The following is a 113,760-nucleotide window of genomic DNA, read 5'->3' as shown; positions in this document are numbered from 1 at the left end:
TTCCCAGCGGGTCATGCAGCGCCCTCGGCGTCGGCCGTAGGAGCGGCTTCGCGCGGGTGGGCGACGAGGGCTCAGCCATGGATCGGCGGTCTCTGGATAGCCGGGCCCGGTGCGGCGAGGATGGGCGCATGGACAAGAAGGAATTGGCGGAATTCCTGCGCCGCCGGCGTGAGACCTTGCGCCCGCGCGACGTCGGGCTGGTCGAGGGGCCGCGCAGGCGGACGCAGGGGCTGCGCCGCGAGGAGGTCGCGCAGCTCGCCGGCATGTCCACCGACTACTACGCCCGGCTGGAGCAGCAGCGTGCTCCGCAGCCCTCGGTGCAGATCACCGCGGCGCTCGCCCGGGCGCTGCGGCTGTCCCTGGACGAACGCGACCATCTCTTCGTCCTCATCGGCCACAACGCCCCGGCCCGCTTCCACCGCTCCGAACACGTCAGCCCGACGCTGCTGCGGGTCCTGGACCGCCTGGACGACACCCCGGCCCTGGTGACGACCGACCTGGTCGACACCCTCGCGATGAACCCGCTGGCCGTCGCACTGCTCGGCGACCAGATGCGCCACACCGGTCTGGCCAGCAGCGGTTACTACCGCTGGTTCATGGATCCGGCCGAGCGTCTGGTGTATCCCGAGGAGACCCACGAAAGCCACGGCCGTGCCCAGGCAGCACGCCTGCGGGCCGCGCTGACAGCCGGCAGCGACACCCCCCGAGCTGCCCGGATCCTCGCCGAACTCCAGGAACACAGCCCCGAGTTCGTCCGCATGTGGGAACTCCAGGAGGTCGCCCGCTACGGCGACTGCAAGACCCTCCTCCATCCCGAACTCGGCCGCATCGACGTCGACGCCCAGCTCCTGTACACCGAGAACCGCGCCCAGACCCTGGTGGTGCTGACCACCCGCCCCGGCACGGAGAGCCACAGCAAACTCGAACTGCTCTCCGTCATAGGGCACCAGCAGCTCACCCCCTGACGTCCCGGACCGGGCCCGGCTCCCTCAAGGGCCGCTGGCCTGCCAGGAGATGGCCGCGGCGTTCGGTACGCCTCCGGCTGGACGGGACGCTGGAACACGTCGAACGACCCCCAGGCGATTCCGCAGCGGCCTGACCGCTACGAACGACGACGTGCGAAGAGGATCGCGCCTGGAGCACTGCCCTCGGGGTCGAGCAGCATCTCGGTCTCGACCGTGAACCCGGACTCGCGCAGCCAGGCGCTCACCTGGGCGGGTCGGCGCCGGTGGATGTAGACCTTCATCGGGTGGCCACCGTAGCCCTGCGTCTTCAGTCGCGACCCGTCGCCCACGTGAAAGCCGATCAGCAGTGGTGCGCCGGGGCGCAGTGCCCGGCTGAGAGCATCGAGGACCGTGGGTACCTCGCCGTCGGGGACGTGAATCAGCGACCAGAACGCGAGCGCACCGGCGATCGACTCGTCAGCAAGGTCGAGATCCGTCATCGAGCCCACTTCGAACCGGAGGGCAGGGTGATCGTTTCGGGCCACGCCGACCATCCCCGGGGAGATGTCGATGCCGAAGGCGTCGACGCCCAGGCTGTGCAGATGGGCTGTGATGTGTCCCGGTCCGCATCCCAGGTCCACCACCGGCCCACCACCGGCGTCAGCGACCGCGTCGGCGAACAGGCCCAGCGCCGCCCGGAGGTACGGCAAGCCGCCGAGAGCCTCGCGCAGTTGGTCCGCGTAGCTCACCGCGACCGTGTCGTAGGAGGAGCGGGTGTCCGCCAACCAGCCGTCAGGGTTCATGCTCCGGCACAGTAGTCCCGCCCCGGCCCGAGTCGACGCGGACCTGGCCGCCGGCCGGGTTCCCGTCGGAGTCGTTGCCCTCTTTTACTGACCCGGGTCACACGCTGGAGGCCGACTACGCCGAGGTCCACGACGAGCTGGCTCCGAGGTGTGGTGCTGGGTCCACCTCTGGGGTGGTGCTGGACGGCTGGTTGGCCAAGCGAGCTCTTCATAGCGTCGTACTCATGATGGATGAGACGAACAACGAACGAACAGGTGCCTCCAGGAGGACGGCATTACGTGGGCTGGGGCTCGCGGTGGGGGGCATGGCACTGGCCACCGGGCTCGGGACCTCGCCGGCCGCAGCGGACCCGCGCCGCGGGATCACCACCTACGTGCTGGTGCACGGTACGCACAGCGCCGGCGCGTTCTGGATGCCGATCGCGCGGGAGCTGACGCTGCGCGGTCACCGCGTCGTCATGGTGGACCAGCCGCGGCATGGCGCGGAGGCTTTCGTGCCGGAGTCGTATCAGCGGCAGGACCTCAAGGCGATGGCGGTCGAGCCCTCCCCGCTGAAGGGCCTCGGGCTGGAGGACTACGAGGCGCGCGTCACGGGCATCGTGCGGCGGGCGGCACGGAACGGCCCGGTGGTGCTGGTCGGGCACAGCCTGGGTGGCGTGTCGGTCAGCCGTGTCGGCGATGCCGTCCCGCATCTGCTGCACCACATCTGCTACATGGCGGCCTTCTGTCCCAGCCGCCTCCTGCCCACAGCGGACGCCTGCACGGCGGCACCCGAGAACACGAACGCCGTCAGCCCGGTCGAGCTGGCGGTGGGTGACCTGGACCGGCTCGGTGTATTCCGACTGAACTTCCGGACAGGTGACAGCCGTGCGCTGGCCCTCCTGAAGGAGATGATCTGCGCGGACTACCCCGACGCCGAATTCCGCCGGATACTCGCCGGCATGCAGACCGACGAGCCCATCACCGCGTATGCGGGCCGAGCGGTCGGTCGGGTGGGGAGCTGGGGACGCATTCCCCGCACCTACCTGCGTTTCGGCAGGGACCGGACGATCGCCACCGCACTCCAGGACAGGATGATCGCGGAAGCCGACGCGTTGACGCCCGGCAACAGGTTCCGCGTGCACGATTTTCCTGAAGCGTCACACATCGGCCCTCTGGATCCCGTCCCGGTCGCAGAAGTCCTGGAGACGCTCGCAGCGTAGGGGGATTGGGCACTCGAAGAAATAGCAGGCCAAGAGTGCCTCTGCCTGGGAGCGCCGGAGGCCGGAGGCCGGACCATGTCGTGGACAAGCGGCCGGGAGGTGGGGGCGATCCCGGCCGACTCCCTCGATACGGCCGTCGGGTTCCAGACGAAGCCGTGGCGCCGGCGGCGGGCCAGTGACCCGGTGAGCACAAGTGAACCGACGATGCCAGACGATGCAGTTGAGACTCAGCCCGTCGCCACCGCTGACAGCCGGTGCACATCCCGGGCCGTCCCGGTGACCCCCGACAGGAATCCCTGGGCCCGCGGCGAAGCCGTTTCCGTCAGCCAGTCCGGGTCGATGTCGCAGACCGCCACGCGGACCTCCGTACCGGCGAGCGCCAGCGGCAGGGTGTGGACCACGGTCGACGGGAAGCTGAGGATCGTACGGCCGATCGGGCCGCGGCGGGCGATCAACTCGAGGGGGAGGTCCGGGCGGACGATCTCCAGACCCGTCTCCACGGCCAGCCGGTGGAGCTTCTCCGTCGCCTCGCGACGGTGGGCGAAGTAGCGGGTCGCGCCGTGGGCCTTGGCCAGGCGGGTGACCGCTTCCAGGTAGCGGTCGGCGTCCACCACGCCGGTCTCCACCAGCGAGGTGCCGACCATGTCCGCGCCCTTGGTGATGCGCGGCGGGCCGAAGCGGCCGCGGGTCCAGGCGAAGGAGTTCACCGACATCGTCACTCCCGGCGGCGCCTCCTCCATCGGCATCGAGGTGAATATCTCGACCCCCCGGCCCGCCCCCGGCGTCAGGCGCTTGCGGGCCGCCGCCGAGATCGGGGCGAAGGCCAGGTCCCGGGGGCTCGGGCGGCCGCCCTTGCGGTGCCAGCGCACCAGGCGTTCGCCGCGGGCCAGTTGGGACACGAACTCCATCGTCGCCGTGCCGTCGTCGACCACGACCAGGTTCGTGGCGCGGGTGATGGTCAGGAGCAGCTGTACATAGCGGGAGAAGGGGTCGCCCAGGACCACGCGGTCCGCCTTGCGGAGCATGCCCGCGAGGCCCCCGATGGTCTGGAAGGGGGCCGCGGGGCCGCCCCTCGCCTCCTCCCAGCGGACCTCGTGGCTCTCCTCGCGGGCGAGTTCCGCCATCCGGCGCAGCTGACCGCGGGTCATGGGGTCGGTCGGGGACAGCACGACGAGGGTGAGCTCCGCGCCGGGCGCGTGGCCGTGCGCCCACTCCAGCACGTTCAGCAGCTGGACCGGGCTCTCGACGAACGCGAGAGTGTGGGGGCCGGTGTTGCCGGCGCGGGGGCTCATCGACGTACGACCGTCCCGTCGTAAGGCGCTCATGCGGCGCTCGTATGCAGTAGACGCTCGAAGGAGCGAAGGGCCCGGAACTCCTCCGGGCCCCTGACCTTCCGGATCAGACCGAGAGCGGCTCGCCCGCGGCGGCGGCGATCTCCGCCTCGGCGACCACACCGGTGACGCGGCGCAGCTTCTTCATGGGGCCGAGCTCGGAGTCGTAGACCTTCTTGACGCCGTCGCCGAGGGAGGCCTCGATGGTGCGGATGTCCCTCACGAGCCTCTGGAGGCCCTGCGGCTCCACCGACGCGGCCTGGTCGGAGCCCCACATCGCGCGGTCGAGGGTGATGTGGCGCTCGACGAACGTGGCGCCGAGGGCGACCGCCGCGAGGGTGGTCTGCAGGCCCGTCTCGTGGCCGGAGTAGCCGATCGGGACGTTCGGGTACTCCTCCTGCAGGGTGTTGATCACGCGCAGGTTGAGCTCCTCGGCCTTCGCCGGGTAGGTCGACGTGGCGTGGCAGAGAAGGATGTTCTCCGAGCCGAGGACCTCGACCGCGTGGCGGATCTGCTTCGGCGTCGACATGCCGGAGGACAGGATGATCGTGCGGCCGGTGGCGCGCAGGGCGCGCAGCAGCTCGTCGTCCGTGAGGGAGGCGGAGGCCACCTTGTGGGCCGGGACGTCGAACTTCTCCAGGAAGGCGACGGCCTCGGTGTCCCACGGGGAGGCGAACCAGGCGATGTTCTTGCTCTTGCAGTACTCGTCGATCTGGCGGTACTCGTCCTCGCCGAACTCCACGCGGTGGCGGTAGTCGATGTAGGTCATCCGGCCCCAGGGGGTGTCGCGCTCGATGTCCCACTGGTCGCGCGGGGTGCAGATCTCGGGGGTGCGCTTCTGGAACTTGACGGCGTCGCAGCCGGCCTCGGCGGCCACGTCGATGAGCTTGAAGGCGTTGTCCAGCTCGCCGTTGTGGTTGATGCCGATCTCGCCGCAGATGTAGACGGGCTGGCCGGGACCGGCGATGCGCTCGGTGCCGAACGTGCGGAGGCGGGAGTTCACAGACATGACGGGAACGTTCCTTAACTGTCGAGGGAGTCGAGAGAGGGGCCGAGGATCCAGCTGGCGATCTCTCGGATCGCGCCGTCGCCACCGGGGACGGTGGTGACCGCACGGGCGGCGCCGCGTACCACGTCGTGGGCGCTCGCGACCGCCACGGGCCAGCCCACGAGGGCGAAGCACGGGAGGTCGTTGACGTCGTTGCCGACGTAGAGCACGCGCTCGGGCGCGATGCCCTGCTCCTCGCACCACTGCTTCAGTGCGAGGTCCTTCCGGTCGATGCCGTGCAGCACGGGGATCTTCAGCTTCCGTGCGCGGGCGGCGACGACCGGGTTCTGCTCCGTGGAGAGGGTCAGCATCTTCAGGCCCGACCTGCGCAGGGCGGCGATGCCGAGTCCGTCTCCGCGGTGCACGGAGACGAACTCCTTTCCATCGGCGTCGATCAGCACCCGGTCGTCGGTCTGGGTGCCGTCGAAGTCCAGTACGACCGCGTCCACGTCGCCGAAGGACGGCAGGGCGCCGGCGCGGTCCGCGTCGAAGAGGGGGGCCAGCGCGCGGGCGCGGGCCAGGTCGTGCGGGTCGTCGATCTCCAGCACACGCGCGGGGTCCGTGCGGACGAGTTCGGTGCGGCCGAAGAAGCGGTGCTGGTGCTTGCGGAAGCCCGGCGCGTCCATCGCGTAGGCGGCGCCGGTCTCCAGGAAGTCCTGGGGGCGGTCCTGGCGGCGGGGGCGGTAGGACTTGTCGTGGTTGACGCCGTGGCCGCCACCGGTGGCCGCGTCCTGCGAGGTCTCGGCGTCCCGCCAGATGAAGCCGTGGAAGGGGGCCACGGTGACGGCGGTGTCCGCGCCGTCCTCGACGATCGCGGCGGCGACCCCGTCGATGTCCTCCCGGACGATGAACGGGCTGGTGCACTGCACGAACACCACGACGTCGACGGCCGCGCCGTGCAGGGCCTCGTGGGTGTCCAGGGCGTGCAGGACGGCGGCTTCCGAGGTGGCCGTGTCGCCGGCGATGGCGGCAGGGCGCAGCACGACCTCGGCGCCGGCCTCGCGGGCGGTGGCGGCGATCGCCTGGTCGTCGGTGGAGACCAGGACGTCGGTCACCAGCCGGGTGGCGAGGCACTCGCGTACGGCCCGTGCCACCAGCGGCACGCCGCCCACCGGGGCGAGGTTCTTCGCGGGCACGCCCTTGGAGCCGCCGCGCGCGGGGATCACCGCGAGCACCCGGCGCACCGAAGCGCCTTGGCCCGCTTGCGGGTTGGACATGGGGTCTGCTCCTTGCGAGAGGCCTGGGAAGGTGTTCACAGCTCCCCCATCCGCCGGATCACCGGGGCCACCCGCTGCACCCCGTGCCGGTAGGCGCCCCGGGCCGCGCGGCGGACGATCTGCCGCACCGGGCCCGGCTCCTTGTCGTGGGCGGGGGCGCCGGGCAGCGGTGTGCCGTCGGGGCCGAGGTGGTGGCGGGCGAGGATGCCGGGGAGGTAGCCGGGGGCGGTGACGGGTGTGTAGTACGGGGTCAGCGGGGGCCGCTCGGGCGAGGCGAGCAGCTTGGCGATGCGTTCTCGCGCCCCGTCGAAGGCGTGCGCGTACGTGCCGTCAGCGACGACCCCCTGCCGTGCCACCCACTCCTCGTCGGGCACCGGCCGGTGGCCCGCGTCCAGTTGGTCCCAGGAGGCGAGACAGCCGGAGCCCACGAAGTGGTGGTTGCCGAGCACCTCGCGGACGCCGAGGTCGCTCAGGACCGCGGTCGGGACCCGGCGGTGCAGCGACTCCAGGGCGGCCGTGGAGCTGATGGTGACCAGCAGGTCGGTGCGTTCGAGGACTTCGCCCATGTTGCCGTACACCAGACGGAAGTTGGCCGGCGGATCGAGCCGCTGGATCAGCTTCTGGTACGGCAACTCCTCGATGTGCGTGGTGTGTTCGCCGGGCCTGGAGCGCAGCTTGAGCAGCACCTCGCGCTCGGGGTGCAGCCGGGCGTGGCCCATGAGCCGTTCCAGCAGGTACACCCGGTCCCTGCGGTTGTCGGGCACGGAGGGCTGGACCGCGAACACCACGGTGTACGGGTCGTGTTCACCTTCGTAGGCCGCACCGCCCAGGAACGGCAGCGCCACCTCGGTCACGGAGGAGGCATCCGCGCCGACACCCTCGTACACCGCGCGGAAGCGCTCGGCGTCCTGCCGGGAGTTGGCGAGGACGAGGTCGGCTCCGTGCCGCAGGAGCAGACCGTCGGCGAGCTTCTCGTAGACGACGCCGACATAGCCGGTGACGACCACGGGCCGCTTCTCCAGACCGTCCCAGACCCGCGCCAGGCCGTGCAGCATGGCCTGGACGCCGCCGCCGACCAGGGCCAGCACGACGATGTCGTACGACGTCTCGGCCATGGCGCGCAGGAACTCGAGCGCGGTGACCTCCCGCAGGGAGTCCGCGCGCACACCGACCTCTTCGAGCTGGCGTGCGGTGGGTGTCGCGCGGCCACGCAGCAGGAATCCGTCCAGCGCGAGGCCGACTTGCGCCCCGCCACGCGGTCCGGCTTCCATGGACGGACCCGGAGCGATGCGGTCGGCGGTCAGCGCACCCCATTTCCAGCGGGTGTCGGAGTCCGCGAGGACGGCGATTCGAAGGGACTTCGTTGTACGTGGCGGCACGACCACGACGCTAGGAAGCAATTTCTAGGTCCTGCCCAACCGCGAATCAACGAGAAGTTAACAAAAGACCACCGAGAGCCGAACTGGCCCGCCGAAGACCGGGAAGTACACGGGATGCACCGTTCCGACACATTGAGTTCACCCGCAGTCCCCCTGCCCGAAAGTTTCGCTGCCGGACCGCCTTCTAGCGTTTCTCGGGTGCCAAAGCTCTCCGTCATCGTGCCCTTCTACAACGTGCAGCAATACGCCCCGGACACCCTCCGAAGTCTTCGCATGAATGCGCGGCGAGATTTCGAGTTCGTGCTGGTGAACGACAAATCAAAGGACGAAACGCCGGCGATTCTCGACCGCGCGGCCGAGCAGCTCTCGGACGTCGCCCATGTGCAGGTCCTCCACCACGAGACGAACGGAGGGCTCGCCACCGCGCGCAACACCGGCCTGGACGCGGCGCGCGGCGAGTACCTGACCTTCCTGGACGGCGACGACTGGCTCGCGCCGGGCTACCTCACGGACCTGGTCACCGCCATCGAGGAGTTGGGCTGCGACTTCGTCCGCACCGACCATGTGCAGACCGTCGCGCGCGCCCGCACCGTGCACCGGGTCCCGATCGGGCGGCGGGGCGAGGTGATGAACCCGCGGGAGGCGATCCTGCCCGCCGACCGGTCGACCTCCGTCGACTACGCGTACGCGTGGGCCGGCGCCTACCACCGCCGCCTGCTGGACAAGGGACTGCTGCACTTCACCGACGGGCTGCGCACGGCCGAGGACCGGCCGTGGATCTGGAAGCTGCACCGCGAGGCCGAGTCGTTCGCCGTGGTGAGTCTGCTGGGCGTGTTCTACCGGCGCGGGGTGGCCTCCTCCCTCACCCAGATCGGCGACGCCCGCCAGCTCGACTTCATCCGCGCCTTCGACCAGGTCGTCGAGGAGACGGCGGCGGACCCGGACGCCGACCAGCTGCTCCCCAAGGCGGTGCGCACCTACTGCGCGATCATCGCCCACCATCTCTCCGACGAGTCCAAGTGGGAGCCGTCCGTGGCCAAGCAGCTGCGGGCGATGAGCGCGGCGGCCATACAGCGGATGCCGCAGGACGCGCTCGGGGACGTACTCGACACCATGGACCTGCGCCGCTCCGCCAAGCTGCGGCGGCTGCGGCGGCGGATCACCACAGCGAAGGCGGCCGCGTGATGTCCCCCCGTACCCCCCACACCACGCAGATCTTCTGCGCCTCCACGCTGTACGGCGCGGTCACCCTGGCCGCCGCGATCGACTCCGACCTCTTCGAGGAGGCCGAGCGCCGGGTGCTGCTGGTGTTCAACAACACCGCGACGCCGGAGACCTCGCTGCCGCTGGACGCGATGCCGGGCTTCGCGCCGCTGCGCGACCACTTCGACGAGGTGCTCTCCTGGAACGAGGCCATCCGCCCGTTCCACCCGGGCGCCTGGACTCCCCGCCCGGACGACATCCCCCTCTTCGAGCGCTATCTGCGCCTGCTGTGGGGCCTCGGTGAGGACCGTGTCGAACTGGTCCTGGAGTCCCTCCAGGTCGCCCCCGCCCTCACCGTCGCCCAGATCTTCACCGGCGCCCCGGTCGACGTCTACGCCGACGGCCTGATGAGCTACGGCCCCACCCGCAACAAGCTCGACCCGCTGGTCGGCACGCGCGTGCGCCGGCTGCTCCACCTGGACCTGATCGCGGGCCTCACGCCGATGCTGCTGACCGAGTTCGGCGTACCGCCGGTCGTGGTGCCGACGTCCGCCTTCCTGAAGGCGATGGGCGAACTGACGGCCACCGTGGAGGAGTTGCCGCCGCTGCCGGACAATGCGGCGCTGCTGCTCGGCCAGTACCTCTCCGCGCTGGACATCCTCTCCCCCGCCCAGGAGGAGAACCTGCACGTACGGATGCTGAAGGGCGCGGTCGCCAAGGGGCACCGCTCGATCGTCTTCAAGCCGCACCCCAGCGCGCCGGCCCGCTTCAGCCGCGCCCTGGAGGCCGAGGCCGAGAAGCTCGGCGTGGACCTCACCGTCCTGGACACCCCGGTGCTCGCCGAGGTGCTGTTCGAGAAGGCCCGGCCCGCACTGGTCGTCGGCTGCTTCTCCACCGCGCTGTTCACGGCCTCCGCCCTCTACGACCTGCCGACCGCCCGCATCGGTACCGAGCTGCTCCTCGAGCGGCTGACGCCGTACCAGAACAGCAACCGGGTCCCGGTGGTGCTGGCGGACGCGGTGCTGGCGGACCTGGAGGGGCGCGGGAGTGAGGACGCGATCCCGGCCGGGGATCTGAACGCCCTGGTCACCGCGGTCGGATTCACCATGCAGCCGCAGATCTATCCGAGCCTTCGCCCGGCGGCGGAGGGGTACCTCTCGAAGCACTTCAAGCCGCGCACCCAGCGCTACTTCAAGCGCAAGCGGCTCACCTCCCTGGGCCTGCCCGGCGGCATTCCCGAGCGGCTGGCCTTCCTGCCGCGCAGCTCCACCGCGCGCCGGGTGGTGCGGCGGGCCCGGGCGCTGAAGAAGGCCGTGAAGCGCTGAACGAACCGTGAGTGAACACGGCGCGCCGGGAACATGACGCCGGGGAAAAGGCCAGGTCACCACGGATGACCTGGCCCTACCATCGCCGGATGCGTATCCACCAGCTCGATGAAGCCAATGCCCGCATGCTGGCCCACGCACCATCCGTCAGGCCGGTCACCACCAGCGACATCATCCGCGTCCACCGCAAGAAGCACCCGTACCGGGGCTATGTCGAGATCGACTCCCCGTACTGTCCGCCGTTCGTCATGTTCTGTGTGAACGACGAGGCCGTCGCCCTCGACACCCTCTGGAACGGGCGGTTCGGCTACGAGCCCGGCAGCCTCGCCACCTGGGCCCGGCTCGCCGCGCAGAGCACGACGATCGCCGATGTCGGGGCGCACGTCGGCTACTTCTCGATGATCGCCGCGCTCTCCCGTCCCGAGGCGACGGTGCACTCCTTCGAGCCGGTGGACCAGATCCACGCCCGGCTCTCGGTGAACGTCCGGTCGAACGGCGTCCAGAACGTCAGGCTCCACCAGGCCGGCGTGTCAACCGCGGCCGGCTGGGCGGAGATCAGCGTCCGCTTCTCGGGAAACCTGCTGTCGACGGGCTCCACCCTGGAGCACTCCACCGCCGACGCCCAGCTCAAGCGCATTCGCCTGGTCTGTCTCGACGAGGTGTTCGCCGACACGAAACTGGACCTGATCAAGATCGACGTGGAGGGCCATGAGATGTCGGTCCTGGAAGGCGCCCGGCAGGTCCTGAAACGGGACCGGCCCGCCGTATTGCTGGAGGCACTCGCCGGCGCTCCGCTGGACCCGCTTCTCGCGGAATTCGACCCGCTCGGTTACGACTCCCACTGGATCGCGGAACTCGACGGTGAACTCGTTCCGTCCTCCGCGCCGCGTCCGCCCAAGACGCGGAATCTGTTGTTCCTCCCCCGCGACTGAACTTCGGAACCCGAATTCGCGGAAGAAAGCCGAAGAGAAACAGGGAGGACGCCTGTCCGACGCGGGTTGTTGGGCTGCGGTTCACAGGAGCTCCATAACTTCCCGCAACATGACCCAACAGGACATACGTCCGCCGTCCCCCGCTCCGGCTCCCGTCACGCTCGTCACCGTGGAGCCGGAACCGGAGCGGGGGCGGCCGTTGATCTCCTACGTCCTCCCCGTCTACAACGAGCGGGACGGCATCACCGCCTTCCACACCGAGCTCACCGCGGCCCTCGACAGCCGCCCCGAACTGGACTTCGAGCTGGTGTACGTCAACGACGGCTCCACGGACGGCTCCCTGGAGCTGCTCAAGGACCTCGCGGAGCGGGACGGACGGGTCCGGGTCGTCGACTTCGCGCGCAACTTCGGGCACCAGATCGCCATCACCGCCGGGCTCGACCTCGCCCGGGGTGACGCGGTGATCGTGATGGACACCGACCTCCAGGACCCGCCGAAGGTCAGCCTGGAGCTGGTCGACGCCTGGCGCGAGGGGGCCGAGATCGTGCACGCGCGCCGGCGCTCCCGGCAGGACAGCGCGTTCAAGCGGGCCACCGCTCACCTCTACTACCGCGTCCTGCGTTCCTCCACCGACGTGGACATCCCGCTGGACACCGGGGACTTCCGGCTCCTCGACCGGCGAGTCGCCCAGGAGCTGCGCAGATACCGCGAGCGCAGCCGGTTCGTGCGCGGCATCGTCGCCTCGATGGGCTACCGGCAGACCGAGGTGGCCTTCGACCGCGACGAACGGTTCGCGGGCGAGACCAAGTACCCGCTGCGCAAGATGGCCCGGCTCGCGATCGACGGCATGACGAGCTTCTCCACCGCCCCGCTGAAAATGATCACCCGGCTCGGCTTCGTGGTGCTCGCGCTGTCCCTGCTCGGCATCCTCTACGCGCTGGCCATGAAGTTCTTCCGGCCCGAGATCACCGTCTCCGGCTGGACGATGCTGATGTGCGTCGTGCTGTTCCTGGGCGGCACGCAGATGCTGTCGCTGGGCGTCATCGGCGCGTACATCGGGCGCATCTACAGCGAGGCACAGGGCCGGCCGCTGTATCTGGTGCGCGAGGTCGTCGGCGGTGACGGTGACCACTGAGACCGCCCCCGCGCCCGCCCCGCCCCGGATCACCCGGCAACTCCTGCGCTACACCCTCATCGGCGGCAGCGGCGTCGCCCTCGACCTGGCCGTCTTCCTGCTGCTGCACAACCTCACCGGGATGAACGAGCAGGTCGCCAACGCGCTGAGCACCACCCTCGGCATCGCCAGCAACTTCGCCCTGAACGCGCGGTTCACCTTCGAGCGCCGCGACCGGCTCGTCGTCCGCTTCCTGCGTTTCTACGCCGTCGGGCTGTCCGGCATCGCCCTGACGAACCTGCTGTTCCTCGCCTTCACCGACGGTCTGGGGATCGACGCCAACCTGGTCAAGGCGGGTTCCCTGCCGCTGGTCCTGGCGCTCCAGTTCGTGCTCAACAGAAAGTGGAGCTTCGCATGAACCTCGGCATCATCGGCGCCGGCGCCACCGGCCTGACGGCCGCCTGGGACGCCGTACGCGCCGGCCACCAGGTCACCATCCTGGAGGCGGCGGACGAACTCGGCGGCCTGGCCGCCTCGTTGGAGGTCGGCGGGGTTCCCCTGGAGCGCTACTACCACCACATCTTCCGCAGCGACAAGGCGATGATCGCCCTGATCGAGGAGCTGGGGCTCGGCGACGCGCTGCGCTTCCACCGGCCGACGACCGGTATCTACCGGGGTGGCAGGCTGATCGACTTCACCACGCCGTTCGACATGGTGCGCTTCCCCGACTTCGGCCCCGTCGACGCCGTGCGCTTCGCCGGCTCCTCGGCGGTACTCAAGGCGGTGCGCAAGGGGGACCGCTACAACGACCTCACCGCGTTGGCCTGGCTGCGCAAGTGGGCCGGGAAGAAGGCCACCGCGGCCGTCTGGGAGCCCCTGCTGACCGGCAAGTTCGGCGACCGCGCCGAACAGGTGTCGATGGCCTGGCTGTGGGCCCGGATCCACTGCCGGACCTTCGAACTCGGCTATGTGGACGGCGGGTTCGAGCGGGTCTACGCGGCGCTGCGGGACGGCATCGAGGAGCGCGGCGGCAAGGTGGAGTTCGGCAAGGCGGCCGCGACGATACGGCAGGACGGCGACCTGGTGTCGGTGCGCTGCGCGGACGGTTCCGCCTACGAGTTCGACCACCTGATCGTCACGACCCCGCAGCCGGCCTTCGCGAAGGCGGCGGGACTCCCGGCCGACGACACGGTGTGGAAGAACCAGTACCTGGGCGCCACCTGCTTCGTGCTGGAACTGGACCGCAGTGCGATCCCGTACTACTGGCTCAACATCAACGAGCCCGACTTCCCCTTCCTCGCGGTCGTCGAACACACCAAGATGATCGACCCGGCCGTCTACGGCGGGCGGCACATCCTCTACGTCGGCAACTACGTGGAGCGCGAGGACTGGCGCTTCACCACCGAGCCGAGTGACCTGCTCGACGCCTTCGTGCCGTATCTGAAGCGGATCAACCCGGCCTTCGAGAAGTCCTGGATCAAGGACTGGCACTTCTCGAAGGCCGGGTTCGCCCAGCCGGTGGTGACGCCGGAGTACCGCGCGCTGATCCCGGCCCACGAGACACCCATGAGCCGGGTCACGCTGGCGACGATGGCCCAGATCTACCCGCAGGACCGGGGCCAGAGCTACTCGGTGGCCATGGCCCGCGAGGTCGTCAGGTCTCTGGGGCTCAGCGCCTGACGCACAGCACCAGCCGCTCGCCCTCCTCGCCGCGCGGGCAGTCGTACACCGCGGTGACCCGGCGCCACAGCTCCGGGTCCACGCGGCCCGGCTGGAACCAGGGCCGCTCCAGGACGGCGTACGGGGCCGGGTCGTGGTCGACGCAGTCGGCGTTCTCCTTGAACGACTTCAGCTCGGCCACGTCCGGCAGGTAGCGGGTGCGCTGGAGGAACGTGGCGATCGGGTAGCGGCACCGGGCCGGGTGCCCGACGTCGTACGCCGTCTCGCCGAAGGCCAGGTACAGCACCGGGGCTCCGGCGGGCAGCTCGGCACGGATGCGGTCGGCGTCCTCGGCGGCCCGCCGCTGCGACTTCAGGTACTCGGCGCCGGTGACGGTGACCTTCCCGTACTGCACCAGGTGCGGGGAGCCGGGCCAGATGCTCGCGGCCAGCAGCACCACACCGGACAGGGCGACCAGGACGGCCGACCGGTTCCGGAGCCGTTTCTCCAGCACCACGTCCAGCACGGCCGCGAGCAGCGCGACCAGCCCCGCCGCCCACACCTCCCACGAGCGCTGCGCTCCCCTGGGCAGCTGCGCGTACACCACGGGCGCCACGCCGTACAGTAGCGACACGGCCCCGAAGCACCACGGCGGCGAGCGGCGCGCTCCGCCGACCGCGACGCCCCAGACCACCGCCGCGACGACCGGCATCTGGGCCCCGTGGTAGAGGAACCAGTTGCCCTGGACGACCACGACCGCCTGTGCGGCGAGGCCGATGAGCGCGGCGACCGCCAGGAGTTCGGCCCGCCGCAGGCGACCCTGGACCCGGGTGAGGACGAGCAGCAGCGCGCCCGGCAGGAGCAGCAGGACCGGACTGGCCACCGCACGGTCGGCGAGGAAGTCCAGGGAACGGTCGAGGATGAAGTGCGGCCGGATGCCGGTGCGGCTCAGGGCCGACTGGTTGATCTGCGGCATGTCCTCGGTCCACTGCCACTCGTGGCTGCCGGCGAGGACGCTGAGGCCGAACAGGGCCAGTGCGGCGGGCACACCGAGCACCGCGACGCGTACCGCCCGGCCCCGGTCGACCGCGTAGACGAAGAGTACGCCGATCGCGGCGGTCGCGGCGGTGGAGTACTTCATCATCACCGCGAGGCCGAACGGGAGCGCGGCGAGCAGCGCCGCCGGCCAGGGCCGCCGCAGGCCGAGCGCGGCGGCCGCCCCGAACACGGTGAGGACGACGGCCGCCCACTCCGGCTGGAGGAAGTCGTTGCGGGGCGCGAGCGCCAGGGCGAGCCCGGTGGCGCCGGCCGTCAGGGCGGCCTCGCGGGCGCCCACGCGGCGGACCAGCGCCGCGTGGAGCGCGTAGCCGGCGGCGAGGGCCAGGAGGACCCCGGCCACGTTCATCGTGGCCTCGCGCACCGCCGTGCTCCCGAAGAAGGCGAGCCGGTCCAGGAGCGCGACGAACCACCGGTAGAAGTACGGGCGGTGGGTGAAGACCTCCGATGGCGAGTAGCCGGCCGCGCGGCCGGTGCGCAGGGCGGCGAGGACGTAGTGGATGTCGCCCGTCAGACCGCGGGTGAGGGCCGTGTACACCACGGCCACCGCGGACGGCAGGGCGGCCGCCGCCCACCACAGGGGTGAGCGGCGGCCGGTGGTACGGGGCCGGGCGGTGACGGTCGCGCCGCCGGCCAGGGTGCTCGTCACGGTCAGCCGCCCAGGATGACCCGGAGGTCGGCCGCGTTCGCCTCGGTGACCTTCCACAGCTCCTGCTGGCGGCCGTGGACGTCGGCGACCGTCCTGTCGTGGTCGGCGAGCAGTTCCGTCGCGCGCTCCACCAGACGGGCGGCGAGGTGGCGGTCGTGGACCGAGACGCCCCACTCGGGCCGCTCGATGTCCCGCAGGAAGTACGCCATCTTCGGGTGCGAGATCAGGCTGATGATCGGGGTGCCGACGCCGAAGGGGATCATTCCCGCGTGGCCGCGCATGCCGATGACCAGCTTGGTGCGGGCGTAGAGGTCGAGGATCTCCTTGTTCTCGAAGTCGTACATCGGGATGACCGGCATCGAGATGCCGTGCTCGCGGCGCAGGTCGAAGACGATCTTCTCGTCGTCGAGGGAGTGCGCCACACACTGCACCTCGGCCAGCTTGCCCAGGTCCCGTACGGCCTGGGCCATCTGGGCCAGGAAGTAGCCGTAGTCGTGGCCGAAGCGCAGGCCCGCGCGGTCGTAGGCGGCGTTGATGAGGATCGTGTCGTCGCGCCCCGCCGGGTCCTGCCAGCCGGGCACCAGCTGGCGGGCGACGGTCGTCGGACAGGGCTGGAAGCGGATCTTGTCGTGCAGGTGGGCCGGGACCATGGCCCGGACCTTCTCGATCGAGCCGTGGTTGCGCAGACCGAAGAACGAGGACTGCTCGACGAGCAGGCGCAGCGAGTCCCGGAAGCGGTTGGCGCGGTAGGACTGGCCGTCGAAGGCGTTGAAGCCGACGGCGAAGACCGCGACGGGGACGTCGATGCGCTTGAGCAGCTCGTCCGGGACGTTCCACTGCCAGGCGCTGTTGCCGTTGGGCATGGTGTCCGGGATGAACAGCCCGCCGCCGCCGATGACCAGGCCGCGGCGGCGGTTGACGCGCTGCAGGGCGGCCTCGTCGAAGAGACGGTGGGCGTGCACGGAGTGCCAGCGGCGGGAGGTGGTGTCCGGCCCGAAGGCGGAGCGGACGCTCTCCGGGAGGAGCTTGTCACCGGCGTTGCCCTGGCGGTCCATGTAGAAGGCGACATGGGACAACTGGTCCTCGGGGGCGCCCAGTTCCTGTGCCGGTACGGCGGCCGCGCGCTGCGCCCACAGGCGGCTGGGGCGGTGCGTCGGGTCGACGGACATGCCGGCCGTGGCGTACGTCAGGGCCTCGGTGTGGTCGCCGTGCACCCAGGCCATCTGGGCGAGGCGGGCGTAGGCGGTGGCGGCCCGGTTGGGGGCGGCGGCGGCCAGCAGGAGCTGTGTCCTCGCCTCCTCGTAGCGGGAGACGCTCATCAGGGCGTGGCCGAGGACCTCGTGCGGCCAGGCCTCGTCGAGGGGGATGCGGACACTGGAGAGGATGTCGACGGCGTCCTGGTAGTCGCCGGAGGCGATGTGCGCGGCGGCCACCTTGCGGGCCACCTCGACGTCGCCGGTGCGGGCCACGTGCGGGGTGCCGTAGTGCACGACCAGGTCGTGGTGCAGTCCGCCGGGGGACTCCATGTACGCGGCCTGGAACTCGGCGTCGGACAGCTCGAACTCGCGCCAGCGCTCCTCGGCCCGGCTGTAACCCGTCTCGCCTCCCTGCCAGGGCTTGTGGCGGCCGGTGAAGTGCAGGATCGCGGTGTCGTCGGGGACGGGCAGGTCGCCCGAGAGGCGCCGCTTGACGAAGTTGTAGCGGGCGTCGAGGCGCACGAAGTCGCCGTCCAGGACTGCGTTGAGGATGCCCTGGTCGTGCTTGTCGAGCTCGTAGTCGCCGGAGCGGCCGCACTTGTCGAGCTTCGCGCAGAAGGAATCGCTCAGGTACTCGCGCTGGATGACCAGCAGACCGGAGTTGAGCTTGTGCTGCCCGTAGAAGAACTGCGGGACGGCCGCCAACCCCTCGCGCAGCTGGAGGAGTTCGCTCAGGTCGCCGAGGACGACCATGTCGGTGTCGAGGGTGATGACGGTGTCGTACTCGCGGATCCTGAAGACGTCCAGGATGAAGTACGCCTTGCGGACCAGGTAGTTGTCCTGGTCGCCCTTCTTGTACGAGTCGTAGCGGTCGGCGTCGACCCGCTTGAGGACGATGCGCGGGTGCAGAGCGCGAATCTTGGCGATCGAGCCGGGGCGCAGGTCGTCGTAGAGGACGACGAAGTCCTCGCACACGCCGGGGTTCGACAGGGCGAGGCTGCGCAGCAGGGCGAGGAAGCCGGGCAGGTAGTTCTCGTCGACGAAGCTGGCGAAGGCGATCCTGCGCTTGCCGGTGAGGGCGTGGGCGTCGGTCACCGGGGCCAGGGGGGCGGCGGTCCCGGCAAGGGAGTTGATGGTCATCGCAGGGATATCCTCATGTCGGTCACGCTCTGGGCCCGCTCCATGACCCATGCCTTCTCGCTGGTGTACTCGTGCACGGAGGTGATGGCGAGCTTCATCGCTTCCTGGACGCGGTAGGGGCCGCTCTCGTAGAAGTCGAAGCCGATCAGGTCGAGCTTCGGGCTGACGTCGAGGAAGTCCAGCAGGTAGAGCATGTTGAAGCCGGTGGTCGGGATGCCGGACCAGGCGTCGGTGGAGACCTTGCCGATGTTGCGCAGGGGCCAGCGCAGCGACTCGTCGCCGAGGTAGGTCTGGGCGCCGGGCACCAGGCGGTTGCGCAGCGAGTACTTCCAGTCGCCGGAGACCCCGCCGAAGACGAGCCGGGTGGTGACGTGCTGGTCCCAGTTGAAGCCGTGCTTGTGGATCGTGGCGTGGATGTCGGTCCTGCTGCCGGTGTGCTTCGGATCGATCCGGTAGGAGTTGAAGCGGACGACGAGGTCGTACGCGTCGATCTCGGCGCCCATGGAACTGGCGCCCACCCGCCCGGAGTTGGCGATCAGGCAGATCGACTTGCCGGCGATCAGGTTGCGGAACTCTCCCAGGGTGATCCACTGCACACCGCCCACGGTCGGGTCGGCGACCGGACCGCGCATGCGGCTGCGGCGCTGCTCGGCGTAGAGCGCGACGGCCTCGGTGAGCGCGGCGAGGTCGGTGTCCTCGGTGGAGCGCAGGTCGAGGTACTGGCTGAGCAGTTCCTGGCGCTCCTGCACGGGGGCGCTCTCGTCGGTCAGCGCGAGGAGCGCTCCCACGAGCCGGGGCTCGGCCTCGGCCCAGTCGCCGACGGCATGCGCGGCGAGTCCCTCGGCCCACACGTCGGTGGCGGGGCGGGCGGCGAAGGAGCGGGCGCCGGGGACCTGGCGCTTCAGGAGGTCGAGGAGCTCGCGCTCCTTCTCCCCCGCGATCCGCAGGCCGGCGATCCGGGCGCGGACGCCGAAGCCGTCGTCGTCGGTGAGGGCGAGATAGCGCTCGTAGGCCTCCAGGGCCTCGGCCTCCTCACCGAGCGCCTCCAGGAGCCGGGCGCGCAGCCGCCAGCCGGCGCGGGAGTTCTTGCGCTGGGCGAGGACGGTGTCGCTGATGATCAGGGCGAGGTTCAGCTCGTCGTCGTAACCGCACTCCAAGGCCTTGTTGGCGACGGCGAGCAAGGCGTCGAGCAGCTCGGCGGGGATGGCGGCGGTGGGGGTCGCGGCGCCCTTGACGGCCCGCTTGAGCAGGGCCGTCGCACCGGACGGGGCGGGCGTCGCCGGGGCCGCGGTGGCGGTCGTCCCCCACACCACGAGCAGCTTGCGCAGCTGTTCGCCGAGTTCGACGCGGCGCCGGTCGACACTGCCGACGACCTTGCCGCTGTGCGCCGCGCAGGCGCGCAGGCACTCGTCCAGCTCCCCTCCACGCGCGCGTGCACGCCTCTTCTGGACCGTCGTCATGGCACTCCTGTTGTTTTCTTGCCAAAGCAAAGACAAGTTCACGGGTTTATTGCGACGTGGGGGGATTCTGGGCGAACTTAGAAAGCCAAAACGACATACAGGTGAACTCACCGGGACCAGGCGGCTAATGGTTGGCCCGCCGAGTAAGACATCGCCGTGATTCGGACTAACGTGCTGGGGCGCGCCCACAGGAGTGACATAGGCTCCGCAGAGCTTGCGAAGGGGATTTCCGTGACCAGCATGACCGTCCGGCCGGCGGCCGACCTGCCCCGGCGGCCGGAAGGGCCGCAGCCCGTGGGGCCGCCGTCCGCACCACGCCCCCGGGAGAGCCGGCTGAGGGCCCTGGACGGGCTGCGGCTGGTGGCCGCGCTGATGGTGGCGGCGTACCACTACGGCGGCCGGGGCGGCGAGATCACCAAGGCCTGGGGAAGCTCCGCACAACAGCAGTTCCCCACGCTACACACGTATTTCTCCTACGGCTGCCTCGGCGTCCAGGTCTTTTTCGTGATCAGCGGTTTCGTGATCTGCATGAGCGGCTGGGGGCGGCCCCTGAAGTCGTTCTTCGCCTCCCGCGCCTCCCGGCTCCTGCCCGCGTACTGGTTCGCCGTTCTGCTGGTCACGGCGGTGTTCGCGCTGCCGGTGGTCGCCTACGAGGCGCTGTCGCCGAGCGATGTCCTGGTGAACCTGACCATGCTTCAGCAGCCGCTGGGCGTGGACCGGGTGCTCGGGGTGTGCTGGACGCTGTGGGCGGAGGTCCGCTTCTACGTCCTGTTCGCGCTGTGCGTGGTCCTGCCCGGGGCCTCCCGGCGCCGGGTGATCATGTTCTGCGCGGGCTGGACACTGGCGGCGGCGATCACCCAGGCCGCGCACCAGCCGCTGCTCGAGGTGGTGTTCATGCCCGAGTACGCCCCGTTCTTCATCGGCGGTGTCGGCCTCTACCTCGTCCACCGCGACCGGCGGGACGTGTACGCGTGGGGCATCGTCGCGGTCAGCTTCCTGATCGGGCAGCACTACGCGGTCCGGTCGCTGTGGAACGCGTCCGACCCGAACGCCTTCGCCCACCGCACCACGCTGGGCATCGTGCTGGTGGTGGCCTTCGGCTTCCTCGCCGTCGCGGCGATCGCCCTGGGCTGGCTGAGCTGGGCGAACTGGCGCTGGCTGACGGTGGCGGGGGCGCTGACGTACCCCTTCTACCTGGTGCACGAGCACCTGGGTTGGGTGGTCGTGCACGCACTGCACGTCCGCCTCGGCGTGCCCGCGGCCGGGACCTTCGCGCTGACGATCGCCGGGATGCTGCTGCTGGCCTGGCTGATGAACCGCTACGTCGAGAAGCCGCTGACTCCGCGTCTGCGCTCGGCGCTGGCCCGCCGGCTCTGAAGCTGTTCACCCGACGTTCAGCGGGCCGCCAGTTGGGCCGGGCGTGGGCGAGCAAGCATGTCTCATGGCCGACTCACAGCAGACCCCCAAGCTCCCCGGTGAACTGAAGGACGTCCCCGGCTGGTTCCCGCCGCTCGACCAGGTGCTGTTCACCTGGTTCCTGGAGAAACAGCAGCTCGCCGGAGACCTCCTCGAACTCGGCGTCTACATGGGCAAGAGCGCGATCCTGCTCGGGCACCACCTGCGCCCGGGCGAGGCGTTCACCGTCTGCGACCTGTTCGGCGGCGAGGCCCCCGACGGCGCGAACCGCGCGGAGACCTCCAAGTCGTACGCATCCCTCACCCGCGAGACCTTCGAGCGCAACTACCTCTCCTTCCACGACACCCTGCCGAGGGTGATCGAGGCCCCCACCTCGGTCATCTCCGGCGAGGTGAAGGCGGACACCTGCCGCTTCGTCCACATCGACGCCTCGCATCTGTACGAGCACGTGCGCGACGACATCGGCGCGGCGCGCGAGATCCTGCTGCCGGACGGGCTGGTCGTCCTGGACGACTTCCGCTCCGAGCACACCCCCGGTGTCTCCGTCGCCGTGTGGGAGGCCGTGCTGAACCGCGGGCTGCGGCCGATCTGCCTCAGCACGCAGAAGCTGTACGGCACGTGGGGGGACCCGGAGCCGGTACAGGAGGAGCTGCTGGCCATGCTCCAGGAGCGCACGGACGTCGGGCTGAGTGTGCAGGAGGCGGCCGGTCACCGCCTGATTCGGGCGCGGGCGCAGAAGATGCAGGCGCCGCCGTTCCCCCGCTCCCGGCACTATGTCGCACCGGCCCCCGCGCCCGCCCCCGCTCCGAAGCCGCGCCGGTCTCCGGCCCGGCGGATCGCCGTGGACCTGTTGCCGCCCGTGGTCACGCGTGCGGTGCGGAAGGTGCGGGCCCGGTAGGCCGGTACTGCTTCTCGATTCCTTCCAGGACCAGGGCCAAGCCCTCCTCGTAATGCCGCTCGAAGTCCTGGAAGATCTCCGCGCCCGCCGCCGCCGACAACGGGAAGCCGGCCATCAGGCGGGCGCGTTCCGCCACGTCGAAGCCTTCCCGGCGCTCGCCGGGCAGCGGCTCCACGCCCTGTTCCTCGATGACGAAGCCGAGGGTGTACAGATACGACGTCGACGTGGCCCGGACCGCCTGGGCGAGGGTGAATCCGGCGGCCGTGAACAGGCGCAGGGTGTCCTCCATCTGCTCGACGTGGACCAGGCCCGTGAAGCGTGAGCCGCTGTAGACCTTGGCGCCGTCGCGATAGCCGAGCAGAGCCGTGCGCAGGCCACGGTTGGACTTCAGCAGCCGTTCGCGCCAGGTGTCGGCCGGGTCGAGCTCGCTCCCGGCGACCATGCGCCGGAACATCTCCGTCGCCATCTCGTCGAGCAGCGCCTGCTTGTCCTTGAAGTGCCAGTACAGGGCGGGGGCCTTGACGTCGAGCTCCTTGGCGATGGCCCGCAGGGTGAGACCGTCGAGGCCCACCTCGTTCAGGAGCTTCAGGGCGGTGTCGGCGACCCGGGCGCGGTCCAGGGGCGGGCGTTTCTCCGTACTCACGCTTGACAGCTTAACAGCGTTAAGGGCACTCTCGACGGCAGCTGCACTTAACAGCGTTAAGGAGATGGGTATGAACACGGACGTACTGGTCGTCGGCGCCGGCCCCACGGGGCTCGCCCTCGGCATCGACCTCGCCCGGCGGGGTGTGGACGCGCTGGTCGTGGAGAAGGCGGACCGGCTGTTCCCGGGCTCACGCGGCAAGGGCCTCCAGCCGCGCACCATGGAGGTCTTCGACGACCTGGGCGTGCTCGACGCGATCCTCGCGGTCGGCGGGACCTACCCGGTCGGCATGGTGTGGCAGGACGGTGAGCGGGTCGGTGAGCACCGGATGTTCGACCCGGCCGAGGCGACGGAGGACTCGCCGTACAACGCGCCGTGGATGGTGCCGCAGTGGCGCACGCAGGAAGTGCTGTTCGCACGGCTGGAGGAGCTGGGCGGGCGGGTGTCCTTCGGCCGGGAGGTCGTGGGGTTCGAGCAGGACGCCGACGGGGTGACCGTGCGCTTCGCGGCGGGGGCGGACGTCCGCGCCCGGTACGTGGTCGCCGCCGACGGCGGGCGCTCGGTCGTCCGCCGGACGCTCGGCATCGGCATGACCGGCGAGACGGTCGACCCGAACCCGCTCCTCGTCGCGGACGTCCGCGTCACCGGCCTCGACCGGGACAACTGGCACGTCTTCCCGCCGCGCGGCGAGAGCATCGGCTACCTCGCGATCTGCCCGCTCGCCGGCACCGAGGACTTCCAGGTCGTGGCCCAGTTCCCGGAGGGCACGCAGGTGGACCTGTCCCTCGACGCCGTCCGCGCGGTCGTCGCGGCCCGCTCCCACCTGGCCGCCGAGTCGGTGACCGAGGTCCGCTGGGCCTCCGACTTCCGGCCCCGCGCGGCCTTCGCGGACCGTTTCCGCTCCGGCCGGATCTTCCTCGCCGGTGACGCGGCCCACGTCCACTCCCCCGCGGGCGGCCAGGGCCTGAACACCAGCGTCCAGGACGCGTACAACCTGGGCTGGAAGCTGGGCGCGGTGCTGCGGGGCGGTGCCCCGGCCGCCCTCCTGGACAGCTACGAGGAGGAACGCCGGCCCATCGCCGCGCAGATGCTCGGCATCTCGACGGGCGTGCACCGGGGCGAGGTCCGCCGCGGCGAGGCGACCCGCCAACTGGGCCTGGGGTACCGGGACTCGTCCCTGACCGAGGAGACACGCACGGCACCGAGCGGGCTCCGCGCGGGCGATCGCGCCCCCGACGGCAAGCTGGGCGGCGTCCGCCTCTTCGACGCGTTCCGGGGCCCGCACTGGACACTGGTGGCGGTGGGCCTGGAGGCACCGGAGCTGCCGGAATCCGTGCGGGTGGTCACCGGCGAGGAGCAACCGTCGTACGGGAAGGGACTGTTCCTCGTGCGTCCCGACGGCTATGTGGGCTGGGCGGGTGAGGACGCCTCGAAGCTGACGGGGTATGTCGGCCGCGGAATCACGCGCTAGCGAGCGACAGCTTCACGGCGAACCCGAGGAACAGCGCCCCCGCGGCCGAGGTCGCCCCCGCCGACAACCGCCGCCGGCGCCGGAACGCGTTCGCCAGCCTCGTCCCGCCGAAGATCAGCGCGGTGAGGTACAGGAAGCTGGCCAGCTGGGCGAAGGTGCCCAGGACGACGAACGAGATCGCCGGATACGCGTAGCCCGGATCCACGAACTGCACGAAGAAGGCGACGAAGAACAGGATCGCCTTGGGGTTGAACAGGCTGATCACGAGAGCCCTGCGATACGGTCGCTCGTCACCGGTCCCGGCGACGGGAGCCTCCTCGGCGGCCTGCTCCCGCCGGGTCCGCCACATCCCCCACGCGGCCCGCAGCATCCCCACCGCGAGCCAGGTCAGATACCCGGCGCCCGCGTACTTCACGATCCCGAACAGCACGGCGTTGGCCTGGAGCAGCGAGGCGACCCCGGCCGCGGACAGGGTCATCAGCACGGCGTCCCCGCACCAGACGCCCGCCGCCGCCGTGTACCCGGCCCGCACTCCCCGCCGCGCGGCGACGGAGACGACGTACAGCGAGTTGGGCCCGGGCAGCAGGACGATCAGGACGAGGCCCGCCAGATAGGTGGGGAGGTCGATGACACCGAACATGGGAACGAGTGTCGCACTCAGAACGCGTCCGACGGGACGTACGTGCCCCACACCTCGCGCAGCGCGTTGCACACCTCGCCCACCGTCGCGCGGGCCTTGAGCGCGTCCTTCATCGGGGGGAGGACGTTGTCCTCGCCCTCGGCGGCCTTCTTCAGGGCGGCGAGGGCCGCGTCCACCGCGGACCGGTCGCGCTCGGCACGGAGCCGGGCCAGCCGCTCCGCCTGCTGGGCCTCGATGGCGGGGTCGACGCGGAGGGGCTCGTACGGCTCCTCCTCGTCGAGCTGGAAGCGGTTGACGCCCACGACCACCCGCTCGCCGGCGTCGGTCTCCTGGGCGATGCGGTAGGCGTTGTGCTCGATCTCGTTCTTCTGGAAGCCGTGCTCGATGGCGGCGACCGCGCCACCGAGGTCCTCGACCTTCCGCATCAGGTCCCGTGCGGCCGTCTCGACGTCGTCCGTCATGTTCTCGATCACGTACGAGCCCGCGAACGGGTCGACCGTCGCCGTCACGTCGGTCTCGTAGGCCAGCACCTGCTGGGTGCGCAGGGCCAGGCGGGCGGACTTGTCGGTCGGCAGGGCGATGGCCTCGTCGTAGGAGTTGGTGTGCAGCGACTGGGTACCGCCGAGGACCGCCGCCAGACCCTGGACGGCGACCCGGACCAGGTTGACCTCCGGCTGCTGGGCCGTCAGCTGCACCCCGGCCGTCTGCGTGTGGAAGCGCAGCATCAACGACTTCGGGTTCCGCGCACCGAACTCCTCCCGCATCACCCGCGCCCAGATCCGCCTGGCCGCACGGAACTTGGCGACCTCCTCCAGGATCGTCGTCCGCGCCACGAAGAAGAACGACAGGCGCGGGGCGAAGTCGTCGACATCCATGCCCGCCGCGACCGCCGTGCGCACGTACTCGATGCCGTCCGCCAGCGTGAACGCGATCTCCTGCGCCGGCGAGGCACCCGCCTCCGCCATGTGATAGCCGGAGATCGAGATCGTGTTCCACCTCGGGATCTCGCTCTGGCAGTACTTGAAGATGTCGGCGATCAGGCGCAGCGACGGCTTGGGCGGGAAGATGTACGTGCCGCGCGCGATGTACTCCTTCAGCACGTCGTTCTGGATCGTGCCGGTGAGCCGGTCCGCGCTGATCCCCTGCTCCTCGGCGACCAGTTGGTACAGGAGCAGCAGGAGGGCCGCCGGGGCGTTGATCGTCATCGACGTGGACACCCGGTCCAGCGGGATCCCGCCGAACAGCACCCGCATGTCGTCGATCGAGTCGATCGCCACACCCACCTTGCCGACCTCGCCGCTCGCGATCGGGGCGTCGGAGTCGTGGCCCATCTGGGTGGGCAGGTCGAAGGCGACCGACAGACCCGTCGTGCCGTGGGCGATCAGCTGCCGGTAGCGGGCGTTGGACTCCGTCGCCGTGCCGAAACCGGCGTACTGGCGCATCGTCCAGGGGCGGCCCGTGTACATCGACGGATACACGCCCCGCGTGAAGGGGTACCCGCCCGGCTCACCGAGTTTCTCCTCGGGGTTCCAGCCCTGAAGGGTCTCGGGACCGTAGACGGGTTCGATGGGCAGTCCGGACTCCGACTCACGCGTCATGCCCACCACCGTATTGCGGTCTCGGGCGAAGCGCCGCCGGGTCGTTCGCAACCGGCCGTCCGGGGGGAGACATCTCAGGGGATGCCGGTGAGACGACAGGGGGTCCGGATGCGTACTACGGGCATGGGGAGATCGTTCGCCGCACTGCTGGTCCTGGCGCTGGCCTGCGGCTGCACGGTGCAGACCGCCGACAGGGACGGCGACGGGAAGCGGCGTCTGCCGGTACGGATCGAGGTCCCGAAGCGCAGTACGCCGCCGGCGGACGACGACCCGAAGCCGAGTGCGACACCGTCCACTCCTTCCGCCGCGCCCGCTGCCGCCGTGCTGTGGTCGCGTGGCGACTCCGGGCGGGACGTGCGGGAGTTGCAGGCCCGGCTGCGGCAGGTCGCGTGGCTCTACGACGGGCCGACGGGGTCGTACGACGATCTCACCGAACGCGCGGTCAAGGGGTTCCAGGGCAAGCGGGGGCTGCCGAGGACCGGGAGGACCGACACGGTCACCTGGAAGCGGCTGAAGGACATGACACACGAGCCGGGCAAGTGGGAGCTGTATCTGATGGGCGGGCAGCCGGCCGACGCGCCGGACGCGCGCTGTCTGACCGGGCGGGTGCTGTGCATCAGCAAGACGAGCCGGACACTGCGCTGGATGATCGACGGGCGGACGGTGACGACCGTGCCGGTCCGCTTCGGCTCGGTGGGCACGCCGACCCGTGAGGGCGTGTTCAGCGTCTACTGGAAGTCCCGGCACCATGTGTCGACGCTCTACGACTCCCCGATGCCGTACGCCATGTTCTTCAGCGGCGGCCAGGCGGTGCACTACTCGGCCGACTTCGCGGCCCACGGATACGCGGGTGGCTCGCACGGCTGCGTCAACGTGCGGGACGAGGCGGCGATCGCCGACCTGTTCGCCCAGGTACGGAACGGCGACAAGGTCGTCGTCCACTGGTGAGTTCCACGACCGAAGAGGTATTAGGGGCGCGGACGGGACCGGGGGAACGTGTCCCGCCCGCGCCAGGTGCACGAGCCGTAGGTACGGGGGGAACCCCGGCTCTGTGCGACGGCCGATGACCAGTCGGCTCACTCAGTACTGCGCCGCAGCGGCCGAAAACGTCACACCCACCGCGACCTGAATCGTGGTGGGTGAGAAAAGTGCAGGTCAACGATGCCGCGAGCGGTCAGATCGCGCTGTACGACGGACTCGGCCGCGGGGTCGGTGACATCGTTGCCCCGGGCGAGGTGAGCGGGGCGCCGGAGGTGCCGCCGTCCGGGTCGTGGTGGTTCTTGCGAGGGGACGTGAACTGGCCGTCGTCGTGGCCGTTCCCGTTCCCGTGACCGCGGCCGTTCCGGTCGCCGTGGCCGCTTTTGTCGTTGTCGTCGTTGTTGCCGGTGTCCTCGGCCTTGCCGTCGCCCTTGCGGTCGTCGGGGGCCGACTTGGCGTCGCCCCGGGTGTCGGCGCCGGACAGGACACCCCTGCAGTACTTCCACACGCGCGAGGTGCCGCCCGCCGCGTCCTCCAGGGAGCGCTTGCGGGTCGGGTCGAGGTTCTTGCCGTCGCGCACGTCCCGGCAGGCCGAGGCGGATCCGTTCCAGTCCCTGCGGGGCCGTACGCCCAGCCCTTCGGAACCCGTGTCGGGCGCCGCGCCGGTGTCGCCGCGTGCCGTGTCCCGGGAACCCGCCCCTCCGGAAGGGGAGTTCTCGGGCGAAGGCGCGACCTGAGGGGCCGAGGGCGAGACGAGCGGGCGGTCCGGTGTCGCGGCGGCCGACACCGACGCGGCGGGTTCCGGTTCGCCGTCCCCGAAGTGCGGCAGGACTCCGATTCCGGCCGCGACGGCCACTCCGCCGACCATGCCCACGGCCAGTACGGCGGCCAGTCCGAGGTGCGCCGGGCGCCACCGACGGGGCCGGCCGGTCCCCGCGTCCGGTGCGCCGATCCGCACGAGACCGGCGTCGGTGCGGCCGGCTCCGGTCCGGTGCCGACCCCGGGCGGCCGGGCTCACCCAGTCGTCCGCGCGCTCCGTGCGCACCTTGCGGAACGCGGCCAGCGCGGCCTCCTCACCGGGAAGTCCGCCGCTGGTCGGCGCGGGTTCCGCGGCCAGCGCCTCCAGCGTTTTCGCGAGTCGTTCGGCGTGGTCGCGGTCGGCCGCGTCGACAGCTTCCAGTGACTCGCCGCGCAGCAACCGCTCCGCTGTGTCGAGGTCCAGCCACCCGTAGCTCTCGTCGGCCATCACATGTCCTTCTGCGTCCGCGGACGCATATGCGTCACACTCGCGGACGTCACCGCACTGTCCTGCGGTTCTCGCTGGGGCGGCAGGGCATCGAGCGCGCCGGCCGATTCCGGATCGTCGCCGAGGAGCTCGGCGAGCCGTTTCAGACCCCGGTGCGCGGCCGTGCGTACCGCGCCGGGACGCTTGCCGAGGGTCTCGGCGGCGGTCTTGGCATCCAGGCCGACCACCACGCGCAGCACCACGGCCTCGGCCTGGTCCTGGGGCAGCCGGGCGATGAGCGAGAGGGTGCTGCCGGTGGCCAGCGCCTCGATGGCCTCGCCCGCGGTGTCCGACTCGGCGGGCTTCCCGGTCAGCTCGGTCTCGTCGCCGCCGATGGCGGGCCGGCGGCCGCGCATCCGGATGTGGTCCAGGGCGCGGTTGCGGGCTATCCGTGCGGCCCAGCCGCGGAAGCGGTCCGCGTCCCCGTCGAAACGGTCCAGGTCACGGGCTATCTGGAGCCAGGCCTCGGAGGCCACGTCCTCGGCGTCCGGATCACCGACCAGCGTCCGGACGTATCCGAGCAGCCGCGGGTGCACCGCGCGGTACACAGTCCGGAAGGCGGTCTCGTCCCCGTCCTGTGCCGCAAGCACCGCGGCAGTCAACTCCGCGTCGTCCCCCAGCACCCGTGAATCCTCAATACATGGTCGCGATCGATGGTCGCCGCTTCGAGCCGTCGAGGGGTTGTGGTGATCGCTCGAGAGTCACGCTGATCATTTCAACTTCCGCGCCCGGCGCGAAAGGCACGTTACGACCTGAAACCGCTGCTCGTCCATGTCCGTACAAAATGCAACGACCTCGTGATCCGGGGCGGGCCCCGCGGGGTGTGACAGAAACCGCATCCATGGCGCTGAAGAGAGTACGGGCCGCCGCGCGGCCCGTGCCGCGCGACGGCCGGGGCCTCTCCTGTGGGGGGTGGCGGCCCCGGCCGTCTCCGCGGTTTAGGGCTCTGACCTGGGGCGTTGCACGGAATCCGTGGGCAGCGTGACCAGCGGATCGGACGCTTCATGCGCTCCTGGTCGGTACGATGCACTCAGGCGTCTCGGATGCCGGCTCTCCGGCCCCTTCTACTCGAAGCTCACCGCGCTGACCTATGGCATGGCCCGACCAGTGACCCTTTGCAACCACACCCCCCGTCCCTGGGTGGGTGAACCATACGAAGGGCTCACCGCCTCCCGCAGAACAACGTAGGGAGCCTTTTCCAAGCTGGTAGGACTGACCAGAGTTGGCTGCCCTGCGCAACCACAAAGCTCCTGGTCGACGGGTCCAGACCAAGGTCACCAGACTCTGGTGGCAGCGACATTTCCGCCGCGTGTCAGGCCCTGCCCGCCATGACCCACGTCTGGCTTCCCCACCACTCCGTCTTTGGGCCAGGGCAAGGGTGGACGATCGGGGCCAAGGCGTTCGTCGTCTTGACGACGCCCTGCCGCACATCGTCCCGAAGGCCTGTGCCGACAGCGGTCTACGGACCGATGACGGGCGCACCGTCAGTCACCGGAGACGAACTGACCGTACCGCCATGGCTATCAGACGTGTGAAACTCACTACACAGATCTGCACACGGGGGAGGGACGTTGGCGAGCACCCATGCCATCGCGGACCAGCAGGAGAGCGTCGCGGCCATGCGTGTACTCAAAGCCATCGCCGTGGCTCACCTCCACAACCAACGGGCGCAGACGCTGAGCCTGGGCGTCTCGATCGCTCTGGCCGTCGCCGGTCTGCTGACTGGCTCGGGGTCGCGGTACGGCACCGCCATCACCCTCGGCGGCACTCTCTGGGCCGCGCTGTACATGGGGGTGATGGCGCCATGGGCCGAGCGGTACCTGCGGATCGCCGCCACTCTCCAGGAGATGTTTGACGCCGACGTGCTTGGCCTTCCGTGGAACAGCGTGGCGGTCGGCAACCGGATCGGCGACGACGAGGTGAGCCGACTGAGCCGGCGCTATCGCGGCGGCGAAGACCGGCTGCGGGGCTACTACCTCGTCGTGGACGCCGCCGCGCCCTACGACGTGCTCTTCTGCCTGGAACAGAACCTGGCCTGGGGGTCCCGGATCCGGCTGCGCTTCGCCCAGCTGATGCTCGGCGTGCTGGTGCTGTGGTCCACGGCGGGCGTCCTGCTGACCCTCGCCATTGGCGGGACGGTGAGCCGGCTGGTCACCGGCTGGTTCGTTCCCTCTCTCGGCCTGCTGCTCCTGTGCCTGGAGATGTACCGCACACAGATGACGAGCATCCAGGAGCGACTGCGCGTCCTCGGGCTGGTGCGTGCGGTCATCGACGACCCCACGTCACCGGTGATCACCACACCGGACGCGCTGACCCGCTTCGCTCGCCAGGTCCAGGACACGCTCTATCAGATGAGACGGCTCCAGCCACGCCTGCCGGCCTGGTACTTCCGGCGCTACCACGACCAGGACAAGGGCGATTTCCAGATCAGGATGCGAGAACTGGAATCGAGGTTCCCCCGCTCATGACCGTACTGGAGGAGCTGACCCGCGAGTTCGGAGACGCCGACGTCGCTTCGGCGATCATCGAGTCGCTGCGCGACAACGGCTGGAAGATCCGTGGCGACACCATCGAGGCACGCAGTCGCGGCTTCAGCGGGGCGCAGTTGGCGAAGGCACTGGTGGTCCACACCGAGGGGAAGCCCGAACCGCGTTGGTGCGTGATCAAGTACTGTCCGCCGGTGCCGTTGAAGCACCAGCGGGAGAACCGACGGCATTTGGCGGCCCTGCGGGAGGCACCCGAGGAATTTCGCCAACAGCACCTCGCCAAGGTCGCTTTTCCAACGGCCAACTGTCCCCAGGACGCTTTCGTCGTCGGCCAGTTCAAGGCCGAGGGCATTCCGCTGGGAAACGTGGATCTCGGCCAACGCGCCGACGCCTGCAAGACGATCTGGCGCAGGATGCTCCTGGGGTGGACCGGTGACTCGTACGACATTGAGCAGGCGACGGTGGCCGAGTTACTGACGCGCGAACTGGGCGACGGCTTCAAGACCGACGGATGGCTGCACGACTGGGCGCGAAAGCGCGGCCTGCTCACGCCCGACCTCCTGGAGCTGCCGGACGAGAACGAGCCGTTGCCCAACCCGTGGCGGCTGTTCACCAAGGACACGTCCGCGACCCAGAGGAAGATCCACTATCTGGTGGGCCGGACACACGGAGACCTGCACGGAGACAACGTCCTCGTGCCCCAGCACGACGGGATCGTCGACGCGAACCGCTTCCGACTGATCGACCTGGCCACCTACGACGCGCAAGGACCGCTGAGCCGGGATCTCGCCACCCTGCTGATCTCGCTCTGCTGGCGGGAGATCGGGGAGTCCTCTCTGGGCAGCCAGTCGACGTTTCTCACCTATCTGGAGCGCGACAAGCGCGACAAGCATCTCGATGGCGGCATGCAGGGCTGGGTGCGAAAGATCATCGATGCGCTTCGGGAGCCCGCACTCCAGTTCGTGACCGACAAGCACGGGGATCCGGAGCAGTGGCACAGGCAGCTGAAGGTCTCCCTGCTCGCCCAGGCGATGCTGCACAGCGCGTACACGAGCGGTACGCCGGAAGCCCGCCGCTGGTGCGCACGGCTGGCAGGTCGGCTCACCCAGGTTCTGCTGGGGCAGGTGCACCCACAGGCAGCCAGGCCGGAGTTCTTCGACGCGGGGGAGGACCTCGGGAAGGCCAGCACGGTGGCGACGCGGACGGCGAGCGGGCCGGTGCGGAGCCCATCTGCCTTCGTCGACCGCACGGGTCCACAGAGCCGTCTTCGCGCGGCGCTGGAAGATCGGGCCACCTCCGTCATCGTGGTGAGCGGTCCGGCCGGGATAGGCAAGACGGCGCTGGTGCGCGAGGTGCTCGCCGACCTGAGCTGGACGGATCCGGACGACGAGTCCTCGGTGGTTCGCTGGCACGACGCCACACCGTACGGGGAGATCGGCGTGGCGACCCTGGTCGAGGACATCGAACCACCCGGGTCGGGCCGGGCGGCCGGCCCCTTCGCACGGGCACGCCTGGAGATCGCCCTGGACGGCCTCGACGCGACCAGCGGCTTCCGGCGGGTGATCGTGATCGACTCGGCGGAGAACCTCCTCAAGGACGGGCACGCCCTGCGCGACTCGGAGCTCGACCTGGCGCTGGAGACGGTGCAAGGTCGGCAGAACCCGCTTGTCAAGGTCGTTTTCGTGACGCAGCGCATACCCGAGGCGACGGCGGGCGTGGCGTGGACGGAGAAGGCGGTCGGCATAAGCCTCAGCGGGCTCAAGCCGCCGTCACTGCGGGAGCAATTCGCCGTACTCGATCCGAGCGACAGGTACGGACTGGCCGTCCTGCCGGAGAACGACTTGCGGCGTATTCACGGTCGTCTGGCCGGCAACCCGCGGCTCGCCGAACTGCTCTCCGCGGTCATCAGCAGCGATCCGCGGAGGCTGCAGGTCCACGAGATCGGAGCGTGGCTGTCGTCCGTGCCGGCGAGCGAGGTGCATCGACGTTTGGTGCACAAGTTCATCGACCACCTTCCCGCCGAACAGCAGCGGGTGGCGGAGGGTTTGGCAGCGCTCGGCATTCCGGCCGGAACCGAAGCCGTCATCGGCATCCTGGAGCCGTATGTGCCGACGTCACGGATTGAGCCGGCCTTGCGAGCGCTTGTCGCTGCTCGTCTAGTACTGGAGCGCCGGGACGGCCGCCGATATCTGCGAAAGAGCGAGATCGAGGCGGTCCTCAGCCGCCTGGCCGACGGTGATCGGCGGGCGGACGGAGACGAGCCGCCGACCCGGCGCGCCCTCCTGCTGCGAGCGGCCGTGGTGTTGCAGGGCATGCAGAAGGACGACGACGACGTCCACGGCATGGTCGACCTGCACGCGCACTTCGCGCGCGTCGACGTCTGGCTCCGGGCCGGACTGCACGACTGCGCCCACGACCTCATCGAATCGATGGACGACCTGGTGCACCGCTGGGGCAGCGGGACCGAGCTGCGGACCCAGCGGGAAGCCATACGTGGCCGGCTCGGTGACGACCGGGAAGGCGAGATGGTGAACCTCGCCGGGCTGGGAAACATCTACTCGTACAGCGGCGACTTCCCCGCTGCCCGGTCCGCCTACCAGATCGCCCTCACCATGGCCCAGGAGGACCAGAACCGTGAGGCGATACGCGGAATCCACATCGGCATGGGCGTCATGTTCTGGGAACACGGCCACCTAGCGGAGGCCGAAAAGCACTACAGGTGGGCGTGGGGACTGGCGGGCGAGGACGACGATGACGGCGACCGTGCCGCCGCGCTGACCGGACTGGCCGACTGCCGACAGCGGCAGGGCAACTACCGGCGCGCTATCGAGGACGCCCTCTCGGCTTTCGAAGCCGCTCAGGAGACCGAGCCCGAACTGGCGTCCGGTGCCGCGTTGCGGCTGGCCCGGTGGTACGCCGAGCTGAACGAGATCCCGAACGCACTGACGATGGTGGCCAGGTGCGACGAGTTGGTCACGGCCCGCCCAGATCCCTCGATCCAGGCGGACCTGCTCAGCGCGAGGGCCGAGCTGTACCTCTATCAGGACAGGTACAGCGAGGCGCGATGGATGGTCGAGCGGGCGATCGGTATCGCACGCGACCACCGGGATCCGATCAACCTGCGGCGGTCGCTCACCGTATTGGCCCTCACGCACGTGCACATGGGCGATCTCCCGGCGGCCCGGAAGGCGATCGAGGAGTCGGCCCGCTACCGGGTGGCCGGCAAGGAGACCGTGGAACTCGCGCTGCGGGGGATCATCGCGCATCGCTCCGGTCTCCCGGGCACCGCGAGGGATCTCTTCCAGCAACTCCACGACGAGACCGGCCAGCGCGCCAGGGCGGACACGCATGACCTGGTGGCGTGGGACTTCACAGGTATCGCCCGGTGCTATTCGGTCCTCATCGACGACGACGAACCCGCGGCGGCACTGGAGGCGTTCCGTCAGGCACGGCCTGAGCCGGCCGAGCGGACGCCCGGGCTGGACGACCGGCTGAGGTTCATGGTGGAGATCCTGGCCAACGGTGACCCGCGCCTCGAACCGGTACTCACGCAGTTGGCGCGCATGCGACCGGGCCGCGCCGGCTAGTTCTCGAACCAGCCCTTGTCGTGCGCCAGCATGATGGCCTCCAGGCGGGTACTGACGCCGATCCTCTGGTAGAACGCCCGGAGCAGCCGGTACATCGCCCGCTCCGAGTAGCCGCTGTCCGAGGCCAGCCGGGACACGGTCCAGCCGTCGGAGAGCCGACGCAACCAGGCGATCTGCTCCGCGGAGGGAACCGCGCCGCGTGGGGCCCGGCCGCCCCGCCCGGTCACCAAAAGATCGACGACATCGGTCGGCATCACCGCCTCGCCGTCGATGGTCGCGGACACCGCCCGCTGCAACGCCGACACCGTCGCCTCGCGCGCCACCACCGACCGGGCACCGGCCCGCATGGCTCGCACGCCCAGCGAGGCATCGCCGGCGGACGGCAGCGCGACGACGAGCGGGCGGGGCCGTAGGCGACACAGTGCGGTAAGCCGGTCCAGGTCTTCTGCGGAGTGGAGGGTCAGCAGCACCACCCCGCCCGGGTGTTCACGCAGCCAGGCTTCAGCGTTCGCGGGCTCCTCGACGAGCTGCCCCAGGCTCGACAACGACGCTGCGACGCCATGTCGGAACACCGGCAAGGGGTCCAGGACCGCGACATGAACGGTGGTCGTGACCTGCCCCTCCCTGTGACTGCCGCGCTACCGGCCGGACCGCAGCCGACAGCTTAGGGCGGGTCAGGAACCCGCCAGCGGGCGGTCATGGCTGCGCACGATCAGTCATGGACCTGCAACACTCCGCTCCCCTAGCGTCGGATCGTCCATCGACGCTTGGGGGAGGCGCGCGTGGTCTATTCCGACGATTCCGGTCGCCGCATCCGTCGGCGCGTCAAGCGCCGCGCTCCATCCGCCGATAGCGGAATCGACGAGGCCAAGGCGCGATACATCCGCCAGGTCGCAGCGGAAAACCCCCGGTTCACGCCCGACGAGGTGCACGCAAAGATTTACTACGACCGGGGCCGCCACGACATTTCCAAGGACATGGTGCGCAAGGTCCTTGCCAGGCCTCGCCCCAGACTCCCGCTATGGCCCTTCCGGCGTTGACGATGGCCTGAGACCTCGACTTGGTGGACGTCAAGAGGGCGCCCAACCGGCCACATCTTCCGCGTGGAACGTGGAATCCCCGAGGGAGGCCGCCCCTGACGGCGGTGGGCCGGCCGTGAGGAGGGCTGATGTCTTCAGTCGGACAGGACAGCTCAAGAAGCGGATGTCGTGGGCCGAAAGACCAGCGTGGCGCTCCGACAACCGTTGCACGTAAGCCGGCGTCAAGCCGTCCGCCAGTGGCTTGGCAAGCTCGCCACGGGCGCCGGCCGTCAGCTGCTGTAGAGGGTGGGCAGATCGACCAGGAGGACGTCGACACGACTATGAGCCAGTTCGACCAGGTCGGGATAGAAGCCGTGCAGGGAGTACAGGGCCAGAGTGGTGGCAGCGGTGTCGTACCCCTGATCCGCGAGCAGGGCACGGATACGTTCCAGGCGCTCCAGGTCACCGGTCCCACGGCGCGCGGCGGTCGCCTTGGCCTCGCCCAGCAGCGCGATCCTCGCGCGAGGAGCCTGCGGGCGCTCGCCGGCGGCCAGGGCGATGACATCGACCTCATGCTTCGTCCGGGCGGCCTGGTCGGCGACCTCGGTGGTGCCGACCGGACCGGGCAACCCGTCGGGCAGCAGGGTGTGGGCGTAGCGACGGGTGAAGTCGCGGGCCAGGTCCTCGAAGTGCGGCCCGAGGATCTTGGAGTTGAAGGTCGGGGCGGCCTGCTGCCACACCTGCTCGGCGAAGCCCTGCTCGACAGCGGCGGCCTGCGGGAGGGTGATGAGCTGGTTGAAGCGGATGACGGGGTCGGCGAGGGTGATGACGGGGTGCTTGGAGCGGAGGATGTCCTGTTCTCGCCGGATGTAGCCGGTGGATTCCAGGACTCCGAGGGGGTGGGCGACGGCGTTGCGCGGGCGCTCGAGGGCGGCACCGATTTTGCTGGGGGTGGTGGCACCGTTCGCGATCGCGGTGAGGATGTCGTAGTACAGCGTGTGCTGTGTGATCCTCGGGTCCTCGCGCAGCAGGTACTCGGTCTCGGTACGCGAGTACACCGCCCGCCCCGGGTCGAGCAGCGTCCGGGTGAGCCAGGTGTCGAAGCCGTCGTCCGGATGCGGCCGGGCAGCCACCGGCCGGTAGCCGGGGGCCCCACCTAGGACCGCGTGCACCTTCAGAGCGGTCAGCGGGTCGGTGATCTGCCAGAAGGCCCGGCTGTCACGGTAGTCGAATGCGCCCAGCCGTAGATCGACCACGGCACGTCCCCGCAGCGGCTTGGTCCCTGAGAGCAGTTCGTGCATGACACTCATCGCGGAGCCGCACAGGATCAGCCGCGGACCCGGCCCGGCACCGGGCCGGGCACCCCGCTGGCGTTCGTCGTAGAGCTGCTGAAGCAGCCCCGGGATCTCGGGCGAGTGCTGGAGCAGATATGGCAACTCGTCGATCACCAGGAGCGGATGCGACGAACGGGCGGTCACATCAAGGGCATTGGACAGAACGTCACGCCAGTCGTTCAGACGCAGACTCCCCGGCCGCAAGCCGGCGTGGGCGGCGACCGCGTCACTGAACCGCTGGATCGCGGGCAGCCGCCCCTCCTCCCGGACCGCTGTGACGTACAGGCCGCCGACCTGCTCGGACAGGGCTTGCAGAAGGTACGACTTCCCATGTCGCCGCCGCCCCGACACAATGCCGAGCCTCATCGCCGGATCTGGGTCAGTGAGGAACTCCGCGAGCAGATCCCACTCCCGGACCCGGTCGACCACGTCGTCCGGCTTGGCCAGCAGGCTCTTCTTCACTCGCCCTCCCACACACCGACTGCGAACGAAATCCGTCTAAGTCTACTTCGACAGAAACCGTCGAACTGGAATTCATCGCTTCGGTAGCCGAGCCCGAGGCTCCGGCGTGATGGCGCGGCAGCCCGCAGAGGGCTGAACCCCGACACGTGACCAGCGCGTGACCAGTAGCGGTCAGGAACAGGCAGAAACACCTAGAGGGGGCCGATCCAGACGGGAAGTGACAACCCGGCCCCGGACAACAAAATGCCTGTTCAGAGGCCCTTCACGCTTCTGTCGGACCAGGGGTGGCGGCCCCGGCCGTCTCCGCGGTTGCCGCTGTTGATGAGCGCTCCGCGGGTGTCGTCGTCACCCGTCAAGATCGGCCACCACGGCGTAGTGATCAGATGGGGCCAGGTCACCGGTGCCGGCCAGCGCCGTAGCCCGGAAGGTGAGGGGGTGGCCGGGGGCTCCGGAGCGGGCGAGAAGGTGATCGATCCGCCCATCTGCCAGCCACTCGTCGGGGTCGACGAACCGGTTCTCCGTGGTGAAGGTGTAGCCGGGGTCACCGGGATGTGTGGTGGCCCAGGCATCGACGAGAGCCTGTGCCAGGGGCTGGAACTCCGGTGTCTCGGGCCGCGAGTTGAGGTCGGCGGCAAGAATGGCCGGTAGCGGTCCGTCGAGAGCCGGGTCGGTGAGGAGTGCGGCCAGGGCGCGGTTCTGGGCGAGCCGGGCACCCTCACGTTCGGCCTGCCAGTCGGGGCAGGCGGTCACTACGTGCAGCGGGCCGGCCGGGTGGTCAAAGGTGACCGCGAGTGCGACCGAGGGCTCACCGTGCTCCGGTGGGCTGCCAGCGGGTCCGTCGGGCAGGAGGTGCAGCCGGTGTCCGAGGACTGGCCACCGACCGAGCACCGCCAGGCCAAGGACAACATGATCGGAGTCACCTGGCTGTGGCCGTGGCATCCGGCTCCGGCCGAAGACCGCGTGGAGACCGAGTCGCGCTGCCAACTCGTCGGCCTGGCAGCCATCATGCGTGCTCCACGTCTCCTGCAGGCACACGATGTCGGCTCGCAGCGTCTCCAGGGTCGCCGCAATGAGTGGAGCTCGCTCGCGCCACGGCCCGAAGCGACCCCAGACGTTCCAGGTCATTACGCGCATTCCGCGAGATTACTGTCTCAAGCAGGCTGGGCGTGAGCTCGGTGGTGGCATCTCGGCGCATGGGCCCCTTTGGTCGGCGAGGCCGCAACAGCAGATGACGCATGGCGCTCATCGCGGAGCCGCACAGGATCAGCCGCGGCACCGGACCGATCGCCCGCTGACGCTCGTCGTGGAGTACGTCACTGCTGCTTGGACTTGTTCTTGTCCGCGTTCTGGGGGGCGCTCGCCTTGCCCTTCTGCTTCCCCGGTTTCGCGTCACCCGCGTCACCCGCGTCACCCGGGTCACCCGCGTCGGCCGTCCCCGTGCCCGTGCCCGTCAGCGTGGCGCAGTAGGCGCTCACGTTCGCCTCCCCGCCGGCCGCGGCCACGAGCCGCTGGTACGCCGTGGAGTCCAGTGCCTTGCCCCGGCCCCGGAGTTTCTCGTAGGCGCGGCAGTGGGCCAGGGTGTCCTTCGCGGTGGGCGGGCGCTCGGCAGGGGCTGACGCGGTGGGCCTCGCGCTGCTGTGCGACTCGGCCGGGGTGCTCGCCGAGGCGCTCGGGCGTACGTCCTTGCCGCCCGCCGCCCCCTTGGCCTCACCGCCGCCCGCCGAGCCGATCGCCGCGTAGGCGACACCGCCGAGGGTGAGACTCGCGAGGAGCGCGGAGAGCGTCGCCTTCAGCGAACGTGCCCGGCGCCGCTGCGAGCGGGGCCGCCAGTCGTCCCGCCGCCGGGTCCGCGCCCGGTGCGCCCCGGCGTCCCTCGCCGCCCGGAAGGCGGCCACGGCCCGCCGCTCCGCCTCGCCGTCGGACTTCTCCCCACGGAGGGCCGCGGCGAGCAGCGCCTCGAGGGCGGTGTCGTCGTGGGCGGCGTCGTCGTGCGACTGCCACCCCTCCCGTGCGGTCCGGCCCCGCAGGGTCTCCTCCCGGCGCGCATGCCGACGGCCGGGGGCATCGCCGCTCCGCTCGTCACCCATGCCGTGTCCGTCCCTGTCCGAGGTGGTGTCCTCACCTGTCATGTCGACTCCCCCAGCGTCCGGGGGCCTTCATCCGTCACACTCTCGGCGCCCAACTGCTGCGCCAGCCGCTTCAGCCCCCGGTACGCCGCGGTACGCACCGCGCCGGGGCGCTTGCCGAGGACGCGGGCGGCGGCGGGGCCGTCCAGTCCGACGACGACCCGCAGCAACACCGCCTCGGCCTGGTCGCGCGGGAGCCCCCGGACCAGTTCGAGGGCGTACTCGGTGGAGAGGGACTCCAGCGCCTGGTCGTGGGTGCTGTGCGGGCCGGGCAGGTCCAGCATGTCCTGTTCCAGCGCCGCCGACCGGGGCCGCACCCGCTGCCGGCGCAGATGGTCCAGCGCCCGGTGCCGGGCGATGGTCGCGGTCCAGCCGCGGAAACCCGCCCCGTCACCCTTGAACCGGCCCAGGTCCCGGGCGATCTCCAGCCAGGCGTCCGACGCCACGTCCTCCGCGTCCTCCCCGACCAGCCCGCGCAGATACCCGAGCAGTCCGGGCTGCACCAGCCGGTAGGCGACCGCGAAGGCAGCCTCGTCGCCCTCCTGGGCCCGCGCGACGGCCGCGCCCAGTTCCCCGTCGTACGCCTGCACGCGGCGGGGTTCCCCTCCCTGGCCCAAGAACTTTCCTGTCCGTACCGGTTCGTGGCGATTCCGCACCGTCCGGCACGGTCACACCCTTGCCCATCCCCCACGGTCAACAGCGTCGGACCTCACAGAAGTGTCACAGCAGGTCGGACATCCCGGGCACCCCGCCTCGAACACCTGTGACACCTGGCAGTGTTCGTACGCTGTCGAAGTGCCACCTGTGTGACTGGTGGTGTTTCTGTGACCTAATTCAGGGGTGGGGTAGTGAGTCGTCGAAAAAGCCGTGCGTACAGACCGCTCAGCATGAAGCGGAGGGCGTGGCTGACGCTCGGCGCGGTGGTTCTGGGAGGCGGCGGCATCGCGACCTACGCCGTCGCCAGTCCGTCGTCAGACGCCGGAGGGGGCCTGCAGCCCAAGCGGCCGGTGAAGGTCTACGACCTGACGCTGAAGGGCACCGCGGCCGGCAAGCGGGAGCTGCCGCGCACCGAGACCAAGGAGTTCTCGCTGCTCGGTGTCTCCTGGACGGGGGTGACCAAACCGCTGGAGGGCAAGGCGCAGGTCCGTACCCGCAGCAGCGAGACGGGCGAGTGGACCGCCTGGCAGGACCTGGAGACGAACATCGACCCGCCGGAGGACCCCGAGGAGCGCAGCGGCGCCCGCGGTGCGTCCGAACCGCTGTGGGTCGGTCCCTCGGACGGCGTGCAGGTGCAGGTCGTTCACGAAGACGGCACCACAAGTGCCGGACTTCCCAAGGGACTTGAGGTCAACCTCGTCGACCCGGGCATCGCGACCGCCGCGGAGCAGAAGAACGCCGGCGACGACACGGACCCGGCGGCGTTCGCCGTGGACGAGACGCCCACGCCGACACCGTCGGTGAGCGACACCACGTCCGCCTCTCCGACCGCGACCCCGAGCCCCACGGCTACGGCCACGCCTACGCCTACGCCCACGGCCACCACCCCCACCGCGCCCCCGTCGACGGTCCCCGAGCCCTCGATGGTCTCCCGCGCCGGCTGGGGCGCCGACGAGTCGCTCAGTCCCGACCCGTCGGAGTACAACGCCGACGTGAAGGCCGTCTTCGTGCACCACACGGACGGCTCCAACGACTACTCGTGCGCCGACTCCGCGTCGATCGTGCGCGGCATCTACGCGTACCACACGCAGACCAACGGCTGGAACGACATCGGCTACAACTTCCTCGTCGACAAGTGCGGCACCATCTTCGAGGGCCGCAAGGGCGGCGTGGACCTGCCGGTCCTCGGCGCGCACACCTACGGCTGGAACCGTGAGTCCGCCGGCATCGCGATCCTCGGCAACTACACCACCGCGGGCGCCTCGAACGCCGCCCTCACCTCGGTCGCCCGGATCGCGGCCTGGAAGCTCGGCCAGTACGGCGTCGACCCCAACTCGACGGTCCAGCTGAAGGCGGGAGCGACACAGCAGAACCTCGCCAAGCAGAGCTTCACCGCCGGCAGCCTCTACACCTTCAACCGGATCTCCGGCCACCGTGACGGCTACGCCACCGAGTGCCCCGGCACCTCCCTCTACAACCAGCTGCCGACCATCCGCGCCTGGGCGTCCGGCCCGGTGCAGGGCCTGAAGCTCGCCTCGCTGACCGGCGCGGCCCTGTCCGGCTCGACGTACTGGACCAAGGGCGCGATCACGGCGAAGTGGTCGGCCACCACGCCGGCTTCGCTGATCTCGAAGTTCGAGCTGCTGGTCGACGGCAAGGTCGTCGCCACCGCGCCCGGTACGGCCACCTCGGCCGCCACCACCCTGGCCGCGGGCAGCCACAAGGTCGCCGTGCGGGCCGTGCACCAGTCCGGCAAGACCGCGACGACCACCTCGCTGACGGTCGTGACCGACACCACCGCGCCGACCTTCTCCACCACACCGAAGATCACCCTGCGCACCGGCACGGTCACCACCACCGCCGCCCCGGTCACCCTGGGCTGGAAGGCCGCCGACTCCCAGGCCCTGAAGCAGGTGAGCCTGCTGTCCCCGACGACGGCCACCTTCGGCCCGACCACCACCAGCTCCAGCCGTACCGCCAAGCCCGGTACCGCGAGCACCTGGTCGATGAAGGCGTACGACGTCGCGGGCAACACCCGTACGTCGTCCCCCTCGTACACGCCGATGATCCTTCAGGAGACCTCGGCGACGAAGTCCGGTAGCTGGACCACCCGTTCGTCGACGAGCTACCTCGGAGGGAAGTCGTACTCGAGCGGTTCCAAGGGCGCGAGCCTGACCTGGACGTTCACCGGCAAGTCCGCCGCGTGGGTGGTCTCGCGGGCGTCCACCTCCGGGCAGGCGTACGTGTACGTGGACGGCACCAAGGTCGCGACCGTGGACCTGAAGTCCTCGACCACCGCCTACCGCCAGGCGATCTGGACCAAGTCCTGGGCCGGCAGCGCGAAGCACACGGTGAAGATCGTGGTGGTGGGCACCAGTGGCCGCCCGACGATCACGACGGACGGCCTGGTCTACATCAAGTAGCGCCTCAGCCCAGCGTGTCCACCGGCTCGGGCGCCCGCTCCCCCGCACCCTGGGGAGTGGGCGCCCGTTCCGCGTTCACGACGACTCCCGCGATCAGCGCGGCCAGCAGCAGCGCCCCGAACGCCCACCAGGTGGCCACGTTGAAGCCGTGCACCGTGGCCTCGGCCTGGAGCAGCCGCCGGTCCACGCCGGGTCCGGCGTGCGCGGTCAGGTAGGTCGCGGTCGCACTCGCGGCGATCGTGTTCAGCAGGGCCGTACCGATCGAACCGCCCACCTGCTGGGCCGTGTTGAAGGTCGCCGAGGCCGCCCCCGAGTCACGCGGCGCGACACTGCCGGTGGCCAGCGAGATGGAGGTCATCATCGCCGTACTCATGCCGAGACCCAGCATCAGCATCCCGGGCAGGACGTGCGAGACATACGCCGGCTCGACGCCGACCTGCGCGATGATCGCGAGCCCTCCCGCGGCCACGAGCAGTCCGGGCACGATCAGCGTCCTCGGCGGCACCTTGCTCAGCAGCCGTGCGGCGATCTGTGTCGAGCCGACGATCATCGCGGCCGTCATCGGCAGGTACGCGAGCCCGGTCTTCAGCGGCGACCATCCGAGGACGCCCTGCAGGTAGTACGTCAGGAAGAGGAACACGCCGAACATTCCGACGGTGACGAACAGCACGGTCAGGAAGGCGCCGACGCGCTGCCTGTCCTTGACCACCGACATCGGCAGCAACGGCACCCGCGCCCGGGTCTGCCACACCGCGAAGGCGGCGAGCAGCACAACTCCGGCGACCAGCAGGGTCACCACGAGCCCGTCGTCCCAACCCCGGGACGCCGCCTCGGAGAAGCCGTACACCAGCGACAGCATGCCGCCCGAGCCGAGCAGCGCGCCCGGCACGTCGAGGTGGGCGTCGGGGTGCCGTCCCCCGGGCGCGAGGATGGCCCACGCGCCCGCGAACGCGACCAGCGCGATGGGCACGTTGACGTACAGACACCAGCGCCAGTCCAGGTACTCGGTGAGCAGACCGCCCGCGAGCAGCCCGATCGCGGCGCCCGCCCCGACGATCGCCCCGAACACCCCGAAGGCCTTCGCCCGCTCCTTCGGTTCGGTGAACGTCGTCGCGAGCAGCGACAGCGCGGCCGGCGCGAGCAGCGCGGCGAACACGCCCTGCAGGGCGCGCGCCCCGAACAGCATCCCCTGCCCCGTCGCGGCCCCGCCGAGCGCGGAGGCGGCGGCGAAGCCGAGGAGCCCGATCATGAAGGTGGTCTTGCGCCCGGCGAGGTCGGCGATCCGGCCGCCGAGCAGCAGGAGCCCGCCGAAGGCGAGGGTGTAGGCGGTGATGACCCACTGTCTGTTCCCGTCCGACATGTTCAGGTCGGCCTGGGCGGACGGCAGGGCGATGTTCACGATGGTCATGTCCAGCACGACCATCAACTGGGCGAGCGCGATGACGACGAGCGCCCACCAACGACGGTTGTCGGCCATGACTCCATCGTGCGCCCGCCGCCGCCCCTTTGGGAACGGCAGCGTCTCTTATTACGGTTTTTTTGCGTCCCCGGTCAGCGCCGCACGGGACTTGTCGCGTCCCGGCACAGCAGGCGCAGCGAGCCGTCCCCGGCGAAGCAGCGGCGGGCCTCGTCCACCGGGTCCCACAGCCGTCCGTCGGGCGTACGGACCCAGTGGTCGCCGCCGCTCGTCCACCACTCGGCACCCGCCTGGCGGACCACGACCTCACCGGCGTAGGCGCCGAGCCCGCGCAGCACGGTCTCCACGGCGGCGTACGGCGCCCCGTCCCGCCGTATCTCCTCGATCAGCCGGTCGACGCGCCACAGGCTCTGCGCCGAGTAGTCGAGCCGGACCTGTGCGCCCTCGCGCAGGGCCGACACCGCGTCGGCCGCCCAGCGCACGGGTTTGGTCGCGGCGGAGGGCCTGGTGGCGGGCCTGGGTGCCTGGCGGGTCGTCACATCAGCGGTCGTATGAGCCGTCACATCAGTCATCACTTGGGGAAAGCGTCTCAGCGAGGTGTTTCGTCACCCGGATCGGGGCCATCGCGCGGACCGGTGCAGGACCGACCCACCTTCGCCGTATCCCTCCCCGGACGGTCACAGGACCCTCTCTGTAGCGAGGTTGACGCCAGTGTGACGATTCGCCCCTCCGCTGCGCTCCTGTCTCTGATGAGCGACTACTTCCATCTCCGCGCGGTGCCGCCCTCGGCCCTGCGCAACAGCGCGAACTGGATGCAACGGCTGTTCGAGGACGACTGGGACGCCGTCCGCGAACGCATCGGACGACACCGGGAGGAGGTGCTGGACAAGTCCTACCTGGACCACGAACTCCTCTACGCCGGCGCCGAGGTGGTCCTCGGCGGACTGCCGGTCTATCCGGGCGACCACGACAAGCCCCCGTTCCTGCTCCTGACGGCGGCCCGGGCGAACCGTGTCTCGGCGTACCTCGGTTCGGCCGACTTCGAGGCCCTGTGGCTGGTCGTCCGCGAGGAGTTGCTGCCGAGACACGGCGGGGCGGCCGCGGAACGGGAGGCGCGGGGGGTGTTCGCGGCGGCCCACCGGGACCTGACGGCGTTCTACGATCAGACGGCGCGGTACGGGGACGCGGTGGTCAAGTGGCTCGTCCAGTGAGCCTCTCCGCCACTGAGCCGCCTTCCCTCACCCCCGCCGCCGGCTCCTCCGGGACACCACCGCGCGCAGCACCCGGCGGCCCTCCGTCGACACCTCCAGGGCCGGGCGCAGGCCCGCCGGGCCGTGGACTGCGAGCAGTTCCAGGACGGTGATCTGGCGGCGCAGCTCGGCGGCGACGAGGGGAGACATGCCCTCCGTACGGCCCTCGCGGCGGGCGTCGACCGAGTCGCCCGCGTCCTTCAGGGGGTCGAGCAGCCGGTGGATCCGGAGCGCGGCGACCGAGCAGAGGTCGGCCCACGCCCGTACCCCGTCGGCGGACCGTTCGACCGGCGCGGCGGCGAGCATCCGACGGGCCAGCAGCACGGCCTCGTCCTCACCGGAGCCACCCGCATCCCGCTCGCCGTCGCCCCCGTCGGCGGCCCCGAACTCCCCGCCCAGCTTCCCCCGCACCTGCTCCAGCCGCTCGCCCCACTCCGCGTCCCCGGCCTCGTCCGCGAGCCCCGCCCACAGGGGCCGAAGGACCTCGTCGTCGCCTCCGAGCAGCGGAACGCACCGATCCAAACAAGCCAACCCGCTGGCGGCCAGTCCGCGTTCGTCGGCCTGGCCGATCAGCTCCACCAGACTCATCCACGCCTCCCTCGCCGAGCGGTATCCCCTCACGGAACCCGCACTTCCCCTTACTGCGCGCGATGGCCCGGGAGTGTCACAGGGGCACCACCCCGAGCCGGTCGAGCATACGGAAGAAGAGGTTTTCGGCCAACAGGTCGGGTTCGGCGGTCAGTACGTCGAACAGCGGGTCCTCCGCCACCTCGTGCCCCGCCTCCGCCGCCCAGGCGACGGCCCGCGCGGCCGCGTCCCGGGGTTCGAGGAAGTAGTCCTCCAGGGTCAGTCCCTCCTCGCCGCCCCCGATGTACGCGGCCATGGCGCTGCGGGCCAGACAGGTCGTCCAGGCCCCGCTTTCCGGCCCTGCCGCCTCCAGGACGACCGACGCGCTGTCCATGACGTATCCGAAGAGCGCGGGCGAACCGCTCTCCAGGGCAAGGGCGTTCATGTTGCCGACGTCGCCCTCGCCGTTCGCGTACTCCCAGACCTGCCATCCGCCGGGCGCCGACTCGCGCAGGACCATGCCCTCGGCTCCGGCCAGCGCGTCCAGCTCGGCGAGCGGCCGCTCCCCGCGGCCCACGACGAAGTAACCCCAGTAGCCCATCCCCGGTTCCCCCTGGCTGCTCGGTACGGCTCGGGCCCGAATACACCACATTCGTACGGCAGTTCGCAGCAGGATGGACCAAATCCGTCACACGGCGACGGGCACCGCGGGTCCCTGGTGGGCCTTCTCGTCCTGCATCCGGGTCAGCCGCAGCACGAGGGCGGCGGCGACCAGGGCGGCCACGAGGTCGACGCCGTCGGCGAACATCATCTGCGTCATGGAGTCGTGGATCTCCTGGGAGGTCTCGGCCGCCTCGAACGCGGTGTACAGGAACCGCCCGACGGTGTTCGTGAGGAGCCACAGCGTCCACCAGACGTTGATCAGGGCATGCCCGCCCGGCTTCTCCCCCGTCCTGCTCGCGTCCCAGATGTCGACGACGACCCGGCGCGGGTACCAGAGGCTCGCGATCGGCACGACCCAGCCGATGATCACCCAGGCGCGCGCCTTGTCATGCCCGTCCGGGGCGAAGACCTCGGCGTTGCGCCGGACCCGCCACAGCCAGATCACGAAGACGACGGCGCAGGCCAGCAGCACGAGTACCTGTGCGCTGCCGGCCGCGGCGGTGAGCTTGTCCGCCAGATCGGCCCGGTCCAGTACGGACGCCCCGGTGTCGCCGACAGCGAGGTCGCCCGAGACGTCGTACATGAGGAGGTCCGCGCCGAGGGCGAACACGTCGACGGCCGCCGCCAGTCCGAGCAGTGCCGCGGTGGCGCGCCCGAGCCCGATCGGGGAGCGCAGCCAGATCTTCGGTGTGACACCGGCCGGCGGGGCCGCGAACCCGGCGGGCGTGGCGCACCCGGCGCACAGAACGCCGTCCGGTGCCGCTTCGACATGCAGGCAGCGCGTACAGAGCATGGTGAGGTCCCCCCGTGGTGCGGATGATCAGCAGACCGCGCGGGTTCTCCCCAGAGCCTCACACGCGGCATGCGGAACATACGGTTCGGCGGCCCTGTACGTCCACAGGAATCCCTGGTTCCTCAGCTCAGCCGGTCCGCGAGCGTCTTGAACCGCGTCCAGGTCAGGGCGGGCTTCCCCGGATCCCACAGCTTCTGCGCGGTCGCCCGCAGCGGCATCCGGATGCCCGCCGCGACCTGGTCCTGCGTCTGCGCGTTCGGGAAGTCGCACCACACCGCGAAGTACCCGCCCAGGATCTGGCCGTCGTACTTCGCCGGAACGGCTGTCGTGCCGCGCAGGACTCGCGGGGTCCACTCCTCGTAGATCCGCTGTCCCGTCGGATAGTAGAACTGGTTCGGCTGCCCGAGGACGTAGTAGAGGAACTTGTCGTTGTAGTTGACGACCTTGCGCCCCGCGCTCAGGTACTCCACCGGCTGCCGGGCGCCGATCTCCTTGCCCGTCCAGTACCCGACCCGGATGTCGCCGGCGGCCCGGACGGACGTCCCCCGGAAGAAGCCGTCGTTCCACGCGAGCGGGGCCCTGCCGTGCGCCCGGACGGTCTTGGCGCGGTCGTTGAGCCAGCCCGTGGTCAGGTCCTCGACGGTGGCGCCGGGGCCGTAGGCCTTCCTGGCGGCGGTGGCGAGCTGCGGATAGGTCGCCTCCGGGTCGGACACCATGAGCGCGCGGTACTCGTCGCCGCCGAGGTGCCAGTCGGCGCCGGGGAACAGGCCGGCGTACTCGTTCAGCAGGTCGTCGACGATCTTGGCGGAGGCGGGGTTGGAGATGTCGACGGCCCCGCGCGCCGCGTTCCCCGCCGCACTGCGCAGCTGGAGCTCCGGGTGGGCGGCGATGACGGCCCCCAGATGTCCGGGCGAGTCGATCTCCGGTACGACGGTGATGTGCCGCTGCGCCGCGAGGGCGACGATCCTCTTCACCTGTGCCTTGGTCAGGTGCTGCTGCGACACGATCTCCGGGTGCGAGTCGGACTCGATCCGGAACGCCTGGTCGTCGGAGAAGTGCAGCTGGAGCCGGTTGAACTTCAGGTCGCCCAGCTCCCGGACCCGGTCCTCGATCCAGCCGGCCGTGAAGTTCTTGCGCGCGATGTCCAGGAAGAACCCGCGCACCGGCTTGGCGGGCTCGTCGCGCACGACGCCCTCCGGCGCCGTACCGCCACCGTGCACCGCCTGCTTGAGCGTGCGGGTGCCGTAGAACACCCCGGCCTCGTCCGGCCCGCTGATGGCGACCCGCCCGCCGCGCACGGTCATGCGGTACGACTCCGGGTCCGCGCCCTTCCCGCCGTCGACCGTGAGGCGCACGTCGCCGGCGCGTATGTCGTCCTTCTTCCCGGCGTACGTCAGCCCCAGCTCACCGGCGAGGAGACGCCCCTCGTCGGCGAGTCCGGCGTCGTTCACGACCACGCGCCGACCGGGGGCGGGACGCCAGCCGGGACCGCGCGCCGGGGTGTGGGCGCGGACGGCCGGGATGGTGCGGGGTGTCGTGGACAGGGGGTACGACCGGGTGGGGCTGGGGGTCGGGCTCGGGGCCCTCGAAGGGGCCGGGGAGCCTTCCGCTCTGCCGCCCATGGGTGACTCGGCCTGGGAGCGGGCCGATCCGGCCGGGTCGCTGTCGCCGCCCGCCCACAGACCGAGGCCCACCCCGACCGCGACGGTGACGACGACCGCCCCCGCGATCAGCCCCCGCGCCTGCTTCTCCGTTCGCTTCCTGTGCTGGCTCACATCGTCAACCTAGGGCCTGATGAGAGAGGACCGCGTCCCCCAGCCGTGCCGAAACGCCCCCGTGCGGGTGAAATTCGGGCATCCCTCGGACAGGTCATGTCCACTCTCGATAACGTGATGTCACATCGCTCACAGCTTCCCCTGCCGAAACACACGTGACGCCCACACATTCTCCTGGCCGACCGGCCATACCGTGCCTGCCCACCGTCCTGGACGCCTTCAACATCGCGCCCGCCGACGAGGCCAGGCTCCTTCTCCTGGACTGCCTGCGCAGTCTCCGCTGGGCGGAGCGGGTCGCGGCCCACCGCCCCTATCCGACCGTGGACGCGCTGCTGGCCGCGTCGGACGAGGCGGCGTACGACCTGACGGTGACGGATCTCTCCGAGGCCCTGGCGGCGGAGACGCTCCCCGTGGTGCCGGAGGGAGCGTATTCGGCAGCCCACATGGCCATGGACGCGGCCCACGCGGCCTACGAGGCCCGCTTCGGCCACGCTTTCGTCATCTGCCTGGACGGTCTGCCCGCCGCTGAGGCCCTGGACCACGCACTGGCAGGCATCCGGTCACGATTGACAAACGATCCGGAAGACGAGCGGGTGGTGGCAGCAGAGGAACTCCGCCGCCTGGCAAGGCAACGGTTGGTGATGGCTTTGAGGGGCGCGGGGCTGTAGTCGATGTGCGGCTACCGCCGCGTGGGCGCGATCAGCCCCCACGGCGCCGCACCCGGCACATAACAGTCGAGACCACCCCAGATGCCGCCACCGCTCACCCATCTGCGTGCCACTTTGATCACACCGGTAGGCCCGGCGTAAGCCCAGCGGCAGCGTCTCGCTACGATGCTGGGGGCCGGTGGACCGTACCCGGCCGGGCCCGACCGACAGCACAAGCCGGCTGGCCCCGATACCCCGCTCCCGGAGGGACTTCCGTGCCGGCTGGAACGCTGTACCGCGGCCGGGAAGGAATGTGGTCCTGGGTGGCTCATCGAGTCACCGGCGTCCTCATCTTCTTCTTCCTGTTCGTTCACGTGCTGGACACCGCTCTCGTCCGTGTCTCACCCGAGGACTACGACAAGGTCGTAGCCACGTACAAGACCCCGCTCGTCGCGTGTCTGGAGTACGGCCTCGTGGCCGCCATCCTCTTCCACGCGCTCAACGGCCTGCGCGTCATCGCCGTCGACTTCTGGTCGAAGGGCCCGCGCTACCAGAAGCAGATGTTCTGGGCCGTGGCCGGCGTCTGGGTCGTGCTGATGCTCGGGGCGATCTACCCCGTCCTCGGCCACGCCGCTCGTGAACTGTTCGGGAGCTGATACCGATGGCGACCACTGAAACCACCCCGTCCGGTATCGGCCCCGTCGAGGGCTCCTCCGGCTACGGCGTCGACAACCCGGCGCCCCTCATCGAGGCCCCGCGCAAGCGCACCAAGAAGTCCCCCAAGTCCACGCGGGGCAACTTCGAGATGGCCGCCTGGCTGTTCATGCGCCTGTCCGGCATCGTGCTGGTCGTCCTGGTCATCGGCCACCTGCTGATCCAGCTCGTGCTGGACGGCGGCGTCTCCAAGATCGGCTTCGCGTTCGTCGCGGGCCGCTGGGCGTCCCCGTTCTGGCAGGTCTGGGACCTGCTGATGCTGTGGCTCGCGATGCTGCACGGCGCCAACGGTCTGCGCACGATCATCAACGACTACGCGGAGCGCCCGAACACCCGCCTGTGGCTCAAGGGCCTGCTCTACACCGCCACGGTGTTCACCATCCTGCTCGGCACGCTGGTGATCTTCACCTTCGACCCGAACATCCGCTAGGCACGGGGCTGCGAGAATCATGAAGATCCACAAGTACGACACCGTCATCGTCGGCGCCGGCGGCGCGGGCATGCGCGCGGCCATCGAGTCGACGAAGCGCAGCCGCACCGCCGTGCTGACCAAGCTCTACCCCACCCGCTCCCACACGGGCGCCGCGCAGGGCGGCATGGCCGCCGCGCTCGCCAACGTGGAGGAGGACAACTGGGAGTGGCACACCTTCGACACGGTCAAGGGCGGTGACTACCTGGTCGACCAGGACGCCGCCGAGATCCTGGCGAAAGAGGCCATCGACTCGGTCCTCGACCTGGAGAAGATGGGCCTGCCGTTCAACCGCACGCCGAACGGCACCATCGACCAGCGCCGCTTCGGCGGTCACTCGCGTAACCACGGCGAGGCCCCGGTCCGCCGCTCCTGCTACGCGGCCGACCGCACCGGCCACATGATCCTCCAGACGCTGTACCAGAACTGCGTGAAGGAGGGCGTGGAGTTCTTCAACGAGTTCTACGTCCTGGACCAGCTGATCACCGAGGTCGACGGCGTCAAGCGCTCGGCGGGTGTCGTCGCGTACGAGCTGGCGACCGGTGAGATCCACGTCTTCCAGGCGAAGGCCGTGGTCTACGCGTCCGGCGGCTGCGGCAAGTTCTTCAAGGTGACGTCCAACGCGCACACGCTGACCGGTGACGGCCAGGCCGCGGTCTACCGCCGGGGTCTGCCGCTGGAGGACATGGAGTTCTTCCAGTTCCACCCGACCGGCATCTGGCGCATGGGCATCCTGCTGACGGAGGGTGCCCGCGGTGAGGGCGGCATCCTGCGCAACAAGGACGGCGAGCGCTTCATGGAGAAGTACGCGCCGGTCATGAAGGACCTCGCGTCCCGTGACGTCGTCTCCCGGTCCATCTACACGGAGATCCGTGAGGGGCGCGGCTGCGGTCCCGAGGGCGACCACGTCTACCTGGACCTCACCCACCTCCCGCCGGAGCAGCTGGACGCCAAGCTGCCGGACATCACCGAGTTCGCGCGCACCTACCTCGGTATCGAGCCGTACACGGACCCGATCCCGATCCAGCCCACCGCGCACTACGCGATGGGCGGCATCCCGACGAACGTCGAGGGTGAGGTGCTCGCCGACAACACCACGGTCGTCCCGGGCCTGTACGCGGCCGGCGAGGTCGCCTGCGTCTCGGTCCACGGCGCCAACCGGCTGGGCACGAACTCGCTGCTGGACATCAACGTGTTCGGCAAGCGGGCCGGTATCGCGGCCGCCGAGTACTCCCAGAAGGCCGACTACGTCGAGCTGCCGGAGAACCCGGCCGAGCTGGTCGTCGCGCAGGTCGAGCGGCTGCGGGACGCCACGGGCACCGAGCGCGTGTCGGTCATCCGCCGCGAGCTGCAGGAGACCATGGACGCCAACGTCATGGTGTTCCGCACCGAGCAGACGATCAAGACGGCGGTCGAGAAGATCGCGGAGCTGCGCGAGCGGTACCTGAACGTCTCGATCCAGGACAAGGGCCGGCGTTTCAACACGGACCTGCTGGAGGCGATCGAGCTCGGCAACCTGCTGGACCTCGCCGAGGTCATGGCGGTGTCGGCGCTGGCCCGCAAGGAGTCCCGCGGCGGTCACTACCGCGAGGACTACCCCAACCGCGACGACGTCAACTTCATGCGCCACACCATGGCGTACCGCGAGGTGGGCGACGACGGCACCGAGTCCATCCGTCTCGACTACAAGCCGGTCGTCCAGACCCGCTACCAGCCGATGGAGCGTAAGTACTGATGGCAACCCCTGTTCTGGACAAGGCGGACGCGGCCGGCGAGCCCGAGCCCGGCTTCGCCGACTCCCCGTACATCACGGCCACCTTCCGCGTCCGCCGCTTCAACTCGGAGGTCTCGGCGGAGGCGACCTGGGAAGACTTCCAGCTGGAGATCGACCCGAAGGAACGTGTCCTCGACGCCCTGCACAAGATCAAGTGGGAGCTGGACGGCACACTGACCTTCCGCCGTTCCTGCGCGCACGGCATCTGCGGCTCGGACGCGATGCGGATCAACGGCAAGAACCGTCTTGCCTGCAAGACCCTCATCAAGGACATCAACCCCGAGAAGCCGATCACGGTCGAGCCCATCAAGGGCCTGACGGTCCTGAAGGACCTCGTGGTCGACATGGATCCGTTCTTCCAGGCGTACCGCGACGTGATGCCCTTCCTGATCACGAAGGACACGAACGAGCCGACCCGGGAACGCCTCCAGACGGCGGAGGACCGCGAGCGCTTCGACGACACCACGAAGTGCATCCTGTGCGCGGCCTGCACGTCCTCCTGCCCGGTCTTCTGGAACGACGGCCAGTACTTCGGCCCGGCGGCCATCGTCAACGCGCACCGCTTCATCTTCGACTCGCGTGACGAGGCGGGCGAGCAGCGCCTGGAGATCCTCAACGACCGCGACGGCGTGTGGCGCTGCCGCACGACGTTCAACTGCACGGACGCCTGTCCGCGCGGGATCGAGGTCACCAAGGCGATCCAGGAAGTGAAGAGGGCGCTGATCACCCGGCGCTACTGATCTCCGTTCTCCTACGGTGAGTTGGGCCCCGTTCCCCGGTTCGCGCCGGGGCGGGGCCTCCCTCATTCCCAGCCAACTCTCGTGTGTTCACTGTGACTTGTGGGGCCTGAGTTGCAGACTGGCCTCATGGCACTCCTGAGGAAATCCGCCGCCGCGCTGTGCGCCGCCGCAGCGGTACTGCTCGCGATACCCCCCACTGCCTCCGCGGCCCCCGCACCCTACGGGACCCTGGCCCGGGAGAACTTCGACCGTCTCCCCCTCGGCCCGGTCACCGAGGGGCGCGGCTGGAGCGCCGACACGGCCGGCGGCACGCTGACCGTCGCCCCCAGCGCCACGGGGCACGGGCGTGAGCTGCGCATTCGTACCGAGGGCAACGGTCGGGCCTTCCTTGTGTTCGATGAACTCTCCCCGCCCGGCAACAGCTTCTGGGGGCGGGTGCGGCTGCGGGTCGGCGGGTTTCCCACGGCGCCCGACTGGGCGCACTGGACCATCGCCGAGGCGTCGGGGGCGGGCTCGCCGACACTGGTACGGCCGCTCGGTGGGCAGTACGCGCCGACCGACGGCGCCAACTTCTGGGGCGTCGGGTCCGATCTCGGGCCCACCGGGGACTGGACCTCCTGGAAGACCTCCGCACCGGCCGTCGGCGGGGCCTGGCAGTGCGTCGAGTTCCATCTGGACGCCACCGACAACCGGGTCACCGTGTATCTCGGCGGCGTGGAGCAGTCCGAGCTGACGGTGTCCACCAAGGCACACGGGGGGACCGCGGACGACTTCGTCTTCCCCGCCTTCGACCGGCTGAAGCTGGGCTGGCAGCTCTATCAGACCGACCCGACACCGTCGTCATACGACATCCGTATGGACGACATCGCGCTCGGCACACGGCGTGTGGGCGGCTGCGGAAACGGTGGCTGAACCAGGGATTGCGCCCGGTGTGCCGGGCGTGATCCACTTCGGCGGTCATGAGCTGGGGGCCTCTGGGGAGGGGCCGGGGACCGGGGAGGCAGCGGTGCGTACCGCTGGAGAAGAGATCGTGTCGTCGTGCCCGCAGTGCGGGGTGGAGATCCGTACGGACAGACGGTTCACCACGTGGTGTGCCGCCTGCGAGTGGAACGTGGACCCGCAGGGCCCCGGCAAGGAGAAGCGCGGGCTGGACAGGGTGCGGCGCGGGCTGGCGCAGCGGTACGGCGCGCGGCTGTTCGACGAGCTGAGGGACGGGCACGGGGGCGGGAAGGAGAGCGGGAGCGGGCGTAACTGGTCCGGTCCGCTCGCCTACGCTCTCGCGCTCGCCGTGCACGCGATGACCGTCGTCCTGGCCGCGGTCGGCTTGTGGGGCCTGGTCCGTGGCTGGGGCGGGCTCGGGATGGTGTTCGGGCTGTTCCTGTTGGCGCTGGCCTGGTCCGTGCGGCCGCGGCTGAACCGGCTGTCCGACGACGACCGCGTCCTGCTGCGAGGCGACGCGCCCGAGCTGTACGCGCTCGTCGACGAGGTCGCCGCCACCCTGGGCACCCGGAGTGTGGACGCCGTCGTCGTGGACGTCGAGGCCAACGCGAGTGTCACCCATCTCGGGCTGCGGCGCCGGCTCCTGACGCTGGGGCTGCCGCTGTGGGAGGTGCTGAGCCCGCAGGAGCGGATCGCGCTCCTGGGGCACGAGCTCGGTCACTTCACCCACGGCGACACCCGGCACGGCATGGTCGTGGGAACCGCCTGCCGATCGCTGAGCACCTGGCTCTACTACGTCCGGCCGATGCCAAACCCGAACGTGGTCCAGGCCGTCACCAACCTGGCCTGCGTCCCGCTCCGCCTGCTGATCACCGCTGTCATGGCGCTGCTCGACCTGCTGACCGCGCGGGCCTCCCAGCGCGGTGAGTATCTGGCCGACGGAACGGCGGCCCACACCGGGTCCACCGAGGGCGCGGTCGGTCTGATGGACCGCCTCATGGTCACCGACTCGATCGTCACCACTCTGCAGCGCGAGACCAACAGCCGTCGGCTGCGCGGTGCGGGCCGGGGCGGCCGGCAGAACGCCGACGGCCTGTGGGAGGCGCTCGTCGCCCATCTGGACTCGGTCCCGGAGTCCGAGTTCGAACGCCAGCGCAGGGTCGGGGCACTGCGCGGCCACAGCGTCGACGCGAGCCACCCGCCGACCCATCTGCGCCGCCGGCTCCTGCTGGACGGTACGCCGGTGCCCGCCTCGGTGACGGCGGACACCGCCCGGACCGAGCGCATCGCCGGTGAGCTGGCGGACGTACGCGGGACGCTGGCCCGTGAGGTCGTCAGGGACGGTTACGGAGACCTGTGACGGCCCCCCGGGTCGGGCCGGTCACAGCTGGCTCAGGATCGTCGGATCGGTGATCTTCGTGTCGTCGGCCAGCATCATCGCCTTGCTGAGGATGACCGCGAGCATGCGGTCGCCCTCGTAGGGGAGGTAACCGGCCTGCGGTGCCGACGGGTTGGCCTTCGGGACGATGCAGAGGTACTGGTCGTTCGGGGTACGGAGGATGTTGCCCGAGCCGAGGTGGATCTTGTACGTGTGGCGGTCGCCCTTGACGTGGAGGAAGCGGCCCTCCAGGGTGCACCGGTCGGCTATCGCGAGTCTCGGGATCAGACGGTCCAGGAGGAGACGGCGGGTCTCGGCGCTCTGGTTGAGCTCTCCGAAGCCGTACGACGTCCAGTACTCCCGGAAACGGCCGCCGGGGCCGCCGTCCTGCCAGGTGGGGTCGTTGCCGATGCTGGCCACGCCGACGAACAGGTCCACGTCGCGCAGGACTTCGGACAGGACCAGGGGCGGGATCTCCGTCAGGGGCCGGGGGGCCACCGGCTCGGCACCGTCGCGCAGCCACATGCGGTACTCGCCGCCTGCGCAGTGCGCCCAGTTCTCCGGGGCGTCGATCGGGTAGAAGCGGACCTGGTCGGTGCGCAGGCGCAGGAAGGTGCCGGAGTCGGTGATGTCCGTGTAGTCCTCGCCGCCGTCACCCTCGATCCAGTACTCGGCTCGCAGGCCCCAGCGCGGGAGGTCCCGGCTGGGCGGCGGGGCCTCGTCGTCGACGGCCAGGCGGAGTCTGTTGCGCCAGCCCCGGGCCGCCGCCAGGGAGTGGAACTGGTGCTGGCGCAGGACGTGGGCCGCGAAGCGGTTGGAGTAGGTGCCGGTGGTGCGCTCCGCGTCCGTCAGCAGGTAGACCTCTCGGTGGGCCTGCTTGAAGGGCTGGGTGATCTGGTGGCGTTCCAGCCAGTCGCGCCAGGCGGCGATCTCGGCGGGGGTGTGGTCCACCGGGTGCCAGAGGCGGACTTCCGTCCCTGCGGTGACCGGGGTGTCCGTGACCGTGCGCAGCGAGCCGTCGGCGTATCCGGCCGTCGTGCCGTCGACCGTCCACAGGAGGCGGCGGGCGAGGGTCCCGACGAGGGGGTGGTCGAGGTAGCGCTCGCGCCAGGTGCCGTAGGACCAGGTGCGGTCGGCCAGGAACTGGCGGTCCAGGCGCTCGCTCTGGGCCGAGAGCATCTTGTCGATGTCCTTGACGGCCGCCTTGAGCTCCTTCAGGTCCTCCGCGTGGTCCCGTCGTACCGCGGCCGGCACGCTCTTGACCGGCTTCCCGCCCGCGTTGCTCCAGGTCAACACGGCCCTGGAGCCTTGCACTTCGAGGACGGCCGTGTTCTCACCGAGCAGGTGCTCCGCGCGTCCGACCTCGGTCAGGCCGTACGCCGGTACGGCGAGTTCCTCGATCTCCTCGCGGCTGAGGCCCAGGGCGACGGCGCGTGCCTCCAGGGCGGCGTCGAGCAGCTTGGCGGTGTTCTTGTACGTCACCCGGGTGGCCAGGCGGGCCAGTTCGGCGAGGGCCGCCTCGCTGTCGATGCGGGCGAGGGCGTTGACGCCGGCGTTGGCGACCTTCGGGTTGCGCGGGCCGAGGCCGGCGACCTTCTTGAGGGAGGTCTCGACGAGGGCGCCGAGGGCGCGGGCGGTGTCGGGGTGCGCCGGGAGGAGGGACAGGAGCCAGGCGAGGCCGCGCAGGGCGGTCGCGTTGTAGGGGTCGTAGGCGCTGTTGACGTCGGGTTCGTACCGCCCGCGTTCCAACTCGAAGGTGCGGGGGCGGCCGACCAGGGCGAGCCAGCGGATCACCGCCTCGCGGACCCGGTCGGGACCGAGCGGGTCGACCAGGGCGGCTGTCTGCTTGTCCCACTTGGCGGATGGCTTGGCCGCGGTGGCGGTCGTCATGTGGGTCAACAGTCGCTGCCAGGCGGGGCCGTTCTCCCGCAGGGCTTCCTCGGCCCACGCCTCCCCCACGTTGAGGGGCGGCTCGGTCAGCTTCTTGGCCACCCTGGGCAGGTCTTCGTTGTGGTAGGCGTGGAGGACCGAGCGGCGGACCGTGGCGACGACGGCGGGCGCGATCGGGCGGCCCGCGACCAGCTCGGCCTCGATGAGGTTCTCGTAGCGGGCGCCCCACCAGAAGGAGTGCTGCCGGGAGATCCCGTCGAGCAGGGACAGACGCTCCGCGGTCAGGCGGTCGTGGGGCGGCAGGTCCCGGGAGACGATGCCCAGCAGGATCAGCGCGTTCTGCCGGACGTTGGGGCCCGCCTGTTCCGAGTGGTACTGCGTCACGAGGCCGTCGGCGATCCGTGACCGCGCGTCCGGCGGCAGTTCGAGCAGCCGGGCCGGCACGCCGTCCCACAGTCCGGACCAGTTGCCGTTGTTGACGGCCGCGGCCTTGAGCAGGTCGGCGGCGAGCTCCTCCAGGTCACCGTCGGCGGCCCGCTGCCGGATCAGGTCCTTGTACTTCTGGATCTCGCTCATGGTCAGCCACCCACCAGCGGGACGAGCTTGAGGAAGGTGACCTCGGTGCCGAGCACGAGGTCGATCTCCTCGTCGAGCTCGGTCACCTGACGGTCGCCGACGAGCACCAGGAAGCCGTTGCCCGCGAAGGCCTTGAGGGCGAGCTCGGTCTGGGTCTCGGGGTCTATGCGGCGGGGGGTGCGCAACGCGTAGCCGTTCACCACGCGTTCGGTGTCCTCGGGCTGGACCAGGCCCTGGAAGACGGCGGGTGTGCGCGCGTTGTACTCGGCCACCTCCTGGAAGACCCGGCGGCGGATCAACTCGCGCACGGCGAGCTGCTCCTCGGCGATCTCCAGACCCCAGCCGTCACTGCGGCTCCCGCTCGTCGTCTCGTCGACGAACATCACGATTCCCATGAAGAAGACAGTACGAGGCGCCACTGACAACGGGCCCGGCTCGGAGTGGGTCACACGATGTTGCGGACCACCGTCCAGGCCACGGCCACCACGAGGACGACCACCTGCGCCCGGGGACACAACGTGGGGCGCCAGCGGCGGCCGCGCAGGCCCTCCCACGCCCAACGGCCCAGCAGGACCAGGGCGTACGGCGCGGCGAGCAGCAGGGCCCGGTTGTCCAGCCACGCCTCGGTGACGTGGCCGTGCATCAGGTCGTACACCATGCGGGTGCCGCCGCAGGCAGGACAGAGCAGGCCGGTGACCATGCGGAACGGGCACTGCGGCAGGAGGTGGCCGGGGTCGTGCGGGTCGGTGCGGTAGAGGTACACGGCACCGGCGGTTCCCGCGGCGAGGACCGCCGAGGGTGCCGTCGCGGGGTGGCGGAGCGGGGAGCGCCGTACGGAGGACCGGGGCACCGCCGGAGCGGTGCCGGATGCCGCGGCGCCCTCCGCCCTAGCTTCGGAGGATCCGGCCGTGTTCATCGGTGTGGTCGTTCCCGGTGAGCAGGAGGATGCCGTCGACCAGCGACCAGATGCCCAGGCCGCCGCAGGTGAAGAGCTGGGCGAGTCCCATCCCGACGTTGCCCAGGTAGAAGCGTCCTACACCGAAGCCGCCGAGGGTGAGCTGGAGGATGCCCGCGATGACCTTCGACTTGTCGGAGTACGGCCGTCCGTACGGGTCGTAGCCGTAGGGGGCGTTGGGGTCTCCCGTGTACGTCCCCGGGGGCGGGGGGTAGTAGCCCGGCGGCGGGTATCCGGGAGGCGGGTAGCCCGGCGGCGGGTAGCCCTGCTGCTGATATCCGGGTGGGGGGCCCTGCTGGGGGCCCTGCTGCTCGTGACCCTGCTGCTCGCTCAAGGGGGACTGCTCCTGGGGACCGAAGCGGGAGGACCCGCGAAAAAAAGACAATGAGCCCGGTCATCATGCACGACGGACACCGCGTCGCAGAAGCCCGTTCCGTCACCTCCGGCTTAATCTGACGGAATGTCAGATGACCAGTCGTACGAACTGCTCGGTTTCGACAACGTGCTGCTGCCCGTCGGGGACCTCGGCGAGGCCGTCTCCTTCTACGAGCGCGCGGGCTTCACGGTGGGCTTCCGGCTCGACGAGGCCGGGATCGCGCTGCTGAAGGTCGGCGGCGAGACGCCCGGGATCCTGCTCAGGCAGGAGGAGGCTCTCGGGCACCGGCCGCCGCCGTGGCCCGCCACGCGCGTGTGGCTGGAGGTACCGGACGCCAGGACCGCCGCCCGGGAGCTGCGCGCGGCCGGCCTCGAACTGCTCGACGAGCCCTTCTCCGTGGCCACCGGCTGGACCGTCGAGGTCGCCGACCCCTGGGGGAACGTCCTCGGGTTCACCGACTACACCAAGCGTCCAGAGCTCGGCCGGCGAGCCTGAGGGATCGCGAGCATGCACGTGACGCAGGCCTCTCCGCACGCGAGTTGAACACGTTCAAAAGGGGTCTAGAGTCTCTCCCGTCAGCGTTTTGAACGCGTTCAAGAAGGGGGAGGCGCATGGACCGCACGGTCGTCGCCTATGTCATCTACCTGGTCGTCAGCATCGCCCTGACTGTATGGGTGGCCCGCACGCTCAGCAGGAACGGACGGATCTTCCTCGCCGACGTGCTGCGCGGGAACGAGAAGCTCGCCGAGGCCGTCAACCACCTCCTGGTGGTCGGCTTCTACCTGGTGAACCTCGGGTTCGTCGCGCTGTACCTCAGCGGCGACGGGACGATCGAAAACACGCGCGGCGTCTTCGAGGCCCTGTCGACCAAGCTGGGCGTGGTGCTGCTGGTGCTCGGAGTGATGCACCTGGCCAATGTGTACGTCCTCAACCGGATCCGCAGGCGGGGCGCCATGGAGCGGGAGCAGGTGCCGCCGGTCGCGCCGCAGGACTGGGTCCGGGCATGACAGGCCCGGCAGGTGCCAAGGGTGGTGCGGGCGTTCCGGCGGACCGCACCCCGGTCCGCCGGCTCACCGTCCTGTACGACGCCGAATGCTCCCTGTGCGCCTTCCTGCGCGCCTGGCTCGTACGGCAGCCGCAGCTGGTGCCGCTGGAGTTGGTGCCGGCGGGGTCGCAGGAGGCCCGGCAGAGGTTTCCCGGGCTCGATCACCGCGCCACCCTCGAGGAGATCACCGTCGTCGGCGACGCGGGACAGGTCTACCGCGACACCGCCGCCTGGATCGTGACCCTGTGGGCCCTGCGCGAGCACCGGCCGCTCGCGCACCGGCTCAGCACCCCGTCCGGGGCACGGCTCGCGAGGGGCGCGGTGCTCGCCGCCGCGAAATGGCGGGGCGCGCAGTGGCAGGGCGGCCAGTGGGGCGGCCCCGCGTACCGCCGCTCGGAGGGCTGGGCGTACGACCCCGGCAGGGGCTGGGTCCACACCCCACCGGGGTGCGACAGCGGCGGCCGCGCCACTGGTTAGGCTCTCTTTCCGTGCCTGCGAACAACGACGGCCCCGACGAGGGCAGTACCCCGAGCAAGTCCGAACAGACGAGCAAGTCCGAGACGAGCAAGTCCGAGCAGACGCGCGCGCTGATCCTGGAGACGGCGATGCGGCTGTTCCAGGAGCGGGGGTACGACAAGACGACCATGCGGGCCATCGCCCAGGAGGCCGGGGTCTCCGTCGGCAACGCGTACTACTACTTCGCCGGCAAGGAGCACCTGATCCAGGGCTTCTACGACCGGATCGCCGCCGAGCACCAGGCAGCGGTCCGGGAGGTCCTGGCCCGGGAGAGCGACCTCGAGGCGCGGCTCGCGGGCGTACTGAAGGTCTGGCTGGACATCGCGCAGCCGTATCACGAGTTCGCGGTGCAGTTCTTCAAGAACGCCGCCGATCCCGACAGCCCGCTCAGTCCGTTCTCGCCCGAGTCGGAGCACGCGCGCGTGGAGGCGATCGCCGTACACCGCGAGGTGCTGCGGGGCGCGACGAGGACCAAGGTGTCCGAGGAACTGCGCGACATCCTCCCCGAGTTGATGTGGCTGTCCCAGATGGGGCTCGTCCTGTACTGGATCTTCGACCGCACGGAGGGCCGCGAGCGGAGCTACCGGCTCGCCGAGCGCGGCGCCAGACTCACCGCGAGGGGCGTGTCGCTGGCCCGGTTCCGGGTGCTCAGGCCGCTCGTACGGGAGGTGCACGAACTGTTCACGGACTTCCTGCCGGGGATGACGAAGGTGATGCCGGACCCCGGCAGGAAGGCCTGATCGCGTCAGTTGACGGCGTCGACCTCGCCCTCGACCAGTTCGACGTCGTACACCAGGGGGCCCTCCCCCACGACGACGTGCCCCGCGCGCGAGCCGTACGCCGGAGCCGTGGTCGCCAGCAGGTACGTCCCGGGTGCCGGGACCGAGACGATGTACGAGCCGTCGGCCAGCGACTCCACCCGGTCCAGCTGACGGCCCCCGGCCGACAGCAGCGAGACGGCCGCGCCCTCCACGGGCTCCCCTTCCGCCGTACGGACGAAGCCATGGACGGCCGACGCCGGGCCGCCGCCCGAGGGAGCCGCCGCCGCAGGAGCCGCCTCCTCCTTCGGCTCCACCGCGAGGTGCGGCAGCCGCTTCTCCAGCCACTGCGGCAGCCACCAGTTGGAGTCACCGAGCAGATGCATCGCGGCCGGCACCAGGGCCGTGCGCAGGATGAAGGCGTCCAGGGCGACCGCGGCCGCGAGGCCCACGCCCGCCATCGCGGCCCCTGAGTCGCCGCTCAGGACGAAGGCCAGGAACACGCAGACCATGATCAGAGCCGCGGAGTTGATCACGCGGCTGGTCTCGGCCAGGCCCACGCGGACCGCGCGGGCGTTGTCCCTGGTGTGGACCCATTCCTCGTGCATGCGGCTGACCAGGAACACCTGGTAGTCCATCGAGAGGCCGAACAGCAGGGACAGCATGATGACCGGCAGGAAGGCGTTGATCGGGCCCTCCTTGCCGAGGCTCAGCAGGTCGAGTCCCCAGCCCCACTGGAAGACCGCCACGAGGACGCCGAAGGAGGCGGCCGCCGCGATCAGGTTCATCACCGCGGCCGTCAGCGGCACCACCAGGGAGCGGAAGGCGACCAGCAGAAGCAGGAAGCCGAGGCCGATGATGGTCGCGATGAAAAGCGGGAGGCGGTCGCCGGTGACCGTCGCGAAGTCCTTGGAGACCGCCGTGACGCCGCCCACGTGGGCCTGCGCCCCGGCCTGCGGGATCACCTTGTCCCGCAGGGTGTCGATGAGCTGGTCGGTCTCCTCGGACTGCGGTGACGTGGTCGGGACGACCTGGATCACCGTCACGCCCCGCGCGGGCGGCAGCGCGGCGACCCGGGCGACCCCGTCCGTGCCCTGGATGCCCTTGACCAGGGTGGTGGTGTCGCCGCCGTCGGTGACCACCTGGAGCGGTCCGTTGAAGCCGGGGCCGAAGCCCTCGGCGAGCAGGTCGTACGCCTTCCTGGTGGTCGTCGTGGTGTCGTCGTTGCCCTGGTCCGTCGCGCCCAGGCGCAGCGACAGCACCGGCAGCGCGAGGACGGCCATGACGGCGAGGGCGAGTACGGCGATCCGGCGCGGGCGCTTCTGCACACCCGCCGACCAGCGAGCGGCCAGTCCGCTCGTCCGCTCCGGCTCGGGCCCGGCGGCGGCGAGCCTGCGCCGCTGCCGGCGGCTGAGCACCCGCCTGCCGAGGAAGCCGAGCAGCGCCGGCAGCAGGGTGGTGGCCGCGAGGACGCTCAGCACCACGGTCAGCGCGGTGCCGATGACCACGCCGTCCAGGAAGCGCAGGTTCGTCACCAGCATCCCGGCGAGCGCGATGCACACCGTGCCGCCCGCGAACAGCACCGCGCGGCCCGAGGTGTTGAGGGCGGTGACCACCGACTCCTCCGGGTCCATGCCGCGCAGGATGCCCTTGCGGTGCCGGGTGACGATGAACAGGGCGTAGTCGATGCCGACGCCCAGGCCTATCAAGGTGGCCAGCAGGGGGGCCAGGTCGGGGATGTCGGTGCCATGGCTGAGCAGCTGCGTCGAGAACAGGCCCATGCCGACACCGAAGATGGCGACGGCGAGCGGCAGCAGCATCGCGAAGAACGAGCCGAAGGCCAGGAACAGGACGACGGCCGCCGCCACGATGCCGACCATCTCCGCGAGACCGGTGGGCGGTTCCTGCACCCGCTGGATCGCCTGACCGCCCAACTCGACCTGCAGTCCGGCGCGTTCGGCGCCCTGCGCGGTGTCGACGACGTCCTGGACCAGCTCCTTGGGGACGGCGTTCGCCTGGTCGGTGAAGGTGATCTGGGCGTAGGCGATCCGCCCGTCGCCGCTGACCTGGGCCGCGTCTGCCTTGTAGGGGCTGGTCACGCCGCCGACGCCCGCCATGCCGGCGATCTTGTCGAGTGCGGGCTGGATCCGGGACCGTACGGCCTGGTCCCGTACCGAGCCCTCGTCGACCTTCCACACCACCGTGTCGGTGTCACCCGCGCTCTGCGGGAAGGCCTTCTCCATCAGGTCGTACGCGCGCTTGGAGTCCGTGTTCGGGAGGGAGAAGACGTTCGCATAGTCCGTGCCCGCCGTCGAGGCCGAAAAGCCCAGGCCGAACAACGCCCCCACCCACAGCAACAGGACCACCAGCCGGTGCCGGTAACACCACCGTGCCAATGCCGCCACGCTCAACAGCTCCTTACTCGGTCGGTTGGTCCCCCAGGTCCTGCGCAACAGATTCGGTGGCGCCGCGCGCCCGTGGGGGCGGCACGCCATGACTCACAAGGAACTCCAAAGCAGCGAAGCCGCGCGGTTGTCAGTGGGCCCGTCGATACTGGGGGCATGACTGGGGGCATCGCTGAGGGAGAGCCGAAGAGTCCGGGCACCGTGCTGGTGGTGGAGGACGAGGAGAGCATCGCCGACGTGCTCGCCATCGCCCTTCGCTACCACCGGTTCGAGGTGATGGTCGCGGGCTCCGTCCGTGAGGCACTCGCGCTCACCGACCGCACCCGCCCGGACGCGGCCCTGCTCGACGTGATGCTGCCCGACGGCGACGGCCGGGCCCTCGGCCGTGAACTGCGCGAGCGGCGGCCCGATCTGGCCCTGGTCTTCCTCACCGCGCGGGACTCGCCCGCCGAGATCGTCGGCGCGCTCGGCTTCGGCGACGACTACATCACCAAGCCCTTCAACATCGACGAGGTCGTCGCCAGGATCACCGCGGTCCTGCGCCGCACCCGCCCGGCCGACGTGCTGCCCCAGCGCCCGCCCCTGCGCTACGGCGACCTGGAGCTGGACGAGACGACGTACTCGGTGCACCGCGACGGCCGCACGGTCCAGCTCACCCCCACCGAGTACGCGCTCCTGCGCTTCCTGGTGCGCAACGGCGGCCGGATCGTGCCCAAGGACCAACTTCTGCGCCATGTCTGGCAGTACGAGCACACCCCGCCCGAGTCGACCGTCGTCGAGACCTACATCAGCTATCTGCGACGCAAACTGGACACCCTGGGTCCGCCGGTGATCACCACCCGGCGGGGTGTCGGGTACGGGCTCGCATGAAGGTGCGCCTGCCTCGTTGCCGACACGGCATCCATTCGCTGCGCGGCAAGCTGACGCTGGCCAATGTGGCGCTGCTCGCCATCGGCATCGTCGCGGCGACCGCCGTGAGCGTGATGGGCATGCGGTACTACCTGCTCGACCAGATCGACAGCGAACTCCTCAAGACCCGGGACTCCCTGGGCGGTTCGCAGATCACCCTGCGGGAGATCGACTCGCTGAGCATGCTGGGCTTCGTGCGCGACCGGCTCATGCCGGCCCAGCAGGAGTCGAGCGATGAGCGCTCGACGGAGACCGTCTTCGCTGTCGTCGACCGCCGGGGCGAGCCGGTCAGCATCCTCGGCTTCGATCCGACCGAGGCCCAGCAGGGCCTGGCGGAGGCGGCCGGCGACCCGCGCGCGCTCGCCGCCGACTCCGAGCCGCACGACGTCACCCTGGACGGCTCCGCCTACCGCGCCACGGCGGCCCGGCTCGGCGACGGCTCCTACGCCCTGCTCGCCGCGCCCACCGACGTCCTGCACCAGGGCGTCGCCAAGGCCGTCCGGCTCGACCTCGCGATCGGCAGCCTGTTGCTCGCGCTGCTGGCCTGTCTGACCATGTTCAGCGTCCGACGCCGGATGCGGCCGCTGGAGGACATGGTGGAGACCTCGTCGGCGATCGCCGAGGGGGATCTGACCCGGCGCGTCCCCTCCAGCCGCGAGGCCACCCTGGAGGTCGAGCAGCTGCGGGTCGCCCTCAACTCCATGCTCCACCAGGTCGAGTCGGCCTACCGCACGCGCGAGCAGAGCGCGGCCCAGCTGCGCAGCTTCGTCGCCGACGCCTCGCACGAGCTGCGCACCCCGCTGTCCGCGATACGCGGCTACCTCCAGCTGTACGACAAGGGCATGCTGTCCGACCCGGACGACCGCAAGCGTGCCTGGGCCCGGGTGCTCGCGGAGACCGACCGGATGGGGCGGCTCGTCGACGAGCTGCTCACCCTCGCCCGCCTCGACCAGCAGCCCGAACTGCGGTTCAGGAACGTCGACCTGAGCCGGCTGGTGCGGGACGCGGCCGAGGATCTGCGGGTGCAGCAGCCCGGCCGGCCCGTCGAGGTCGCCGCCGAGGGCTCGCTGCTGGTGCGGGCCGACGAGTCGGGGCTCCGACAGGTCCTGGGCAACCTGGTGGCCAACGTGCGCACGCACACGCCCGCCGAGGTGCCGGTGCGGCTGGGGGTGGAGCGCGAGGACGGGGTCGTACGGCTGTGTGTCGCGGACGAGGGTCCGGGGCTGCACGCGGACGACGCGGCGCGCGTCTTCGACCGGTTCTTCCGGGTCGGCGGCGGCGCGGGCAGCGGCCTCGGTCTGGCGATCGTGCAGGGCGTCGTGCGGGCCCACGGCGGCGAGGTGGCGGTCCGCACGGCCCCGGGCGAGGGGCTGGCGGTGACGGTCAGCCTGCCCGCGCGGGTGTCCGCGGGTCAGTGACCCCACGCGTACGCCCGCTCAGTCGGCCATCACCAGGGCCCACACGGTCTTGCCGTGCCGCCCCCGGCTCCACACCCCCCACGCGGCGGCGATGTTCTCCACCAGATGCAGACCGCGGCCGGTCTCCTCCCCTTCGCCGACCACCCGCAGCCGGGGTTCCAGCCGGTCCTCGTCGGAGACCTCTATCAGGCAGGAGCCGTCCGCGAGAGCGGTCACCGCGACCTCGAACTCCCGCTCCAGAAGCGGCCCGTGGCGCACCACGTTGGTGGCGAGTTCCGAGACCAGCAGCACCGCGTCGGCCAGCGCCGGATCGTCCGGCCCGTGGCCCCAGTCGGCCAGGTGGTCCCGGACCCGCCGCCGGGCGAGACCGACGGAAGCCGGATGCCGGGGCAGCCGGAAGGAGTTGCGTCTCAACACGTTTGCTCCTCGCCCCGCGCACGCCTCCGTCACATGGTGCTGCGTTGAGTGGCTGCCCGGCGTCACTCGGGCGAATGTCAGTTCCATGGGAATGCGTCGGATACGGCGCGATGACGTCGGGGTCGGATCCAGGACCTCGGGATCAGATCCAGCTGAGGCGCCAGAGGCGGAAGACTCCGGTGCTGTCCGAGAGGTACTGGCCGCCACCGACGTCCTCGCTGGTCACGACGTAGTCCTTGGCCTGCCACAGCGGGATGACCGGGACATCGCGGGCGATGTCCGCCTGGAGGTCGCGGAAGTCCTGCCCCGCCTCACCGCGGTCGGCGTACCGCTGACTGTCCTGAATCAGATGGTCGACCTCGTGGCTGCTGTAGCCGGTGTTCATGGTGCCGTCGGTGCCGACGAGCGGGGAGCCGTAGGTGTCCGGGTCGGGGTAGTCGGCCACCCAGCCCACCGCGTAGGCGTCCAGCTTCCCGGTCGCCCAGCGCTTTTGGAAGTCGGTCCACTCGTAGCCCTTGAGCGTCACCTTGAACAGGCCGCTCGCCTCCAGCTGCTTCTTGAGCTCCTTGGCCTCCGCGGCGGCGGAACCGCTGGTGAGACCGTAGCCGTAGGTGAAGCTGACCGGGGTGGTGACGCCGGCCTCGGTGAGCAGGGCGCGCGCCTTCTTGACGCTCGGCTCCGCGTAGGTGTCGAAGAACGACGTGGTGTGGCCGGTGATGCCGGTCGGGATCAGCGAGTAGAGCGGGTCGACGGTCCCCTCGTACACCGAGGCGGCCAGCTGCTCGCGGTTGATCAGCCAGGCCATGGCCTGACGCACCTCGGGGTCGTGCAGGGGCTTGCCCGCGCGGGTGTTGAGGTAGAGGTTGCGGATCTCGGAGCTGTCGGCCTCCGAGACGCGCTGGCCGGGGTCGCTGGGGTTCAGCCCGGCGAGGACATCGGGTGGCAGCTGGCGGTAGGCGACGTCGATCCGCTTCGCCTTCCAGGCGCTGTTCAGCTTGTCCGAGTCGCCGTAGTAGTCGAGTTCGACGGGGCGGCCGGTGCTCTTGATCTCGCCCTTGTAGTCGCCGTTGGGCGCGAGGACCGCCTTCTTGCCCTTCGTATACGCCGTCAGTTCGTACGGTCCGGTGCCGTCGACGCCGTTGTCCTTGCGCAGCGAGTTGGCGGGGTACTTGGTGCTGTCGACGATGGCGCCGGCTCCCGTGGCCACCTTGAACGGGAAGGTGGCGTCGGGCGAGGACAGCCGGAAGGTGACCGTCCGGCCGCTGGCACCGACCGACTGCAGGGTGCTCAGCAGCGTGGCCGGGCCGACATCGGAGTTGATCTTCTTGACCCGGTCGAAGGAGTACTTGACGTCCTTGGCGGTCATCTCACGGCCGCTCGGGAAGGTGAGACCCTCGCGCAGCACGCAGCGGTACGTGCGCAGATCACTGCCCTCGAACGCACAGCTCTCGGCCGCGTCGGGCACGGGTGTGGCACTGCCCGGCTCGAAGGCCAGCAGTGACTGGAAAACGTTGTTGAACAGCGCCCAGGATCCGGCGTCATAGGCGCCGGCCGGATCGAGTGAGGTGACTTCGTCCGTCGTCCCCACCTTGATCGTCCTGCCCGTCCCTCCGGACGGGAGCAACTGCCAGCCGCCTACTCCCACGACCCCCAGAACAAGCAACGTCGCGAGAATCCGCACGCGAACCGACCGCATCGGTTTGCCCTCCCCGGACCCCATGGGCCCCAGTGCACATGCCACCCCCTAGTGGCGTGGATCACCCAATCACAGGAGTTTCACCTGGGGGAAGAGGGATTTGTCGAGTTGGGCAAGACGTTACCGCAAGGAGTTTCGGCCATGTTTCGCAGAGTCCCCACAGGGATTCGGGACGACGGTCAACGGGCCATCACATAAACGAACACCCCGGCGCACACCGTGACCGACGCGACGGCCCGCGCCATGATCACCCGGTCCACGATCCGCCGCAGCCACGGGACCGGAACGCCTCTCAGCAGCCAGGTGACCGGCAGGGAGAGCGCGGACGCGCAGGCGAGGAGGAAGAACTGCCGCGCGGGCGGGTAGCCGGGGTCCCAGGGGTCGTGAGCCGTGCTCTCCAGATACAGCAATCCCGCGACCGCGTACCAGATCAGCGCGCAGCCACCGGTGAGCAGGGTCTCGTACAGGGCGAACAGAACCGGCCTGGTGCGTGCGAGGCGCGGGAGGGACGTGTCGGACATCATGCGCGAGCGCTCCCCCGGTCGGCCCCGGGAGGGCCGTCGTGGTCAAAGTACGCCGACTCCCGCACCGGGCACAGCCGTACGGCGGGCCGGGCCGCCGTTCAGGCCTGCTTCGACGCCAGTTCGATCACCGTGATGTCCGACGGGGCGCCCACGCGCGTGGGCGGGCCCCAGGCACCGGCGCCTCGGCTGACGTAGAGCTGCGTGTCGCCGTAACGCTCCAGGCCGGCGACGGTCGGGTTCGCGGCCTCCGCGAGGAGGTTGCCGGGCCAGAGCTGGCCGCCGTGGGTGTGGCCGGAGAGCTGGAGGTCGACGCCGTGGTCGACGGCGTCGTGGATCTGGACCGGCTGGTGGGCGAGGAGCACGCACGCGCGTGCCGTGTCCCGGTCACCGAGGGCCTTGGCGAAGTCGGGGCCCTGGCCCTCGCTCTCGCCCGCGATGTCGTTGACGCCCGCGAGGTCGAACCACGCCAGTTCCGTACGGTCGTTCTCCAGCGGGCGCAGACCGAGCCGCCGTACCTCCTCGACCCACTGCTCGGCACCGGAGAAGTACTCGTGGTTGCCGGTGACGAAGAACGAGCCGTGTCGTGCCTCGAGCTGGGCGAGGGGGGCCGCTGCCGGGCCGAGGTCCTTCACGCTGCCGTCGACCAGGTCGCCGACGACCGCGATCAGGTCGGGCCGGGTGGAGTTGATGGTGTCGACGACCTTCTGGGCGAAACCCCGGCCGAGCACCGGGCTCAGGTGGATGTCGCTGACCACCGCGATCCGGTAGCCGTGCGCCGCGCGCGGGAGCTTCGCCAGCGGCACGGTGACCCGCTTGACCCGGGGCCCGCGCAGGACGCCGTACGTGCCGTAGCCGACGGTTCCCACGGCGGCCGCTGCAGCGGCTCCGGCGACGACCCGGGAGACGAAGAGACGCCGGGAGGGGGCGGCGGCGAGAGTGGACCCGCCGGGTTCCGACGGCTCCACGGAGGCCGGTCCCCCCTTCCCGGGTGCCTGCGGCGGGCTCCCGGCCTCCTGCGGCTTCTCGGCAGGTGCTCCCGCCGGCACCCGCTCCGGGTGCGGTGCGGCGGCCACGGCGGGCTCACCGCGCCCGTCCCGGCGTTCGAGGAGACGTCGCAGCAGGGGTCGTACGACCTCTCCCGCCACGACCGCGAGCAGCAGGTAGATCGACAGCGCCAGCCACAGGAAGCCGGGCCACGCGAGCACGCGCTGGAGCCAGAAGGGGGCGCCGGTGCGCTCCGCGACCAGGGCACCGACCGCCAGTACCCAGCCGCCGCCGATGAGCACCGCGCCCACGCGGCGGGCCCGGCCGGGGCCGCGGGTGGTGTCGCGGAACAGGCGGCGCCACAGGTACCAGTTGGCCGTCACGAGGACGGCCAGGGCGAGCAGTGCGAAGACGATGACCACGGTCTGCTAACTCTCGAGGGTCGGCTGTGAGTTCCGGCGCAGTGCGCGCACTCCACGCAACCCGATGAGCCCGACGACCGTCCCCATTACGAAGGAGGCGACAGCCAGCAGCAGGTGGACCCAGAAGTACCCCGTCGGGTCGCCCGCGTCGTCGAACGCGAGCCCGCTGGCGTCCTTGACGAGGTTCTTGACGAAAGTGATCCAGATGATCCAGCTCCACACCCCGAAGGCGAGCAGGAACCAGGAGACGGGGCGGCTGAGCTTCATGGGTCCAGTATCGCGGGCCGTGGTCCGGTTCGGCGGCCGGGGTGGGGAGGGCAGTGGGACTTCACCCTCCGCGCCATGTACGTTCCTGAGCGTGTCCGCACCACAGAAGAAGACCGCCGGGCGATCCCTGCTGGTCACCTCCGCCGCCGTCCTGTCGTCCCTCGCGCTGACCGCGCCCGTCGCTCTCGCGGCCCCCAGCCCGTCACCGAGCGCGTCCCCCAGTGCATCCCCGAGCCCCACTCCCCCGGCGAACATGTCGACCGTGGGCGGCTCGCGGCTCGGCCAGGCGGGCACGCAGGTCAATCTCGCGAGCGGGGTCCCGGTCCTGCCCAAGGACATCACCGCGCGCTCCTGGATCGTCACGGACGCCGAGTCCGGCGATGTGCTCGCCGCACACAACGCGCACTGGCGGCTGCCCCCGGCGAGCACCATGAAGATGCTCTTCGCGGACACCGTGCTGCCGAAGTTCGCCAAGACCGAGAAGCACAAGGTCGTCCCCTCCGACCTCGCGGGCATGGGCGCCGGCTCCAGCCTGGTCGGGATAAAGGAGGGCGAGACGTACACGGTCCACGATCTGTGGCTCGGCGTCTTCCTTCGCTCCGGCAACGACGCCGTGCACGTCCTGTCCGCGATGAACAAGGGCGTCGCCAAGACCGTCACGGAGATGAACGAGCACGCCGAGGAGCTCCAGGCCCTCGACACGCATGTGGTCAGCCCCGACGGCTACGACGCCCCCGGCCAGGTGTCCTCCGCCTACGACCTGACCCTGTTCGCCCGTTCCGGCCTGCAGAAGAAGGACTTCCGCGAGTACTGCTCGACGGTCACCGCGAAGTTCCCCGGCGAGACGAAGAAGGACAAGAAGGGCAAGACGGTCCGCAAGACCTTCGAGATCCAGAACACCAACCGACTGCTGAGCGGCGACTCCGACATCTCGCAGTACCAGGGCATCGCAGGTGTGAAGAACGGCAACACCACCAACGCCGGCGCCACCTTCACCGGTGTCGCCGAGCGCAATGGCAGGGTTCTGCTCGTCACCGTCATGAACCCGTCCAAGGAAGGGCACAACGAGGTCTACAAGGAGACCGCGAAGCTCTTCGACTGGGGCTTCAAGGCGGCCGGCAAGGTGCAGCCGGTGGGTGAGCTGGTGCCGCCGAAGGGCGCCGCGCAGTCCAGCGCCCAGCCGGGGGACTCCGGCGAGGCCGGGGGCTCCGGGGACTCCGCGGGCTCAGGGGCCTCGGCGAAGCCCGTCGCGTCCGGCACGGCCGACGGCGGCTCCCGCGGCATGGAGACCGCCCTCGCGATCACCGGCGGCCTCCTCGTGCTGCTCGCGGGCGCCGCGTTCCTCGTCAACCGCCGCTGGCCGCTGCCGGATCTGGTACGTCGTCGCTCTTCTCGTCCGTGAGCTCCTGCTCCTTGCTTCCCGTCGCCGTCCACGCGGCGCAGAACAGCACCAGTTTCGCCGTGAAGTTGATCCACAGCAGCAGGGCGACGGGGACGCCGAACGCGCCGTACATGCTCTTCGTCGCCACGCCCTGGATATAGCCGCTCAGCAGCAGCTTCAGCAGTTCGAAGCCGACCGCGCCGGTCAGTGCGGCGACGAACAGCCGGCGGCGCGCCGGCTCGACGCCGGGCAGCAGGGTCAGGACGTACAGCAGGAGCAGGAAGTCGGCGAGTACGGCGATGACGAACGCGGCGACGCGCAGCAGGACCCGGCCCGCGCCGCCCTCCTGGAGCCCCAGTTCCCCGCCGATCCAGTCGACCAGCGCGGAGGCGACGGTGGAGATGGCGAGCGTGACCAGGACGGCGCCGCCGAACCCGACCAGGATGCCCAGGTCCTTGCCCTTGCGCAGGATCGCGTTCTCGTCCTCGTCGGGCAGCTCCCACACCGCGCGCAGACACTCGCGCATCGAGCCGGCCCAGCCGATGCCGGTGAACAGCAGGGCGGCGGCGGCGATAAGGCCGACGGTGCCGGCGTTCTGGACCAGGTCACCGATGTTCAGCTGCTCGGAGATGCCGGGCACCTGATCGGCGATCTTGTCCTGGAGGTCGTTCTGCTGCTTCGTGCTGAGCGTCGCGGCGGCGATCGCTGCGGCCACGGTGAGCAGCGGGAACAGCGCGACGAAACTGGTGAACGTCATCGCCGCGGCCAGCCGCGTCCACTTCACCCGGTCCAGCCGTTCGTACGACCGCCACGCGTGCGTGGCCGTCAGGCGCACCCAGAGCGGCCCGACGACGGGGAGTCTCTTCAGCCAGTCCATGATCGGATCTTGCCCTCCGCGTGGAAGACCGATGTGTGAGTACCGCGAAAACGCGGGACGGCGTCGGGAACCATTGATCACCCATTTCGGGGAGAGAAGCGATGTTTACGATCGAAATGCCTCTATAGCGGCGATACGGTCACCGGCATGTCTGCCGACACCGTCCCTGTCACGGGATGGGGGCGCACCGCCCCCACCGCGGCCCGTCTGATCCGTCCCCGGAGCTACGAGGAGGCCGTGGCCGCCGTCCGGGGCTGCGGAGCCCGTGGCGGCATCCCGAGGGGCCTGGGAAGGGCGTACGGAGACGCGGCACAGAATGCCGGCGGCGCGGTGTTCGACATGACCGGCCTGAACCGCGTCCACGCGATCGATGCCGAAGGCGGCACCGTGCTGTGCGACGCGGGCATCTCCCTGCACCGGCTGATGGAGGTGCTGCTGCCGCTCGGCTGGTTCGTGCCGGTGACGCCCGGCACCCGGTACGTCACCGTCGGCGGTGCCATCGGCGCGGACATCCACGGCAGGAACCACCACGTGTCCGGCTCCTTCTCCCGCCATGTGCTGTCCTTCGAACTGCTCACCGCCGACGGCGAGATCCGCACCGTGCGCCGCGGCACACCTCTGTTCGACGCGACCACCGGTGGCATGGGGCTGACCGGGATGATCCTCACCGCGACGGTCCAGCTCCAGCCGGTCGAGACGTCCCTGATGTCGGTGGACACGGAACGCGCGCGGGACCTCGACGATCTGATGGCCCGTCTGACGGCGACCGATCACCAGTACCGCTACTCGAGCGCCTGGGTCGACCTGCTGGCCCGTGGGGCCGCGACGGGGCGGGCGGTTCTCACGCGGGGCGACCACGCGCCGCTGGAAGCGCTGGAGGCACCGGGGCTGCTCGCCGGGGGCACACGCGCGCGGAGAGACCCGTTGGCCTTCGGGACCCCACGCTTCCCGGCCCCACCCCCCTTCCTCCCCGAGGGACTTCTCAACCGCACGACCGTGGGGTTGTTCAACGAGCTCTGGTACCGGAAGGCGCCCCGCGCGCGTACCGGCCGGCTGCAGAGGATCTCCGCGTTCTTCCACCCCCTCGACGCTGTGCCCCACTGGAACCGGATCTACGGCAGCGGCGGCCTCGTGCGGTACCAGCTCGTCGTCGGACAGGGCCAGGAGGAGGCCCTGCGCCGGATCGTGCGGCGGATCTCCGGGCAGCGGTGCCCGGCCGTTCTCGCCGTGCTCAAGCGGTTCGGGGACGCCGACCCCGGGTGGCTCTCCTTCCCGGTGCCCGGCTGGACCCTGGCCCTGGACATCCCGGCCGCTCTGCCCGGTCTCGGCGCCCTCCTCGACGAACTGGACGAGGAGGTGGCCATGGCCGGCGGGCGGGTCTGCCTGGCCAAGGACTCCCGTCTGCGGCCGGAACTCCTCACCGCGATGTACTCGCGCCTCGACGACTTCCGCGCGCTGCGCGCGCAGCTGGACCCGCGCGGGGTGTTCACGTCGGACCTGTCCCGCCGTCTGACTCTCCAAGCCCTCTGAAGATCCCAGGCCCTCCAAGGAGCTGCTCGTGAAGGACGCCTTCGGCATTCCCCAGTCCCTGCTCGTCCTCGGCGGTACGTCCGAGATCGCGCTGGCCACCGCCCGCCGCCTCGTCGTCCGCCGCACCCGCACGGTGTGGCTGGCGGGGCGCCCGTCCCCTGCCCTGGAGTCTGCCGCCGCACAATTGCGGTCTCTGGGGGCCGAGGTCCACACCGTGGCCTTCGACGCGCTGGACCCCGAGTCCCACGAGGCGGTGCTCGGCAAGGTGTTCGCCGAGGGCGACATCGACATGGTGCTGCTCGCCTTCGGAATCCTCGGCGACCAGGCCCACGACGAGCGCGAGCCGGTCGCGGCGGTGCGGGTCGCGCAGACCAACTACACGGGCGCCGTCTCGGCCGGGCTGGTGTCCGCGCGCGCGTTGCAGGCCCAGGGGCACGGCTCGCTCGTCGTGCTCTCCTCCGTCGCCGGCGAACGCGCCCGCCGAGCCGACTTCATCTACGGCTCCAGCAAGGCCGGCCTCGACGTCTTCACCCAGGGGCTGGGCGACGCCCTGCACGGCACGGGCGTGCACGTCATGGTCGTACGCCCCGGGTTCGTACGGTCGAGGATGACGGCCGGCCGGGAGGAAGCACCCCTCGCGACCACCCCGGAGGCCGTCGCGACGGCGATCGAACTGGGTCTGCGGCGGCGCTCGGAGACGGTGTGGGTGCCGGGGGTCCTGCGGGTGGTGATGGCGGCGGTGCGGCATCTGCCGCGGGCGGTGTTTCGGCTGCTGCCGCTGTAACGGTGGTTACAGCTGGCTTGTGGGCAGGGAGCCGCGGTCGACGTGGCCGGCCTGGGGCGGCACGGTCGAGCGACCGAAGGTGAACTCGCGCAGTTTGCGCCACACCCCGTCGGCGCCCTGCTCGTAGAGCCCGAATCCGGTGCACGGCCACTCGGCCTCGAACTCGGCGAGTTCCTCGAAGGCGCGATCCATGGCCGCCTCGTCGATTCCGTGGGCCACCGTGACGTGCGGGTGGTACGGGAACTGCAGTTCCCGCGCGACCGGCCCGGAGGCGTCACGGACCTGCTTCTGGAGCCACGCGCAGGCCTCGGCTCCCTGGGCGACCTGGACGTACACGACGGGTGACAGCGGCCGGAACGTGCCGGTGCCCGACAGCTTCATCGGGAAGGGCCGGCCCGTCGCGGCGACCTCGGTGAGGTGCGCCTCGATGGCGGGCAGCGCGGTGTCCGCGACCTCTGTGGGCGGCAGCAGGGTGACATGGGTGGGGATGCCATGAGCCGCGGCGTCGCCGAAGCCCGCGCGCCGCTCCTGGAGCAGGCTGCCGTGAGGCTCCGGGACCGCGATCGACACACCGATCGTTACGGTCCCCACGTCGTCTCCTGTTCGTCCCTGTCGTCCTGTCGGATTCGTTCCCAGCCGTCCGGCTATCGACTGTACGGCCACGGCTGTGCTGTGGGCAGGCGCAGGCATAGTGATGTGCAGCGCTCTGCCCAGTGGTGCTGGTGTGCGGTGGTACGCCCGGTGACCGGCGGTCGGTACCGCCGGCCTGCGGCGATCAGTGTTTCGCGGGCAGGAAGCCCACCTTCTCGTACGTCTGGGAGAGGGTCTCCGCGGCTACCGCGCGCGCCTTCTCCGCCCCCTTGGCCAGGATCGAGTCCAGCGTCTCCGGGTCGTCCAGGTACTGCTGGGTCCGCTCCCGGAACGGCGTCACGAACTCGACGACGATCTCGGCGAGGTCCGTCTTGAGCGCGCCGTACAGCTTGCCCTCGTACTGCTGCTCCAGCTCGGGGATGCCGGTACCGGTCAGTGTCGAGTAAATCGTGAGCAGGTTGCTGACGCCCGGCTTGTCCTCGGCGTCGTAGCGGATGATGGTGTCGGTGTCCGTGACCGCGCTCTTGACCTTCTTGGCGGTGGCCTTCGGCTCGTCGAGGAGGTTGATGAGGCCCTTCGGCGTGGACGCCGACTTGCTCATCTTGATCGACGGGTCCTGGAGGTCGTAGATCTTCGCCGTCTCCTTGAGGATGTACGGCTTCGGGATCGTGAAGGTCTCGCCGAAGCGGCCGTTGAAGCGCGTCGCGAGGTCACGGGTCAGCTCGACGTGCTGGCGCTGGTCCTCACCCACCGGGACCTCGTTGGCCTGGTAGAGCAGGATGTCCGCGACCTGGAGGATCGGGTACGTGAACAGGCCCACGCTCGCGCTGTCGGCGCCCTGACGGGCGGACTTGTCCTTGAACTGGGTCATGCGGGAGGCCTCGCCGAATCCGGTGAGGCAGTTCATGACCCAGGCGAGCTGGGCGTGCTCGGGGACGTGGCTCTGGACGAAGAGCGTGCAGCGCTCCGGGTCGAGGCCCGCGGCGAGGAGCTGCGCGGCGGCCAGGCGGGTGTTGCCCGTCAGCTCCTTCGGGTCCTGCGGAACCGTGATCGCGTGCAGGTCGACGACCATGTAGAACGCGTCGTGGGACTCCTGCAGAGCCACCCACTGGCGGACGGCGCCGAGGTAGTTGCCGAGGTGGAACGAGCCTGCGGTGGGCTGGATTCCGGAGAGCACTCGCGGGCGACGCTGCATGGCGGAGCCATTCCCCTGAGGGTGGTGGTGGGCGACGGGTGGGCGGTCAGAGGCCATGCTCACCATTCTCTCAGGTGTCGGGGGGCGATCCGGAACCAGTCGGAAACAGATGTGCCACGGGTGGGAACCGATTCGGCCCGGGCGGTGTACCAATCGTGTGAGGACGCGGGAGGGGGGCCGCATCGTCGATGAGGCCGCGGTGATCGCACGCGTACGCGCCGGAGACCCGGAGGCGTACGCGGAGCTGGTGCGGGCCCATACGGGCCTCGCCATGCGAGCGGCCGCCGCGCTCGGGGCGGGTGCGGACGCGGAGGACGTGGTGCAGCAGGCCTTCGTCAAGGCGTACTGCGGGCTGGGCCGCTTCAAGGAGGGCTCGGCGTTCAAGCCGTGGTTCATGTCGATCGTGGCCAATGAGACGAGGAACACAGTGCGGACGGCGGCGCGCCAGCGCACGCTCGCCGGCCGTGAGGCGGCCTTCGCGGAGGCCGAGCCGCTGATACCGGAATCGGCGGACCCGGCGGTCGCGGCCGTGGAGATAGAGCGCCGCGCCGCGCTGGGGTCCGCGCTGGAGAAGCTGAGCGAGGAGCACCGTCTGGTCGTCACCTACCGGTATCTGCTGGAGATGGACGAGTCCGAGACGGCCCAGGCCCTGGGCTGGCCCCGGGGGACGGTGAAGTCCCGGCTGAACCGCGCGCTGCGAAAGCTCGGCAAATTGCTGCCCGATTTCGAGCCCCAGGAAGGGGGTGATGAGCGTGAGTGAGCCCTACGGCGGTGAGGGCGCGGAGGGAAGCGCGCGTGAGCGTGCGTCCCGGCTGCCCGAGGAGCTGCGGGCGCTCGGGCGGTCGCTGGACGTGCCGGGTGCGGGCGGGTCCGAGTCGATGGTGGAGCGGGTGCTGGAGCAGATACTCGCCGAGCGGCTGCCGGTCCCGGTGACCCAGGCGCCGGGTCCCGGCGAGCGACTGCGGGCGGTGCGGCGGTGGACGCGGATGCGGTGGCGTTCGCTGGCCGCGACCCTGTGCGGGCTGCTGGCGGTCCTCGCGCTCACCCCTCCGGTGCGGGCGGCGGTCCTGGACTGGTTCGACTTCGGCGGGGTCGAGGTGCGGTACGACCCGTCGGCGGTGCCCTCGCCGGGGGCCGAAGTGCCCGGCTGCGGTCGCTCGGTGTCCCTCGCGCAGGCCGAGCGGCGGGCGGGGTTCGAACCGCTGGTGCCGTCGGCGCTGGGCGCTCCGGACGTGGTGACGGTGACGGCCGAGCCGCGGGGGCGGTCTCTGGTGAGCCTGTGCTGGCGTGAGCGGGGGGACACCATCCGGCTGGACGAGTATCGGGCCCGTCTGGACATCGGCTTCACCAAGACTGTGCGGGAGCAGCCGGAGTGGCTCTCGCTGGACGGGGACTCCTCGGAGCTCGGTGGGGCCCATGACACGGCTCTGTGGTTTCCGCGGCCCCATCTGCTGAGCTTCTGGCTGGTGGACGCGGCCGGCTCCCACTACACCCGCGAGCAGCGGACCGCGGGGCCGACGCTGCTGTGGATGCACGGGTCGGGTGTCCTGGAGGTGCCGGACGTGACACTGCGGCTGGAGGGGGTCGCGTCGAAGGCGCGGGCTGTGGAGATCGCGAAGTCCCTCGGCGAGCCGGGACACGAGGGCGCCGAGAAGTCCTCGGATTAGTGCGCGCGGGGTGGGAACCCCGACGGGCCGGGCGGTGTACCAGAAGTGACACGCGGCTCGCGGACGGGCCGCACGGGGATCGTCTGTTGGGGGCCGGCATGAAGAGGCGTATGGCTGGACCGAGGGGTCGTTGTCGTGAACTGGCAGCGGGAGTAGGCGCGTTGGGGGTGACGCTCGCGCTGACGGTGTGGGGTGCGCCCTCCGCGTCGGCGGGCGGACCGACGAGCGTGCTCGTGGTTTCGCCGGAGAGCGGGGAGACGGCGTCGCTCTACTCCTCCGATGAGGAGTACGGCGAGTTGGAGCGGCTGCTCGGCCCTCCGGGTGCGGGCGCCCGCACCAAGCCGCCCGAGGCGAATCTGCTTGCCGCCCGGCAGATCAACGTCACGTGGATGGCGCACGACGTCTCACCGTGGCGGCTGGACCAGGTCTTCCCGCTGGCCGACACGGACGAGGTGTGGATACACACCGCGGAGTACGTCCCCGAGTCGGTGAACGGCCACTGGCACCGCACAAAGAATCCACCCCAACTGCGCGCACTGCTGAAGGACTTGGGAGTGATGGGCAAGGTCTCCGGCGAGGGCCATGCCATCTTCCCGGCACCGGGGCAGGAGCCGGGGAGCGATATGGGAGCGGTGGCCACGGAGGCGTCTGCGGGTCCGCCCTCCACGGCGGACGACGGCACCGAGTGGTGGTGGGCGCTTCCAGGGCTTGCGGCCGGAGCGGTACTGGCGCTGGTGCTGCGGCCGTTCGCTCTGCGGATACGAGGGGGCCGTGTGGGCCGGGAGCCGGGGCCTCGGCAGGAACTGCGTGATCTGTGACGAAAGGAGGTGCCCGCGAGCTTGAGATAGCGAGGCTGATCGATTGAGGGGGATGGCAGTGCGGAACAGACACGCAGTGCGGAGCAGACACACCGGGACGCGGCTCGGGCCGCGCAGGGCGTTGGCAGCGCTGGCAACCGTGGCGGTGACCGTGCTCGGGGCGCCGGCGGCCGCCGCGGCGACACAGCAGACGCGGGGAGGGAGCCTCGACCGGCCCGACCTGGCGATGGTCGTCACCGGCGGCTCGGGCCGGACGAAGGCCGTGCGTTCCGACGAGCCGTACTTCACCCGCCTGTGGCAGCTGCTGCAGCCGACGTACCCGGGCACGGAGCGGGTGTCGGACGCCTGGGAGGAGGGCCGGTATCCGGCGGTGCGGTTCACCGTCGTGTGGGGGCTGACGGGTGTCGGTGGCTGGCCTCGGACGGATTCGGCGCCGGGGGGTGATGTGGCGGTGGCGCGGCAGGACCAGCTGTTCCTGACGGGGGACGGCACGCCGTGGGTGCGCTCGGATCCGGCACCGGAGCGGGAGGACGACGACATCCGCTGGCACCGGGCGCCGCGGGCGGTTTTCGACGAGTTGGACCGGGTGGGCCTCGTGGGCGGCGCCGCGGAGGGGCGGGATAAGGAGCAGGGCAAGAGTTCGACGGGCCCGGAGCATGGCGTGTGGTGGGCGGTACCGGGGCTCGTCGTGGGATTCGCGGCGGGAGCCGGCGGCACGCGGCTGATACGCCGCGCGGCGGTCGGGCCAGGAGCCGGACCGCCGCGGGATGAGCCACGACAGGAACTCATCGATCTCTAGGAGTCACCGGTCTTTGACAACTCAAGAGAGGACGTGTGTCAGCCGAGGTCGATCTCCGGGTACAGCGGGAAAGCGGCCACGAGGTCGGTGGCCCGGTGGGAGATCTCGTCCGCGACCTTCGGGTCCAGGATGTGCTGGGCCTTGGAGGGGGCGCCCTTGCTGGTGGTGCCGGGCTCCGTGGTGGTGAGGACGCGGTCGATGAGACCGGCGACCTCGTCCATCTCGGCGGTGCCCAGGCCACGGGTGGTCAGGGCGGGGGTGCCGATGCGGATGCCGGAGGTGTACCAGGCGCCGTTGGGGTCGGCCGGGATGGCATTGCGGTTGGTGACGATGCCCGACTCGAGCAGGGCGGCCTCGGCCTGGCGGCCGGTGAGGCCGTAGGAGGAGGCGACGTCGATCAGGTTGAGGTGGTTGTCGGTGCCGCCGGTGACCAGGGTGGCGCCGCGGCGCATCAGGCCCTCGGCCAGGGCGCGGGAGTTGTCGACGATCCGCTGGGCGTAGTCCTGGAAGGAGGGCTGACGTGCCTCGGCGAGGGCGACGGCCTTGGCGGCCATGACGTGCGGAAGCGGGCCGCCGAGGACCATCGGGCAGCCGCGGTCGACCTGGTCCTTGAGGGAGTCGTCGCACAGCACCATGCCACCGCGCGGGCCGCGCAGCGACTTGTGGGTGGTCGTGGTGACGATCTGGGCGTGCGGGACCGGGTCGAAGTCGCCGGTGAGGACCTTGCCGGCGACGAGTCCGGCGAAGTGCGCCATGTCGACCATCAGCGTGGCGCCGACCTCGTCGGCGATCTCCCGCATGATCCGGAAGTTCACCAGCCGGGGGTAGGCCGAGTAGCCGGCGACGATGATGAGCGGCTTGAACTCACGGGCCGAGGCGCGCAGCGCGTCGTAGTCGACCAGACCGGTGGAGGGGTCGGTGCCGTAGGAGCGCTGGTCGAACATCTTGCCGGAGATGTTGGGTCGGAAGCCGTGGGTGAGGTGGCCGCCGGCGTCCAGGGACATGCCGAGCATGCGCTGGTTGCCGAAGGCCTGGCGGAGCTCGGCCCAGTCGGCGTCGGAGAGCTCGTTGACCTGGCGGACGCCGGCCTTCTCCAGGGCGGGGACCTCGACACGCTGGGCGAGGACGGACCAGAAGGCGACGAGGTTGGCGTCGATGCCGGAGTGCGGCTGGACGTAGGCGTGCCGGGCGCCGAAGAGCTCCTTGGCGTGCTCGGCGGCCAGGGACTCGACCGTGTCGACGTTGCGACAGCCGGCGTAGAAGCGGCGGCCGACGGTGCCCTCGGCGTACTTGTCGCTGAACCAGTTGCCCATCGCGAGGAGGGTGGCCGGGGAGGCGTAGTTCTCGGAGGCGATCAGCTTGAGCATCTCGCGCTGGTCGTGGACCTCCTGGCCGATGGCGTCGGCGACGCGCGGCTCGACGGCGCGGATCACGTCGAGGGCGGCGCGGAAGGCCATGGACTCGGTGGACAGGGACTGCTGCTCTGACATGGCGGCCTCCGGGCTGCGTGGCTTGAAGCGGTCACGGATCACGGTTCGGCCCAGGCGCACGGCACTTGGTCACTCACAGGCCGCTCCCCGATGGTCCGTCCCATCCCAGCGCGCCAGTCACGGCCTGTCGGCCAGCCTACCGGGCACGCGGAACGGCCCCGGCGCGGCGTCCACCATGCGAGCGACGGCTTCGAGGCCGGGGAAGGGGCCCGGGGCCTCGAAGCCGGGGTGCTGCAGGACGTCAGAACAGTGCGTCGGCGAGGCGGTCGATCTGGTCGGCGTCGGAGGCCCAGCAGTAGAGCATCACCTCGTCGGCACCGATGCCGACATAGGCGTCGGCGGCCTCGCGGATCTGCCGCGGTGTGGTGAGCAGGCCGGCCTCCATGTATTCGACGTGGCCGCTGAAGGCGTAGTAGTCGCGGAGGTTGCGGCGGGCCCGGTCCAGGGTGTCGTCGGGGCCGAGCGCGACGTTCGCCTGGGCGACCAGGCGGGGGCGGCCGGGGCGGTCGTGTTTCTGCCAGGCCGTTTCGGCGGCGCGGAACAGGTTGGACATGAAGGAGGGCGGCAGGGCGGCGCCGAGGAAACCGTCGCCGAAGCGACCGACGCGTTCGAGGGCAGCGGGGGCGAAGCCGCCGAACAGTACCTCCGGGCCACCGGGGGTGGCGGGGGCGGGGCCGACGGGGCCGATGCCTTCGCCGTACGGCTCGCCGGACCAGGTGCGGCGCAGCAGGGTCATCTGTTCGTCGAGGCGGCGGCCTCGGCGGTGGAGGTCGGTGCCGGCGGCCAGGCAGTCGTCCTCGCGGCCTCCGACGCCGATGCCGAGCGTGAAGCGGCCGCCGGAGAGGCGGTCGAGGGTCGCGGTCTGCTTCGCGAGCAGGGCGGTGTTGTGGAGAGGTGCGAGCAGTACCTCGGTCTGGACGCGGATGCGGGACGTGGCACCGGCGAGGGTCGCAAGGGTGACGAGGGGCTCGGGGTTGTCGTAGACGAGGCGGTCGAGCAGGCCGAGGGTGCTGAAGGGGCTCGCGTCGGCGCGCCGGGCCCAGGTGAGCAGCTGGGCGGGGTCGTCGATGGGGAGGCCGAGGCCGATGTTCATGGGAGAGTCCTCCGGAGGGCGTACGAGATCCGCCGGTCGGCCGGATCCGGTGCCGCCCCTCCGTGGTGCCGCGCGCTGTGCGCGGACCTGCTCCCGTTCTGCGGCGATGGTTCCAGAGAGCGTGTGCGTCAGAGTGCGCCGACCGTAACGCGATCGGACGGGGTGCGACAACGCGTTTTCGCGGGCCGCTCGCGGACAGTGCTTCGGGATACGGCTCGTGTCCGGCGGACAGTTGGAGATCAGTGAGAGCCGGTCCGAAACCAGCCCACCCTTCCCTCCCTCCCCTAAGGTCACTTCGTGCTCTTTGGAATGGTGTGTGCTCTAGGTGCCTCCGTGTGTTTCGGGACGGCCACCGTGCTGCAGGCGATGGCGGCGCGGGCGGCGGACCCGGGCGGTCGCGACGGCGAGGGGACGGCGTTCGCGGTGACGCTGTTCCTGGGGGCGGTCCGGCAGTGGCGGTATCTGGCGGGGCTGGCGCTGGACGGGGTGGGGTTCCTGCTGCAGATCGCCGCGTTGCGGTCGGTCCCGATCTACGCGGTGGGCGCGGCGCTCGCGTCGAGTCTCGCGGTGACCGCGGTGGTGTCGGCTCGGCTGCTGCGGGTCCGGCTGAGCGCGGGCGAGTGGGGTGCCGTCGGGGTGGTGTGCGCGGGGATGGCGCTGCTGGGGATCGCGTCCGGGACGGAGGGCGACCGGGGCGGACCGCCGGCCTTGAAGTTCGCGATGCTGGGGACGGCCCTGGCCGTGCTGGGGCTCGCGCTGCTCGGTGGGCGACTGCCGGAGCGGGGACGGGCGTTGGCGCTCGGGCTGGGGGCCGGGTTCGGGTTCGGGGTGGTCGAGGTGGCGGTACGCCTGATCGACTCGCTCGCGCCGTCGGCGCTGCTGGCCAACCCGGCGACGTACGCGCTCCTCATCGGCGGTGGCGCGGCCTTTCTGTCGCTGACCTCGGCGCTGCAGCGGGGGTCGGTGACCACGGCGACCGCCGGCATGGTGATCGGGGAGACGATCGGTCCGGCGCTGGTGGGGGTGGTGTGGCTCGGGGACCGTACCCGGGAGGGGCTGGCGTGGGTGGCGGTGCTGGGTTTCGCCGTGGCCGTCGCGGGGGCGTTGGCGCTGGCCAGGTTCGGGGAGGCCCCGGAACATTCCGCCCCGCCTTCTCCTGCCCGAATTCCGTAAGGGGTGCTTGAGTTACTTCCGGAACAGTTCGACAGAATGAGCCATGCCGCCCAAAACGCCGATAAAGAGTCACGATCCGGACAGCTGAAAAAAGCTTCGTTGAATATTTGAACGTGCTGTGAAGGCCTTGCGTATACGACGGCGTGAGCAGTAATCCCGTCACCATCACCGTGGCCTATCACGTGGTGCCGGGCCGTGAGGCCGACTTCCATTCCTGGGGGTGGGCCATGCTGGCCGCGAGTGCGCAGCAGCCGGGCTTCCTTGGAGGTGGCGTCCTTGTCGACCAAGAGGCGGAGTGGCATGTGGTCTATCGCTTCGCCAGCGAGGGAACGGCCCGGGCCTGGGAGGATTCGTCCGCCCGGACCCAGTGGGACGACCGGGCGGCGGGTTTCGCCCGGGAGACGGAGCGCAGGAGCGTGCGGGGCTCCAAGATGTGGTTCGACTCGCAGACCACCACACCGAAGCCGCCCGCCCCGCCGGCGAAATGGAAACTGTGGTTCGTGAACATGAGCGCGGTTTTTCCGCCGGTGCTCCTGTTCAATCTGATCGTTCTTCCTTATCTCGGCGGACTCAATCCGCTCGTCCGCACGCTGCTTTTGTGCCTGTGTGTGACGGCTCTCGTCACCTGGATTCTCATGCCCCGGCTTCAGCGTTTCCTCAGGAAATGGCTGCATCCGCCGCTCCAGGCCCTTCGCGGACGGCACAAAAGACGGACCGCATAGGTCCGGAACGAACCGAGGGAGGTGGGCGGGTGAAGACCCTGCTCATCGACAATTACGACTCGTACACGTACAACCTGTTCCAGCTGGTCGCCGAGGTCAACGGCGAGGAACCGGTCGTCGTCCTCAATGACGCGGTCGGCGCCCTTCCCGATCTCGGGGCATATCTCGCAGGGTTCGACAATGTCGTGGTCTCGCCCGGACCTGGCCACCCGGCCGAGCCGCGCGACTTCGGACTGAGCGCCGCCGTGCTCGCCGAGTCTCCGATCCCCGTGCTGGGCGTCTGTCTGGGGCACCAGGGCATCGCACTCGGGGAGGGGGGCCGGGTGGGACCCGCCCCGGAGCCGCGGCACGGGCATCTGTCGACGGTCCGGCACGACGGACGGGACCTGTTCCGGGGGCTGCCGCAGGACTTCACCGCGGTCCGCTACCACTCGCTGGCCGTGTCCGAGCCGCTCCCTCAGGCGCTGGAGGCCACCGCCTGGGCCGAGGACGGCGTGCTGATGGGGCTCAGGCACCGCAGCCGGCCGCTGTGGGGCGTGCAGTTCCATCCGGAGTCCGTGCTCACCGACTACGGCCACCGCATACTCGTCAACTTCCGCAATCTCACGGCGGAAAGGGCCCGCAGGCTGCGTACGAAGAACACCGCGGTGCCCCCGCCCGAAGCGGTGATCCCCCGGCCTTCGCGGATCGTCCCGCGCCCCCGGCGGGCCGCGCCCGCCTACCGTCTGCACACACGGCGCATCGCCGGCGCGGTCGACACCGAGGCCGCCTTCACCCGGATGTACGCGGCGTCGAGGCGGGCGTTCTGGCTGGACAGCGCGCTGGTCGAGGACGGGCGGTCGCGGTTCTCGTTCTTCGGTGACGACAGTGGTCCGCTCGCGGAGTTCGTCCGGTACGACGTCGAGAGCGGAAGGTGCGAGATCGAGCGGGCCGGGCGGCCGACGAGGAAGGTCGCGGCGAGCGTCTTCGACTATCTGGGACGGCAGTTGACGAGTCGCCGGGTGGACGGGGCCGGGCTGCCCTTCGATTTCACCGGCGGTTATGTCGGCTACTTCGGTTACGAGATGAAGGCCGACTGCGGCTCACCGAACCGGCACACCTCCGACGTCCCGGACGCCTGCTGGCTGTTCGCCGACCGGTTGATCGCCGTGGACCATCTGAAGAGGTCCACCTACGCGGTCTGCCTGGCAGAGGACACCCCGCAGGCCGCGCGGGAGGCCGAGGACTGGCTGGAGAGCACGCTGGCCCAGCTGACCTTCGTCGCCACCGAGCCGGACCCGACGGCGGCACCCACGCTGCCGGCACCCACCGGACCCGTCGACCCCAGCCTCAACCCCGGCCCCGACCTCGGCGCCGCCGAGCCCTGGCTGGTGCGGGACCGGGCGACCTATCTCGCCGACATCGAGTCCTGCGGGCGCGAACTGCGGGCGGGCACCAGCTACGAGGTCTGTCTGACGAACGCGGCCCGGTTACCCGCCCCGCCGGACGCGTACGCGTTCTACCGGGTGCTGCGCCGGGTCAACCCGGCCCCCTACGCGGCGTTCCTGAGGTTCGGGGACGTCGACGTGGCCGGTTCCTCCCCCGAGCGATTCCTGCGGATCACCCGGGACGGGATCGTCGAGGCCCGGCCCATCAAGGGCACCGCGCCGCGCGGCGCGGGGCCGGAGGAGGACACCCGGCTGCGGGACGCACTGGCGGCGGACGCCAAGACGCGCGCCGAGAACCTGATGATCGTCGATCTGCTCCGCAACGACCTGGGGCGGGTGTGCCGGACCGGGTCGGTGCGGGTGACCCGGCTGATGGCCACGGAGACGTACGCGACGTTGCATCAGCTCGTGTCCACCGTGGAGGGGCGGTTGCGGGAGGGGACCGACGCGGTGGAGTGCGTGCGGGCGTGTTTTCCCGGTGGCTCGATGACCGGGGCGCCGAAGCTGCGCACGATGGAGATCATCGACTCCCTGGAGACCGAGGCCCGCGGGGTCTACTCCGGCGCGCTCGGCTATCTGGGGTGCGGCGGGGGCGCGGACCTCAACATCGTCATCCGTACGGCCGTGTTCGCCGACGGGCTGATGCAGCTGGGCGCCGGCGGCGCGATCGTCCTCGACTCCGATCCGGTCGCCGAGTACGACGAGATGCTGCTGAAGACGGCGGCGCAGATGAGGGCCCTGCACCTGCACACCGCGGAGCGGACGGCGGAGCAGCGGCGGCACACCACCCTCCGCGCCGACGCCCGCGGAGGGCACACGGCCAGCGAGGAGCCGGTCCGATGACGACTGGGCAGCCCGTGCTGTCCTCGGCCGGCTTCGACGCCCCCGGCAATCTCGCCGCCCAGCTCGCCGATCTCGCCGAGCGGCGCGGCTGGGTGGACCGGCCCGCCTTCCGTCAGGGCCACCGGGCCTGGACCCACGGCCAGGTGCACGCGCTCGCGGCCCGGGCGGCCACCGTGCTCGCCGGTCACGGCACCAGGCCGGGTGACCGGGTGGTGCTGGCGTTGCCGGACGGGATCGCCTGGGTGACGGCCTTTCTCGCCGTCGCGCGCCTCGGGGCCGTCGCCGTCCTGGTCAACCCCGAACTCCCCGCGGCCGACCACGCCTTCATGGCCGCCGACGCCGACGCCGCGCTGTGTGTGACGGGGCCGGGTCTGGAGGACCGGTTCGCCGGGCGGATCCGGCTCGGCGCCGACCAGTTGCTCGCGCTCACCGTTTCCGCGGAGCCGGCCCCCGCCCATCCGGTCGACGCGCACACGGCGCTGTACGTCCAGTACACGTCGGGCACCACGGGCCGTCCCAAGGGGGTCGTGCACACGCACGGCGACCCAAAGGCGTACCACGACCTCATCGGCCGGCGGCTGCTGCGGATCGGCCAGGACGACGTCACCCTGTCGGTGTCGAAGCTGTACTTCGCCTACGGCTTCGGCAACGCCTTCGTCTTCCCGCTCTTCTCCGGCTCCTCCGCCGTGCTGGTGGACCGGCGTCCGACCCCTGCGGCCGTGGACGAGCTCGTCGCCCGGCACCGGGTGACCCTGCTCTACTCCGTGCCGTCCGCGTACGCCGCGCTGGTGGCCGACCGGGGCAGCGGGCACGAGGGCTGCTTCGCGTCGGTGCGGGCCGCGGTGTCGGCCGGCGAGGGCCTTCCGGAGGGGCTCGGCGGACAGGTCACCGAGCTGCTCGGTGCGCCGGTACTGGAGCAGATCGGCTCCACCGAGGCCGGTCACGCCTTCTGCGCCAACAGCTTCGGCCACAACCGCCCGGGCACCGTCGGCCGCCCAGTGCCCGGCTTCGAGGTGGAGCTGCGCGACCGCACCGGCCATCCGGTCCCGGACGGCACGGAGGGCGAGCTGTGGGTGCGCGGACCGACGGTGACGCCCGGCTACCTCAACCGGCCCGAGGAGACCGAACGCACCCTGGTCGGTGGCTGGCTGGCCACCCGTGACCGGGCGGTCCGCGAGGCGGACGGCACCTACCGGCACCTGGGCCGCGCCGACGACATGGAGATGGTCGGCGGCATCACCGTCTCCCCGCTGGAGGTGGAGGCCGTACTGCGCACCCACCCGGCGGTGAAGGAGGTTGCGGTCGTGGCCGTCACCGACGGGAGGGGGGTCGGTCGGCTGCGGGCGTTCGTCGTCCCCGTCACCCCGGTCCCCGACCGAAGCCTCCAGGAGGACCTCCTCGCCCTGGCCCGCGAACGGCTGGCCGCCTTCAAGGTGCCCAGGAGCGTGAGCCTCGTCCCGTCGCTCCCCCGCACCCCGACCGGCAAGCTCCGCCGCCACCTGGTCCGCCGGGGCGCCTGGTGACCGACCACGGCAAAGACACCCCACAGGCACCGCACGAGCACCGTAGCCGCACCGCTGAGAGGAACGGCCCCATGAGAGAGCAGCAACCCCCCTTCGCCGACCGGGGTTTCTACCTGGGTCCGGTGTTCCGGCGGGCGGCCGACCGGCACGGCGCCGTCTTCGTGACCCTGGACCGGCCACTGGACACCCATCCCGCACTCGGTGTCGATCTGACCTACCCGGCGTTGGCAGAGGTCGTCGAGGATCTGTCCGGACGCCTGTGGGAGGCGGGGGTGAGGCCCTCGGAGCAGGTGGTCGTACACAAGAGGGACAACGTCGACATCGTGCTGCTGACCTGCGCGGTTTCCCGTATCGGCGCGGTGCCCGTGCTGCTCTCCCCGGGGCTGGCCGGTGAGGTGGTCGGGGAGTTGATCGAGCGGCTCAGGCAGCCGTGGCTGGTCACCGACCGGGCCAAGCTGGAGGGGCCGCTGAACGGGGTCGGCCTGCGGGTGCGGCAGGTCCTCGCCGTGGACGACGCGCCGGGCGCCGAGCGCCTGGAGAAGTACGCCGGCTCCGAGCCCCCGCCGCCGGTACGCCTCCATCCCCGTGAGCCGGCGCTGATCACCCACAGTTCCGGCACCACCGGTCTGCCCAAACTCGCTGTGCACTGCGCGAACACCATGTGGAACCGGCTCGTACCGCAGAAGGCGATGGGCTGGCCGACGCGCGGGGAGACCGCGGCGCTGCACATGTCGTTCGTGCACTCGCGCTTCTACCATCTGCTCGGCGTCCTGCTGCACTTCGGCAGCCCGCTGGTGCTGATCACCGACCCGGACCCGGCCGCCGTGGGACCGCTCCTGACCAGGCACCGGCCCGGCATCGTGGAGACCCACCCCAACACGTTCGTGCTGTGGGAGGAGTTGGCCGACGCGCCCGGTGCCCCGCTGTCGCGGGTGCGGTCCTACGGCTCGACGTTCGACGCGATCCATCCGCGCACGGTACGGCGGCTGCTGGGCGCCTCGAAGCGCCGTTCGCCCTGGCTGATCCAGCTGTACGGGCAGAGCGAGACGGGTCCGGTCGCCTTCCAGTGCTTCACCCGGCGCAGTGCCGCACGCGCGGACGGGCGGCGGGTCGGGATCGGCATACCCGGCTTCACCCGCGTGCGCGTGACGGGGCCGGGCGGTGAGCGGGTCGCCGCCGGGACGAGCGGGCGTATCGAGGCCCGTACCAGGGGCCGCATCCTCACCTACCTCGGCATGCAGGACCGCTACGACCGTCAACTCCACGACGGCTGGTGGGAGATGGGCGACATGGGCTACCGCAGTCGCCTCGGCACCCTGCATCTGATCGACCGGGAGATCGACCGCATCGACTCCGTGCACAGCAATCTGGAGGTCGAGGACACCCTGATGGAGCGCCTGGAGGAGCTCCGGGAGGTCGTCATCGTGCCGGGTGCGGACCGGGAGCCGGTGCCGGTGGTGTGCGTGCGCGGGGAGCAGCCGCTGGACCCCGAGCGCTGGCGGGAGGCGACGGCCGACCTGCCGGCGATGGCCGAGCCGCGGCAGTGGCGGTTCGAGGAGCTGCCGATGACCGCGACCTGGAAGGTGAAGCGGGTCGAGATCACGCGGATGCTCGCGGAGGGTGCGCGCGCGTGACACCGGTCGTGGTGGTCGGAGCCGGCCCCGTGGGTCTGTCGGCGGCGCTCGCGCTGCGGGCGCGCGGGCGGGAGGTGGCGCTGCTGGAGGCGGAGGGGAAGGATCGTGAACGGCCGGGCAGCCGGGCCCTGTTCGTGCATCGCGAGACGCTCGCGCTGCTCGACGGGATGCGGCCGGGACTGGCCGACGAGATCACCGCGTACGGGCAGACCTGGCGGACCCGGCGGACCCTCTACCGGGGGCGCGAGGTGTACTCCCGCACCTATCCGCCGAAGGAGGGCCCGCCGCCCTTCACCAGCCTGCGCCAGGTGGACACCGAGCGTTTCCTGCGGGGCGCGTGTGAGCGGGCGGGTGTGGAGTTCGTGTGGGACGCACGGGTGCTGGACGTCCGCACGACGGCGACCGGGGTCCGGCTGACCTGCTCCGACGGCCGGGAGTGGAACTGCGCGTACGCCGTCGCCGCCGACGGTGCCCGGTCCGCCGTGCGGGGTGCACTGGGCATCGCCATGGAGGGCGAGAAGGGCGAGGGCTTCCATGTGGTCGTCGACGTGGCCCACACCCCAGGTGCCGAGCCGCCCGAGCGGATCTTCCACTACGAGCATCCGGGAGCCGGCGGGCGCAGTGTGATGCGGGTGCCGTTCACCGGGGGCTTCCAGGTCGACCTGCAGTGCCGGGACGACGACCTCGAGGAGGAGTTCGGGACCGAGGAGGCTGTACGGCGATGGCTTCCGGCGGTGGTGGGCGAGGGGTACGGCGAGCGGATCCTGTGGGTGTCGACGTACCGTTTTCTGCGCAAGGTGGCCGCCTCGTTCACGGATCCGCACCGGCGGGTGCTGCTCGTCGGGGAGGCGGCGCATCTCTTCCCGCCGTTCGGGGCGCGGGGCATGAACAGCGGCATCGCGGACGCCGCGGCCGCGGCGGAGGCCATCGCGGGCGGGACGATCGAGGCCTTCGCCGACGTACGGCGGTCCGCGGCGCTGTTCAACAGTGCCGCCGCCGGGGCCGCGCTGGACCATCTGCGCCCCCGGCGCCGGCTCGTCCGGGCCCGTCAGCGGGCGGCGGCGGCGCTCGCCCCGGTGCTGCCGTGGTGCGGCTCGTGGCTGGAGCACGCGCCGTACGGGCCACGGCACGGAGCGCCGGTGAACGCCGGCCGCACGTACTGAGGAAGGAGCGGCTGTGACACAACCCGTCATCGTGGAGGGGCTGTCGGCGTGGTCACCGGCCCGTGGGCTGACCCCTGCCGCGGAGCCGACGACACCCCTGCTCGTCGCGGACTCCTGGCTGGTGCGGGACGGCAGGGTGCGCGGGCTCGAACGCCACCGGGAGCGGTTCCTGCGGACCTGCGGCGAGGCGGGCGGGCCGCCGCTGCGCCGGCTGCTGGAGTTCTGGCGGGACATGACCGACGCGCTGCCCCGTACGGGCGAGTGGTTCCCGCGCGTCGAACTCGCCGCCGGCTCCCAGGAGTTGCGGCTGCTGCTGCGGCACGCTCCCCCGCTCGGGACCGGCGTGCGGGTCTGGGCGACCGGCCAGGCCGACCCACGGACCGTGCCCCGCCGCAAGGGACCGGACCTCGGCGCCCTCGCCCGGGTGCGAGAGCGGGCGTCCGGTGCGGGCGCGGAGGAGGCGGTGCTGGTCGCGCCCTCCGGCTCCGTGCTGGAGGCGGCCACCGCCAGCGTGCTGTGGTGGGAGGACGACACCCTGTGTCTGCCTCCGCCCCGGCTGCCGGTCCTGCCCGGGGTGACCGTCGCCCTCGTCCAGGAGCGAGCCCGGCGCGAGGGCATCCCCGTGGCGCACCGTGAGCGGACGGTGGCCGAGCTGGACGGCCGTGAGGTGTGGCTGGTGAACGCGCTGCACGGAATCCGGCCGGTGACGGGGTGGATCGGAGGGGCACTCGAAGCGGCTCCGGCGCAGCGCGCCCCGGAATGGCGGGCGTGGCTGGACGACATCATGGAGCCGCTGCCGCGCATCTGAATTCCGCTGCCGCGCATCCGGCTTCTGCTACGGCACAATGCGCCGGACCCATATACGGTCCGGCGCAATCAAAGCTGCCAGAATTCAGTTCTTCGGCGTCGGCTGATAACCACCCGGCATCATGCGCGTGGCAATGGCGATCCTGTTGTACGCGTTGATGACGGTCGCCGCCCAGATCAGTGCCGCGATCTGCGTCTCGTCGAAGACCTCCGCGGCCTCGGCATAGACCGCGTCCGGCACCTGACCGTCGTGCACCAGGGTCACGGCCTCGGTCAACGCCAGTGCGGCGCGCTCGCGTCCGGTGAAGAAGGGGGTCTCCCGCCAGGCGTTCAGGGCGTAGACGCGCTGTTCGGTCTCGCCCGCAGCACGGGCGTCCTTGGTGTGCATGTCGAGGCAGAACGCACAGCCGTTGATCTGCGAGGCGCGGATCCGGATCAGTTCCAGGAGTTCCGGTTCGACCTTGGCGTCCCGCGCCGCGGAAACGGCGACGGCATGCAGGGAGCCCATCGCCGCCGACACGTCGGGGGTGATTTTCTTCAGGGCCACACGGGATATGGATGCGCTGTTGTTCATGGGGCGACTCTATCCACGCGCCCGTATTCGGTAATGGGGAACAGCTGAAATGGGCGGCATTATTCGGGCAGCACCGCGCACAGCGCCTCCAGCGCTCCCGACCAGGCGTGGTCCGGCGGAGTCCCGTAGCCCACGACGAGTGCGTCGCGCCGCTCGACGGTGGCCTCGGGGTGCTGGTAGCGGTGCAGCCCGTGGACCGCGAGGCCGTGCCAGGCCGCCGCCCGCAGCGCCGGCTGCTCGGTGCCCGGTGGGAGCCTCAGCACGACGTGCAGACCGGCGGCGATCCCCGTGGCGTGGACCCTCGGGGCCCGCCGCGCGAGCTCGGCGACCAGGGCGTCGCGGCGGCGCCGGTACCGCAGTCGGGCGGCGCGCACATGACGGTCGTAGGCACCGGAGACGAGGAACTCGGCGAGGGTCAGCTGGTCGAGGGAGCTGCCGGTGTCGATGCCGCCCTTGGCGCTCAGCACCTCCTCCATGAGGCCGGGCGGCAGCACCAGCCAGCCCAGCCGGAGCCCGGGGGCGAGGGACTTGCTGGCCGTGCCCGCGTGGACGACATGGTCGGGGTCCAGGCCCTGGAGGGCGCCGACGGGCTGGCGGTCGTAGCGGAACTCGCCGTCGTAGTCGTCCTCGACGACCAGGCCGCCGGTGCGGCGCGCCCACTCGACGACGGCCGCCCGCCGGTCGCGGTGCAGGGTGCCGCCCATCGGGAACTGGTGGGCGGGGGTGAGCAGCACCGCGTCCTGGTCGGTCAACATGCCCGGGTCGGTGCCGCGTTCGTCGAACGGCAGGGGAACGGTCCGCAGACCGGCGGACGCGAGCAGGTCCCAGTGCACGCCGAGGCCGTACGACTCCACGGCGACCGTGCGGGCGCCCCGGGCCCGCAGCACCGCGCCGAGCAGACGCAGGCCGTGCGAGAACCCGGCGCAGACCAGGATGTGTTCGGGGTCGGCTTGTACCCCGCGGGCGCGGGAGAGGTAGCCGGCGAGGGCGGTGCGCAGTTCGACTCGGCCGCGCGGGTCGCCGTAGTCGAGGGCCTGGTAGGGGGCGGTGGCGAGGGCGCGACGGGCGGCCTTGAGCCACTGCGCGCGCGGGAAGGAGGCGAGGTCGGGGGTGCCGGGGACGAGGTTGTGGGTGGGGCGCCCGGGTTCGCGGGGCCGGGGTGGGGCGCCGGCCGGCGGGACGACCGTACGGTCAGGGACGCGGGTGCCCGAGCCCTGGCGGGCGGTGAGCCAGCCCTCGGCGACCAGGTCGGCGTAGGCGTCGGCGACGGTGTTGCGGGCGACGCCCAGGTCGGCGGCGAGGGCGCGGGAGGAGGGCAGCCGGGTGCCGGGGGCGAGGCGGCCGGTGCGGACGGCCTCGCGCAGGGCGTCGGTGAGGCCCCGCCGGATGCCTCCTCCGGTGGGTTCCAGGTGCAGGTCGACGCCGAAAGTGGCCCACGGTTTCGCCATGGAAGTGGACCATACTCCTGGGCTTCCTGGCTCCTAGGGTCGAGGCATGACCACTGAGGAAACCGTCCGGTACGCCCCGGAGCACACCCCCCGTCTGTCCTGGGCCCAGCACGCCCCCGAGGTCTACAAGGCGATGCTCCGCCTCGACACGGCCGCCCGGCGCGGTCTCGACCCCCGGCTGCTTGAGCTGGTGAAGATCCGCGCCTCGCAGCTCAACCACTGCGCGTTCTGCCTCGACATGCACTCCAAGGACGCCCTCGCGGCCGGCGAGAGCGTCGAGCGGATCATCCAGCTCGGCGCGTGGGAGGAGTCCAAGCACTTCTACACGGAGAAGGAGGTCGCGGCCCTCGAACTGACCGACGCGGTCACGGTTCTCACCGACGGTTTCGTGCCGGACGAGGTGTACGACCACGCGGCCAAGCACTTCGAGGAGGCGGAGCTGGCCCAGCTGATCGCCGCGATCACGGTGATCAACGCGTGGAACCGGTTCGGTGTGACGTGCCGTATGGTGCCGGGCCACTATGAGGCGGGGCAGCACCAGTGAGCCGTACGGAGGTCCTCGACCCGGAGGTCGGCCGGGCCCTGTCCGCGCTCAGCGCCACCGCGAAACGAGGGCTCGGCGACCCGGCCCTCGCCGAACTCGTCGTCATCCGGGCCTCGCAGCTCAACCACTGCGCGTTCTGCCTGGACATGCATCTGGCCATCGCGCGCGAGCACGGGGTGAGCGAGAAGCAGCTGGACCTGCTGGCCGCCTGGGAGGAGGCGGAGGGTGTCTTCGACGAGCGGGAGCGGGCCGCGCTCGCGCTGACGGAGGCGGTGACCGTCCTGACTGGGGGCACCTCCCAGGCTTTCGGCTCTGGGGGAGGGTTCGTGCCGGACGACGTGTACGCCGCCGCCGCCCGGCACTTCGACGACGGGCAGCTCGCCCATCTCATCGGTCTGATCGTCGCCATCAACAACTGGAACCGGGTGATGGTCAGCCGCCGGATCCCGGCGGGAGGTTACCGGCCGTGAGCAAGGTGGACCACTTTCGTGCCCTGCACCGGAACCGTCTTCCGGGCGACCCCCTCGTCCTGCCCGGCCCCTGGGACGCCCTCAGCGCCCGGGTGTGCGAGGAGGCCGGGTTCCCGGCGCTCGCCACGCCCAGCGCGGGGATCGCGGCCGCGCTCGGGCACGAGGACGGGGCCACCCCGGCCGACGAGATGTTCGCCGCGGTGGCGCGCATCTCCGCCGCCGTGGACATCCCCGTGTCGGCGGACGTCGAGGGCGGGTACGGGCTGGCGCCGAAGGAGCTGGTGGAGCGGCTGCTGGAGGCGGGGGCCGTGGGCTGCAACCTCGAGGACTCCCGCCAGGGTGTTCTCAAGGACCCGGGCGAGCACGCCGAGTGGCTCGCCGAGGTGCGGTACGCGGCCGGTGACCAGCTGTTCGTCAACGCCCGCGTGGACACGTTCGCGTACGGCGACGGCGATCCCGAGCGGGCCATCGAGCGAGCCGCGTTGTACGTCGGCGCGGGCGCCGACTGCGTCTATCCGATCGGCGCCCCGGTGGACGTACTGCCGTTGCTGCGGTCCGGGATCCAGGGGCCGCTCAATGTGTTCGGCCGGCTGGACGGCGAGGGCCCCTCGCCCACCGAACTCGGTGAACTCGGGGCCACTCGCGTCACGTTCGGGCCGGGTCTCCAGCGGAGGGCGGCCCGGCAGCTGCGGGAGATCGCCGACAGCCTTCGAAAATAGGCGTGTTCAGGACAGCCACGCCTTCCACGTCGCCGTGTGGCTGTCCACCCACTTCTTCGCCGCCTCCTCCGGCGTCAGCTTCTGGTCGGCGATCATCAGGGAGACCTGGTTCTGGTCCTCGGTCGTCCACTTGAACTTCTTCAGGAAGGCCGCCGCCTTGCCGCCGGACCTGGCGAAGTCCGTGTTGAGGTACTTCTGGAGCGGGGTGTGCGGATAGGCGCAGGTGATCTTCGCCGGGTCCGCGTCGCAGCCCTCCTTGTAGGCGGGCAGCTTCACCTCGGTCATGGGGACCTTCTCGAACAGCCACTGCGGGGCGTACCAGTAGGTCAGGAAGGGCTTCTTCTCCTTGGCGAACTGCTTCATCTGGGTGATCTGCGCGGCCTCCGAACCGGCGAACACCACCTGGTAGTCCAGGTCCAGGTTCTTCACCAGGGCCTTGTCGTTGGTGACGTAGGACGGGGAGCCGTCCATCAGCTGGCCCTTGCCGCCGCTCTCCGCAGTGCGCAGTTGGGAGGCGTACTTGTTGAGGTTTTTCCAGTTGGTGACGTCCGGGTGCTGCTTGGCGAAGTACGTCGGGACGTACCAGCCGATGTGCCCGGTCACGCCGAGTCCGCCGCCGGGCGTGATCGTCTTCTTGTCCTTGACGTACCGCTGTTCCTGCTCGGGGTGGCCCCAGTCCTCCAGGATGGCGTCGACCCGGCCCTGGCTGAGCGCGTCCCAGGCGGGGACCTCGTCGACCTGGACGGTGTCGACGCGGTAGCCGAGCTTGTGCTCCAACAGGTACTGGGCGACGGCCACGTTGGCCTGGGCGCCGACCCAGGACTGGACGGACAGGGTCAGGCTCTTGGCGCCCTGGGCGTTGGCGAAGGGCGAGGCCTGCTTGGTCATGTCGGCGGCGCCGCAGCCGGTGAGGAGCAGCAGGGCGCCGACGCCCGCGATCGCACGTACGCGCATGTCAGGCTCCCTTCCCAGCGCGGCGTTCGGTCGGCTGGGTGACCCGGTCGAGCATCAGGCCGAGGCAGACGATGGCGGCTCCCGCGACCAGGCCGGTCGCCAGGTCGCCCTGGGCCAGGCCGAAGACGGTGTCGTAGCCGAGCGCGCCGCCACCGACCAGGCCGCCGATGACGACGACGGCGAGGACGAGGACCACGCCCTGGTTGACGGCGAGCAGCAACGCGGGCCGGGCGAGCGGGAGTTGGACCTGCCGCAGCTGCTGCCAGCTGGTCGCGCCGAGGGATCGCGAGGACTCCATCGCGGCCGGGTCGACCTGGCGCAGGCCCTGCGTGGTGATGCGGACGACGGCGGGCAGCGCGTAGACGACGGCCGCCGCCGCGGCGGGCGCGCGGCCCACGCCGAACAGCGCGACGACCGGGATCAGGTACACGAACTGCGGCATGGTCTGGAAGACGTCCAGGAGGGGCCGGAGCAGTCGTTCGACGCGGTCGCTGCGGGCCGCCGCGACGGCCGTCGCGAAGCCCAGGACGAGGGTGACGGCGACGGCCGCGAGGACCTGCGACAGCGTGTCCAACGCGGGTGTCCACACGCCGAGCACGCCGATCGCGGCCATGGCGAGGACCGCGGTGAGCGCGGTGCGCCAGGTGCCGATCAGCCAGGCCAGGGTGGCGACGATGAGCAGCACGGACCACCAGGGCAGCCCCTGGAGCCCGTCGCGGACCGGGTCGAGGACCCAGGTGGTGAAGTGGCCGGCCCAGTCGGCGGTGCCGCCGACGACGGGGACACCGGAGTAGAGGTGGTCCGTCATCCAGTCGACGGCCCGGTTGACGGGCTCGGCGATGTTCAGGGTCCAGGCGTCCGGCCAGTCGAGACGGCCCAGCAGACGCCCGGCGACGGCCACGACGACGGTTCCGGCGAGGGCGTACGCCCATCCCGCGCGCCCCTGTCCCTCGGTGCCGTCGCCCGCCGCGCCCGTGACGCGGTCGAGGACGACGGCGAGAAGCACGATCGGGATGCCGGCCGCGAGGGCGGCGCCCACGTCGACCGAGGCCAGCGCCTGGTAGACGCGGTCACCGAGGCCGGCGGCGCCGATCACGGACGCGATGACGGCCATCGACAGCGCCATCATGATCGTCTGGTTGAGGCCGAGGAGGAGTTCCTTGCGGGCCAGCGGAATACGGGCGGTCAGCAGCCGCTGGCGGGCGGTGGTGCCGAGCGACTCGACCGCCTCCAGGACCTCCTTGTCGGCGCCCTGGAGGCCGAGCGCGGTGAGGCGGGCCATGGGCGGGGCGGCGTAGACGACGGTGGCGAGGACGGCGGCGGGCACGCCCATGCCGAAGACCAGGACCACCGGGAGGAGGTAGGCGTAGGCGGGCATGACCTGCATGGTGTCCAGGACCGGGCGCAGGATCTTGTCCATGCGGCGGGAAAGTCCGGCGGCGAGTCCCAGCAGGACGCCGACGACGACCGAGGCGAGTACGGCGACGACCATCAGGGCGAGGGTCTGCATGGTGGGGACCCACATGCCGAGCAGACCGCAGGCGAGGAACGCCGCCGTCGTGCCCACGGCGAGCCTGATGCCGGCGACGCGCCAGGCCACCAGGGCGCCGAGCGCGGTGACGCCGGCCCAGCCCGCGCCGAGCAGGACGAGATACACGGCGCGTACGGAGATCACGACCGCGTTGCTGACGTAGCCGAAGAAGTAGAGGAACAGCGGGTGGCTGTCGCGGTTGTCGATGATCCAGTCGCTCGCCCTGGAGAGCGGGCTCGTGAGGTCGACGGTGAGGGCGCTCGGCCAGCTGCCGCTGGCCCAGCGGGCGTTGGCGAGCGGCACGAGGACCGCGGCGGCGAGGGCGATGAGCAGGAGCTTGTGGACCGCTCGGTGCCTGAGCAGTCCGGTGGGCAGCGCGCGGGGCGTGGACGCGGTGACGGTAGCCATCAGACGGCCTCCTTGCGGAGCTCCGTTCCGGCGGCTCCCTTGCCGGACTCTGTTCCGGCGGCTCCCTTGCCGAATTCCGTTCCGGCGACGACGCCGAGCAGGCGTTCGTGGTCGACGACGCCGAGGCACCGTCCGTTGTCCACGACGCACGCCGGCCTGCCGCTGCCGGCGACGACCTTGATCGCGTCGGCGACGACGGAGTCCGGGGCCAGTGCGCCCGGGTGGGTGGGGCCCGCGCAGTCGCCCGGCTTCATGGCCCTGCGGACCGTCATCACCTGTTCGCGCGGCACGTCCCGGACGAACTCGCGGACATAGCCGTCGGCCGGGGAGCCGACGATCTCCTCCGGGGTGCCCAGCTGGACGACCTTGCCGTCCCGCATCAGGGCGATCCGGTCGCCGAGTTTGAGGGCCTCGCTCAGGTCGTGGGTGATGAAGACCATCGTGCGGCCCTCCTCCCGGTGCAGGCGGACGACCTCCTCCTGCATGTCCCGCCGGATCAGCGGGTCGAGCGCACTGAACGGCTCGTCGAAGAGAAGGACCTGCGGGTCCACCGCCAACGCGCGGGCCAGGCCGACGCGTTGCTGCTGGCCGCCGGACAGCTGGGCGGGCCTGCGCTGTTCCATGCCGTCCAGGCCGACCTTGGCGACGACCTCGGCGGCCCGCGCCCGGCGCTCGGCCTTCCCCATGCCCTGGATCTCCAGGCCGTACGCCACGTTGTCGAGGACCGTGCGGTGCGGGAGGAGGCCGAAGTGCTGGAAGACCATCGCGGCGCGGTGGCGGCGCAGTTCGCGCAGCCGGGCCTTGTCCATCGCACGGACGTCCTCGCCGTCGATGCAGATCGTGCCGGCCGTCGGCTCGATCAGCCGGGTCAGACAGCGCACCAGCGTGGACTTGCCGGAGCCGGAGAGGCCCATGACGACGAAGACCTCGCCCTTGCGGACGTCGAAGCTCACGTTGCGGACGGCCGCCGTGCAGCCCGTCTGCGCGCGCAGGTCGGCGGGGTCGAGGGCGGACAGCTCGGCGTCCTCGGGGACGCGGTCCGCCTTGGGGCCGAACACCTTCCACAGGCCGTCGACGGAGAACACCGCCTGGTCCGTCGTCGGCGGATTCTCCACGGTCGCGGTCGTACTCATCACGCACCACCTCCCAGCAGGTCTACGGCTTTCTCGCCGACCATGAGCACCCCGATCATCGGGTTCACGGCGGTCATGGTCGGGAACACGGACGCGTCGGCGATGCGGATGCCGTCCAGGCCCCGGATCCTCAACTCGGGGTCCACCACGGCCAGTTCGTCGTCGGCGGCACCCATACGGCAGGTGCCCGCCGGGTGGTACACGGTGTGGGCCACCTTGCGGGCGTACTCGCTCAGCTCCTCGTCACCGGTGACGTCGGGGCCCGGGCACACCTCCCGCTTCAGCCAGCCGGCGAGCGGTTCGGTCCGCGCGACCTCGCGGGCGATCCTGATCCCGTCGACGAGGGTGCGGCCGTCGTAGTCGTCCTCGTCGGTGAAGTACCGGAAGTCGAGGGCGGGCTTGACGGCCGGGTCCGCACTGGTCAGGTACAGGCGGCCGCGGCTCTTCGGCTTGGGGATGTTCGGGGTCATCGAGACGCCGTACGCCGGGCGTTCGTAACCGAGACGTTCGGGATTGTCCGTGAAGGGGACCTGGTAGAAGTGGAACATCAGGTCGGGGCCCGCGTGTTCGGGGTCGCGGCGCACGAACAGGCCCGCGTCGGAGTCCATCGCGGAGTTCTCGGGGATCGGTCCGTCGGTCTCCCAGACGATCACCGACTCGGGGTGGTCGAGGAGGTTCTCGCCGACGCCCGGCAGGTCGTGCGCGACCGGGATGCCGAGTGCCTCGAGGTCCTCGCGGGGGCCGATGCCGGAGTGGAGCAGCAGACGGGGCGAGTCGACGGCACCGGCGCACAGAAGGACTTCGCGGCGGGCCCTGATCAGGGTCTCCTCGCCGTCCTTGGACCGTATGTGCACGCCTTGCGCCCGCGTGCCGTCCAGTTCCAGCTTGTACGCCCAGGTCTCCAGGAAGATGCGGAGGTTGGGCCGCTCGTCCATCACCGGGTGCAGATACGCCACCGACGCCGAGGAGCGCTTGTTGTTCTCCGGGTGGTAGGCCAGGTCGAAGAAGCCGACGCCGACGTCGAAGGGCTTCTTGTTGAAGCCCTCGACGCGGGGCACGTCCAGCGCCTTCTGGGCGGCGTCGACGAAGTCGCGGGCGATGGCGTTCCGGTCCTTCTCGTCGACCGGGACGATGTTGTTCTTCAGCCGGGCGTAGTACGCCTCCATCGGCACCGCGCCCCAGCCCTTGGCGCCCGCCTGCTCCCACTCGTCCCAGTCGGACGGCAGCGGCTTGAAGGCGATCAGGGTGTTGTGGGAGGAACAGCCGCCGAGGACCCGGGCGCGGCTGTGCCGGATGTGGGAGTTGCCGCGCGGCTGCTCGGTGGTGGGGTAGTCGTAGTCGAGCTCGCCGCCGAGCAGACCCATCCAGCGGCGCAGGGTGAGGACGTCGTCCCTGCCGACATCACTGGGCCCGCCCTCGATGACGGCGACGGTGACGTCGGGGTTCTCGGTGAGGCGGGAGGCTATGACGGAACCTGCCGTTCCGCCGCCGATGACGACGTAGTCGTACTCCTGTTTGTGATCGGACATGGGGGTACTCCAGGGAAGTCTTGAGAGAGCGGAGAGGGGGGCGAGTGCGCTCAGCCTGCGAACCAGCGGACCGGCTTCGGCGCCAGGTTCTGGTAGACGTGCTTGCTCTCGCGGTACTCGGCGAGTCCGGCGGGGCCGAGCTCGCGGCCCACTCCGCTCTTTCCGAAGCCGCCCCACTCCGCCTGCGGGAGGTAGGGGTGGAAGTCGTTGATCCAGACGGTCCCGTGGCGGAGACGGCCGGCGACCCTGCGGGCACGTCCGGCGTCGGTGGTCCAGACGGCGCCGGCGAGGCCGTACTCGGTGTCGTTGGCAAGGGCGATCGCCTCGTCCTCGGTGCGGAAGGTCTCGACGGTGAGGACCGGTCCGAAGACCTCCTCCCGCACGACCCGCATCTCGCGGTGGCAGCGGTCGAGGACGGTCGGCTCGTAGAAGTAGCCGTCGGCGGGACGCTCGGCCGACGGCTCGGGGCGCTGCCCGCCGGAGCGCAGCACCGCGCCCTCGGCGAGCGCGGAGGCGACGTACGACTCGACCTTGGCGCGCTGCTGCTCGGAGACCAGCGGCCCGCACTCGACACCGTCCTCGGTGCCGCGGCCGAGGCGGATCTTCGAGGCGCGGCGGGCGAGTTCGGCGACGAAGCGGTCCCGGACGGACTCCTCGACGATGAGGCGGCCACCGGCGGAGCAGACCTGACCGCTGTGGATGAAGGCGGCGTTGAGGGCCTGGTCGACGGCGGTGTCGAAGCCCTGGGGGGTGGCGCAGGCGTCGGCGAAGACGACGTTGGGGTTCTTGCCGCCGAGTTCGAGGGCGACCTTCTTCACCGAGACGGCCGCCGCCTGCGCGACCTTCGTGCCGCTGATCAGGCCACCGGTGAAGGAGACGAGGTCGACGTCGGGGTGCTCGGCGAGCCGGGCGCCGACCGTGTGGCCGGGCCCGGTGACGATGTTGGCCACACCTTCCGGCAGACCGGCCTCGACCAGCAGCTCGATGAGCGCGATCGTCGTCGTCGGGGTGATCTCGCTCGGCTTGACCACGAAGGTGTTGCCGGCCGCGAGCGCGGGAGCGATCTTCCAACTGGCCTGGAGGAGCGGGTAGTTCCAGGGCGTGATCAGCGCGCACACGCCGACCGGTTCGTGGACGACGACGCTGTGGATGTCGGTCGAGCCGGCGTCGACGACCCGGCCGGGCGCCTCGCCCGCGACCAGGTCGGCGAAGTAGCGGAAGGCGTCGGCGACACAGTCGATGTCGACCCGGCCCTCCTCCACCGTCTTGCCGGCGTCACGGCTCTCCAGGAGGCCGAGCTCTTCGCGGTCGCGTACAAGAAGATCGGCGACGCGGCGCAGCAGTGCGGCGCGTTCGGCGACGGGGGTGAGCGGCCAGGGGCCCTGTCCTGAGTCGAAGGCCTGGCGGGCGGCGGCGACCGCCAGGTCGGTGTCCTTCTCGTCCCCCTCGGCGACCACGGCGAACGGCCGTGCGTCGGCAGGGTCGAGGATCTCGCGGGTGGCTCCCGAGACGGCTGCGCGCCACTCGCCGCCCGCGTGGATGGTCTGCGGCTCCTGCCGCGCCTGCTGTCCGGCCATGATCGGTGTTGCCTTCCGTTCCTGTTCCGTTCCCCTGTGTCACACGCGTGTCACTCACGGGGACCGTCGTCGCCTGCCCCCGCGCCTCGATTGCATGCGCAATCGGTGGCCGAAAGTGGGCTGGCTCACTGAACATGAGGGCAAATCAGGGCGAAAGGAACGGCGGCGGGTGCGGCCGGACGCCGGTTCAGTCGATCGACGCCGCGTCGCAGGCGTAGGGCGCGCAGAATCCGGAGAGCGCGGTGGTCAGGAGTTCCAGTTCGTCCTGGCCGCCGTCGCTCTCCAGGCCGTACGCGGCGATCGCGTAGATGAAGCCGTCCTGGGCGACGAACCGCTCGTCGTAGACGTGCCAGGGGCCGATGTCCGGCTCGCCGCTGAGGGAGTCGGCCCGGTACTCCAGACGTTCGCCGGTGAACCCGTCCTCCTCCACGGGCTGGAGGTCCAGCTTCTCGAAGCCGTCCGGCTTGGAGGTGTCGGCGGAGAGGTAGAGCTTGAACGACGCCTCCGGGGACTCCTCCGCGACCTGGTACACCTGCAGTCGGCGTTCGCCGTCCGTGCTGCGGTAGTTGACCACGTCGATGCCGTACTGGGAGTCCACGGTGGTGCGCGACCAGCCCTCGGGCCGTGCGATACGGAAGCCCTCCTCGTCCTCGTACAGCTCGTACCCGGCGGGCAGTTCGGGCGGCGAGGCGAGCGGGGACGCCGTGTCCTCGGTCGGCGAGGGGGTCGGCGACTCGTAGGGGTCGCTCTGCTGCGAGACGACCCCCGTGGGTGTCGGGCTCGCGTCACCGGCCTTGTCGTCCTCGTCCCCGCCGCCGACGACCTGCGTCAGCACCAGGGTCACGGCGACCCCGACTGCGGCGACCCCGCCGAGCACGGACCAGAGGAGCCGACGGTTCGTCCCGGAGGGAGGCGGGGTGACGGCCGTCTGAGCGGCGGTCAGTGGGGCGGTCTGTGCGGCGGTCGACCAGGAAGTCCCCGACCACTCGGCCGACGGCGCGGATCCGCCACCGAGCTGCTCGACGGAGGACCAGCCGCCGTCGGGGGCACCTGGAGCACCGGCGGCGCCGGGCCCGTGCCAGGTGCTGCCGCCTCCGGTTCCGGGCCAGCCGGCGGGAGGGGAGGGCGGGGGCGGCGGGCCGGGGGCGACCTCGGCGGACGGTTCCGGGGAGCCGGACCCCGCAGCCGCGCCCACGGTCTCGTCGGGGGCTGCCTCCGCCCCGGCCGACCCGGCCGCCGGCGGCCACACGGGCGCGACCGGCGCGGCCGTGGGCGTGGCGGTCCCGTCAGTCGAAGGCGCACCGTCCGATGCTCCGTCCGCGGCCCCGGACACCCCCGGCGGCCACGTCGGCACAGCGCCCGGCCGGGCCGGTGGCGGCGGAGTGACCGGACCGGTCGCGGCCCCGCTGCCGTCCCCGTCCTCCCACCGCTGCGTCTCCTCGTTCCAGTACCGCACGCCCCCGCTCATGGCGTCCCCTTCCCACTCACCGCGTCCCCCGTTCCCGCCCCTGCCGTGCGGGCCGGCTCACCGCGTCCCGCACAGACGGCACCGTACGCCTGCGCTCACAACCCCAGCAGCCCGGCCACCGCCCCCGCCGAAGCGACCAGACCGACCAGCGCCTGCGAGTCGTCCAGCAGCGCCCGCAGGCGTTCCCGGCGGGTCGGCCCCGCCTGCCCCGTCGTGACGATCTCCTCCTCCGTCTCGGCCAGCGCGCTGTCCAGCGCCGCCGTCTCGTCGGTGGCCCGCAGTCGTGTGAGGTCCTCGCGGAGTTCCCGTACGGCGGTCAGGAGCGCCTCGGCGGCCTCGTCCCGCTGCGGCGCCGTACCGTGGTGGCTCTCGGCGTGCGCGTGGCTGCCGATGGCGAAGGTGCTGCCGTGGACACCGCCGCTGATGCTGACGCCCGGCTCATCCGTTGTCATTGCCGCTGGTTCCCTTCTGTGCCGTCCCCGCGCCGCCGGTGGTGGAGAACGCGGTGGCGTGCGAGCCCGCCGCGAAGGTGCTGCCGTGGACACCGCCCTCGACGTGCACGCCGTTGTTGATGTTCACGATCTTCTGGACGAACTCGCCGGTCTGGTAACCGGATTCGGCCAGCGCGGTCAGCACTCCGTGCGCGACCCGGTCCTGCACGCTCCTGAGGTAGCGGTAGACGTCCATCTCCTGGAAGCGGGACCCCTCGTCCACCGAGCCCAGCTCCCGCACCGACAGCGCCGGACCGTCGGGCAGCGCGCCCGCGTAGCCGCCGGTCAGCAGCTTCCACGCGTACCCCACGCCCCGGCCGAGGGTGACGAGGGAGCGGGCCGCGGAGCCCGGCACCCGGGCCACCGCCCAGGCGGCCTTGCCGATCACGTTGTTGTGGCGGTAGGTGTGGGCCGTGCGGTCGGCGTCCTTGAAGTCCTCGCGCACCGGCAGCAGCACATGCGGGGCGATCTCCAGCATGAGCATCCGGCCCTGGGTGTGGATCCGCACGAAGACCGTGACGACCAGCTCCTCCTCCCAGCCGCCGACGCGGATCCGCAGGAAGTGCCGCCGCTTCTCGGCGCCCTCCTCGACCGCACGCGCCCGGTGGTCCTCGAAGGCCTGCGGGTGGTACGGCGCCTCCTCGCGCCGGCGCAGCCCCTCCGCGGGCAGGAACACGCACTCGTCGATCTCCAGCCAGCGCAGCCGGTCGCGGACCGTGTGTCCGGCAAACTCGGAGGGCAGCCGCAGCTGTTCGAGCAGCGGGCGGATCTTCTCCAGGACCGCGCGGTTGTTCAGCGGCAGCTGTTCCTTCTTCGTCTCGTCGGGCCGCAGCTCGACGGCGAGCACCCAGGTCTCGTAGGCGGCCCCGGCCCCGCAGAAGGGACGCTTCTCGTGGTACATGACCAGCGGCGCGTGCTGCTCGATCCGGATGCGCTGCTTCAGCCGCTGGAACCGCTGTCCCTCGGCCCGCTCGGCGGGGTCGCCTGCCGCGTCCGGGAAGCGCTGCGGGGACAGCTCGGCGCCCATCGCCCGGGCGAACTGTCCGCGCTGCGCGGCCACGCACCCGGCGATCAGCGCGAAGACGACGACCACCAGCCAGGCCTGCAGGGGCCCCATCAGCCCGCTGACCCCGTCGAAGTCGGGCAACAGCAGATCGGACGGGCCGGTCGAGTCGCCGTAGCCGTACGAGTCGCCGAAGGACCCCGAGTCACCGTAGGACGAGGAGCCGTCGTCGCCTCCGCCGAACGCGACGACGAGGGCCAGGATCAGGAACGTCGCGAAGAGGACCCGCCCCCACCAGCGCACGAAGAAGGCCGGCACCCGCCGGTACAGCGGCGGGTTCGCGCTCTTGCCCCGGATCCACGAGGCGGCCGCGAGCATCATGCCGGGGCCGAGGAACACGAACAGCAGCCCACCGGTCAGCGGCAGCCCGATCACCCACAGGCCCAGGATCAGTCCGGCCCACAGGAGCTCCTGGCGCCGGGCCCGCAGCGCGTGCGCGAGCACCCGGGCCGCGTCGAGGCCGAGCGAGGGCGCCACGATCCGCTGTTCGTTCAGGTGCAGCTGCTCGATGACCCGGTCCCGGTAATCGGAATCCAGGTAGGTGCCCGCGCACAGCAGCCGGGTCGCCTCACTGGCGTGCGGTGGTGTGGCCGGCCCGGGTGGTGCCGACGCAGGTGGTGCGCCGCCCGATGTCGGCTGCGGTTGCTGAGGCACGAATGCAGTGCTCACGCCACTCCCCCGATGCGCGCAAAGGCCTTGCTCAATGCTGCTGTTGACAGCCCATCAGCATAGAGGTGCGGGTGGCGTCGGCGAACCGGAATGCCGATCTGTGGACAGCGGCAGATTCATTTGACTAAAGTCAAAGATTATGAACCCGGTGTCGACAGAGCACGTGGCGGAGTTCCGCCGGTTCAACCGCTACTTCACCCGCCGTATCGGCGCCCTGGACGACCACTACCTCGGCCAGGACCGCCCGCTCGGCGAGGCGCGGCTGTTGTTCGAGATCGGCGAGGGCGTCTCGCTGCGCGAGCTCAGGACCCGGCTCGGTCTGGACGCCGGATATCTGAGCCGGATGGCGAAGACCCTGCAGGCGCAGGGCTTGGTCCGGGTCAGCGTCCACCCGGGCGACAGTCGGCTGCGCATGGTAGAGCTGACCCGCGCCGGACGCATCGAGCTCGAGGAGCAGAACCGCCGGGCCGACGCCCTCGCGGCCGGTCTGCTCGACGGACTCACCGGGCCCCAGCGGGACCGGCTCACCGAGGCGATGAGCACCGCCCAGCGGCTGCTGCGCCTGGCCGGCATCACCGTGGCCCCGGTCGACGGCGCCGCCCCCGACGCCCGCGCCTGCCTCGACGCCTACGCCGCCGACATCGACGCCCGCTTCCCGGAGGGCTTCGACAAGGCCGACCTGGTGCGCCCCGAGGAGGTCTCCGGGAACGCGGGCGCGTTCTTCGTGGCGTACGAGGAGGGGCGCCCCGTGGGCTGCGGCGCGCTGCGCCGGCTAGGGCCGCGCGTCGGCGAGATCCGCCATGTGTGGGTGCACCCGGACGCCCGCCGCCTCGGTCTCGCCCGGCGGATCCTCGCGGCCCTGGAGACGGAGGCCGCCGCCCGCCGCCTGGCCGTCCTGCGGCTCGACACGCACGCCTCGCTCACGGAGGCGCGGACCCTGTACCGGGCGTGCGGCTACAGGGAGATCCCGCCGTACGCGGATCACGTCTACGGCGACCACTGGTTCGAGAAGCGGCTGACCGGCTGACCGCGGGTCCCGGCGGACCCGAGGGCTCACTCCGCCCGCACGCCGCACTCCGTGTCCGCCGGGCAGAAGGAGGCCAGCGCCCTGGTGAGGGGCTCGCGCACCAGGGCGGGCGCGAGGGCGGCGGGGCCGGTGGCGCGGATCGCGTACAGCCGCCCGTCGGCGGCCCGGAAACGGTGGTCGACGACCTGGCGGGCGCCGAGGTCCGTGTCGTCGTAGCGGTAGGCGAGCTCGGCCCAGGTGGTGCCGGAGGCCCGGTCGAGGACCTGGTAGCCGGGCTCGCGCGAGAAACCGTAGCCGGGGTCGTTCTCGGCCAGACCGAGGGACTGGGCCGGGGTGTCCTCCGCGAGCCGGAAGACCTGGAGCCGGCGGCCGTCGGCGGGGGCGTCGTAGACGACGACCGGAGCGGACTCCCCCTGCTTCTCGGTGCGGGTCCAGCCGCGGGGAACGGCGACGGTGTAGCCGGCGGGATCCTGGACGCGGCGGTACCCCGAGGCGGTGGAGACGGACGACGACGGTGACGGTGACGGTGTGGCCGAGACGCTCGGGGCCGGACCGGCGCCCCTCCCGGAACCGGATCCAAGGGAGGTGTCGCGCAGGAACCACCAGACACCGACACCGACCGAGACCCCGACCAGGACGGCCACCACGAGGGCGGCGAGCACCCGTCGGACCCGGTGGGGCGCGTGCGGGGGACCCGCGGGAGCCGGCGCCGCCGGTGGCCAGGGAGGGGTGGGGGAAGCCGGTGGCCCGGCCGTCGCCCAGTCAGGCGCGAAGGAGGTCTGGGTCTGGGCGGACGCCCACGGCGGGGCGGTCCCCGCCTCCCCCGAGCCCCAGGCCGCCCGGCCTCTCTCCTCGCTCGGTTCGTGTTCCGCTCCGGAACCGGAGCTGTAACCGTTCCACCCGTTCATCTCGAACCCCCGCATCACCCCACCGGGTACTGCGTCGACGGTAGGGCGAAAAACGGCCACGGGCCCTGTTCCGGAAGGAACCGGAACAGGGCCCGTGCAGGCTCGTGACAGAGCCGTCGAGAAGACTCGGACGCGAGAACTCAGATGAGGCCGAGGGCGCGGACCGCCTCGCGCTCCTCCTCCAGCTCCTTCACCGACGCGTCGATGCGGGCGCGGGAGAACTCGTTGATCTCCAGGCCCTGAACGATCTCGTAGACGCCGTCCTTGGTGGTGACGGGGAAGGACGAGATCAGGCCCTCCGGGACGCCGTAGGAACCGTCCGAAGGGATGCCCATGGAGGTCCAGTCGCCGTCCGCGGTGCCGTTGACCCAGGTGTGGACGTGGTCGATGGCGGCGTTGGCGGCGGAGGCGGCCGACGAGGCGCCACGGGCCTCGATGATGGCCGCACCGCGCTTGGCGACGGTCGGGATGAAGTCCTCGGCCAGCCACTTCTCGTCGTTGACAGTCTCGGCGGCGTTCTTGCCGGCCACCGTGGCGTGGAAGATGTCCGGGTACTGGGTGGCGGAGTGGTTGCCCCAGATGGTCAGACGCTTGATGTCGGCGACCGTGGTGCCCGTCTTCTTCGCGAGCTGGGTCAGCGCGCGGTTGTGGTCGAGGCGGGTCATCGCGGTGAAGCGCTCGGCCGGTACGTCCGGGGCGGCGGCCTGGGCGATCAGCGCGTTGGTGTTGGCCGGGTTGCCGACGACCAGGATCTTGACGTCGTCCGCGGCGTTGTCGTTGATGGCCTTGCCCTGCGGCTTGAAGATGCCGCCGTTGGCCTCCAGGAGGTCACCGCGCTCCATGCCCTTGGTGCGGGGGCGGGCGCCGACGAGCAGACCGACGTTGGTGCCGTCGAAGGCGACGTTCGGGTCGTCGGTGATGTCGATGCCCTGAAGGAGCGGGAAGGCGCAGTCGTCGAGCTCCATGGCGGTGCCCTCGGCGGCCTTCAGCGCGGGGGTGATCTCCAGGAGGCGAAGCTTGACCGGAACGTCCGCGCCGAGCAGCTGGCCGGAGGCGATGCGGAAGAGCAGGGCGTAACCGATCTGGCCGGCCGCGCCGGTGACGGTGACGTTCACGGGAGTGCGGGTCATGGCGTTCTCCGTATGACAGCTGGCGGTGGGGCGTCCCTGCCCCGGACGTTTGATCGATCTCTTGGCGTCAAGAGAGATCCAGCGGTCAGGCTATCGCGCATCCGGGATGTCGGACGTCCGGCCTCGTGTGGCCCAGCCCACAACCACCCGGCAACCAGCCCGTAACCACCCCGCGAACGACCGCCGGACGACCGCCGGACGACCGGCAAAAGAGGCGGCCGCCCGTCCGGGAGAGGGGGGACGAAGGCGGCCGCCGTATGGGGGTACCGATTTCCGGACTCCCGTGGGGGTACGGTTCGCGTGCCCCCGATTCAACAACCCATGCATGGTCGCTGAAGATTTACCTATCCAGAGGGCGGGCACCCCTCAGTCGGTGCACCCCGACTGCCCGGAAGCCAGCGTCACACAGGCCTTCGCCTCACCGGCGTCCTTCACGGCCACCATCGGCGTATAGGCGATCGTGTCCCCGGCCTCGGTGATGTTCCCGCTCTGCTCGGTCGCCTTCCCCGCGGTCACCTCGACCTTGTCCCCCTGCCCGGCCTGGGTGACCCTGCCCCAGGCCGCACCACAGGTCTCGCTGTAACGCACCTCGACCACGGTCGCCCCCACCGTCGCGGTCTTGGCGGTCGTCACGAGATTCCCGCTGCACCCCATGGCCTCGGCGTCCTTGCCGGTGCACCCCGCGCCACTGCACTTCACCCCGGCGGGCAGCGAGACGGACGCGCTGGCGGACGGTGACGGAGACTTGTCGGCCCCCGCGTTCTTCTTGTCGCCGCCCCCGTCGGTCAGGAAGAACACGGCGGCGACCACGACCAGCACCCCGACGACCCCGGAGAGGAACATCGTCAGCCGCCGCTTCCCCCCGCCGGAGCCGACGGACCCGGCGGCACCGGCCGCGGCGGCACCGGAGGAGCCGTCCCCGGGCCGCGCGTCCTGCGGCTCGTCGTACGGCCGGGGCGTCCCCGGCGTCCCCGGCGTCCCCGGCGTCCGCCCCGGACCGCCGGCGGAGACGGGCGCCGCCGCGGCCGTACGTCCCGGAGAGGCCTGCGACGGCCCCTGATAGGGGGCCACGCCCCAGGAGTTCGCGCCCGAGGAGCCCGGCCGTGCCTCCACGCTGTCGGCTTCCGACGACGTCGGCTGTGGCGGCACCGTAGGGGCGACTCCCGCGGGCCCCGCCACCCCCGGCGTCGCCGTCGCGCTGCTGCTCCTGCGGGCCGTTTTGCTGCCCTTGACGGTGGCGGGCGGCGCCCCGAACTCGCCGAGCGCGGCCCGCGCCTGGGAGATCCGGATGGCCTCCATGGTCATGTCGTGGCGCATCTCCGAACGGCTCCAGGCCCGTTCGGCGAGCTCCCACATCGTGGTCAGGTGAACGGGATTGGTGCCGGTGACCTCGGCCAGGGCGACGATCGCGCCCTTCGGTGCGAGCAGCCGGCCGTTGAGATACCGCTCCCAGGACGTCTTGCTGTAACCCGTGCGGTCGGCGACGGCCGCGATGCTCAGGCCGCTGCGGTCCACGAGCCGCCGCAATTGGCTCGCGAACTCCCTGACCTGCGGATCCAGTTCATCCGGCAAAGACCTCCAGCGAGGCATTGCTCCCCCTCTTCCCCCCGGTCGGTGCTGGTTGTTCTGCGCTCCCCCGTGCCCCCCACAGGAGTGCGTCCGCCAAGGATCTCAGCTCCCGGCGTGGAGACGCACGGGGGCGTCGGCAAGTTCGACACATTAGCTCCGCTGTCGAACGGTTCCGTGTCAAATGCGCGAAGTTGTCAATACATCGCCACAGGAGGAACACACCGGTAATAACGCCCGTCACGGGAGTTCCCGGCTCACCCGGACGCCACGGCACCGGCCACCCCGGCCAACAGCAGGAGGACAAGCAGAAGTACGGCGAACAGCAACAACCGGTTCATTCCGCGGCCGCCCTCTTCGGGGCGCTCGTCCCACCAGGGCAGGGTCGGGTCGTCCTCGTACTGCTCGCCCCCGGCAGTCGGTGCGGGCGCCGCCGCAGGTCGGGGCCAGGCCTGGACCGCCAATTCCCAGCGCACACCGAAGCGGTCGGCGTCGGCGGAGTCGAGACCCGCGATCCGGCACAGGGCGGCGACGGCCTGGCGGGGCGGGGGCTGGGTGGCGTTGAGATAGCGGTGCCAGGAGGACTTGCTGTACGCGGTGCGCGCGCCGAGCGCCACGAGGCTCAGTCCCGTGCGGTCCTTGAGCTGTCTGAGCTGCTCCACGAAGTGCCGCACCTCCGGCGGCAGATCGTCGGGCAGCGCCTGCCAGCCACTCATCGCCCACCTCCACGGCGTCCTCCCCTGCTTCCAGGCAATTGACGACGTCAGAGGCCTGATCGGTTCCTGGTCCGGGGGCGGCTGTGGCAGGTCGCGCACACCGTGCCGGAACGGTCACCGCTGTGCCACAGCGAACTGACAGCGGTTGAACGGGCCGTTCGCGGCACGGGAGGCTGAGCCGTGACGGCGGTCCGTCCCTCGTCGGGGGTGGGGGCGGACCGCCGTCCCGCGCCTGCCTCAGCTGCTGCTGACCGTGAAGTGCAGGGTGTCCTTGAGGAAGGGGATCACCAGCCACGGGTTCGGCTGCACCATCATCGCCAGCAGGACGATCGCGGTGCCGAGCAGGCCGTAGGTGGCGATGTCGGTGAAGCGGGAACGCACGGCCAGCATGCCGACGTCCGGCAGCAGCCAGCGCAGCACGGCACCGGCGAGCAGGGCGAGGCCGACGAGCAGCGTGCCGTAGCGGAACTGGTCGAGGGCGGTCAGCAGCAGCCCGAGCCCCACCGTGGCCAACACGGCGAGCACCGGCCACTGCCGGGCGGGCGCGGGAGCGTCCCGCGGCGCGGCCCGGCCACCGCCCTCGGGCCGCGCGGTGTCCCTGGTGAACAGCGGGAACCGCCGGGTCGCCCGCCGGGGCCGCCCGTCGACGTCGGGCGCACTGATCGCGTCCCGTACGACGACCTCGGCCTGCGCCCCGGGATCCGACACGTTGCCCGACTCGCCGTCGACGCCGTCCGACGTCCCAGCGGGGGGATCCTCGGCAACCGTGGCACCGGACTCACGGACCTCGCCCGCCTCGGCGGTCGTGGCACCGGACTCACGGACCTTCCCCGCCTCGGCGGCTCTGGCACCCGACATACTGAGCTCCTCTGTCTCGGCCGCCCTGACACCCGGCTTCCGGGACTCGCCCGACCCCGCCGACACCACGTCCTGGTCCTGAGAGCCCCGCGCCGCGGTCGCCCCCATACCCGGTGCCCGGGCCCCCCGCTCGCCGACCGTCGGCTTCTCGCCCCCGGGCGCCCCGGATGCCTCGGCCACCGGCTCCCGAGGTCCGACGCCGGCCGCACCCGCCTTCCGGCGCCCTTGCGCCCCGGCCGCGTCCACACCCGCCGTCCGCGACCCGCCCGCCTCGGCCGACTCCACGTCCGCCTCGCGAGAGCCCCGCGCCGCGGTCGCCCGCCCGCCGACCGTCCGCTTCTCGGCCCCCGGCGCCCCGGCCACCGGCTCCTGGAGCCCGGCGCCGTCCGCACCCGTCTTCCGGCGCCCTTGCGCCCCGGCCGCGTCCACACCCGCCGTCCGCGACCCGCCCGCCTCGGCCGACTCCACGTCCGCCTCGCGAGAGCCCCGCGACGC

102 protein-coding genes and 1 riboswitch are annotated in these 113,760 nt (G+C 70.9%); of the genes, 48 read left to right on the top strand and 54 right to left on the bottom strand.

Annotation, left to right across the window (positions count from 1 at the left end; translation table 11 throughout):
- The first annotated feature begins 128 nt into the window (after positions 1-128).
- Positions 129-965, top strand: a complete 837-nt coding sequence (locus ACIBJB_RS37850) for a helix-turn-helix transcriptional regulator (protein ID WP_398937758.1) — start codon at positions 129-131, stop codon at positions 963-965.
- A gap of 137 nt (positions 966-1,102) precedes the next feature.
- Here the strand turns inward: ACIBJB_RS37850 and ACIBJB_RS37845 are convergent, their stop codons facing one another.
- A complete protein-coding gene (locus ACIBJB_RS37845) occupies positions 1,103-1,747 on the bottom strand; it encodes a class I SAM-dependent DNA methyltransferase (protein ID WP_398937756.1) in 645 nt (214 codons plus the stop codon).
- A 305-nt stretch (positions 1,748-2,052) separates the two neighbouring features.
- Here ACIBJB_RS37845 and ACIBJB_RS37840 point away from each other — a divergent pair, with 305 nt between their 5' ends.
- The gene (locus ACIBJB_RS37840; RefSeq protein ID WP_398937842.1) at positions 2,053-2,949 is read left to right on the top strand and encodes an alpha/beta hydrolase; all 897 of its coding nucleotides are present in this window, start codon (positions 2,053-2,055) and stop codon (positions 2,947-2,949) included.
- Positions 2,950-3,176: 227 nt separating this feature from the next.
- Here ACIBJB_RS37840 and ACIBJB_RS37835 read toward each other — a convergent pair whose 3' ends face one another.
- The 4 genes from ACIBJB_RS37835 to ACIBJB_RS37820 form a co-directional block, all read right to left on the bottom strand.
- Positions 3,177-4,241, bottom strand: a complete 1,065-nt coding sequence (locus ACIBJB_RS37835; RefSeq protein WP_398937840.1) for a hypothetical protein — start codon at positions 4,239-4,241, stop codon at positions 3,177-3,179.
- A 106-nt stretch (positions 4,242-4,347) separates the two neighbouring features.
- A complete protein-coding gene (locus ACIBJB_RS37830) occupies positions 4,348-5,289 on the bottom strand; it encodes an N-acetylneuraminate synthase family protein (RefSeq protein ID WP_398937754.1) in 942 nt (313 codons plus the stop codon).
- Between the two features lie 14 nt (positions 5,290-5,303).
- A complete protein-coding gene (locus ACIBJB_RS37825; RefSeq protein ID WP_398937752.1) occupies positions 5,304-6,545 on the bottom strand; it encodes a cytidylyltransferase domain-containing protein in 1,242 nt (413 codons plus the stop codon).
- Positions 6,546-6,580: 35 nt separating this feature from the next.
- A complete protein-coding gene (locus tag ACIBJB_RS37820; RefSeq protein ID WP_398937750.1) occupies positions 6,581-7,924 on the bottom strand; it encodes a DUF6716 putative glycosyltransferase in 1,344 nt (447 codons plus the stop codon).
- Positions 7,925-8,122: 198 nt separating this feature from the next.
- Here ACIBJB_RS37820 and ACIBJB_RS37815 point away from each other — a divergent pair, with 198 nt between their 5' ends.
- From ACIBJB_RS37815 to ACIBJB_RS37790, 6 genes are all read left to right on the top strand, one after another.
- Positions 8,123-9,109, top strand: a complete 987-nt coding sequence (locus ACIBJB_RS37815) for a glycosyltransferase family 2 protein (RefSeq protein WP_398937748.1) — start codon at positions 8,123-8,125, stop codon at positions 9,107-9,109.
- Positions 9,109-10,452, top strand: a complete 1,344-nt coding sequence (locus ACIBJB_RS37810) for an alpha-2,8-polysialyltransferase family protein (protein WP_398937746.1) — start codon at positions 9,109-9,111, stop codon at positions 10,450-10,452. The genes ACIBJB_RS37815 and ACIBJB_RS37810 overlap by 1 nt, the downstream gene beginning before the upstream one ends.
- An 89-nt stretch (positions 10,453-10,541) precedes the next feature.
- Complete coding sequence (locus tag ACIBJB_RS37805) at positions 10,542-11,384, top strand: FkbM family methyltransferase (protein WP_398937743.1); 843 nt, start codon at positions 10,542-10,544, stop codon at positions 11,382-11,384.
- Between the two features lie 109 nt (positions 11,385-11,493).
- Complete coding sequence (locus ACIBJB_RS37800; RefSeq protein ID WP_398937741.1) at positions 11,494-12,519, top strand: glycosyltransferase family 2 protein; 1,026 nt, start codon at positions 11,494-11,496, stop codon at positions 12,517-12,519.
- Positions 12,503-12,916 carry a GtrA family protein gene (locus tag ACIBJB_RS37795; RefSeq protein WP_398937739.1) on the top strand — a complete coding sequence of 138 codons (414 nt, stop codon included), beginning with the start codon at positions 12,503-12,505 and terminating at the stop codon, positions 12,914-12,916. Before ACIBJB_RS37800 ends, ACIBJB_RS37795 begins: the two co-directional genes overlap by 17 nt.
- Positions 12,913-14,178 carry an NAD(P)/FAD-dependent oxidoreductase gene (locus tag ACIBJB_RS37790; RefSeq protein ID WP_398937737.1) on the top strand — a complete coding sequence of 422 codons (1,266 nt, stop codon included), beginning with the start codon at positions 12,913-12,915 and terminating at the stop codon, positions 14,176-14,178. Before ACIBJB_RS37795 ends, ACIBJB_RS37790 begins: the two co-directional genes overlap by 4 nt.
- On the opposite strand, the gene ACIBJB_RS37785 is transcribed toward ACIBJB_RS37790, so the two are convergent.
- The 3 genes from ACIBJB_RS37785 to ACIBJB_RS37775 are packed head-to-tail and all read right to left on the bottom strand — an operon-like array spanning position 14,168 to position 19,658.
- Positions 14,168-15,862 (bottom strand): hypothetical protein, encoded by a 1,695-nt coding sequence (locus ACIBJB_RS37785; protein WP_398937735.1) that lies wholly within the window; start codon positions 15,860-15,862, stop codon positions 14,168-14,170. The genes ACIBJB_RS37790 and ACIBJB_RS37785 overlap by 11 nt on opposite strands.
- A gap of 2 nt (positions 15,863-15,864) precedes the next feature.
- Entirely contained in the window at positions 15,865-18,198 is a 2,334-nt protein-coding gene (locus tag ACIBJB_RS37780; RefSeq protein WP_398937733.1) for a glycosyltransferase, read from the bottom strand.
- The gene (locus tag ACIBJB_RS37775; protein WP_398937731.1) at positions 18,195-19,658 is read right to left on the bottom strand and encodes a glycosyltransferase family 29 protein; all 1,464 of its coding nucleotides are present in this window, start codon (positions 19,656-19,658) and stop codon (positions 18,195-18,197) included. Before ACIBJB_RS37775 ends, ACIBJB_RS37780 begins: the two co-directional genes overlap by 4 nt.
- A 240-nt stretch (positions 19,659-19,898) precedes the next feature.
- On the opposite strand from ACIBJB_RS37775, the gene ACIBJB_RS37770 reads away from it, so the two are divergent.
- The gene (locus tag ACIBJB_RS37770; RefSeq protein WP_398937838.1) at positions 19,899-21,035 is read left to right on the top strand and encodes an acyltransferase family protein; all 1,137 of its coding nucleotides are present in this window, start codon (positions 19,899-19,901) and stop codon (positions 21,033-21,035) included.
- 64 nt (positions 21,036-21,099) lie between these two features.
- Entirely contained in the window at positions 21,100-21,972 is an 873-nt protein-coding gene (locus tag ACIBJB_RS37765) for a class I SAM-dependent methyltransferase (RefSeq protein WP_398937729.1), read from the top strand.
- On the opposite strand, the gene ACIBJB_RS37760 is transcribed toward ACIBJB_RS37765, so the two are convergent.
- Positions 21,938-22,615 carry a TetR/AcrR family transcriptional regulator gene (locus tag ACIBJB_RS37760; RefSeq protein ID WP_398937727.1) on the bottom strand — a complete coding sequence of 226 codons (678 nt, stop codon included), beginning with the start codon at positions 22,613-22,615 and terminating at the stop codon, positions 21,938-21,940. The two genes, ACIBJB_RS37765 and ACIBJB_RS37760, sit on opposite strands and share 35 nt — an antisense overlap.
- Positions 22,616-22,685: 70 nt before the next feature.
- Between ACIBJB_RS37760 and ACIBJB_RS37755 the strand changes: the two genes are divergently transcribed.
- Positions 22,686-24,086, top strand: coding sequence for an FAD-dependent oxidoreductase (locus ACIBJB_RS37755; protein ID WP_398937725.1), 1,401 nt, complete (start codon positions 22,686-22,688; stop codon positions 24,084-24,086).
- Here ACIBJB_RS37755 and leuE read toward each other — a convergent pair.
- Both leuE and ACIBJB_RS37745 read right to left on the bottom strand, forming a co-directional pair.
- Complete coding sequence (gene leuE / locus ACIBJB_RS37750; protein WP_398937722.1) at positions 24,076-24,726, bottom strand: leucine efflux protein LeuE; 651 nt, start codon at positions 24,724-24,726, stop codon at positions 24,076-24,078. The genes ACIBJB_RS37755 and leuE overlap by 11 nt on opposite strands.
- A 17-nt stretch (positions 24,727-24,743) precedes the next feature.
- Positions 24,744-26,324: a methylmalonyl-CoA mutase gene (locus ACIBJB_RS37745; RefSeq protein WP_398937720.1), complete on the bottom strand. Its 1,581-nt coding sequence runs from the start codon at positions 26,322-26,324 to the stop codon at positions 24,744-24,746.
- A gap of 123 nt (positions 26,325-26,447) precedes the next feature.
- Between ACIBJB_RS37745 and ACIBJB_RS37740 the strand changes: the two genes are divergently transcribed.
- A complete protein-coding gene (locus ACIBJB_RS37740; protein ID WP_398937718.1) occupies positions 26,448-27,272 on the top strand; it encodes a L,D-transpeptidase family protein in 825 nt (274 codons plus the stop codon).
- Positions 27,273-27,498: 226 nt separating this feature from the next.
- On the opposite strand, the gene ACIBJB_RS37735 is transcribed toward ACIBJB_RS37740, so the two are convergent.
- Positions 27,499-28,548, bottom strand: coding sequence for a hypothetical protein (locus ACIBJB_RS37735; protein ID WP_398937716.1), 1,050 nt, complete (start codon positions 28,546-28,548; stop codon positions 27,499-27,501).
- Positions 28,548-29,210: an RNA polymerase sigma factor gene (locus ACIBJB_RS37730; protein ID WP_069763508.1), complete on the bottom strand. Its 663-nt coding sequence runs from the start codon at positions 29,208-29,210 to the stop codon at positions 28,548-28,550. The genes ACIBJB_RS37735 and ACIBJB_RS37730 overlap by 1 nt, the downstream gene beginning before the upstream one ends.
- Before the next feature lie 948 nt (positions 29,211-30,158).
- Between ACIBJB_RS37730 and ACIBJB_RS37725 the strand changes: the two genes are divergently transcribed.
- Both ACIBJB_RS37725 and ACIBJB_RS37720 read left to right on the top strand, forming a co-directional pair.
- Positions 30,159-31,055: an S-4TM family putative pore-forming effector gene (locus ACIBJB_RS37725; protein WP_398937714.1), complete on the top strand. Its 897-nt coding sequence runs from the start codon at positions 30,159-30,161 to the stop codon at positions 31,053-31,055.
- Positions 31,052-34,660 carry an AAA family ATPase gene (locus ACIBJB_RS37720; RefSeq protein ID WP_398937711.1) on the top strand — a complete coding sequence of 1,203 codons (3,609 nt, stop codon included), beginning with the start codon at positions 31,052-31,054 and terminating at the stop codon, positions 34,658-34,660. The genes ACIBJB_RS37725 and ACIBJB_RS37720 overlap by 4 nt, the downstream gene beginning before the upstream one ends.
- On the opposite strand, the gene ACIBJB_RS37715 is transcribed toward ACIBJB_RS37720, so the two are convergent.
- The gene (locus ACIBJB_RS37715; RefSeq protein WP_398937709.1) at positions 34,657-35,232 is read right to left on the bottom strand and encodes a hypothetical protein; all 576 of its coding nucleotides are present in this window, start codon (positions 35,230-35,232) and stop codon (positions 34,657-34,659) included. The two genes, ACIBJB_RS37720 and ACIBJB_RS37715, sit on opposite strands and share 4 nt — an antisense overlap.
- Positions 35,233-35,442: 210 nt before the next feature.
- Here ACIBJB_RS37715 and ACIBJB_RS37710 point away from each other — a divergent pair, with 210 nt between their 5' ends.
- Positions 35,443-35,700: a hypothetical protein gene (locus ACIBJB_RS37710; RefSeq protein ID WP_398937707.1), complete on the top strand. Its 258-nt coding sequence runs from the start codon at positions 35,443-35,445 to the stop codon at positions 35,698-35,700.
- A gap of 269 nt (positions 35,701-35,969) precedes the next feature.
- Here the strand turns inward: ACIBJB_RS37710 and ACIBJB_RS37705 are convergent, their stop codons facing one another.
- The 4 genes from ACIBJB_RS37705 to ACIBJB_RS37690 all read right to left on the bottom strand — a co-directional run bounded on the left by ACIBJB_RS37705 (position 35,970) and on the right by ACIBJB_RS37690 (position 40,218).
- Entirely contained in the window at positions 35,970-37,475 is a 1,506-nt protein-coding gene (locus ACIBJB_RS37705) for an ATP-binding protein (RefSeq protein WP_398937705.1), read from the bottom strand.
- A 345-nt stretch (positions 37,476-37,820) separates the two neighbouring features.
- A complete protein-coding gene (locus tag ACIBJB_RS37700; protein WP_398937836.1) occupies positions 37,821-38,600 on the bottom strand; it encodes an endonuclease/exonuclease/phosphatase family protein in 780 nt (259 codons plus the stop codon).
- A 188-nt stretch (positions 38,601-38,788) separates the two neighbouring features.
- Positions 38,789-39,604 (bottom strand): hypothetical protein, encoded by an 816-nt coding sequence (locus tag ACIBJB_RS37695; RefSeq protein WP_398937703.1) that lies wholly within the window; start codon positions 39,602-39,604, stop codon positions 38,789-38,791.
- Complete coding sequence (locus ACIBJB_RS37690; protein WP_398937701.1) at positions 39,601-40,218, bottom strand: RNA polymerase sigma factor; 618 nt, start codon at positions 40,216-40,218, stop codon at positions 39,601-39,603. The genes ACIBJB_RS37695 and ACIBJB_RS37690 overlap by 4 nt, the downstream gene beginning before the upstream one ends.
- A 270-nt stretch (positions 40,219-40,488) precedes the next feature.
- On the opposite strand from ACIBJB_RS37690, the gene ACIBJB_RS37685 reads away from it, so the two are divergent.
- Positions 40,489-42,681: a peptidoglycan recognition protein gene (locus ACIBJB_RS37685; protein WP_398937700.1), complete on the top strand. Its 2,193-nt coding sequence runs from the start codon at positions 40,489-40,491 to the stop codon at positions 42,679-42,681.
- Between the two features lie 4 nt (positions 42,682-42,685).
- Here ACIBJB_RS37685 and ACIBJB_RS37680 read toward each other — a convergent pair whose 3' ends face one another.
- The gene (locus tag ACIBJB_RS37680) at positions 42,686-44,158 is read right to left on the bottom strand and encodes an MFS transporter (protein WP_398937698.1); all 1,473 of its coding nucleotides are present in this window, start codon (positions 44,156-44,158) and stop codon (positions 42,686-42,688) included.
- 74 nt (positions 44,159-44,232) lie between these two features.
- Entirely contained in the window at positions 44,233-44,637 is a 405-nt protein-coding gene (locus ACIBJB_RS37675; protein WP_398937695.1) for a hypothetical protein, read from the bottom strand.
- A 210-nt stretch (positions 44,638-44,847) separates the two neighbouring features.
- Here ACIBJB_RS37675 and ACIBJB_RS37670 point away from each other — a divergent pair, with 210 nt between their 5' ends.
- Positions 44,848-45,309, top strand: a complete 462-nt coding sequence (locus tag ACIBJB_RS37670) for a DUF1877 domain-containing protein (RefSeq protein WP_280862960.1) — start codon at positions 44,848-44,850, stop codon at positions 45,307-45,309.
- 27 nt (positions 45,310-45,336) lie between these two features.
- Here ACIBJB_RS37670 and ACIBJB_RS37665 read toward each other — a convergent pair whose 3' ends face one another.
- From ACIBJB_RS37665 to ACIBJB_RS37650, 4 genes are all read right to left on the bottom strand, one after another.
- Positions 45,337-45,936 (bottom strand): hypothetical protein, encoded by a 600-nt coding sequence (locus tag ACIBJB_RS37665; RefSeq protein ID WP_398937692.1) that lies wholly within the window; start codon positions 45,934-45,936, stop codon positions 45,337-45,339.
- Between the two features lie 76 nt (positions 45,937-46,012).
- Positions 46,013-46,516: a hypothetical protein gene (locus ACIBJB_RS37660; RefSeq protein ID WP_398937690.1), complete on the bottom strand. Its 504-nt coding sequence runs from the start codon at positions 46,514-46,516 to the stop codon at positions 46,013-46,015.
- 87 nt (positions 46,517-46,603) lie between these two features.
- The gene (locus ACIBJB_RS37655; RefSeq protein ID WP_398937688.1) at positions 46,604-47,371 is read right to left on the bottom strand and encodes a DUF4328 domain-containing protein; all 768 of its coding nucleotides are present in this window, start codon (positions 47,369-47,371) and stop codon (positions 46,604-46,606) included.
- A 122-nt stretch (positions 47,372-47,493) separates the two neighbouring features.
- A complete protein-coding gene (locus tag ACIBJB_RS37650) occupies positions 47,494-49,146 on the bottom strand; it encodes a family 20 glycosylhydrolase (RefSeq protein WP_398937687.1) in 1,653 nt (550 codons plus the stop codon).
- 155 nt (positions 49,147-49,301) lie between these two features.
- Between ACIBJB_RS37650 and ACIBJB_RS37645 the strand changes: the two genes are divergently transcribed.
- From ACIBJB_RS37645 to ACIBJB_RS37615, 7 genes are all read left to right on the top strand, one after another.
- Entirely contained in the window at positions 49,302-49,814 is a 513-nt protein-coding gene (locus ACIBJB_RS37645; protein ID WP_398937685.1) for a 2-oxo-4-hydroxy-4-carboxy-5-ureidoimidazoline decarboxylase, read from the top strand.
- A gap of 254 nt (positions 49,815-50,068) precedes the next feature.
- Positions 50,069-50,449: a succinate dehydrogenase, cytochrome b556 subunit gene (gene sdhC, locus ACIBJB_RS37640; protein WP_280887440.1), complete on the top strand. Its 381-nt coding sequence runs from the start codon at positions 50,069-50,071 to the stop codon at positions 50,447-50,449.
- A gap of 5 nt (positions 50,450-50,454) precedes the next feature.
- Positions 50,455-50,937: a succinate dehydrogenase hydrophobic membrane anchor subunit gene (locus ACIBJB_RS37635; protein ID WP_398937682.1), complete on the top strand. Its 483-nt coding sequence runs from the start codon at positions 50,455-50,457 to the stop codon at positions 50,935-50,937.
- A gap of 19 nt (positions 50,938-50,956) precedes the next feature.
- Positions 50,957-52,711, top strand: a complete 1,755-nt coding sequence (gene sdhA, locus ACIBJB_RS37630; protein ID WP_398937680.1) for a succinate dehydrogenase flavoprotein subunit — start codon at positions 50,957-50,959, stop codon at positions 52,709-52,711.
- Positions 52,711-53,490: a succinate dehydrogenase iron-sulfur subunit gene (locus tag ACIBJB_RS37625; protein WP_398937678.1), complete on the top strand. Its 780-nt coding sequence runs from the start codon at positions 52,711-52,713 to the stop codon at positions 53,488-53,490. The genes sdhA and ACIBJB_RS37625 overlap by 1 nt, the downstream gene beginning before the upstream one ends.
- A 126-nt stretch (positions 53,491-53,616) precedes the next feature.
- Positions 53,617-54,402 (top strand): hypothetical protein, encoded by a 786-nt coding sequence (locus ACIBJB_RS37620; protein ID WP_398937676.1) that lies wholly within the window; start codon positions 53,617-53,619, stop codon positions 54,400-54,402.
- Positions 54,403-54,496: 94 nt separating this feature from the next.
- Positions 54,497-55,789 (top strand): M48 family metalloprotease, encoded by a 1,293-nt coding sequence (locus ACIBJB_RS37615; RefSeq protein WP_398937674.1) that lies wholly within the window; start codon positions 54,497-54,499, stop codon positions 55,787-55,789.
- Positions 55,790-55,810: 21 nt separating this feature from the next.
- Here ACIBJB_RS37615 and ACIBJB_RS37610 read toward each other — a convergent pair whose 3' ends face one another.
- Genes ACIBJB_RS37610 through ACIBJB_RS37595 form a run of 4 tightly spaced genes read right to left on the bottom strand, consistent with a single transcriptional unit; the run spans position 55,811 to position 59,562 of the window.
- Positions 55,811-58,273 carry a DUF4132 domain-containing protein gene (locus tag ACIBJB_RS37610; protein ID WP_398937672.1) on the bottom strand — a complete coding sequence of 821 codons (2,463 nt, stop codon included), beginning with the start codon at positions 58,271-58,273 and terminating at the stop codon, positions 55,811-55,813.
- Positions 58,274-58,275: 2 nt separating this feature from the next.
- Positions 58,276-58,668: a hypothetical protein gene (locus ACIBJB_RS37605; RefSeq protein ID WP_398937670.1), complete on the bottom strand. Its 393-nt coding sequence runs from the start codon at positions 58,666-58,668 to the stop codon at positions 58,276-58,278.
- Between the two features lie 50 nt (positions 58,669-58,718).
- Positions 58,719-59,189 (bottom strand): DUF2752 domain-containing protein, encoded by a 471-nt coding sequence (locus ACIBJB_RS37600; protein WP_398937668.1) that lies wholly within the window; start codon positions 59,187-59,189, stop codon positions 58,719-58,721.
- Positions 59,161-59,562 carry a TM2 domain-containing protein gene (locus tag ACIBJB_RS37595; protein ID WP_398937666.1) on the bottom strand — a complete coding sequence of 134 codons (402 nt, stop codon included), beginning with the start codon at positions 59,560-59,562 and terminating at the stop codon, positions 59,161-59,163. The genes ACIBJB_RS37600 and ACIBJB_RS37595 overlap by 29 nt, the downstream gene beginning before the upstream one ends.
- A gap of 126 nt (positions 59,563-59,688) precedes the next feature.
- Here ACIBJB_RS37595 and ACIBJB_RS37590 point away from each other — a divergent pair, with 126 nt between their 5' ends.
- From ACIBJB_RS37590 to ACIBJB_RS37575, 4 genes are all read left to right on the top strand, one after another.
- Positions 59,689-60,099, top strand: coding sequence for a VOC family protein (locus ACIBJB_RS37590; RefSeq protein WP_059204793.1), 411 nt, complete (start codon positions 59,689-59,691; stop codon positions 60,097-60,099).
- A 116-nt stretch (positions 60,100-60,215) separates the two neighbouring features.
- The gene (locus ACIBJB_RS37585) at positions 60,216-60,611 is read left to right on the top strand and encodes a hypothetical protein (RefSeq protein ID WP_326665202.1); all 396 of its coding nucleotides are present in this window, start codon (positions 60,216-60,218) and stop codon (positions 60,609-60,611) included.
- Complete coding sequence (locus tag ACIBJB_RS37580; protein WP_398937663.1) at positions 60,608-61,126, top strand: thiol-disulfide oxidoreductase DCC family protein; 519 nt, start codon at positions 60,608-60,610, stop codon at positions 61,124-61,126. The genes ACIBJB_RS37585 and ACIBJB_RS37580 overlap by 4 nt, the downstream gene beginning before the upstream one ends.
- A gap of 11 nt (positions 61,127-61,137) precedes the next feature.
- Positions 61,138-61,905, top strand: a complete 768-nt coding sequence (locus tag ACIBJB_RS37575) for a TetR family transcriptional regulator (protein ID WP_398937661.1) — start codon at positions 61,138-61,140, stop codon at positions 61,903-61,905.
- Positions 61,906-61,910: 5 nt separating this feature from the next.
- Here the strand turns inward: ACIBJB_RS37575 and ACIBJB_RS37570 are convergent, their stop codons facing one another.
- Positions 61,911-64,319, bottom strand: coding sequence for an MMPL family transporter (locus tag ACIBJB_RS37570; protein ID WP_398937834.1), 2,409 nt, complete (start codon positions 64,317-64,319; stop codon positions 61,911-61,913).
- 165 nt (positions 64,320-64,484) lie between these two features.
- On the opposite strand from ACIBJB_RS37570, the gene ACIBJB_RS37565 reads away from it, so the two are divergent.
- Positions 64,485-65,198 (top strand): response regulator transcription factor, encoded by a 714-nt coding sequence (locus ACIBJB_RS37565; RefSeq protein ID WP_398937659.1) that lies wholly within the window; start codon positions 64,485-64,487, stop codon positions 65,196-65,198.
- Positions 65,195-66,655: a sensor histidine kinase gene (locus ACIBJB_RS37560; RefSeq protein WP_398937656.1), complete on the top strand. Its 1,461-nt coding sequence runs from the start codon at positions 65,195-65,197 to the stop codon at positions 66,653-66,655. The genes ACIBJB_RS37565 and ACIBJB_RS37560 overlap by 4 nt, the downstream gene beginning before the upstream one ends.
- An 18-nt stretch (positions 66,656-66,673) precedes the next feature.
- Here ACIBJB_RS37560 and ACIBJB_RS37555 read toward each other — a convergent pair whose 3' ends face one another.
- The 5 genes from ACIBJB_RS37555 to ACIBJB_RS37535 form a co-directional block, all read right to left on the bottom strand.
- Positions 66,674-67,072 carry an ATP-binding protein gene (locus ACIBJB_RS37555; RefSeq protein WP_398937655.1) on the bottom strand — a complete coding sequence of 133 codons (399 nt, stop codon included), beginning with the start codon at positions 67,070-67,072 and terminating at the stop codon, positions 66,674-66,676.
- Positions 67,073-67,214: 142 nt separating this feature from the next.
- A complete protein-coding gene (locus tag ACIBJB_RS37550; RefSeq protein ID WP_398937653.1) occupies positions 67,215-68,768 on the bottom strand; it encodes an ABC transporter substrate-binding protein in 1,554 nt (517 codons plus the stop codon).
- 179 nt (positions 68,769-68,947) lie between these two features.
- Positions 68,948-69,292 carry a hypothetical protein gene (locus tag ACIBJB_RS37545; protein WP_398937651.1) on the bottom strand — a complete coding sequence of 115 codons (345 nt, stop codon included), beginning with the start codon at positions 69,290-69,292 and terminating at the stop codon, positions 68,948-68,950.
- Between the two features lie 98 nt (positions 69,293-69,390).
- Positions 69,391-70,698, bottom strand: coding sequence for a metallophosphoesterase (locus tag ACIBJB_RS37540; RefSeq protein WP_398937649.1), 1,308 nt, complete (start codon positions 70,696-70,698; stop codon positions 69,391-69,393).
- A 6-nt stretch (positions 70,699-70,704) separates the two neighbouring features.
- On the bottom strand, positions 70,705-70,965 hold the full coding sequence (locus ACIBJB_RS37535; protein WP_398937647.1) for an SCO4848 family membrane protein: 261 nt from the start codon (positions 70,963-70,965) through the stop codon (positions 70,705-70,707).
- A 91-nt stretch (positions 70,966-71,056) separates the two neighbouring features.
- Between ACIBJB_RS37535 and ACIBJB_RS37530 the strand changes: the two genes are divergently transcribed.
- A complete protein-coding gene (locus ACIBJB_RS37530; protein WP_398937645.1) occupies positions 71,057-72,367 on the top strand; it encodes a D-alanyl-D-alanine carboxypeptidase family protein in 1,311 nt (436 codons plus the stop codon).
- Here the strand turns inward: ACIBJB_RS37530 and ACIBJB_RS37525 are convergent.
- Positions 72,312-73,223, bottom strand: a complete 912-nt coding sequence (locus ACIBJB_RS37525) for a YihY/virulence factor BrkB family protein (RefSeq protein ID WP_398937643.1) — start codon at positions 73,221-73,223, stop codon at positions 72,312-72,314. The two genes, ACIBJB_RS37530 and ACIBJB_RS37525, sit on opposite strands and share 56 nt — an antisense overlap.
- Positions 73,224-73,370: 147 nt before the next feature.
- Here ACIBJB_RS37525 and ACIBJB_RS37520 point away from each other — a divergent pair, with 147 nt between their 5' ends.
- Both ACIBJB_RS37520 and ACIBJB_RS37515 read left to right on the top strand, forming a co-directional pair.
- Complete coding sequence (locus ACIBJB_RS37520) at positions 73,371-74,753, top strand: FAD-binding protein (protein WP_398937641.1); 1,383 nt, start codon at positions 73,371-73,373, stop codon at positions 74,751-74,753.
- A 28-nt stretch (positions 74,754-74,781) separates the two neighbouring features.
- The gene (locus tag ACIBJB_RS37515) at positions 74,782-75,537 is read left to right on the top strand and encodes a decaprenylphospho-beta-D-erythro-pentofuranosid-2-ulose 2-reductase (protein ID WP_398937639.1); all 756 of its coding nucleotides are present in this window, start codon (positions 74,782-74,784) and stop codon (positions 75,535-75,537) included.
- Between the two features lie 6 nt (positions 75,538-75,543).
- On the opposite strand, the gene ACIBJB_RS37510 is transcribed toward ACIBJB_RS37515, so the two are convergent.
- Together ACIBJB_RS37510 and trpS are read right to left on the bottom strand one after the other, a co-directional pair.
- Positions 75,544-76,128, bottom strand: coding sequence for a 2'-5' RNA ligase family protein (locus ACIBJB_RS37510; RefSeq protein ID WP_398937637.1), 585 nt, complete (start codon positions 76,126-76,128; stop codon positions 75,544-75,546).
- 184 nt (positions 76,129-76,312) lie between these two features.
- Complete coding sequence (trpS, locus tag ACIBJB_RS37505; protein ID WP_398937635.1) at positions 76,313-77,323, bottom strand: tryptophan--tRNA ligase; 1,011 nt, start codon at positions 77,321-77,323, stop codon at positions 76,313-76,315.
- A 199-nt stretch (positions 77,324-77,522) separates the two neighbouring features.
- Between trpS and ACIBJB_RS37500 the strand changes: the two genes are divergently transcribed.
- The 4 genes from ACIBJB_RS37500 to ACIBJB_RS37485 all read left to right on the top strand — a co-directional run bounded on the left by ACIBJB_RS37500 (position 77,523) and on the right by ACIBJB_RS37485 (position 80,607).
- Positions 77,523-78,083, top strand: coding sequence for an RNA polymerase sigma factor (locus ACIBJB_RS37500; RefSeq protein ID WP_398937633.1), 561 nt, complete (start codon positions 77,523-77,525; stop codon positions 78,081-78,083).
- Positions 78,076-78,990, top strand: coding sequence for a hypothetical protein (locus ACIBJB_RS37495; protein WP_398937832.1), 915 nt, complete (start codon positions 78,076-78,078; stop codon positions 78,988-78,990). The genes ACIBJB_RS37500 and ACIBJB_RS37495 overlap by 8 nt, the downstream gene beginning before the upstream one ends.
- A gap of 167 nt (positions 78,991-79,157) precedes the next feature.
- Positions 79,158-79,808, top strand: coding sequence for a hypothetical protein (locus ACIBJB_RS37490; protein ID WP_398937830.1), 651 nt, complete (start codon positions 79,158-79,160; stop codon positions 79,806-79,808).
- A 151-nt stretch (positions 79,809-79,959) separates the two neighbouring features.
- Entirely contained in the window at positions 79,960-80,607 is a 648-nt protein-coding gene (locus ACIBJB_RS37485; protein ID WP_398937828.1) for a hypothetical protein, read from the top strand.
- 38 nt (positions 80,608-80,645) lie between these two features.
- On the opposite strand, the gene ACIBJB_RS37480 is transcribed toward ACIBJB_RS37485, so the two are convergent.
- Both ACIBJB_RS37480 and ACIBJB_RS37475 read right to left on the bottom strand, forming a co-directional pair.
- Positions 80,646-82,097, bottom strand: coding sequence for a glycine hydroxymethyltransferase (locus ACIBJB_RS37480; RefSeq protein ID WP_398937631.1), 1,452 nt, complete (start codon positions 82,095-82,097; stop codon positions 80,646-80,648).
- 41 nt (positions 82,098-82,138) lie between these two features.
- Positions 82,139-82,228, bottom strand: a riboswitch (ZMP/ZTP riboswitch).
- A gap of 110 nt (positions 82,229-82,338) precedes the next feature.
- Positions 82,339-83,190 carry an LLM class flavin-dependent oxidoreductase gene (locus ACIBJB_RS37475; RefSeq protein WP_398937629.1) on the bottom strand — a complete coding sequence of 284 codons (852 nt, stop codon included), beginning with the start codon at positions 83,188-83,190 and terminating at the stop codon, positions 82,339-82,341.
- A gap of 309 nt (positions 83,191-83,499) precedes the next feature.
- On the opposite strand from ACIBJB_RS37475, the gene ACIBJB_RS37470 reads away from it, so the two are divergent.
- From ACIBJB_RS37470 to ACIBJB_RS37440, 7 genes are all read left to right on the top strand, one after another.
- Positions 83,500-84,363 carry a hypothetical protein gene (locus ACIBJB_RS37470; protein WP_398937826.1) on the top strand — a complete coding sequence of 288 codons (864 nt, stop codon included), beginning with the start codon at positions 83,500-83,502 and terminating at the stop codon, positions 84,361-84,363.
- A gap of 143 nt (positions 84,364-84,506) precedes the next feature.
- Positions 84,507-85,085, top strand: coding sequence for a hypothetical protein (locus ACIBJB_RS37465; RefSeq protein ID WP_398937627.1), 579 nt, complete (start codon positions 84,507-84,509; stop codon positions 85,083-85,085).
- Between the two features lie 29 nt (positions 85,086-85,114).
- The gene (gene pabB / locus ACIBJB_RS37460; RefSeq protein ID WP_398937625.1) at positions 85,115-87,355 is read left to right on the top strand and encodes an aminodeoxychorismate synthase component I; all 2,241 of its coding nucleotides are present in this window, start codon (positions 85,115-85,117) and stop codon (positions 87,353-87,355) included.
- Positions 87,352-88,878, top strand: a complete 1,527-nt coding sequence (locus tag ACIBJB_RS37455) for a benzoate-CoA ligase family protein (protein ID WP_398937623.1) — start codon at positions 87,352-87,354, stop codon at positions 88,876-88,878. Before pabB ends, ACIBJB_RS37455 begins: the two co-directional genes overlap by 4 nt.
- Before the next feature lie 71 nt (positions 88,879-88,949).
- Positions 88,950-90,512, top strand: a complete 1,563-nt coding sequence (locus ACIBJB_RS37450; RefSeq protein ID WP_398937621.1) for a class I adenylate-forming enzyme family protein — start codon at positions 88,950-88,952, stop codon at positions 90,510-90,512.
- Positions 90,509-91,675: an FAD-dependent oxidoreductase gene (locus tag ACIBJB_RS37445; protein ID WP_398937619.1), complete on the top strand. Its 1,167-nt coding sequence runs from the start codon at positions 90,509-90,511 to the stop codon at positions 91,673-91,675. The genes ACIBJB_RS37450 and ACIBJB_RS37445 overlap by 4 nt, the downstream gene beginning before the upstream one ends.
- Positions 91,676-91,688: 13 nt before the next feature.
- A complete protein-coding gene (locus tag ACIBJB_RS37440; protein ID WP_398937616.1) occupies positions 91,689-92,483 on the top strand; it encodes an aminotransferase class IV in 795 nt (264 codons plus the stop codon).
- Between the two features lie 84 nt (positions 92,484-92,567).
- Here ACIBJB_RS37440 and ACIBJB_RS37435 read toward each other — a convergent pair whose 3' ends face one another.
- Positions 92,568-93,056: a carboxymuconolactone decarboxylase family protein gene (locus ACIBJB_RS37435; RefSeq protein WP_398937614.1), complete on the bottom strand. Its 489-nt coding sequence runs from the start codon at positions 93,054-93,056 to the stop codon at positions 92,568-92,570.
- 59 nt (positions 93,057-93,115) lie between these two features.
- On the bottom strand, positions 93,116-94,504 hold the full coding sequence (locus tag ACIBJB_RS37430; RefSeq protein WP_398937613.1) for a PLP-dependent aminotransferase family protein: 1,389 nt from the start codon (positions 94,502-94,504) through the stop codon (positions 93,116-93,118).
- A gap of 46 nt (positions 94,505-94,550) precedes the next feature.
- Between ACIBJB_RS37430 and ACIBJB_RS37425 the strand changes: the two genes are divergently transcribed.
- Genes ACIBJB_RS37425 through ACIBJB_RS37415 form a run of 3 tightly spaced genes read left to right on the top strand, consistent with a single transcriptional unit; the run spans position 94,551 to position 96,237 of the window.
- Positions 94,551-95,048, top strand: a complete 498-nt coding sequence (locus ACIBJB_RS37425) for a carboxymuconolactone decarboxylase family protein (protein ID WP_398937611.1) — start codon at positions 94,551-94,553, stop codon at positions 95,046-95,048.
- Positions 95,045-95,518, top strand: a complete 474-nt coding sequence (locus tag ACIBJB_RS37420) for a carboxymuconolactone decarboxylase family protein (RefSeq protein WP_398937609.1) — start codon at positions 95,045-95,047, stop codon at positions 95,516-95,518. The genes ACIBJB_RS37425 and ACIBJB_RS37420 overlap by 4 nt, the downstream gene beginning before the upstream one ends.
- Positions 95,515-96,237 (top strand): isocitrate lyase/phosphoenolpyruvate mutase family protein, encoded by a 723-nt coding sequence (locus ACIBJB_RS37415; RefSeq protein WP_398937607.1) that lies wholly within the window; start codon positions 95,515-95,517, stop codon positions 96,235-96,237. The genes ACIBJB_RS37420 and ACIBJB_RS37415 overlap by 4 nt, the downstream gene beginning before the upstream one ends.
- A 6-nt stretch (positions 96,238-96,243) precedes the next feature.
- Here the strand turns inward: ACIBJB_RS37415 and ACIBJB_RS37410 are convergent, their stop codons facing one another.
- From ACIBJB_RS37410 to ACIBJB_RS37375, 8 genes are all read right to left on the bottom strand, one after another.
- Positions 96,244-97,191 carry an ABC transporter substrate-binding protein gene (locus tag ACIBJB_RS37410; protein ID WP_398937605.1) on the bottom strand — a complete coding sequence of 316 codons (948 nt, stop codon included), beginning with the start codon at positions 97,189-97,191 and terminating at the stop codon, positions 96,244-96,246.
- A 1-nt stretch (position 97,192) separates the two neighbouring features.
- Entirely contained in the window at positions 97,193-99,130 is a 1,938-nt protein-coding gene (locus tag ACIBJB_RS37405; protein WP_398937603.1) for an ABC transporter permease, read from the bottom strand.
- Complete coding sequence (locus ACIBJB_RS37400; protein ID WP_398937601.1) at positions 99,130-100,263, bottom strand: glycine betaine/L-proline ABC transporter ATP-binding protein; 1,134 nt, start codon at positions 100,261-100,263, stop codon at positions 99,130-99,132. The genes ACIBJB_RS37405 and ACIBJB_RS37400 overlap by 1 nt, the downstream gene beginning before the upstream one ends.
- Positions 100,263-101,792 (bottom strand): GMC family oxidoreductase, encoded by a 1,530-nt coding sequence (locus ACIBJB_RS37395; RefSeq protein WP_398937599.1) that lies wholly within the window; start codon positions 101,790-101,792, stop codon positions 100,263-100,265. The genes ACIBJB_RS37400 and ACIBJB_RS37395 overlap by 1 nt, the downstream gene beginning before the upstream one ends.
- 50 nt (positions 101,793-101,842) lie before the next feature.
- Positions 101,843-103,369 carry an aldehyde dehydrogenase family protein gene (locus ACIBJB_RS37390; RefSeq protein WP_398937597.1) on the bottom strand — a complete coding sequence of 509 codons (1,527 nt, stop codon included), beginning with the start codon at positions 103,367-103,369 and terminating at the stop codon, positions 101,843-101,845.
- A gap of 187 nt (positions 103,370-103,556) precedes the next feature.
- Positions 103,557-104,837: a hypothetical protein gene (locus ACIBJB_RS37385; RefSeq protein WP_398937595.1), complete on the bottom strand. Its 1,281-nt coding sequence runs from the start codon at positions 104,835-104,837 to the stop codon at positions 103,557-103,559.
- 95 nt (positions 104,838-104,932) lie between these two features.
- Positions 104,933-105,289, bottom strand: coding sequence for a hypothetical protein (locus ACIBJB_RS37380; protein WP_057607802.1), 357 nt, complete (start codon positions 105,287-105,289; stop codon positions 104,933-104,935).
- Positions 105,276-107,060 carry a hypothetical protein gene (locus tag ACIBJB_RS37375; protein WP_398937593.1) on the bottom strand — a complete coding sequence of 595 codons (1,785 nt, stop codon included), beginning with the start codon at positions 107,058-107,060 and terminating at the stop codon, positions 105,276-105,278. Before ACIBJB_RS37375 ends, ACIBJB_RS37380 begins: the two co-directional genes overlap by 14 nt.
- A 139-nt stretch (positions 107,061-107,199) precedes the next feature.
- Between ACIBJB_RS37375 and ACIBJB_RS37370 the strand changes: the two genes are divergently transcribed.
- On the top strand, positions 107,200-108,087 hold the full coding sequence (locus ACIBJB_RS37370; RefSeq protein ID WP_398937591.1) for a GNAT family N-acetyltransferase: 888 nt from the start codon (positions 107,200-107,202) through the stop codon (positions 108,085-108,087).
- A 26-nt stretch (positions 108,088-108,113) separates the two neighbouring features.
- Here the strand turns inward: ACIBJB_RS37370 and ACIBJB_RS37365 are convergent, their stop codons facing one another.
- The 5 genes from ACIBJB_RS37365 to ACIBJB_RS37345 all read right to left on the bottom strand — a co-directional run bounded on the left by ACIBJB_RS37365 (position 108,114) and on the right by ACIBJB_RS37345 (position 113,265).
- Positions 108,114-108,995 (bottom strand): hypothetical protein, encoded by an 882-nt coding sequence (locus tag ACIBJB_RS37365; RefSeq protein ID WP_398937589.1) that lies wholly within the window; start codon positions 108,993-108,995, stop codon positions 108,114-108,116.
- 140 nt (positions 108,996-109,135) lie between these two features.
- Entirely contained in the window at positions 109,136-110,125 is a 990-nt protein-coding gene (locus ACIBJB_RS37360) for a malate dehydrogenase (protein WP_398937587.1), read from the bottom strand.
- A gap of 366 nt (positions 110,126-110,491) precedes the next feature.
- Complete coding sequence (locus ACIBJB_RS37355) at positions 110,492-111,715, bottom strand: DUF2690 domain-containing protein (protein WP_398937584.1); 1,224 nt, start codon at positions 111,713-111,715, stop codon at positions 110,492-110,494.
- Positions 111,716-111,948: 233 nt separating this feature from the next.
- Positions 111,949-112,407 carry a helix-turn-helix domain-containing protein gene (locus ACIBJB_RS37350; protein WP_398937582.1) on the bottom strand — a complete coding sequence of 153 codons (459 nt, stop codon included), beginning with the start codon at positions 112,405-112,407 and terminating at the stop codon, positions 111,949-111,951.
- 237 nt (positions 112,408-112,644) lie between these two features.
- Complete coding sequence (locus ACIBJB_RS37345; protein ID WP_398937824.1) at positions 112,645-113,265, bottom strand: DUF3017 domain-containing protein; 621 nt, start codon at positions 113,263-113,265, stop codon at positions 112,645-112,647.
- Positions 113,266-113,760 lie beyond the last annotated feature (495 nt).

It is taken from the genome of Streptomyces sp. NPDC050759 (assembly GCF_044456945.1).
Taxonomy (GTDB): domain Bacteria; phylum Actinomycetota; class Actinomycetes; order Streptomycetales; family Streptomycetaceae; genus Streptomyces.
The sequence above is the reverse complement of the archived record's forward strand: the minus strand, read 5'-3'. Positions and strand labels throughout refer to the sequence as shown.

Bases quoted from the DNA above. Each gene is read 5' to 3' on its own strand.
- ACIBJB_RS37580 (WP_398937663.1), top strand. From the start codon at position 60,608: ATGACAGGCCCGGCAGGTGCCAAGGGTGGTGCGGGCGTTCCGGCGGAC.
- ACIBJB_RS37350 (WP_398937582.1), bottom strand. From the start codon at position 112,407: ATGAGTGGCTGGCAGGCGCTGCCCGACGATCTGCCGCCGGAGGTGCGG.
- ACIBJB_RS37720 (WP_398937711.1), top strand. From the start codon at position 31,052: ATGACCGTACTGGAGGAGCTGACCCGCGAGTTCGGAGACGCCGACGTC.
- ACIBJB_RS37765 (WP_398937729.1), top strand. From the start codon at position 21,100: ATGGCCGACTCACAGCAGACCCCCAAGCTCCCCGGTGAACTGAAGGAC.
- ACIBJB_RS37400 (WP_398937601.1), bottom strand. From the start codon at position 100,263: ATGAGTACGACCGCGACCGTGGAGAATCCGCCGACGACGGACCAGGCG.
- ACIBJB_RS37545 (WP_398937651.1), bottom strand. From the start codon at position 69,292: ATGATGTCCGACACGTCCCTCCCGCGCCTCGCACGCACCAGGCCGGTT.
- ACIBJB_RS37790 (WP_398937737.1), top strand. From the start codon at position 12,913: ATGAACCTCGGCATCATCGGCGCCGGCGCCACCGGCCTGACGGCCGCC.
- ACIBJB_RS37740 (WP_398937718.1), top strand. From the start codon at position 26,448: ATGGGGAGATCGTTCGCCGCACTGCTGGTCCTGGCGCTGGCCTGCGGC.
- ACIBJB_RS37700 (WP_398937836.1), bottom strand. From the start codon at position 38,600: ATGACCTGGAACGTCTGGGGTCGCTTCGGGCCGTGGCGCGAGCGAGCT.
- ACIBJB_RS37670 (WP_280862960.1), top strand. From the start codon at position 44,848: ATGAGCGACTACTTCCATCTCCGCGCGGTGCCGCCCTCGGCCCTGCGC.
- ACIBJB_RS37525 (WP_398937643.1), bottom strand. From the start codon at position 73,223: ATGGACTGGCTGAAGAGACTCCCCGTCGTCGGGCCGCTCTGGGTGCGC.
- ACIBJB_RS37735 (WP_398937716.1), bottom strand. From the start codon at position 28,548: ATGGCCGACGAGAGCTACGGGTGGCTGGACCTCGACACAGCGGAGCGG.
- ACIBJB_RS37565 (WP_398937659.1), top strand. From the start codon at position 64,485: ATGACTGGGGGCATCGCTGAGGGAGAGCCGAAGAGTCCGGGCACCGTG.
- ACIBJB_RS37625 (WP_398937678.1), top strand. From the start codon at position 52,711: ATGGCAACCCCTGTTCTGGACAAGGCGGACGCGGCCGGCGAGCCCGAG.
- ACIBJB_RS37775 (WP_398937731.1), bottom strand. From the start codon at position 19,658: ATGACGACGGTCCAGAAGAGGCGTGCACGCGCGCGTGGAGGGGAGCTG.
- ACIBJB_RS37635 (WP_398937682.1), top strand. From the start codon at position 50,455: ATGGCGACCACTGAAACCACCCCGTCCGGTATCGGCCCCGTCGAGGGC.
- ACIBJB_RS37455 (WP_398937623.1), top strand. From the start codon at position 87,352: ATGACGACTGGGCAGCCCGTGCTGTCCTCGGCCGGCTTCGACGCCCCC.
- ACIBJB_RS37405 (WP_398937603.1), bottom strand. From the start codon at position 99,130: ATGGCTACCGTCACCGCGTCCACGCCCCGCGCGCTGCCCACCGGACTG.
- ACIBJB_RS37590 (WP_059204793.1), top strand. From the start codon at position 59,689: ATGTCAGATGACCAGTCGTACGAACTGCTCGGTTTCGACAACGTGCTG.
- ACIBJB_RS37560 (WP_398937656.1), top strand. From the start codon at position 65,195: ATGAAGGTGCGCCTGCCTCGTTGCCGACACGGCATCCATTCGCTGCGC.
- ACIBJB_RS37390 (WP_398937597.1), bottom strand. From the start codon at position 103,369: ATGGCCGGACAGCAGGCGCGGCAGGAGCCGCAGACCATCCACGCGGGC.
- ACIBJB_RS37825 (WP_398937752.1), bottom strand. From the start codon at position 6,545: ATGTCCAACCCGCAAGCGGGCCAAGGCGCTTCGGTGCGCCGGGTGCTC.
- ACIBJB_RS37770 (WP_398937838.1), top strand. From the start codon at position 19,899: ATGACCGTCCGGCCGGCGGCCGACCTGCCCCGGCGGCCGGAAGGGCCG.
- ACIBJB_RS37655 (WP_398937688.1), bottom strand. From the start codon at position 47,371: ATGCTCTGTACGCGCTGCCTGCATGTCGAAGCGGCACCGGACGGCGTT.
- ACIBJB_RS37480 (WP_398937631.1), bottom strand. From the start codon at position 82,097: ATGTCAGAGCAGCAGTCCCTGTCCACCGAGTCCATGGCCTTCCGCGCC.
- ACIBJB_RS37830 (WP_398937754.1), bottom strand. From the start codon at position 5,289: ATGTCTGTGAACTCCCGCCTCCGCACGTTCGGCACCGAGCGCATCGCC.
- ACIBJB_RS37470 (WP_398937826.1), top strand. From the start codon at position 83,500: ATGGTGTGTGCTCTAGGTGCCTCCGTGTGTTTCGGGACGGCCACCGTG.
- ACIBJB_RS37605 (WP_398937670.1), bottom strand. From the start codon at position 58,668: ATGGGAATCGTGATGTTCGTCGACGAGACGACGAGCGGGAGCCGCAGT.
- ACIBJB_RS37850 (WP_398937758.1), top strand. From the start codon at position 129: ATGGACAAGAAGGAATTGGCGGAATTCCTGCGCCGCCGGCGTGAGACC.
- ACIBJB_RS37365 (WP_398937589.1), bottom strand. From the start codon at position 108,995: ATGAACGGGTGGAACGGTTACAGCTCCGGTTCCGGAGCGGAACACGAA.
- ACIBJB_RS37430 (WP_398937613.1), bottom strand. From the start codon at position 94,504: ATGGCGAAACCGTGGGCCACTTTCGGCGTCGACCTGCACCTGGAACCC.
- ACIBJB_RS37360 (WP_398937587.1), bottom strand. From the start codon at position 110,125: ATGACCCGCACTCCCGTGAACGTCACCGTCACCGGCGCGGCCGGCCAG.
- ACIBJB_RS37745 (WP_398937720.1), bottom strand. From the start codon at position 26,324: ATGACGCGTGAGTCGGAGTCCGGACTGCCCATCGAACCCGTCTACGGT.
- leuE (WP_398937722.1), bottom strand. From the start codon at position 24,726: ATGTTCGGTGTCATCGACCTCCCCACCTATCTGGCGGGCCTCGTCCTG.
- ACIBJB_RS37810 (WP_398937746.1), top strand. From the start codon at position 9,109: ATGTCCCCCCGTACCCCCCACACCACGCAGATCTTCTGCGCCTCCACG.
- ACIBJB_RS37535 (WP_398937647.1), bottom strand. From the start codon at position 70,965: ATGAAGCTCAGCCGCCCCGTCTCCTGGTTCCTGCTCGCCTTCGGGGTG.
- sdhA (WP_398937680.1), top strand. From the start codon at position 50,957: ATGAAGATCCACAAGTACGACACCGTCATCGTCGGCGCCGGCGGCGCG.
- ACIBJB_RS37845 (WP_398937756.1), bottom strand. From the start codon at position 1,747: ATGAACCCTGACGGCTGGTTGGCGGACACCCGCTCCTCCTACGACACG.
- ACIBJB_RS37755 (WP_398937725.1), top strand. From the start codon at position 22,686: ATGAACACGGACGTACTGGTCGTCGGCGCCGGCCCCACGGGGCTCGCC.
- ACIBJB_RS37345 (WP_398937824.1), bottom strand. From the start codon at position 113,265: ATGTCGGGTGCCAGAGCCGCCGAGGCGGGGAAGGTCCGTGAGTCCGGT.
- ACIBJB_RS37685 (WP_398937700.1), top strand. From the start codon at position 40,489: ATGAAGCGGAGGGCGTGGCTGACGCTCGGCGCGGTGGTTCTGGGAGGC.
- ACIBJB_RS37385 (WP_398937595.1), bottom strand. From the start codon at position 104,837: ATGAGCGGGGGCGTGCGGTACTGGAACGAGGAGACGCAGCGGTGGGAG.
- ACIBJB_RS37475 (WP_398937629.1), bottom strand. From the start codon at position 83,190: ATGAACATCGGCCTCGGCCTCCCCATCGACGACCCCGCCCAGCTGCTC.
- ACIBJB_RS37835 (WP_398937840.1), bottom strand. From the start codon at position 4,241: ATGAGCCCCCGCGCCGGCAACACCGGCCCCCACACTCTCGCGTTCGTC.
- ACIBJB_RS37450 (WP_398937621.1), top strand. From the start codon at position 88,950: ATGAGAGAGCAGCAACCCCCCTTCGCCGACCGGGGTTTCTACCTGGGT.
- ACIBJB_RS37600 (WP_398937668.1), bottom strand. From the start codon at position 59,189: ATGAACACGGCCGGATCCTCCGAAGCTAGGGCGGAGGGCGCCGCGGCA.
- ACIBJB_RS37425 (WP_398937611.1), top strand. From the start codon at position 94,551: ATGACCACTGAGGAAACCGTCCGGTACGCCCCGGAGCACACCCCCCGT.
- ACIBJB_RS37550 (WP_398937653.1), bottom strand. From the start codon at position 68,768: ATGCGGTCGGTTCGCGTGCGGATTCTCGCGACGTTGCTTGTTCTGGGG.
- ACIBJB_RS37620 (WP_398937676.1), top strand. From the start codon at position 53,617: ATGGCACTCCTGAGGAAATCCGCCGCCGCGCTGTGCGCCGCCGCAGCG.
- trpS (WP_398937635.1), bottom strand. From the start codon at position 77,323: ATGCAGCGTCGCCCGCGAGTGCTCTCCGGAATCCAGCCCACCGCAGGC.
- ACIBJB_RS37435 (WP_398937614.1), bottom strand. From the start codon at position 93,056: ATGAACAACAGCGCATCCATATCCCGTGTGGCCCTGAAGAAAATCACC.
- ACIBJB_RS37840 (WP_398937842.1), top strand. From the start codon at position 2,053: ATGGCACTGGCCACCGGGCTCGGGACCTCGCCGGCCGCAGCGGACCCG.
- ACIBJB_RS37410 (WP_398937605.1), bottom strand. From the start codon at position 97,191: ATGCGCGTACGTGCGATCGCGGGCGTCGGCGCCCTGCTGCTCCTCACC.
- ACIBJB_RS37585 (WP_326665202.1), top strand. From the start codon at position 60,216: ATGGACCGCACGGTCGTCGCCTATGTCATCTACCTGGTCGTCAGCATC.
- ACIBJB_RS37370 (WP_398937591.1), top strand. From the start codon at position 107,200: ATGAACCCGGTGTCGACAGAGCACGTGGCGGAGTTCCGCCGGTTCAAC.
- ACIBJB_RS37665 (WP_398937692.1), bottom strand. From the start codon at position 45,936: ATGAGTCTGGTGGAGCTGATCGGCCAGGCCGACGAACGCGGACTGGCC.
- ACIBJB_RS37800 (WP_398937741.1), top strand. From the start codon at position 11,494: ATGACCCAACAGGACATACGTCCGCCGTCCCCCGCTCCGGCTCCCGTC.
- ACIBJB_RS37380 (WP_057607802.1), bottom strand. From the start codon at position 105,289: ATGACAACGGATGAGCCGGGCGTCAGCATCAGCGGCGGTGTCCACGGC.
- ACIBJB_RS37355 (WP_398937584.1), bottom strand. From the start codon at position 111,715: ATGCCTCGCTGGAGGTCTTTGCCGGATGAACTGGATCCGCAGGTCAGG.
- ACIBJB_RS37780 (WP_398937733.1), bottom strand. From the start codon at position 18,198: ATGACCATCAACTCCCTTGCCGGGACCGCCGCCCCCCTGGCCCCGGTG.
- ACIBJB_RS37520 (WP_398937641.1), top strand. From the start codon at position 73,371: ATGTCTGCCGACACCGTCCCTGTCACGGGATGGGGGCGCACCGCCCCC.
- ACIBJB_RS37610 (WP_398937672.1), bottom strand. From the start codon at position 58,273: ATGAGCGAGATCCAGAAGTACAAGGACCTGATCCGGCAGCGGGCCGCC.
- ACIBJB_RS37805 (WP_398937743.1), top strand. From the start codon at position 10,542: ATGCGTATCCACCAGCTCGATGAAGCCAATGCCCGCATGCTGGCCCAC.
- ACIBJB_RS37680 (WP_398937698.1), bottom strand. From the start codon at position 44,158: ATGGCCGACAACCGTCGTTGGTGGGCGCTCGTCGTCATCGCGCTCGCC.
- ACIBJB_RS37395 (WP_398937599.1), bottom strand. From the start codon at position 101,792: ATGTCCGATCACAAACAGGAGTACGACTACGTCGTCATCGGCGGCGGA.
- ACIBJB_RS37695 (WP_398937703.1), bottom strand. From the start codon at position 39,604: ATGACAGGTGAGGACACCACCTCGGACAGGGACGGACACGGCATGGGT.
- ACIBJB_RS37660 (WP_398937690.1), bottom strand. From the start codon at position 46,516: ATGGGCTACTGGGGTTACTTCGTCGTGGGCCGCGGGGAGCGGCCGCTC.